The 115,343-nt window shown below is 65.1% G+C and carries 93 protein-coding genes and 1 riboswitch (1 of these 94 running past the window's edge); of the genes, 46 read left to right on the top strand and 47 right to left on the bottom strand.

The genetic code is table 11. From position 1 onward, the window contains the following. On the top strand, positions 1–89 hold the end of the coding sequence (locus GY40_RS16785) for a hydrolase (RefSeq protein ID WP_038364599.1). 442 nt of this gene lie to the left of the window's left edge; only the last 89 of its 531 coding nucleotides appear in the window; its start codon lies off the left edge, out of view; the stop codon is at positions 87–89. Positions 90–107: 18 nt separating this feature from the next. On the opposite strand, the gene GY40_RS16780 is transcribed toward GY40_RS16785, so the two are convergent. The 5 genes from GY40_RS16780 to GY40_RS16760 form a co-directional block, all read right to left on the bottom strand. Next, entirely contained in the window at positions 108–1,097 is a 990-nt protein-coding gene (locus tag GY40_RS16780; protein WP_038364597.1) for a branched-chain amino acid ABC transporter permease, read from the bottom strand. A gap of 18 nt (positions 1,098–1,115) precedes the next feature. Next, positions 1,116–2,003 (bottom strand): branched-chain amino acid ABC transporter permease, encoded by an 888-nt coding sequence (locus GY40_RS16775; protein ID WP_038364595.1) that lies wholly within the window; start codon positions 2,001–2,003, stop codon positions 1,116–1,118. 162 nt (positions 2,004–2,165) lie between these two features. Then, a complete protein-coding gene (locus GY40_RS16770; protein WP_156115983.1) occupies positions 2,166–3,371 on the bottom strand; it encodes an ABC transporter substrate-binding protein in 1,206 nt (401 codons plus the stop codon). Positions 3,372–3,435: 64 nt separating this feature from the next. Further along, entirely contained in the window at positions 3,436–4,182 is a 747-nt protein-coding gene (locus GY40_RS16765; protein WP_051988205.1) for an ABC transporter ATP-binding protein, read from the bottom strand. Then, positions 4,169–4,936: an ABC transporter ATP-binding protein gene (locus GY40_RS16760; RefSeq protein ID WP_038364593.1), complete on the bottom strand. Its 768-nt coding sequence runs from the start codon at positions 4,934–4,936 to the stop codon at positions 4,169–4,171. The genes GY40_RS16765 and GY40_RS16760 overlap by 14 nt, the downstream gene beginning before the upstream one ends. Before the next feature lie 410 nt (positions 4,937–5,346). Here GY40_RS16760 and GY40_RS16755 point away from each other — a divergent pair, with 410 nt between their 5' ends. Then, positions 5,347–7,011 carry a caspase family protein gene (locus GY40_RS16755; protein ID WP_142022307.1) on the top strand — a complete coding sequence of 555 codons (1,665 nt, stop codon included), beginning with the start codon at positions 5,347–5,349 and terminating at the stop codon, positions 7,009–7,011. 137 nt (positions 7,012–7,148) lie between these two features. Here the strand turns inward: GY40_RS16755 and bluB are convergent, their stop codons facing one another. From bluB to GY40_RS16730, 5 genes are all read right to left on the bottom strand, one after another. After that, positions 7,149–7,763, bottom strand: coding sequence for a 5,6-dimethylbenzimidazole synthase (bluB, locus tag GY40_RS16750; RefSeq protein WP_038364589.1), 615 nt, complete (start codon positions 7,761–7,763; stop codon positions 7,149–7,151). Further along, a complete protein-coding gene (locus GY40_RS16745; protein WP_038364587.1) occupies positions 7,760–9,085 on the bottom strand; it encodes a cobyrinate a,c-diamide synthase in 1,326 nt (441 codons plus the stop codon). The genes bluB and GY40_RS16745 overlap by 4 nt, the downstream gene beginning before the upstream one ends. Continuing rightward, the gene (gene cobM / locus GY40_RS28290) at positions 9,082–9,846 is read right to left on the bottom strand and encodes a precorrin-4 C(11)-methyltransferase (RefSeq protein WP_038364585.1); all 765 of its coding nucleotides are present in this window, start codon (positions 9,844–9,846) and stop codon (positions 9,082–9,084) included. Before cobM ends, GY40_RS16745 begins: the two co-directional genes overlap by 4 nt. 13 nt (positions 9,847–9,859) lie before the next feature. Then, complete coding sequence (locus GY40_RS16735) at positions 9,860–10,249, bottom strand: cobalamin biosynthesis protein (protein WP_038364583.1); 390 nt, start codon at positions 10,247–10,249, stop codon at positions 9,860–9,862. Between the two features lie 160 nt (positions 10,250–10,409). Further along, positions 10,410–11,657: a bifunctional cobalt-precorrin-7 (C(5))-methyltransferase/cobalt-precorrin-6B (C(15))-methyltransferase gene (locus GY40_RS16730; protein ID WP_051988204.1), complete on the bottom strand. Its 1,248-nt coding sequence runs from the start codon at positions 11,655–11,657 to the stop codon at positions 10,410–10,412. Between GY40_RS16730 and GY40_RS16725 the strand changes: the two genes are divergently transcribed. After that, positions 11,656–12,420, top strand: coding sequence for a cobalt-precorrin-6A reductase (locus GY40_RS16725; RefSeq protein WP_051988203.1), 765 nt, complete (start codon positions 11,656–11,658; stop codon positions 12,418–12,420). The two genes, GY40_RS16730 and GY40_RS16725, sit on opposite strands and share 2 nt — an antisense overlap. Here the strand turns inward: GY40_RS16725 and cobJ are convergent. Genes cobJ through GY40_RS16680 form a run of 9 tightly spaced genes read right to left on the bottom strand, consistent with a single transcriptional unit; the run spans position 12,363 to position 21,903 of the window. Further along, a complete protein-coding gene (gene cobJ, locus GY40_RS16720; protein WP_038364581.1) occupies positions 12,363–13,154 on the bottom strand; it encodes a precorrin-3B C(17)-methyltransferase in 792 nt (263 codons plus the stop codon). The genes GY40_RS16725 and cobJ overlap by 58 nt on opposite strands. Continuing rightward, a complete protein-coding gene (locus GY40_RS16715; protein WP_038364579.1) occupies positions 13,151–13,921 on the bottom strand; it encodes a precorrin-2 C(20)-methyltransferase in 771 nt (256 codons plus the stop codon). Before GY40_RS16715 ends, cobJ begins: the two co-directional genes overlap by 4 nt. Continuing rightward, positions 13,896–14,528, bottom strand: a complete 633-nt coding sequence (locus GY40_RS16710; RefSeq protein WP_038364577.1) for a precorrin-8X methylmutase — start codon at positions 14,526–14,528, stop codon at positions 13,896–13,898. Before GY40_RS16710 ends, GY40_RS16715 begins: the two co-directional genes overlap by 26 nt. Continuing rightward, positions 14,525–15,916 carry a hypothetical protein gene (locus GY40_RS16705; protein ID WP_051988202.1) on the bottom strand — a complete coding sequence of 464 codons (1,392 nt, stop codon included), beginning with the start codon at positions 15,914–15,916 and terminating at the stop codon, positions 14,525–14,527. Before GY40_RS16705 ends, GY40_RS16710 begins: the two co-directional genes overlap by 4 nt. After that, positions 15,913–19,470, bottom strand: a complete 3,558-nt coding sequence (gene cobN, locus GY40_RS16700) for a cobaltochelatase subunit CobN (RefSeq protein WP_038364575.1) — start codon at positions 19,468–19,470, stop codon at positions 15,913–15,915. The genes GY40_RS16705 and cobN overlap by 4 nt, the downstream gene beginning before the upstream one ends. 9 nt (positions 19,471–19,479) lie before the next feature. Continuing rightward, on the bottom strand, positions 19,480–20,535 hold the full coding sequence (cobW, locus tag GY40_RS16695; RefSeq protein WP_038364573.1) for a cobalamin biosynthesis protein CobW: 1,056 nt from the start codon (positions 20,533–20,535) through the stop codon (positions 19,480–19,482). 4 nt (positions 20,536–20,539) lie between these two features. Beyond that, the gene (locus GY40_RS16690) at positions 20,540–20,929 is read right to left on the bottom strand and encodes a DUF1636 family protein (protein ID WP_038364572.1); all 390 of its coding nucleotides are present in this window, start codon (positions 20,927–20,929) and stop codon (positions 20,540–20,542) included. 41 nt (positions 20,930–20,970) lie between these two features. Beyond that, on the bottom strand, positions 20,971–21,714 hold the full coding sequence (locus tag GY40_RS16685; RefSeq protein ID WP_038364571.1) for a CbtA family protein: 744 nt from the start codon (positions 21,712–21,714) through the stop codon (positions 20,971–20,973). Positions 21,715–21,726: 12 nt separating this feature from the next. After that, on the bottom strand, positions 21,727–21,903 hold the full coding sequence (locus GY40_RS16680) for a CbtB domain-containing protein (RefSeq protein WP_038364570.1): 177 nt from the start codon (positions 21,901–21,903) through the stop codon (positions 21,727–21,729). A 36-nt stretch (positions 21,904–21,939) separates the two neighbouring features. Beyond that, positions 21,940–22,127: riboswitch (cobalamin riboswitch) on the bottom strand. 181 nt (positions 22,128–22,308) lie between these two features. Here GY40_RS16680 and cobU point away from each other — a divergent pair. The 4 genes from cobU to GY40_RS16660 all read left to right on the top strand — a co-directional run bounded on the left by cobU (position 22,309) and on the right by GY40_RS16660 (position 26,018). Next, positions 22,309–22,827, top strand: coding sequence for a bifunctional adenosylcobinamide kinase/adenosylcobinamide-phosphate guanylyltransferase (gene cobU, locus GY40_RS16675; RefSeq protein WP_038364569.1), 519 nt, complete (start codon positions 22,309–22,311; stop codon positions 22,825–22,827). 13 nt (positions 22,828–22,840) lie between these two features. Then, a complete protein-coding gene (cobO, locus tag GY40_RS16670; protein ID WP_038364568.1) occupies positions 22,841–23,449 on the top strand; it encodes a cob(I)yrinic acid a,c-diamide adenosyltransferase in 609 nt (202 codons plus the stop codon). A 296-nt stretch (positions 23,450–23,745) separates the two neighbouring features. After that, the gene (locus GY40_RS16665; RefSeq protein ID WP_038364567.1) at positions 23,746–24,366 is read left to right on the top strand and encodes a TetR/AcrR family transcriptional regulator; all 621 of its coding nucleotides are present in this window, start codon (positions 23,746–23,748) and stop codon (positions 24,364–24,366) included. Continuing rightward, positions 24,363–26,018, top strand: a complete 1,656-nt coding sequence (locus GY40_RS16660) for an acyl-CoA dehydrogenase family protein (RefSeq protein WP_038364566.1) — start codon at positions 24,363–24,365, stop codon at positions 26,016–26,018. The genes GY40_RS16665 and GY40_RS16660 overlap by 4 nt, the downstream gene beginning before the upstream one ends. Positions 26,019–26,022: 4 nt before the next feature. Here GY40_RS16660 and cbiB read toward each other — a convergent pair whose 3' ends face one another. Then, entirely contained in the window at positions 26,023–27,000 is a 978-nt protein-coding gene (cbiB, locus tag GY40_RS16655; protein ID WP_038364565.1) for an adenosylcobinamide-phosphate synthase CbiB, read from the bottom strand. Between cbiB and cobD the strand changes: the two genes are divergently transcribed. From cobD to GY40_RS16640, 3 genes are all read left to right on the top strand, one after another. After that, complete coding sequence (gene cobD, locus GY40_RS16650; RefSeq protein WP_038364564.1) at positions 26,999–28,042, top strand: threonine-phosphate decarboxylase CobD; 1,044 nt, start codon at positions 26,999–27,001, stop codon at positions 28,040–28,042. The genes cbiB and cobD overlap by 2 nt on opposite strands. Positions 28,043–28,126: 84 nt before the next feature. Further along, positions 28,127–29,098: a D-2-hydroxyacid dehydrogenase gene (locus tag GY40_RS16645; RefSeq protein ID WP_038365144.1), complete on the top strand. Its 972-nt coding sequence runs from the start codon at positions 28,127–28,129 to the stop codon at positions 29,096–29,098. A gap of 13 nt (positions 29,099–29,111) precedes the next feature. After that, positions 29,112–30,326 (top strand): MFS transporter, encoded by a 1,215-nt coding sequence (locus tag GY40_RS16640; RefSeq protein WP_038364563.1) that lies wholly within the window; start codon positions 29,112–29,114, stop codon positions 30,324–30,326. 4 nt (positions 30,327–30,330) lie between these two features. Here GY40_RS16640 and GY40_RS26625 read toward each other — a convergent pair whose 3' ends face one another. Next, positions 30,331–30,858 carry a hypothetical protein gene (locus GY40_RS26625; RefSeq protein WP_081925506.1) on the bottom strand — a complete coding sequence of 176 codons (528 nt, stop codon included), beginning with the start codon at positions 30,856–30,858 and terminating at the stop codon, positions 30,331–30,333. A 74-nt stretch (positions 30,859–30,932) separates the two neighbouring features. Then, complete coding sequence (locus GY40_RS16630) at positions 30,933–32,588, bottom strand: GMC family oxidoreductase (protein WP_038365141.1); 1,656 nt, start codon at positions 32,586–32,588, stop codon at positions 30,933–30,935. A 454-nt stretch (positions 32,589–33,042) separates the two neighbouring features. Here GY40_RS16630 and GY40_RS16625 point away from each other — a divergent pair, with 454 nt between their 5' ends. The 3 genes from GY40_RS16625 to terL all read left to right on the top strand — a co-directional run bounded on the left by GY40_RS16625 (position 33,043) and on the right by terL (position 37,044). Continuing rightward, positions 33,043–33,948, top strand: coding sequence for a glycosyltransferase family protein (locus GY40_RS16625; protein WP_156115982.1), 906 nt, complete (start codon positions 33,043–33,045; stop codon positions 33,946–33,948). 733 nt (positions 33,949–34,681) lie between these two features. Further along, on the top strand, positions 34,682–36,172 hold the full coding sequence (locus tag GY40_RS16620) for a DNA modification methylase (RefSeq protein ID WP_051988199.1): 1,491 nt from the start codon (positions 34,682–34,684) through the stop codon (positions 36,170–36,172). A 32-nt stretch (positions 36,173–36,204) separates the two neighbouring features. Further along, positions 36,205–37,044: a phage terminase large subunit gene (terL, locus tag GY40_RS16615; RefSeq protein ID WP_051988198.1), complete on the top strand. Its 840-nt coding sequence runs from the start codon at positions 36,205–36,207 to the stop codon at positions 37,042–37,044. A gap of 729 nt (positions 37,045–37,773) precedes the next feature. On the opposite strand, the gene GY40_RS16605 is transcribed toward terL, so the two are convergent. The 6 genes from GY40_RS16605 to GY40_RS16580 form a co-directional block, all read right to left on the bottom strand. Next, complete coding sequence (locus tag GY40_RS16605; RefSeq protein WP_156115980.1) at positions 37,774–38,841, bottom strand: glycosyltransferase; 1,068 nt, start codon at positions 38,839–38,841, stop codon at positions 37,774–37,776. 68 nt (positions 38,842–38,909) lie between these two features. Beyond that, on the bottom strand, positions 38,910–40,745 hold the full coding sequence (gene asnB / locus GY40_RS16600; RefSeq protein ID WP_038364561.1) for an asparagine synthase (glutamine-hydrolyzing): 1,836 nt from the start codon (positions 40,743–40,745) through the stop codon (positions 38,910–38,912). After that, positions 40,746–41,810, bottom strand: coding sequence for a glycosyltransferase family 2 protein (locus GY40_RS16595; protein WP_081925478.1), 1,065 nt, complete (start codon positions 41,808–41,810; stop codon positions 40,746–40,748). Positions 41,811–41,895: 85 nt separating this feature from the next. Next, positions 41,896–42,825 (bottom strand): lysylphosphatidylglycerol synthase transmembrane domain-containing protein, encoded by a 930-nt coding sequence (locus GY40_RS16590; RefSeq protein WP_038364559.1) that lies wholly within the window; start codon positions 42,823–42,825, stop codon positions 41,896–41,898. A gap of 54 nt (positions 42,826–42,879) precedes the next feature. Further along, positions 42,880–43,755, bottom strand: a complete 876-nt coding sequence (locus GY40_RS16585) for a class I SAM-dependent methyltransferase (RefSeq protein ID WP_038364558.1) — start codon at positions 43,753–43,755, stop codon at positions 42,880–42,882. A 249-nt stretch (positions 43,756–44,004) separates the two neighbouring features. Continuing rightward, positions 44,005–46,020, bottom strand: a complete 2,016-nt coding sequence (locus GY40_RS16580) for a hypothetical protein (RefSeq protein WP_038364557.1) — start codon at positions 46,018–46,020, stop codon at positions 44,005–44,007. A gap of 233 nt (positions 46,021–46,253) precedes the next feature. Between GY40_RS16580 and rffA the strand changes: the two genes are divergently transcribed. Further along, complete coding sequence (gene rffA, locus GY40_RS16575; RefSeq protein ID WP_038364556.1) at positions 46,254–47,390, top strand: dTDP-4-amino-4,6-dideoxygalactose transaminase; 1,137 nt, start codon at positions 46,254–46,256, stop codon at positions 47,388–47,390. Between the two features lie 8 nt (positions 47,391–47,398). On the opposite strand, the gene GY40_RS16570 is transcribed toward rffA, so the two are convergent. Both GY40_RS16570 and GY40_RS26620 read right to left on the bottom strand, forming a co-directional pair. Then, positions 47,399–48,337 carry a methionyl-tRNA formyltransferase gene (locus tag GY40_RS16570; protein WP_081925477.1) on the bottom strand — a complete coding sequence of 313 codons (939 nt, stop codon included), beginning with the start codon at positions 48,335–48,337 and terminating at the stop codon, positions 47,399–47,401. A gap of 11 nt (positions 48,338–48,348) precedes the next feature. Further along, entirely contained in the window at positions 48,349–49,047 is a 699-nt protein-coding gene (locus tag GY40_RS26620; RefSeq protein ID WP_051988195.1) for a class I SAM-dependent methyltransferase, read from the bottom strand. Positions 49,048–49,379: 332 nt separating this feature from the next. On the opposite strand from GY40_RS26620, the gene GY40_RS16560 reads away from it, so the two are divergent. The 5 genes from GY40_RS16560 to GY40_RS16540 all read left to right on the top strand — a co-directional run bounded on the left by GY40_RS16560 (position 49,380) and on the right by GY40_RS16540 (position 58,216). Beyond that, a complete protein-coding gene (locus GY40_RS16560; RefSeq protein WP_038364555.1) occupies positions 49,380–51,437 on the top strand; it encodes a hypothetical protein in 2,058 nt (685 codons plus the stop codon). Positions 51,438–51,695: 258 nt separating this feature from the next. Beyond that, a complete protein-coding gene (locus GY40_RS26615; protein WP_051988194.1) occupies positions 51,696–54,725 on the top strand; it encodes a class I SAM-dependent methyltransferase in 3,030 nt (1,009 codons plus the stop codon). 70 nt (positions 54,726–54,795) lie between these two features. Next, positions 54,796–55,821, top strand: a complete 1,026-nt coding sequence (locus GY40_RS16550; protein ID WP_051988193.1) for a glycosyltransferase family 2 protein — start codon at positions 54,796–54,798, stop codon at positions 55,819–55,821. A gap of 222 nt (positions 55,822–56,043) precedes the next feature. Continuing rightward, positions 56,044–56,889 carry an ABC transporter permease gene (locus GY40_RS16545; RefSeq protein ID WP_349236408.1) on the top strand — a complete coding sequence of 282 codons (846 nt, stop codon included), beginning with the start codon at positions 56,044–56,046 and terminating at the stop codon, positions 56,887–56,889. Continuing rightward, positions 56,879–58,216, top strand: a complete 1,338-nt coding sequence (locus tag GY40_RS16540) for an ABC transporter ATP-binding protein (protein ID WP_038364553.1) — start codon at positions 56,879–56,881, stop codon at positions 58,214–58,216. Before GY40_RS16545 ends, GY40_RS16540 begins: the two co-directional genes overlap by 11 nt. A gap of 90 nt (positions 58,217–58,306) precedes the next feature. Here GY40_RS16540 and GY40_RS16535 read toward each other — a convergent pair whose 3' ends face one another. After that, a complete protein-coding gene (locus GY40_RS16535; protein WP_038364552.1) occupies positions 58,307–59,464 on the bottom strand; it encodes an alginate O-acetyltransferase AlgX-related protein in 1,158 nt (385 codons plus the stop codon). A gap of 9 nt (positions 59,465–59,473) precedes the next feature. Further along, positions 59,474–60,889 (bottom strand): MBOAT family O-acyltransferase, encoded by a 1,416-nt coding sequence (locus GY40_RS16530; protein ID WP_038364550.1) that lies wholly within the window; start codon positions 60,887–60,889, stop codon positions 59,474–59,476. 433 nt (positions 60,890–61,322) lie between these two features. On the opposite strand from GY40_RS16530, the gene GY40_RS16525 reads away from it, so the two are divergent. The 9 genes from GY40_RS16525 to GY40_RS16485 all read left to right on the top strand — a co-directional run bounded on the left by GY40_RS16525 (position 61,323) and on the right by GY40_RS16485 (position 71,076). Further along, positions 61,323–63,404: a hypothetical protein gene (locus GY40_RS16525; protein WP_038364548.1), complete on the top strand. Its 2,082-nt coding sequence runs from the start codon at positions 61,323–61,325 to the stop codon at positions 63,402–63,404. A 66-nt stretch (positions 63,405–63,470) separates the two neighbouring features. Further along, a complete protein-coding gene (locus GY40_RS16520; RefSeq protein ID WP_051988192.1) occupies positions 63,471–64,256 on the top strand; it encodes a methyltransferase domain-containing protein in 786 nt (261 codons plus the stop codon). An 8-nt stretch (positions 64,257–64,264) separates the two neighbouring features. Then, the gene (locus GY40_RS16515) at positions 64,265–64,657 is read left to right on the top strand and encodes a GtrA family protein (protein WP_038364544.1); all 393 of its coding nucleotides are present in this window, start codon (positions 64,265–64,267) and stop codon (positions 64,655–64,657) included. 4 nt (positions 64,658–64,661) lie between these two features. Continuing rightward, positions 64,662–65,969 (top strand): NAD-dependent epimerase/dehydratase family protein, encoded by a 1,308-nt coding sequence (locus tag GY40_RS16510; RefSeq protein ID WP_038364542.1) that lies wholly within the window; start codon positions 64,662–64,664, stop codon positions 65,967–65,969. Further along, positions 65,959–67,548 (top strand): GMC oxidoreductase, encoded by a 1,590-nt coding sequence (locus tag GY40_RS16505; protein WP_038364540.1) that lies wholly within the window; start codon positions 65,959–65,961, stop codon positions 67,546–67,548. Before GY40_RS16510 ends, GY40_RS16505 begins: the two co-directional genes overlap by 11 nt. A gap of 99 nt (positions 67,549–67,647) precedes the next feature. Then, positions 67,648–68,637: a GDP-mannose 4,6-dehydratase gene (gmd, locus tag GY40_RS16500; protein ID WP_038364538.1), complete on the top strand. Its 990-nt coding sequence runs from the start codon at positions 67,648–67,650 to the stop codon at positions 68,635–68,637. Beyond that, on the top strand, positions 68,634–69,605 hold the full coding sequence (locus GY40_RS16495; protein ID WP_038364536.1) for a GDP-mannose 4,6-dehydratase: 972 nt from the start codon (positions 68,634–68,636) through the stop codon (positions 69,603–69,605). Before gmd ends, GY40_RS16495 begins: the two co-directional genes overlap by 4 nt. A gap of 77 nt (positions 69,606–69,682) precedes the next feature. Beyond that, positions 69,683–70,645 (top strand): glycosyltransferase, encoded by a 963-nt coding sequence (locus GY40_RS16490; RefSeq protein ID WP_081925505.1) that lies wholly within the window; start codon positions 69,683–69,685, stop codon positions 70,643–70,645. After that, positions 70,642–71,076 (top strand): GtrA family protein, encoded by a 435-nt coding sequence (locus GY40_RS16485; protein WP_051988190.1) that lies wholly within the window; start codon positions 70,642–70,644, stop codon positions 71,074–71,076. Before GY40_RS16490 ends, GY40_RS16485 begins: the two co-directional genes overlap by 4 nt. On the opposite strand, the gene GY40_RS16480 is transcribed toward GY40_RS16485, so the two are convergent. Further along, positions 71,028–71,657: a hypothetical protein gene (locus GY40_RS16480; protein ID WP_051988189.1), complete on the bottom strand. Its 630-nt coding sequence runs from the start codon at positions 71,655–71,657 to the stop codon at positions 71,028–71,030. The genes GY40_RS16485 and GY40_RS16480 overlap by 49 nt on opposite strands. A gap of 190 nt (positions 71,658–71,847) precedes the next feature. Between GY40_RS16480 and GY40_RS16475 the strand changes: the two genes are divergently transcribed. From GY40_RS16475 to GY40_RS16460, 4 genes are all read left to right on the top strand, one after another. After that, positions 71,848–72,843 (top strand): UDP-glucuronic acid decarboxylase family protein, encoded by a 996-nt coding sequence (locus GY40_RS16475; RefSeq protein ID WP_248311202.1) that lies wholly within the window; start codon positions 71,848–71,850, stop codon positions 72,841–72,843. 87 nt (positions 72,844–72,930) lie between these two features. Then, positions 72,931–75,294, top strand: a complete 2,364-nt coding sequence (locus tag GY40_RS16470; protein WP_038364531.1) for a glycosyltransferase — start codon at positions 72,931–72,933, stop codon at positions 75,292–75,294. After that, positions 75,291–76,985, top strand: coding sequence for a hypothetical protein (locus GY40_RS16465; RefSeq protein WP_038364529.1), 1,695 nt, complete (start codon positions 75,291–75,293; stop codon positions 76,983–76,985). The genes GY40_RS16470 and GY40_RS16465 overlap by 4 nt, the downstream gene beginning before the upstream one ends. A 178-nt stretch (positions 76,986–77,163) precedes the next feature. Further along, a complete protein-coding gene (locus GY40_RS16460; protein ID WP_197062765.1) occupies positions 77,164–78,015 on the top strand; it encodes a rhamnan synthesis F family protein in 852 nt (283 codons plus the stop codon). A 31-nt stretch (positions 78,016–78,046) separates the two neighbouring features. Here the strand turns inward: GY40_RS16460 and rfbA are convergent, their stop codons facing one another. From rfbA to GY40_RS16435, 5 genes are all read right to left on the bottom strand, one after another. Further along, on the bottom strand, positions 78,047–78,922 hold the full coding sequence (gene rfbA, locus GY40_RS16455) for a glucose-1-phosphate thymidylyltransferase RfbA (protein ID WP_038364527.1): 876 nt from the start codon (positions 78,920–78,922) through the stop codon (positions 78,047–78,049). A gap of 3 nt (positions 78,923–78,925) precedes the next feature. Beyond that, positions 78,926–79,819, bottom strand: coding sequence for a dTDP-4-dehydrorhamnose reductase (gene rfbD / locus GY40_RS16450; protein ID WP_081925474.1), 894 nt, complete (start codon positions 79,817–79,819; stop codon positions 78,926–78,928). Beyond that, positions 79,819–80,376 carry a dTDP-4-dehydrorhamnose 3,5-epimerase gene (gene rfbC, locus GY40_RS16445; protein WP_038364525.1) on the bottom strand — a complete coding sequence of 186 codons (558 nt, stop codon included), beginning with the start codon at positions 80,374–80,376 and terminating at the stop codon, positions 79,819–79,821. The genes rfbD and rfbC overlap by 1 nt, the downstream gene beginning before the upstream one ends. 16 nt (positions 80,377–80,392) lie before the next feature. Beyond that, the gene (gene rfbB / locus GY40_RS16440) at positions 80,393–81,448 is read right to left on the bottom strand and encodes a dTDP-glucose 4,6-dehydratase (protein ID WP_038364523.1); all 1,056 of its coding nucleotides are present in this window, start codon (positions 81,446–81,448) and stop codon (positions 80,393–80,395) included. A 195-nt stretch (positions 81,449–81,643) separates the two neighbouring features. After that, the gene (locus GY40_RS16435) at positions 81,644–83,008 is read right to left on the bottom strand and encodes a nucleotide sugar dehydrogenase (protein ID WP_038364521.1); all 1,365 of its coding nucleotides are present in this window, start codon (positions 83,006–83,008) and stop codon (positions 81,644–81,646) included. 373 nt (positions 83,009–83,381) lie between these two features. Between GY40_RS16435 and GY40_RS16430 the strand changes: the two genes are divergently transcribed. Together GY40_RS16430 and GY40_RS16425 are read left to right on the top strand one after the other, a co-directional pair. Continuing rightward, complete coding sequence (locus GY40_RS16430; RefSeq protein WP_081925473.1) at positions 83,382–84,422, top strand: NAD-dependent epimerase; 1,041 nt, start codon at positions 83,382–83,384, stop codon at positions 84,420–84,422. Between the two features lie 175 nt (positions 84,423–84,597). Then, positions 84,598–86,637, top strand: a complete 2,040-nt coding sequence (locus tag GY40_RS16425) for an NAD(+) synthase (RefSeq protein WP_038364519.1) — start codon at positions 84,598–84,600, stop codon at positions 86,635–86,637. A gap of 59 nt (positions 86,638–86,696) precedes the next feature. On the opposite strand, the gene GY40_RS16420 is transcribed toward GY40_RS16425, so the two are convergent. Continuing rightward, the gene (locus GY40_RS16420) at positions 86,697–87,782 is read right to left on the bottom strand and encodes a YeiH family protein (RefSeq protein WP_051988262.1); all 1,086 of its coding nucleotides are present in this window, start codon (positions 87,780–87,782) and stop codon (positions 86,697–86,699) included. A 236-nt stretch (positions 87,783–88,018) separates the two neighbouring features. On the opposite strand from GY40_RS16420, the gene GY40_RS16415 reads away from it, so the two are divergent. Further along, the gene (locus GY40_RS16415) at positions 88,019–88,534 is read left to right on the top strand and encodes a YqhA family protein (RefSeq protein WP_051988187.1); all 516 of its coding nucleotides are present in this window, start codon (positions 88,019–88,021) and stop codon (positions 88,532–88,534) included. 91 nt (positions 88,535–88,625) lie between these two features. Here GY40_RS16415 and GY40_RS16410 read toward each other — a convergent pair whose 3' ends face one another. From GY40_RS16410 to purU, 5 genes are all read right to left on the bottom strand, one after another. Next, entirely contained in the window at positions 88,626–90,476 is a 1,851-nt protein-coding gene (locus GY40_RS16410; protein ID WP_112763901.1) for an ABC transporter ATP-binding protein, read from the bottom strand. A gap of 18 nt (positions 90,477–90,494) precedes the next feature. After that, the gene (locus tag GY40_RS16405) at positions 90,495–91,436 is read right to left on the bottom strand and encodes an ABC transporter permease (RefSeq protein WP_038364517.1); all 942 of its coding nucleotides are present in this window, start codon (positions 91,434–91,436) and stop codon (positions 90,495–90,497) included. Next, entirely contained in the window at positions 91,402–92,361 is a 960-nt protein-coding gene (locus GY40_RS16400) for an ABC transporter permease (RefSeq protein WP_038364515.1), read from the bottom strand. The genes GY40_RS16405 and GY40_RS16400 overlap by 35 nt, the downstream gene beginning before the upstream one ends. Before the next feature lie 150 nt (positions 92,362–92,511). Further along, positions 92,512–94,299 (bottom strand): peptide ABC transporter substrate-binding protein, encoded by a 1,788-nt coding sequence (locus GY40_RS16395; RefSeq protein WP_038364513.1) that lies wholly within the window; start codon positions 94,297–94,299, stop codon positions 92,512–92,514. A gap of 210 nt (positions 94,300–94,509) precedes the next feature. Next, complete coding sequence (gene purU / locus GY40_RS16390) at positions 94,510–95,373, bottom strand: formyltetrahydrofolate deformylase (RefSeq protein ID WP_038364511.1); 864 nt, start codon at positions 95,371–95,373, stop codon at positions 94,510–94,512. Between the two features lie 330 nt (positions 95,374–95,703). Here purU and GY40_RS16385 point away from each other — a divergent pair, with 330 nt between their 5' ends. The 7 genes from GY40_RS16385 to GY40_RS16355 all read left to right on the top strand — a co-directional run bounded on the left by GY40_RS16385 (position 95,704) and on the right by GY40_RS16355 (position 104,881). Next, positions 95,704–96,504, top strand: coding sequence for an SDR family oxidoreductase (locus GY40_RS16385; RefSeq protein ID WP_038364509.1), 801 nt, complete (start codon positions 95,704–95,706; stop codon positions 96,502–96,504). Between the two features lie 39 nt (positions 96,505–96,543). Beyond that, positions 96,544–97,563, top strand: a complete 1,020-nt coding sequence (gene iolG / locus GY40_RS16380) for an inositol 2-dehydrogenase (RefSeq protein ID WP_248311201.1) — start codon at positions 96,544–96,546, stop codon at positions 97,561–97,563. Then, positions 97,563–98,345, top strand: coding sequence for an inositol monophosphatase family protein (locus tag GY40_RS16375; protein WP_038364505.1), 783 nt, complete (start codon positions 97,563–97,565; stop codon positions 98,343–98,345). The genes iolG and GY40_RS16375 overlap by 1 nt, the downstream gene beginning before the upstream one ends. 200 nt (positions 98,346–98,545) lie before the next feature. Then, the gene (locus GY40_RS16370) at positions 98,546–99,487 is read left to right on the top strand and encodes an ABC transporter substrate-binding protein (RefSeq protein WP_248311211.1); all 942 of its coding nucleotides are present in this window, start codon (positions 98,546–98,548) and stop codon (positions 99,485–99,487) included. A 229-nt stretch (positions 99,488–99,716) separates the two neighbouring features. Further along, a complete protein-coding gene (locus tag GY40_RS16365; RefSeq protein WP_038364502.1) occupies positions 99,717–101,933 on the top strand; it encodes an ABC transporter permease in 2,217 nt (738 codons plus the stop codon). Then, on the top strand, positions 101,930–102,997 hold the full coding sequence (locus GY40_RS16360; protein ID WP_248311200.1) for an ABC transporter ATP-binding protein: 1,068 nt from the start codon (positions 101,930–101,932) through the stop codon (positions 102,995–102,997). Before GY40_RS16365 ends, GY40_RS16360 begins: the two co-directional genes overlap by 4 nt. A gap of 156 nt (positions 102,998–103,153) precedes the next feature. Beyond that, the gene (locus GY40_RS16355) at positions 103,154–104,881 is read left to right on the top strand and encodes a Na/Pi cotransporter family protein (RefSeq protein ID WP_038364500.1); all 1,728 of its coding nucleotides are present in this window, start codon (positions 103,154–103,156) and stop codon (positions 104,879–104,881) included. Between the two features lie 146 nt (positions 104,882–105,027). Here the strand turns inward: GY40_RS16355 and GY40_RS16350 are convergent, their stop codons facing one another. Continuing rightward, positions 105,028–105,348 carry a YnfA family protein gene (locus GY40_RS16350; RefSeq protein WP_038364498.1) on the bottom strand — a complete coding sequence of 107 codons (321 nt, stop codon included), beginning with the start codon at positions 105,346–105,348 and terminating at the stop codon, positions 105,028–105,030. 97 nt (positions 105,349–105,445) lie between these two features. Here GY40_RS16350 and GY40_RS16345 point away from each other — a divergent pair, with 97 nt between their 5' ends. After that, positions 105,446–106,663 carry a TIGR03862 family flavoprotein gene (locus tag GY40_RS16345; RefSeq protein WP_038364496.1) on the top strand — a complete coding sequence of 406 codons (1,218 nt, stop codon included), beginning with the start codon at positions 105,446–105,448 and terminating at the stop codon, positions 106,661–106,663. A 15-nt stretch (positions 106,664–106,678) separates the two neighbouring features. Here the strand turns inward: GY40_RS16345 and GY40_RS16340 are convergent, their stop codons facing one another. Beyond that, positions 106,679–110,122, bottom strand: a complete 3,444-nt coding sequence (locus tag GY40_RS16340) for a class I SAM-dependent DNA methyltransferase (protein WP_038364493.1) — start codon at positions 110,120–110,122, stop codon at positions 106,679–106,681. Positions 110,123–110,264: 142 nt separating this feature from the next. Between GY40_RS16340 and uvrB the strand changes: the two genes are divergently transcribed. The 3 genes from uvrB to GY40_RS27630 are packed head-to-tail and all read left to right on the top strand — an operon-like array spanning position 110,265 to position 114,064. Then, a complete protein-coding gene (gene uvrB, locus GY40_RS16335) occupies positions 110,265–112,967 on the top strand; it encodes an excinuclease ABC subunit UvrB (RefSeq protein ID WP_081925472.1) in 2,703 nt (900 codons plus the stop codon). Between the two features lie 22 nt (positions 112,968–112,989). Further along, on the top strand, positions 112,990–113,901 hold the full coding sequence (locus tag GY40_RS27140) for a DUF2971 domain-containing protein (protein WP_081925471.1): 912 nt from the start codon (positions 112,990–112,992) through the stop codon (positions 113,899–113,901). Positions 113,902–113,917: 16 nt separating this feature from the next. Further along, the gene (locus GY40_RS27630) at positions 113,918–114,064 is read left to right on the top strand and encodes a DUF2267 domain-containing protein (protein ID WP_156115979.1); all 147 of its coding nucleotides are present in this window, start codon (positions 113,918–113,920) and stop codon (positions 114,062–114,064) included. A 189-nt stretch (positions 114,065–114,253) separates the two neighbouring features. Here the strand turns inward: GY40_RS27630 and GY40_RS16325 are convergent, their stop codons facing one another. Then, the gene (locus GY40_RS16325) at positions 114,254–114,751 is read right to left on the bottom strand and encodes a GNAT family N-acetyltransferase (RefSeq protein ID WP_038364489.1); all 498 of its coding nucleotides are present in this window, start codon (positions 114,749–114,751) and stop codon (positions 114,254–114,256) included. Positions 114,752–115,343: the final 592 nt, after the last annotated feature.

Below are 115,343 nucleotides of genomic sequence, written 5' to 3'. Positions count from 1 at the left end.
AGATCGTCACCACCGAGATGGTGCTGTTCGAATGGCTGCGGAGCGCCGAGCATCCGCAGTTCAGGGCGATCTCGCAGCTGATCCGCTGATCCCGCCGCTCTCGAGCGTCACAGCGGCTTCTTGATCCATTTCGCGACGAGGCCGACGATGCCCTCGCGGAAGAGCAGGACGCAGAGCACGAAGATGCCGCCCTGGACCACGAGAACCCAGGAGCCGAGGCTGGCGAGGTAGTTCTGCATGGCGACGATGACGACCGCGCCGGCGATCGGGCCGAAGACGGTACCGAGCCCCCCGACCAGCGTCATCAGCACGACCTCGCCGGACATCGTCCAGTAGACGTCGGTGAGCGACGCCAGCTGGAAGACGATCGCCTTGGTCGCGCCGGCAAGCCCCGCGAGCGTGGCCGAGAGCACGAAGACCATCAGCTTGTACTGGTTGGCGCGGTAGCCGAGCGAGATGGCGCGGGGCTCGTTGTCGCGGATCGCCTTGCAGACCTGGCCGAAGGGCGAGTGGATGATGCGGTAGATCATCAGCACCCCGCCAAGGAAGATCGCTGCCACCAGCCAGTAGAGCGCGCGGTCGTCCTCCAGGCTGATCAGCCCGAGGAACTTGCCGCGCGGCACGGCCTGGATACCGTCCTCGCCGCCGGTGAAGCGCGGCGTCTGCAGCGAGAAGAAGAACACCATCTGCGCCAGCGCCAGCGTGATCATCGCGAAATAGATGCCCTGGCGGCGGATGGCGAGCGCCCCGAAGACGGTCCCGAGCACGGCCGCGACCGCCGTGCCGAGCAGGATCGCGAGCTCCGGCGTGAGGCCCCAGTTCTTGGCGGTGTAGGCGCAGACATAGCTCGCCATGCCGAAATAGGCGGCGTGGCCGAAGGAAAGCAGGCCGCCATAGCCGAGCAGCAGGTTGAAGGCGAGTGCGAACAGCGCGAAGCAGAGCACCTTCATCACGAAGACGGGATAGGCGACGAAGGGCGCGACCACGAGCAGCGCCGCGATGGCGATGAACAGGTTGCGGTGCAGCTTCGCGGTGCTGTCGTCGGTCTCGGCGAGCGCGACGCCGCTGGCAGCTTCGGTGGTGGCGAGATCGGTCATGTCGTTGTCCTTCTCGCGTCAGGCCGGGCGGCCGAACAGGCCGGCGGGCTTCACCAGCAGCACCAGCACCATGATGACGAAGATCACGGTCGCGGCGCCCTCCGGATAGAACACCTTGGTCAGGCCCTCGATCAGGCCGAGCGAGAAGCCGGTGACGATGGCGCCCATGATCGAGCCCATGCCGCCGATCACCACCACCGCGAAGACGACGATGATCAGGTCGCCGCCCATATTCGGATTGACCGAGTAGATCGGCGCGGCGAGCACGCCGGCGAAGGCCGCGAGCGCGACGCCGAACCCGTAGGTCAGCGTCACCAGCAGCGGCACGTTGATGCCGAAGGCCTGGGTCAGGGTCGGGTTCTCGGTTGCGGCGCGCAAATAGGCGCCGAGCTTGGTCTTCTCGATCAGGAACCAGGTGCCGATGCAGACGGTGAGCGAGGCGACGATCACCCAGGCCCGGTAGTTCGGCAGGAACATGAAGCCGAGATTCTGACCGCCCGAAAGCTGCGGCGGGATGCCATAGGGCAGTCCGGACGAGCCGTAATAATTGCGGAACAGGCCCTGGATGATCAGCGCCAGGCCGAAGGTGAGCAGGAGCCCATAGAGATGGTCGAGATGGGCGATGCGTTTGAGCAGCAGCCGCTCGATCAGGACCCCGATGGCGCCGACCACGATCGGCGCCAGCAGCAGCGCGACCCAGTAGTTCAGCCCGAGATAGTTCAGCGCCATCCAAGCCACGAAGGCGCCCATCATGTACTGCGCGCCATGGGTGAAGTTGATGATGTTGAGCAGCCCGAAGATCACCGCGAGCCCGAGGCTGAGGATCGCATAGAACGAGCCGTTGATCAGGCCGAGCAGGACCTGGCCGAACAAGGCTTGTGGCGGGATTCCGAGAAGCTCGAACATGCGTGGCTCAGATCATCTTGTGGGTGGGCTCTCGAACCTCTTCGTGATCCCGGCCAAGCGAAGCGCAGAGCCGGGATCCATCGTCGAGTTCCGGAGCCTTCCGATGAATCCGGGTCGCCCTGCGGGCGCCCGGGATGACGGTGGAGGGACCGGAAGCGCGTGTTACTTGATGAGCGAGCAGCCGGTCTCGGCCAGCGGCTGGAAGGCCTGCTCGGCTGGCAGCACGGAGATCTGCTTGTAGTAGTCCCACGGGCCCTTCGACTCGGACGGCTTCTTGACCTCGTAGAGATACATGTCGTGCATCTTGCGGCCGTTCGGGCGGATCGAACCCTTGCCGAAGAGCGGGTCGTCCGTCGGCATTTCCTTCATCTTGGCCATGAGGGTCGCCGTGTCCTTGCTCTTGGTGGCCTCGACCGCCTTGAGATAGTGCAGCAGGCCGGCATAGACGCCCGCCTGCACCATGGTCGGCATCTTGCCGCCATTGAGCTTGGCGAAGCGCTGCGACCAGGCGCGGGTCTGGTCGTCGCGGTCCCAGTAGAAGGATTCGGTCAGGACCAGCCCCTGCGCCGCCTGCAGGCCGAGCGCATGGACGTCGCTGATGAAGACGAGGAGCCCTGCGAGCTTCTGGCCGCCGGCGACGATGCCGAACTCGCCCGCCTGCTTGATCGCGTTGGTGGTGTCGCTGCCGGCATTGGCGAGCCCGATCACCTTGGCCTTCGAGGCCTGCGCCTGCAGCAGGAAGGACGAGAAGTCGGTGCCCGGGAACGGCGTCTTGACCGAGCCCAGCACCTTGCCGCCGGCCTTGGTGATGGTCGCGGTCGCGTCGCGCTCCAGCGCATGGCCGAAGGCGTAGTCGGCGGTCAGGAAGAACCAGCTGTCGCCACCGGCCTTCACCATGGCGCCGCCGGTGCCCTGCGCCAGCGCGTAGGTGTCATAGGTCCAGTGGATGGTGTTGGCGTTGCAGGCCTTGCCGGTCAGGTCCGAGGAGCCGGCGCCGGAGTTGATGTTGATCTTGTTCTTTTCCTTGGTGATCTGGCTGACGGCGAGCGCGACCGAGGAGGTCGGCACGTCGAGGATCAGGTCGACGCCGTCCTGATCGTACCATTGCCGCGCGATGGTCGAGCCGACATCCGGCTTGTTCTGGTGGTCGGCCGAGACGATCTCGACCTTGATGCCCTTCTCGGCCGCCTTGAAGTCCTCGACCGCCATGCGGGCGGCGACGACGGAGCCCTCGCCGGCGAGGTCGGCATAGAGGCCCGAGCGGTCGTTCAGCACGCCGGCCTTGACCGAGATCTGCTGGGCGAAGGCCGGGCTTGCCAATAGGACCGCGAGCGCGCTCGTCGCGAGGAAGGTCTTCAGCTTCATCATCGTTCTCCCTGAGGTGGATGCCGGCGTTTCCCGGCGCTTTTCTGATTGCGGGGCGCTGAGCGGGTCAGACCCCGAGATAGCGGTGGAGCTTGTCGATATTGGCGTCGAGCTCGGCATTGGGGATCATGTCGATGACCTTGCCCTGCTCGACGACATAGTGCCGGTCTGCGACCGTCTGGGCGAAGCGGAAATTCTGCTCGACCAGGATGATGGTGAAGCCTTCCTGCTTCAGCTCCGCGATGGTGCGGCCGATCTGCTCGATGATCACCGGCGCGAGGCCCTCGGTCGGCTCGTCGAGCAGGAGGAGATGGGCGCCGGTGCGCAGGATGCGCCCGATCGCCAGCATCTGCTGTTCGCCGCCCGAGAGCTTGGTGCCCTGGCTCTTCAGCCGCTCCTTGATGTTGGGGAACAGCGTGAAGATGCGCTCCAGCGACAGCCCGCCGGGGCGCACCTGCGGCGGCAGCATCAGGTTCTCCTCGACCGAGAGCGAGGCATAGATGCCGCGCTCCTCCGGCACGAAGCCGATGCCGAGCCGGGCGATGGCGCGCGAGGGCAGGTCGATCGTCTCCTTGCCCTCCAGCACGACCGAGCCCTTGCGCTTGCCGATGACGCCCATGATCGATTTCAGCGTCGTGGTCTTGCCGGCGCCGTTGCGGCCGAGCAGCGTCACCACCTCGCCCGGCGCGACGTCGAGGTCGATGCCATGCAGCACATGGGATTCGCCGTACCAGGCCTCGAGCCCGCGCACCTTCAGCAAGGGCGCGGTGCCGGCCGTGGCGGCCGGAGCACGGGCGGCTTCAGTGATGGCCATGTCCGCCTCCCGAGCCGATATAGGCCTCGACCACGCGCGGATCCTTCGAGACGGTGGCGTAGTCGCCCTCGGCCAGAACCTGCCCGCGCGCCAGCACGGTGATGCGGTCGCAGAGCGAGGCGACGACCGAGAGATTGTGCTCGACCATCAGAATGGTGCGCTCGGCCGAGACCTTGCGGATCAGCGCCTCGATCCGCTCGATGTCCTCGCGTCCCATGCCGGCCATCGGCTCGTCGAGCAGCAGCATCTCGGGTTCGAGCGCCAGCGTCGTCGCGATCTCCAGCGCCCGCTTGCGCCCATAGGAGAGTTCGCCTGCGGTCAGTTCGAGGAAGGGGGAGAGGCCGACCGCCTCGACCAGCCGTCGCGCCTCGGCGTCGAGGTTCTTCAGGCTGCGCTCCGAGCGCCAGAAATCGAAGGAGTCGCCGCGCTTGCGCTGCAGCGCGATGCGGACATTGGTCAGGACGGAGAGCTGCGGAAAAACGGCCGAGATCTGGAAGGAGCGAACGAGGCCAAGCCGGGCGATCTCGGCCGGCTTCTCGCCGGTGATGTCGCGACCGTTATAGACGATCGTCCCGCGCGTCGGCGGGAGGAACTTGGTCAGCAGGTTGAAACAGGTCGTCTTGCCCGCTCCGTTCGGCCCGATCAGCGCATGAATCGAGCCGCGCTTGACCTTGAGGTCGACGCCGCTGACCGCCGTAAAGCCGGCGAATTCCTTGGTCAAACCTGAAGTCGACAAAATAATATCTTCAGGCATGCGGAATACTGACCTTCATCAGCTTTGTCTTTCTTGGTTTATCGTTTCCCCTTGCATGTCATGCTGCACCGCGCTCCAGGCATAAGTCAACGTTCGCTCCCGCCCTGGACGCCGTCTGGCGCCTGATCTCATCCCTTTGTCTTATGCCGCCCTTGTCATGCGAATGAAGGATGCGCGGTGCGCGCCCGCACGCGCAGGCTGCGCGCGATTTCCCGGGTGGTTGGCCGGCATCGCTTTGAACCCATCGCGGATGGGCTGCGACCAAGGGAAAGCTGGTTTACCGGTCGGGGTGATTGCGGTAGAAATGTGGCTGCCTTCGATCACCGCTATTTTGATATTTTAGGCGTGTCCCGTCGCGCGAATGGCCACAGATGGCCGCGATGCGCGCATGATTGAGCTGGGAGGTTGTCGTGAGCGTCGCGACTCGCATTTCGGTGTTCCGTGCCCGAATGGCCGTGGCCTTTGCGCTGGTGCTCTGTGCTGTGGCGCTTGCCCCGGCAGCCCATGCCGCCGTTCCCGAGCGCCGCGTCGCGCTCGTCATCGGCAACAGCGCCTATTCGGCGGTGCCGCCGCTGGCCAACCCGATGCGCGATGCCAAGGGCGTCTCGGCGGCGCTCAAGCGTCTCGGCTTCGAGGTGGTCGAGGGCTACGACCTCAAGATGGACGACATGACCAATCTGGTGCGTCAGTTCGCCCAGAGGCTCGACGGCGCCAAGGCCGGGCTGGTCTATTATGCCGGTCACGGCATCGCCGTGGGCGATGAGAACTACCTCATTCCGGTCGATGCCTCGCTGCGTTCGGAGGCCGATCTCGATTTCCGTGCCGTCAATATCCAGCTCATCCTGCGCCAGATGCAGCGTGACGAGCGGGTCAACATCGTCATCCTCGATGCCTGCCGCGACAATCCTTTCGCGTCCCAGCTTGCCGCCAGGTCGCGCGCCGTGACCCGTGGCCTGACGCCGATCGAGACGCAGTCCGCCTCCGGCATCCTGATCGCCTTCGCCACCGATCCGCGCGCGACCGCGCTCGACGGTGAGAAGGACGGGCACAGCCCCTTCACCGATGCGCTGCTGAAGCATATCGAGACGCCCGAAGTGTCGATCACCACGGTGATGGACCGCGTCCGCGCGGATGTCTGGGAATCGACGGGCAAGAAGCAGAAGCCCTGGACCAATTCCTCGATCATCGGTGAGTTCAAGCTGAACCCGACGCTGAAGCTGGCCGCGGCCTCCGCGACCGACGTGGCCGGCGGCAGCGCCGACGCGGCCAAGGCGATCAATGCGGCGGTGCCCGCGCCGACCATGCCGGCGGCACCGGTCTTCGACCGCGGCCAGATCGATATCAAGACTTGGGAAGTGGCGGAGCGCGGCAATTCCGCGGCCGACTATCGCGCCTATCTCGACGCCTTCCCCTCCGGCCAGTTCGCCACCTTCGCGCGCAACCGGCTCGCGAGCCTGGAGGCGGCGACGCCGCCGGCCAATGCCGCGACGGCCGCCGCTGCTGCTGCTCCCGCCGTGACCGATGAGGCGCTGAAGAAGGAGATCGGCACTGCCCAGACCGAGGCTGCGATGAAGCTCGACGCGAAGGGCCGGCGCGAGCTGCAGACCCGCCTGCGCGTCGCCGGCTTCCAGCCCGGCAAGCTCGCCGCGAATTTCGGGCCGGGCCAGCGCAAGGCGATCCAGGACTGGCAGAAGTCGCGCAGCGTGCCGGAGACCGGCTTCCTCACGGCCTTGCAGGCGACGGCGCTGCGCGCGCAGAGCGAGCCCGCCTACCAGCGCCTGCTCGCGGATGAAGCGAAGGCTGCCACCGAGAAGAAGAGCAGGACGGTCGAGCGCAAGGGCGGCACGGCGGCCACCCGCAAGATCACCTATGAAGGTGACGAGATGTATCAGCGCGACCTCGCTCGCGAGCGCGGCGTTGCCAGCTCCGGCACCCCGCGCGCCGGCACCACCAGTACTGGCTATCAGGGCCGGGTGCGGCAGCGCGGCGACGCGACGGGCGATTCAGCTGGTGCGGCCGCCTTCGGCTCGATCCTCGGCGGCGCCATCATGGGCGGCATCCTGCGCGGCCGCTGAGGCACGGGATTGAGCAGGACATGAAGAGCCGGCCCTTGGGCCGGCTCTTTGTTATGTAGGCCGGCCGGGGGCGACGCTTTATCGACGGGTTCGGGACGCGCGCCGATCGCCTCGGGCTCCGCCCGTGTGGTCCTGGCTTATCGCCCGGTTTCCCAGCCCGCCTTGACCAGTTCCGGCACGGCGCATTCCTCTTCCGGCCAGCCGATGCAGAGATAGGCGATCAGCTTCCACTCCGGCGGCGCGCCCAGCGAGGCAGCGATCTCGGCGGGTTCGAGGATCGAGACCCAGCCGACGCCGAGGCCGTGGATGCGCGCCGCCAGCCAGAACTGCGTGATCGCCGCGACGACCGAATAATCCAGCATTTCCGGCATGGTCTGCCGGCCGAGGCCGTGGCCGCGTTGCGTGCCGTGGTCGCAGAACACGGCGAACTGCACGGGGGCCTCGCGCAGACCCTCGAGCTTGAGCCGGGCATAGAGAGCGGCCCGCTCGCCTTCATAGGCGGCCAGCGCCTCGGCGTTGCAGCGGCGGAAGCTCGCCTGCACCGCCTCGCGTTGGGCTGCCCCCGTGACGGCGAGCCAGCGCCAGGGCTGCGAATGCCCGACCGAGGGCGAAAGCTGCGTCTGCGCGAGCAGATCGTCGATCAGCCCGGCGGGAACCGGGTCCCGTCTGAACCGTCGCACATCGCGCCGCCAGCGCAGCAGCTCCGCAAATTGCTGCGCGAAGCCCGTGTCGAAGGCTGGGGGGCCGCTCACGCCGATTCCGCCGTCGCGATGGCGTGAAAGAACGAACCCGTCACCAGGCCACGGCGGCTTCCCGCGACGGCGGGAGGCGAGCCGTGCGGGTCGCGGACGGTGGCGAAGGGCCGGTCCTCGCCTTGCGTGACGATGCTTGCATAGTGGAATTCGTGCCCCGTCAGCGCCGTGCCGGCCGGGCCGAGCCGACCATCCGCCTCCAGCACCGCGCGGCGATAGCCGAGATTCATCTTCCGCTTCGCGAAGGAGGTCTCGACCGAGAGCAGCCCCGCCATGGCGTGCGTCACCCCGTCGGCGTCGGTGAGCTTGCGTCCCAGCACCATGTAGCCGCCGCATTCGCCATGGACCGGGCGGGTTTCGGCGAAGCGGCGCAAGCCTCCGAGGAAGCGGCCGGCGGCAGCGAGCGTGCCGGCATGGAGTTCGGGATAGCCGCCCGGCAGCCAGCAGGCATCGCAATCCTCCGGCGGCGGCTCGTCTCTCAGCGGCGAGAAGGGAACGATCTCGGCGCCCGCCGCGCGCCAGCCCGCCTCGACATGCGGATAGACGAAGGAGAAGGCGGCATCGCGCGCGATCGCGATGCGTCGGCCGGGCGGAGGCAGCGGCGGTGTCGCCGTCTCCGTCGAAGGCAGCCGCGTTTCACCGGCGGCCGCGATGACGGCCTCGAGATCGACGGCGGCGGACACGGCTTCGGCCAGGGCGTCGAGCCTGGCATGCAGATCGGCCGTCTCGCCGGCCTGCACCAGCCCGAGATGGCGCTCGGGCAGGATCAGGCTCGCCTCGCGCGGCAGCGCGCCCAGCACGGGCAGGCCGATCAGCTCCATACCCTGCCGCACCAATCGCTCGTGCCGGGCGCTCGCGACCTTGTTGAGGATGACGCCGGCGACACGGATGCGGGGGTCGTAAACCTTGCAGCCGAGCGCGACGGCCGCCGCCGATTGCGCCTGCCCGGAGACGTCGATGACGAGCACGACCGGCCAGCCCAGCAGCGCGGCGATGTCGGCGCTGGCGCCGGTATGGCCGGCCGCGCCCGGCACGGCGTCGAACAGCCCCATCGAGCCTTCGGCGATGACGATGTCGGCGCCATCCGCCGCCTCGCCCGCTATGTGCCCGAGCAGCCCGTCCGACATCGCGTAGCTGTCGAGATTGGCGCTCGCTGCGCCCGTCGCCGCGGCGTGGAAGGCGGGATCGATATAATCCGGCCCGCATTTCAGCCCGCGTACCGTGAGTCCGCGCCGCACGAGCGCGCGTTGCAGCCCGAGCGTGATCGTCGTCTTGCCGGAGCCGGAGCGCGGCGCGGCGATGAGAAGCCCGCGCGCGATCACGTGCCACCCCCCGGCCGGAAGCGGCGATCGTAGCCGGCTGAATAAAGCGCGCTCTCGGCGAAATCGTCGGCGGCCAGCGCCGGCCCGACCAGGATCAGCGCCGTGCGCTCCAGCGCGCCCGCCCTCACCTGCGCGGCGATGGTCGCAAGCGAGCCGCTGAGCACCGTCTCGTCCGGCCATGTCGCCCGGAACACCACGGCGACGGGGCAATCCGAGCCATAGAAGGGCGTCAGCTCCGCCACGACCTGCTCGATCACATGGATCGAGAGATGGATGGCGAGCGTCGCGCCCGAAGCCGCGAAGGTCGCGAGCGTCTCCTTTTCCGGCATGGAAGAGGCGCGGCCGGAGGTGCGCGTCAGCACCAGCGATTGTGCCACGCCCGGCAGCGTCAATTCGCGTTTCAGCGCGGCGGCCGCGGCAGCGAAGGCCGGCACGCCCGGCGTCACCGTATAGGGAATCCCCAGCGCATCGAGCCGGCGCATCTGCTCGCCGCAGGCACTCCAGATCGAGAGATCGCCGGAATGCAGGCGCGCGACGTCCTGCCCGGCCTGATGCGCAGCTTCCATCTCGGCAATGATGGCGTCGAGATCGAGCGGGGCGGTGTCGATGATGCGCGCACCGGGCGGGCACCAGCCGAGCATGGCCTGCGGGATCAGCGAGCCCGCATAGAGGCAGACGGGTGCAGCCGCGATGAGATCGCGCCCGCGCAAGGTGATGAGGTCGGGCGCGCCGGGGCCGGCACCGATGAAATGGATGGTCATGCGCGGAGCGGTTTCATGGTGCTGTCCTGGCGAGCGCGCAGGTGACGCGCCCGGTCGCGATGCGCGGCTGCACCAGCGTGCCGCCCGGCCCGGCGCCGGCGAGCGCGGCGGCCTCCGCCACCGAGCCGACGCCGTAGAGCGAGGCGATGCGGGTCGAGCGCGTGGCGCAGGCGGCTTCGTATCCCTTCAGCGCCTCGTCGGGGATGGCGACGAGCTCGGCCGAACGATCGGCGGCGGCCGCGACCATGCCGGCCTCAGCGGCGCGGCTCGCCAGCGTGGCGAAGCGCGGCGTCGCCACGCCGGAAAGCCCGGCGATCGCCAGAGCCTCGTCGAGGCAGGCGAGGATGTCGGCAGCCTCCGTGCCGGGCCTGATGCCGATGCCGGCGACGAGGCGGGCGGTCATGGTTGCGCACTCCGTTCGACCCGCGCCGTCATTCCGGGCGCAGCGAAGCGGAGACCTGGAATCCATCGTAGAACGCCGAGCCCTCCGATGGATTCCGGATCGGCGCCGCTTTGCGGCTTGTCCGGAATGACGATGGAGGAGGGGGAACGCGAAGCGGCCTTCAAGGCTTCTCGATCCGCCACTGCGTCACCGGCATCGCCGGGCGCCAGCCATGCTTGCCGCCGACCGGCGCCAGCCGGTCGATCGAGATGCGCCTGAGCGAGCCGCCATGTTCGGCATGGAGCGCGGCGAGCTTCGCCTCGCCCTCGAGGGTGACGACATTGGCGACGAGCCGGCCGCCCGGCTTGAGCGCCGCCCAGGCGGCCTCGAACAACCCCTCCTCCGTCAGGCCGCCGCCGATGAAGACGGCGTCCGGCGCCTCCTGTCCGACGAAGCCGGCCGGCGCCGCACCCACCACTTCGACGGTAAGCCCGCCGAGCTCGAGCCGGTTGCGGGCGATCCGCTCGGCCCGCTCGCTGCGGGCCTCGAAGGCGATGGCCCGGTTGCGGGTGTGGCGCTGGCACCATTCGACGGCGACCGAGCCCGACCCGGCCCCGACATCCCAGAGCAATTCGCCCGCGCGCGGCGCCAGTGCCGACAGCGTGATGGCGCGAATCTCCGATTTGGTGATCTGCCCGTCATGGGCGAACCATTCCTCGTCGAGCCCCGGCGTCAGCGGGAGGATGCGCGAGTCACGGGTGGCCGCGACCTCGACCGCGATCAGGTTGAGCGGCACGATATCGTCGAGCGCGAAAGCATCGGCGCGGCATTCGCGGATGCGCTCCTGCGGGCCGCCGAGCGATTCCATTACCACGATACGGCTTGCGCCCATGCCGCGCGCGGTCATCAGTTCGGCGACGGCGCGCGGCGTCGTCTCGTCCCAGGACAAAGCGAGGATGCGGGCATCAGGCTGCAGATGCGGCACGATCCGGTAGAGCGTGCGGCCATGCAGCGAGACCAGCGCGCATTCCTCCTGCGGCCAGCGCATCCGCGTGCAGGCCATCGAGAAGGAGGAGAGCTGCGGGATGATCCGTATCTCCTCGGGCGGGATCGCCCGGCTCAGGCTGTTGCCGATGCCGTAATGGAACGGGTCGCTCGTCGCGAGCACGCAGACCTTGCGGCCGCGCTCCTTCAGAATCTGCGGCAGGGCGTTGCGGAAGGGCTGCGGCCAGGAGCGAAGCTCGCCGGGGACGGAGCCGACCAGCGCGATATGCCGCTCGCCGCCGAAGACGATCTCGGCTTCGTTCAGCGCCGCGAGCGCTTCTCGGCAGAGTCCGGCGGCGCCATCTTCCCCGAGGCCGATCAGCGAGAGCCAGGGCGAAGCCGGGCGGCTCGACAGAATAACCGATTCACGTAAGACTGCCGGCATGACCGTCCTCATCCTTGGCGGAACGAGCGAAGCTGCTGCGCTTGACCAGCTTCTGGCTGATCAGGCTCCCGAAATTCGTGCCATTATCTCGCTGGCGGGGCATACCGTCGATCCCCGGCCGACGAATCTGCCGGTGCGGATCGGCGGCTTCGGCGGCATCGAGGGTCTCAGGCGCTACCTCGTCGAGGAGGGCATCGTCGCCGTCGTCGATGCGACCCATCCCTTCGCTGCGATCATGCCCTTCCATGCCGAGCATGCCTGCAAGGCGGAAGGCGTGCCGCTGCTGGCGATCCGGCGCGATTCCTGGAAACCGCGCGACGGCGACCGCTGGAAGTCCGTGCCGGACATCGAGGCGGCGGTCCAGGCGCTGGGACGTGAACCCCGGCGGGTCTTCCTGACCGTCGGCCGCCTCGAATTGCCAGCCTTCGCCGATGCGCCGCAGCATCGCTATCTGGTGCGCGCCATCGAGCCGATCGGCGACCGCTTGCCGGTGCCACATGTCGACGTCATCCAGCAGCGCGGTCCCTTCGATGCCGACGACGAGGAGGATCTGATGCGCCGCGAAGGCGTCGAGGTCCTGGTCAGCAAGAATTCGGGCGGGCCGGCGACCGTCGGCAAGCTCACGGCCGCGCGCCGGCTCTCCCTGCCGGTGGTGATGGTTGAGCGCCCACCCAAGCCCGATGTCGAGACCGTCGATCATATCGATCAGGTCCTGCCCTGGCTAGTGACGCAGGGGCTCTTCGTCACCGAGCGCGGCGTGTAGACGTAAGGGGCTCCGCCCTCGCGCGCGATCAACCGCGTGCTGGACGCGCCGATCATCACCAGGGTCGCCATATCGGCCGTGCCCGCGGCCGCGATAGCTTCGGCCAGCGTCAAGATGCGCAGGCTCTCGTCCGGCCGCCCGACCGCGCGGGCGAAGAGCACCGGCGTCGCCGCGTCGCGATGCGTTGCCGCCAGCTCCAGCGCCTTGCCGAGCTGCCAGGGCCGCGCCTTCGAGATCGGATTGTAGAGGCAGATCACGAAATCGGCCGCGAGTGCGGCTCCGAGCCGTGCCGTCACGACGTCCCAGGGCTTGAGATTGTCCGAGAGCGAGATAGCGCAGAAATCGCCGCCGAGCGGGGCCCCGACCTTCGCAGCCGCTGCCAGCATCGCGGTGATGCCGGGTTCCACCGTGATCGGAAGTGCACGCCATTCGGCGGGGCCGGCCTCAAGCGCCTCGAACACTGCCGCCGCCATGGCGAAGACGCCGGGATCGCCGCCTGAGACGACTGCGACCTTGCGGCCCTCCGCCGCCAGCCGCAGCGCATGGGAGGCCCGTTCGACCTCGACGCGGTTGTCGGAGGCGTGCTTGGTCAGTCCCTCCCGCTCCGGCACCCGGTCGACATAGGGGCCGTAGCCGACGATGTCGGTCGCGGCATCGAGCGCCGCCTGCGCGGCCGGCGTGATCCACTCCGCCGTGCCCGGGCCGAGGCCGACGATGGTGAGGGAGCCGGTCACAGGCGTCGCCCTTCGCCGGGCACCAGCACCATCGCGAAATAGGGAGCCTCGTCATCGACCTTGTCGGTAAGCCGCGCCACCACCTGCCGCGCCATGGTCGCGCGCTCGACATAGATCGCGCGCCCTTCCAGCCCGGCGGCCACAAGCGCCCGGCGCACCTTCGGCAGGTTGCGGCCGAGCTTCATGATCACGGCGGCGTCGGTATCGGCGAGGCGGCGCGCCAGCTCCGCCTCCGGCAGCGTGCCGGGCAGCACGGTCATGACGTCGTCGCCCCAGGTGATCGGCGCACCGGCCTCGCCCCAGGCGCCGGTCATGCCGGTGACGCCGGGCACGATCTCGGTCGGGAAGCGCGGGGAGAGCCGCCGCCACAGATGCATGAAGGAGCCGTAGAAGAACGGGTCGCCGTCGCAGAGCACGGCGAGCGTCCGCCCGGCCTGCAGCTCCGCCGCGAGGCGCTCGGCCGCCTCCTCGTAGAAGGCGGCGATCGGTCCGTCATAATCGGGCTCGCCGACATTGGCCTCGATCGTCACCGGAAAGGCGAGCTCGATCTCGCGGGCCGGATCGGGCGCGATGATCGCGTCGGCCGTGCCGCGGGCATTGCCGCGCCGGCCGCGCTTGCAGAAATGCACGAGCCGGTCGGCCGAGAGGATGATCTCGCGGGCCCTGACCGTCATCAGATCCGGTGCGCCCGGCCCGAGGCCGACGCCGTAGAGCAGGCTCTTCACTGTCCCGCTCACCTGGCTATTCCTTGTCCTGCGCCAGCGCATTGACGGCTGCCGCCGCCATCGCCGAGCCGCCGCGCCGCCCATGCACCACGACGAAGGGCACGCGGCCGTCCTTGGCCAGCGCTTCCTTCGATTCCGCCGCGCCGACAAAGCCGACAGGAATGCCGATCACGGCCGCAGGCCTCGGCGCACCGGCATCGAGCATTTCCAGAAGGCGGAACAGCGAGGTCGGCGCATTGCCGATCACGACGATCGAGCCGGCGAGCCGGGGCTTCCACAGCTCCATCGCGGCGGCGGAGCGGGTCGTGCCCATCCCGGCGGCAAGAGCCGGAACCTGCGGATCGTCAAGCGTGCAGAGCACTTCGTTGCCAGCCGGCAGCCGCGCGCGCGTCACGCCATTGGCGACCATCTTCGCGTCGCAAAGGATCGGCGCGCCGGCCCTGAGAGCGCTTTGCGCAGCCGCGGCGAAATCCGCCGACATCTCGACGTCATCAGGCAGATCGGTCATGCCGCAGGCATGGATCATGCGCACCACGACGCGCTCGGCCGCTCCGCCGAAGCGGGCGAGATCAGCCTCGGCGCGGATGATGGCGAAGGAGCGTTCGTAGATCGCCGCCCCGTCCTGAATATAATCGTATGCCCTGCTCAACCGCGCGGTCCTGTTGAACGCGCGGCCTCGGTCAGGCGCGCGTGAATCTCTTGTCCCGGCTGCAATCGCGTGAGCAGCGCCGAAAGGTCAAGCGTCGCAAGCGGCTTGTCCCGCGTCGTGCCGCCGAGCACGACATCATATTCGCCCCGTCGCCCGACCAGCGTGAGGTCGGCGGCAGCGGGATGGGCGCAGGCCTTGACGCAGCCGGAGACATGCAGGGTCACGCCCTGCGCAAGGAGGCCGGCGGCCGCGTCGGCGAGAACGGCCGCATCCGCCATGGTCGGTGCCTCTGCACGCGAGCAGGCGGGGCTGCCGGCGCAGGCCTGCACCGAGAGGCGCGGATCGTCGTCGCGCGTGATCAGCCCGAGATCACCTGCCAGTGCGAGCAGGTTCACGGCTTCCCTGCGGTCGAGATTGCGGAAGGCGAGCCCCCGCCAGGGCGAAAGCCGGATATCGGCCAGGCTCGCCTCGGTGCCCGCGCCGAGCTTGTCGAGCGCCGCCGCATCGCAGCGGCCGAAGGGCAGGCCGATGAGCGCCGCGAAACGCTTCTCCGCCAGCTTGAACAGCCCGGCGCGCCGGGGCGGAGGGCGTCGCATCGGCGCGGTGATGTCGGGCAAGGCGGTGAGGCCGGCCAGGGCTTCAGGCAACAGATCGCGCAGGCGGCGGACGCGGTCGGGCGCCGCGCTTCGCAGCTTCGCAAAGCGGTCCAGGATGGTTTCAACCGCTGCGGCAGCGTCATCGCCGGGGATCGGGCCGCGCCAGAGACGATCGGCAAGGCCCAGCGCCACACGCCCGGCTCCGATGCCGACGAGCCGGATATCACAAGCGAACCCATCCAGCGCTTGGGGGCCGCCATCGTCGACGATGACGCAGAGCTTGGCCGGCAGGCCTGGAATCGCGCGGGCCTGCCCTTCGATCTGCTCGGCCAGCGCGAAGGCATCGACCAAGCCCCGGCCGTCATTCTCGGGCGGCGCGTGGCGCCGAGCCGAGAAACGCGTCGAAGAGATGCTCGGGTCGAGCCCGAGCAGGACGGCCTCGTTGAATCCCGCCAGCGGCGAAACCAGTGTCAGCCGCTGCGGCCCGTCGCCGTCATGTTCATCGACGAGACGCTCCGCCAGCAGTCGCTCGACCAGCGCCGGGTGTCTCTCGGGCTTCACGCCGCGGATCTGCAGATTGGCGCGCGCCGAGATCTCGATCAGCCCATTGCCATGCTCGCCGGCCAGAGCCGCAATCTGTCGCAATTGCATGGGAGTCAGCCTTGCCCCAGGCGGATGCAGGCGCACCAGCCAGCCATCGCCGGTCTCCATCGGCTTCAACGTGCTCGGGCACCAGCCGCGCCTCAGCGCTTCCGCCGACGCCAGCGATTCCTTTCGGGACAGCGCGCTCATTCTGCGGCCTCCCGCGCCAGGAAGGCGCCGACCGAGTTGCGCCGGCTCGTCCAGAGTCCGCGCCGTGCGGCATCGGCGAGCCGGGACCGGATCGAGGCGGCAGCCGGCGCATTGTTGGCTTCGAGCGCCGCCCAGACCTGTGGATCGGCGCAATAGGCCTGGAACACCGCATCGAATAGCCCATCCGCGACAGCATCGGTGCTCGCCGCGAAGACGAAGAGCGTATCGACAGCCTCCGCGAGTTCTGCCGCGCCGCGCCAGCCATGGGCGAGCTGCCCGGCGATCCAGCGCGGATGGGTCAGGCGGCCATGGACGATGCGGCCGATATCCTCGGCCAATGTGCGTGCCTTCGGCGCTTCCGGGTTGGAACTGTCGAGGCTGTAGAGCGCCGGATCGGCGCCGAGCGCCTTCGCCGCCGCCGCGAGCCCGCCGATCACGTCGGCCGCGCTGCTGGCTTCGAGGATGTCGCGTCCGGCGGTGTCGCTGACATGGATGAACGCGTCGGAAGCCTTGATGCGCCCGGCAAAGCCGGCATCGGCTGTGGCCGCGCCTTCCGGGCCGCCATAGGCATGGTCGGAAGCGGCGAGATAGGCGGCGCCGAGCTCTGCTCGCTCGGTCCAGTCGCCGTCGAGTGCGCGGTCGGCCATGGCCGCGCCATAGCGGCCGGGCGCGGCGCCGAAGATGCGGCCGCCATGCTCGCCGCGACGACGGGCCGCGGCGGGCTCGTTCCAGTCATTCGGCTCGTCGAGCGCCGCGACTGCGTGCGCCGCCTGGTCGATCAGCGCGATCTGCCCCGGAAAGGTGTCGCGGAAGGTGCCGGAAATCCGTACGGTCACGTCGAGGCGCGGGAAGGCCAGCTTCGGCTGCGGGATGATGCTGAAGCCGGTGACGCGGGACGAGGCCGAGTCCCAGAGGGGCTCGACGCCCATCAGCGCCAGCGCATGGGCGATGTCCTCGCCGCCCGAGCGCAGCGTCGGCGAGGCCCAAAGGTCCATGACGATCCGGCGGGGATAGTCGCCGTGATCCTGCAGGTGGCGCGACACCACCGCTTGCGCCGCGAGCTGGCCCAGTCGGGCCGCCGCCCGCGTCGGGATCGCGCGGGGGTCGAGCGTCGAGAGATTGCGCCCGGTCGGCAGCACGTCCGGACGTCCGCGATGCGGCGAGCCGGCTGGGCCGGGCGGGACGAAGCGGCCGTCGAGCGCGGCGAGCAGGTTTTCGCGCTCGTTGCGGGCGGAGGCCGGGTCGGCGTCGGAATGGCCGAAGATATGCAGGCCATCGCGGAAGGGCAGTTCGGCGATGTCACAGAGATGCGCGTCGAGCCGCGTCAACGCCTCGCTCATCGACATGTCCGGCGCGACGCCGCAGGAGGCCGCGAGCCCACTCGCTTCGGCCCGCGCCCGGATTTCCGCGGCGACGACGTCGGCGCGGCGCGGATCCAGCACCTGCGCCTGCGAGAACTCCTCGACGAGGTCGCGCAGCAGTGCGGTTTCGCCGGCGGCTTCCGTCTCGGCCAGCGGCGGCGGCAGATGGCCGAGCGTAAGGGCTGAGAGCCGCCGCTTGGCGGGCGCTGCTTCGCCGGGATCGTCGACAACATAAGGGTAGATCACCGGCAGCCCGCCGACAGCGAGGCGTGGCCAGCAGCCGGCCGAGAGCGCCACCGCCTTGCCCGGTAGCCATTCCGTCGTGCCGTGCGTGCCGAGATGGATCAGCGCGTCGATGGCTTCGGACTGGCGCAACGCAAGGTAGAAGGCGAGATAGCCGTGACCGGGCGGCGCGTCGGGGTCGTGATAAACAGCCTTGCGGTCGGGCGTCGCATCGCGAGCCGGTTGCAGGGCGACGATGAGGTTGCCATGGCGGACGGCGCGGAAATGGAAGGCGCCGTCGCGGCAGGCTGGATCGGCCTCAGGCGCGCCATGGGCGGCGAGGAGTGTTTCGCGGGCGGGGGCAGGGATCGCGGCGAGCCAGTCGCTATAGGCTGTGAGCGGAATGCTCAGCTCGGCAGCCCCGGTGGTGAGGGCTGCCATCAAGCTAGCCCCCTCATTCATATCTGCGCTGTCATCCCGGACAAGACGCGTCAGCGGCGTCGATCCGGGATCCATGCCGGAACGTCGCTCGGAAAGGTTCAGGCATGGATCCCGGGTTTCCGTTTGGTCGCCCGGGATGACGGTGGAGGATAACGGTCCAACCTCATATCCCGCCTCGGCCAGCAATTCCCGGATCGCCGTCACGCTCGCCGGCGTGTCGAGCCCGACGGCGAAGCCGGCCCGGCCGCCGCGCGCGGGATAGTCCGACATCACCAGCGCCAGCCGGCGCTCCGCTGCAGGCTTCAGTGCGAGAGCGATCCAGCCGGCCGCGAGATCGGCCAGCGCGGCGATGCCCTCGGCATCCGGCACCAGCCGGCGGATGGTAAGTCCGGTCGCCGGGTCATTCTCCTCCGCCTTGAAGGCGACCGGAATGGCGCCGATGCGTCCGTCGAATTCCGGCAGCGCCACCTGCATGGCGAGATCGGCGGCGGAAAGGCCGCGCGGCGAGGCGTCCCAGGCCTCGCGCGGACTGCCGACGGGCATGGCCTGCAGGATCGGGCAATTGGCGGCGTCGAGCACGAAATCGGTGCCTTCGCGAGCAGAGAAGGCGGTGGTGGTGACGATCAGTTCGGGTCTGCGGGTCGCGATCAGCGCTGCGAGCTCCGCCGTGACAGCCGGGTCCTTCAGGCTGGTCAGGGCCAGGGGCAGGGGCGCGAGGCCGCGGGCGGCGAGGGCGGCGGTCATCGCCTCGGCCATGGCCGTGTCGCCGGCCGCGACGCCGGAGCGGTAGAGCAGGATCGGGACGAGCGGCTTGTCTGCCGGCAGGGCGGTAAGGGCGTCTCGCCAGGGCAGAGGAAGGCCGTCGCCATCGAGCGCGAAGAAAGCTGGGAGAGGAAAAGGCGCAAGATCGGTCGCGTCGCGCCGGCCCTCATCCGCCTGCCGGCACCTTCTCCCCCGAGCGGAGAAGGATGCGGTGATATCCGTCTCGTCCTTCTCCGCTCGGGGGAGAAGGTGGCCCGGCGAAGCCGGGCCGGATGAGGGTTGAACCTCTGTCACATATGCGGAAATCCGCGCCAGCATCCGCCGCATGTTCTCGGCGCCGCCGCCCGCCTGGAAATAGGCCAGCAGTTCCGCCGCAAGCTCCGCCGGCACCGTCGCATGTTCGCCGAGCCTCGGATCGTCGCGCTCGTCGCCGGGCAGGATCGCGAGCGGAATGCCCCGTTCGCGGCAGGCGATGCCGAACTGCTCGATGCCGTAGCGCCAGTAGTCGAGGCCGCCGAGGCAGCGCAGCAGCACGAAGCGACACTGCTGCGCCGTCTTCTCGATCAGGAAGTCCACCGAAAGCGGATGCTTCAAGCGCCGAAGCGGCGCGAGGCGCACCAACAGGCTGCTGCCACCCGCCGCCGCCGCCAGCGCCGAGAGGTCGCTGTCGGTGAAGGACAGGACGAGCACATCTCCCGGCGGCAGGGCGAGATCGACGGCGTCTTCGCCGTCGTCGAGCCGGATCTCGCTGGTCGGGAGAAGATGCATCGGCCGATGTTACGCCCCCGCGAGAGCCGCTTCCACGGCCTTGAGATCGAAGCCCTTGAGCCCGATCACGGTGAGGCGCCCGTCGCGGGCTTCGCTCGTTGCCCAGGGCCGGTCGAAATGATGGCCGACGCGGCGGCCGACGCCCTGCACGACGAGCCGCATCGGCTTGCCCGGCACGGCGGTGAAGCCCTTGAGCCGCAGCACGCCCTCGGCCTCGGCGGCCCTGGCGACGCGCGCCGTGAGCTCCTCGGGGGACAAGCCGGCCGGCAGCGGCACGGCGACCGAGTCGAAATCGTCATGGTCGTGATCGTGCTCGCCCTCGCCATGATGCGAGGGGCGGGCGGCGAGGTCGCTTTCGGCCGCGGCACCGAGGCCGACGATCAGCGCCGGCTCGACCTTGCCATGGGAGGTCTCGACGATCTTGATTGCCTTGGGCAGATGCTCGGCGATCTCGGCCTTAACGCGCGCGCGGCCGGCCTCGTCGACGAGGTCGCTCTTGTTGAGCAGGATGAGATCCGCGCAGAGGATCTGGTCCTCGAACACCTCTTCCAGCGGGTTGTCGTGCTCGACCGACGCATCGGCGGCCTTCTGCGCCGCGAGCGCCTCCGGATCATCGGCGAACTGGCCCTCGGCCACCGCCGGCCCGTCGACCACGGCGATGACGCCGTCGACCGTGACGCGCGAGCGGATCGCCGGCCAGTTGAAGGCGGTGACGAGCGGCTTCGGCAGGGCGAGGCCGGAGGTCTCGATCAGGATATGCTCGGGCGGGTTCGGCCGATTCAGCAGCTTCTCCAGCGCCGGCACGAAATCGTCGGCGACGGTGCAGCAGATGCAGCCATTGGGCAGCTCGACCACGTCCTCGTCGCTGCAGCCGGCGATGCCGCAGCCCTTCAGGAATTCGCCGTCGAAGCCGAGATCGCCGAATTCGTTGACGAGCACGGCGAGCTTCTTGCCCTGCGCGTTTTCGAGGAGGTGGCGCACCAGCGTCGTCTTCCCGGCGCCGAGGAAGCCGGTGATGATGGTGCAAGGGACCTTGCCCAGGTTCGTATTCTGCGGAGCGTTCATGATGTCATCCTTGCTGGCGCGCCGGCAAAGGCGGCACGCGCGCGACCACGCCCTTGCGGAAGGACTGCGGTCGTTCTTTCCAGGGAACGATGCCGTTGGCGCTGGCGGCATAGGCCTCCGCCGCGCCGACGATCTCGTCGAGATGGGTGTCGGTGTCGAGGTCGCCGATCAGATAGGTCCATTTGCCGTCGGCGCTGAGCGCGATGGTGCAGGGCCGCTTGCAGACGGCGAGGCATTCGACGGGCAGCACGGGGATCGTGCTGCCCTTGGCTGCAAGCTGCGCGGCGAGGCGCTGGGCCAGCGCCAGTCCCGGCTGGTCGTAACCATCGGGGAGGTCGGCGCGAGCCCGTCGGCAGGCCGTGCAGACATGGATGGTGAGGTCACCCTCGGACATCTGGTTTGCCTTTCGCGCGGCGCCCGAAGGCGCCGCTATCCTCAGGCCGCAGCCGCGCGGCGGCTCATCCAGGGCCAGAGCGTGCCGACCATGAAGGCGGTGACCAGCCAGAGCGCGGCCTGGATGCCGAGCGAGAGCGAGGTGAAATGCGCCGCGAGCTCGGCCGGCACCTTGCTCTCCGGCGTCGGCGCATGCGGCGCCCCGACGAGATGCGGCAGCAGGATCACGACGACGGCCAGGAGCTTGAGCCAGGGCGCCTCGTAGCGCAGGAACAGGAACAGCCCGATCGCGGTGGAGATGGCGGTCGCGAGCCACCAGAGCTGGCGCGCCTGCAGGGCGGCCGAGGCGGCTCCCGGCAGTTCCGGAGCGAGCCCCATTCCCGGCGCGAGGCCGAAAGCGAGGAAGCCGCAGGCGCCCCAGATCAGCGCGCGGCGCGGGTCGATGCTGTCGCCCGCCGCGAGCATGCCGGCCAGCAGCAGCGCCGCGAAGCCGATCGCGGTGCCGATGGTGGTGACGCTGGTGAAGAGCATGCGCTGAGTGCCGTCTTGCGGCTTCCATTCGTCATGCTCCGCCCCTTCGGCGTGATCGGCGCCGCCATGGGCGAGAATGATGCGAGCTTCGCCCTGCGCGAAGGCGAGATGCGCTCCCGCTCCGTCGCGCATGGCGTTTTCATAGGTTTCCGCCTTGAGGATCAGCGGGGTGGTGGTGACATGCTGCAGGGCGGCGACGATCAAGCCAGCCAGGAGCCCGGCCAGAATGCTGACCGTGAGAACACGCGTGACCATGATGGCTTTCCCTCAGTGGCAGGGAAAGGCGAGGCCGTGGCGGGTGTCGTGCGCGGCGTTGTGGACATTCGTCGAGGCCGCGAAACCGGTCGTATAGACCAATGCGATTCCGACGATGAGGGCGGCGGCGACTGCCTTCACCCGCTCCGAGACGCTGATCTGCGAGGTGGAAACCGAAACGGTATTCATGACTGTTCTCCGTAGCCGCCCCGCCGGCAGCCGGTTGGATCGTTGCGGGTCGACGGCAGGTCTCCTGGCTCGCGGATTTGGCGCCCTTGTGCCGCCTTCCCGGAGCGTGCGCTCCAGTGGCCGATGGCGAAGGACATCCGCTTACAGTTGCGGGGGCAGCCGCGGTCTCGCACCGCGTTCCCTTTTCACCTCCTCGCGGAGGCACCGTCAGCGACGATCATTAGCCTTCGCGGTGACGCTGTGCAATGCAAAGGACGTGTCATCCGCGAGCCCTCATCCTGAGCAGCGCCGCAGGCGCGTCTCGAAGGATGCTCCAGATGGTTCCGGAGCTTTCTGGAACATCCTTCGAGACGCCGCTCACGCGGCTCCTCAGGATGAGGGCTCGTGAAACCAGCGGCCGATGCGATGCAGAAAGAAATCCCCCATCTCACCCTCGTCCTCGGCGGCGCCCGCTCCGGCAAGAGCCGCCATGCCGAGTCGCTGATCGAGGCGTTGCCCGCGCCCTGGACCTATATCGCCACCGCGCAGGCCTATGACGACGAGATGCGCGATCGGATCGCCGAGCATCGCGCCCGCCGGCCCGCCGGCTGGCAGACGGTCGATGCACCGCTCGATCTGGCCGAGGCCATCGCCGCCCAGCCGGCGGGCCGTCCGATCCTGGTCGATTGCCTGACGCTGTGGCTGACCAACCTCATCCTCGCCGAGCGTGACACGGCCGCCGCCCGCGAAGCCCTCATCGCTGCCTGCGAGCGCGCCTCCGCCCCGCTCGTGCTGGTCGGCAACGAGGTCGGCCTCGGCATCGTGCCGGAGAACGCGCTCGCCCGCCGCTTCCGCGACGAGGCCGGGCGGCTGCATCAGGCGCTTGCGGCGCGCGCTGCCAGCGTGGTCTTCATGGTCGCCGGATTGCCGATGCGCGTGAAATGATGCGGATGAAAAGATGACCGACAGCGAAGACGCCGCCCGCCACAAGGCGAAGATGGAGAAGCGCAAGGCGGTGCAGGACGCCGAGGTCGCCTCCAAGACGCTCGAGAAGGGGCTCCTGATCGTCAACACCGGCCCCGGCAAGGGCAAGTCGACGGCGGCTTTCGGCCTGATCCTGCGCGCGCTCGGCCATGGCTGGCGCATCGGCGTGGTGCAGTTCATCAAGGGCGCCTGGTCGACCGGCGAGCGCCGGGCGCTCGAAGCCTTCGGCGATCAGGTGAGCTGGCACAGCATGGGCGAGGGCTTCACCTGGGAGACGCAGGACAAAGCCCGCGACATCGCCGCCGCCGAGCGCGCCTTCGTCAAGGCCAGGGAGTTGATGGCCGATCCCGAGATCAGATTGCTGGTGCTCGACGAGCTCAACATCGCCCTGCGTTACGACTATCTGCCGCTCGCCGAGGTGGTCGAGGTGCTCCGCTCCCGCCGCCCCGACCTGCACATCGTCGTCACCGGCCGCAACGCCAAGCCTGAACTGATCGAGGCCGCCGATCTCGTCACCGAGATGACGCTGGTGAAGCACCACTTCGCCGCCGGGGTGAAGGCGCAGGAAGGCATCGAGTTCTAAGGTTGCCTCGCAGGTTGGCACGGGAAGCCGGAAGCGTCGTCTTTCTGGGACGTGACTTCGGAGGCCCCGGTCGAGGCGCGAGGATCCCTCTCCTGGAAGGAGAGGGCAGGGCGAGGTGTGAGCGGTCGGACCAGTTCCTTGAGGGCTCCCGGCGGGTCGGGTTCAAGCCGACGTTTTCGCTCGGAACACCTTACCCCTACTCCTCTCCTTTCCGGGAGAGGAGTTCCCGAGCCCCTTGACGAGGGCGGCATTCGCTCTCAAATTGAATCTGAATTCAAGTTCAATTCGGAGCCCGCATGGCCGACGGAACGCCAAAGCAACCGCGCAAGGCCGGGAAGCGGGAGGCGATTCTCTCTGCCGCGCGCGGGATCGTCTCCGAAATCGGCTTCCACGAGACCTCGATCGCCGCGGTGGCCTCCGCCAGCGGCGTCTCGACCGGCAGCGTCTATTCCTATTTCTCCTCCAAGGCCGAGCTGATGGCCGAGATCGTCGCTATCGTCTCGACGCGCGAGCTCGCCGTGCTGCGCGAGATCGCCGCGAGCGATGCTCCCGTCACCGAGCGCCTGACCGCCGCGGTCGAGGCTTTCGCCCGGCGCGCCTTCGCCAATCGCCGCCTCGCCTGGTCGATGATCGCCGAGCCCGCCGACCCAGCGGTCGACGCGACACGGCTTGACTATCGCCGCGAGATCGCCGGCATTTTTCGCGCGCTCGTCGTCGAAGGCGGGAGACAGGCCGTCTTCCGTACCGTCGATTCGGATGCCGCCGCCGCGATGATCGTCGGCGGCTTCATGGAGGCGCTGATCGGCCCGCTCTCGCCGGAACGCTCGATCAGTCCCGAGCGTGGCCGCGAGATTGCCGCTGCGCTCGCCGATCTTTCCCTCGCCGCGCTGATCTCCCGTGAAGGACAGGCCGCATGACCACGCTCGATGCTTACGGCTACGACACCCATGAGGTGCTGAACCAGGCACCCGCGCTGGCGGATTATGACGCCTATGCCGCCGACCCGGCGCTTGGGCGCATCCTCGATGCCTTCGGCGCGGGCTGGTTCCGCGAGCAGGCGGGCGTGGTCGGTGGCCATGTCGGGTCGCAAGCGGTGCAGGACCTGGCGCGGCAGGCCAATCGCAGCCTGCCGGAATTGCGCACGCATGATCGCTGGGGCCGCCGCGTGGATCAGATCGAGTTCCATCCGGCCTGGCACGAATTGATGGGGCTCGCCATGCGCGACGAGTTCCATGCGCTGTGCTGGACGAAGCCGCGCCCTGGCGCGCAGGTGGCGCGCGCGGCGGTGTCCTATCTCTGGAACCAGGGCGAGAACGGCATCTGCTGCCCGCTCGGCATGACCTACTCGGCGATCCCCGTCCTGCGGCGCGATTCCGCGCGCTGGGCCGAGTTCGGCCGGCTGGTCACCTCGTCGGAGTACGACCCGCGCCCCCTGCCGGCCACGCAGAAGCGCGGCGGCACGGTCGGCATGGCGATGACCGAGAAGCAGGGCGGCTCGGATCTCCGCCAGACCCAAACCGTGGCGACGCGCAATGCCGATGGAACGTATTCCCTCACCGGCCATAAATGGTTCTTCTCCGTCCCGCATTCCGACGTGTTCCTGACGCTCGCGCGGACGGAGGAGGGCGTCTCCTGCTTCGTCGTGCCGGGCTGGCTGCCGGATGGCTCGCGCAACCGCCTGCAGATCCAGCGGCTCAAGGACAAGTGCGGCAACAAGTCGAATGCCTCCTCCGAGGTCGAGTTCCGCGGCGTGATCGCCCATCTCATCGGGGAGCCCGGTCACGGCATCCGCGCCGGGCTGGAGATGAACCACTATACCCGCCTCGATTTCGCCGTCGGCTCGGCCGGGTTGATGCGCCATGCGGTGGCGCAAGCCGCGCATCACACGGCCCATCGCCGCGCCTTCCAGAAGGCACTGATCGACCAGCCGATCATGGCGAATGTCATCGCCGATCTCGCTCTGGAGGCCGAGGCCTCCGCCTGGCTCGCCTTCCGCTTCGTCCATGCGCTCGATCGCGAAGGTGAGAGCGAGGCTGAGAAGCTGCTCGGCCGCATCGGCGCGCCGATCGCGAAATACTGGAATTGCAGGCGCGTCACGCCGGTCGTCGCCGAGGCGCTGGAATGTCATGGCGGCAACGGCTTCATCGAGGACCATCTGATGGCGCGGCTCTATCGCGAGGCGCCGCTCAACGGCATCTGGGAAGGCACGGGCAATGTCGTCTGCCTCGACGTGCTCCGCTCGATCCGCCGCTATCCCGATTGCGTGCCGGCCCTGCTCGACGAATTGCGCGCCGCCCGCGGCAACGATCCGCGCTACGACGCCTTCCTGACCGAGCTGGAGACCGATCTCGTCGATGTGCTCAGGCACGAGCATCTGGCGCGACGCTTCGTCGAGCGGATGGCGCTGGCCCTGTCGGCCTCGCTCTTGATCCGCCACGCGCCGCATGCGGTCGCCGACGCCTTCGTTGCCTCGCGGCTGGCCGGCGGCTGGTCGGGACATTTCGGCTCGCTGCCGCAGGGCGCCGCTCTGCAGGCGATCGCAGGGAGAGCCGTGCCCGTTCCCAACTAGGCGGTCACAGGATGGCTGTTGCCGCGAGCAGCGCTGCAAACACCCAGAGCAGGCCGCAGGAGCGCCGGTAGAGTGTAAGCGCTCGCCTGATATCGGCCGCATTCGCTTCGGCCCGGCCATCGGCCATCCAGTGATCCTCGACGCGGGTCTCGCCATAGACGCGCGGCCCGGCGAGGCGCAGGCCCAGCGCTCCCGCCATGGCCGCCTCCGGCCAGCCGGCATTGGGCGAGCGGTGCTTGCCCGCGTCGCGCCGCACGGCCCGCCAGGCATTGCGGGCATCGGCTGTCCGGTCGAGAGCGGCGGAGGCGATCAGCAGCACTGCGGTCAATCGCGAGGCCGGCAGGTTGACGAGGTCGTCGAGCCGGGCCGCCGCCCAACCGAAGGCGAGATGGCGCGGTGTGCGATGGCCGATCATCGAATCGGCGGTGTTGATCGCCTTGTAGGCGGCGATGCCCGGCAATCCGCCCGCGCCGAGCCAGAAGGCCGGCGCGACGATGCCGTCGGAAAAATTCTCGGCGAGGCTCTCGATCGCCGCGCGCGCCACGCCTGCCTCGTCCAGCGTCTGCGGATTGCGCCCGACGATCATCGCGACGGCTCGACGGCCGCCGTCCAGCCCCTCGCGCTCCAGCCCTTCGGCAACACGAGCGACATGTTCGTGGAGGCTGCGCTGGGCGATGAGCGTCGAGGCGAGGAGCGCGAGCGGGATCAGGCCGAGCAGTCCGAAGGAGAGGCACAGGCGCTGGGCCAGTGCGGACAAGGCGATGATGACGGCGAGAAGCAGGGCCAGCGCCAGCGCGCCCATGGCCTTGCGTGTGACGAAGGAGGCGGCCTCGCGATTCAGCACTCGATCAAGCATGCCGATCCATCGTCCGATCCAGGTGACGGGATGGCCGATTGCGGCATAGAAGCGCGAGGGATAGCCGAAGGCCGCCTCGATCGCGAGGGCAAGCACGAGCAGCGGCAGGCTGGCGGAGAGGTTCATGCGGGGCGCGGGCGCGATTGGGGCTGGAGACTTGGCTGAGGACGGCATCTGGCATGGCGGCGATCTCGCCACGGCCTGCGCGCTCTTTCCGGATGCGCCGCAGCCCTGGATCGATCTTTCCACCGGGATCAATCCGATCCCCTATCCGCTTCCGGAGCTGCCGTTAAGCCTGTGGACGCGCCTGCCGGGCGCCGATGACGAGGCCGCGCTCCTCGCCGCTGCCCGCGCCGCCTATCGGGTGCCGGGCGATGCCGGCATCGTCGCCGCGCCCGGCACGCAGATCCTGATCGAGTTGCTGCCTCGTCTGGCGCCGGCAGGGCCCGTCGCCATCCTCGGCCCGACCTATGCGGAGCATGCCCATGCCTGGCGCAAGGCAGGCTATATCGTCACCGAAGCGGCGAGACCCGAAGAGGCGGCGGCGACCTTCGTCGTGGTCAATCCCAACAACCCCGACGGGCGGCTGCTCGCGCGGGCGGAAATCGCGGAGCTTGCGGCGCGCTGCGCTGCCCGCGGCGGCCTGCTCGTCGTCGACGAAGCCTTCGCCGATTTCACGCCGGAGACGAGCATCGTGCCGGATCTGCCGGCCGGTGTGGTGGTGCTGCGCTCCTTCGGCAAGACCTATGGCTTGGCCGGTCTGCGCCTCGGCTTCGCCATTGGTGCGCCCGATCTGATGGCACGGCTCGCGGCGGCGCTCGGACCCTGGTCGGTCGCCGGCCCGGCTCTGCATCTCGGCGCGCGGGCCTTGGCGGATGCCGCCTGGCTCGCCGATGCCGGTGAAGCGCGGGCGCGGGACGCTGCGCGCCTCGATGCGCTGCTCGCGCCGCGTGGCCGCATCGTCGGCGGCACGAGCCTGTTCCGTTTGCTCGAAACGCCGGCAGCACCAGCACTCTTCGCCCGCCTCGGCCGCCACGGAATCTATGTTCGCCGCTTCCAGAATGCGCCGGATCGTTTGCGCTTCGGTCTGCCGGGCGATGACGCTGCCTGGTCGCGCTTGCAGCAGGCGCTGGCCGCCGATGTCCGGCAGGCATCGCCGTCAGCGTGAAGCTTGCATGCGGTGGGCGCGGGGACAGCGGCCGGCGCGCCGTCTAACGTCGCCCAAAATGCGGATTCGGGAGGAATGGAACAGATGACGTTGTTGCCAGCGGAGAGCGAGCTGACGATCGGCTTCGCCCACGCCGCCTATCAGTTGCAGGACGAGTTCCTGACGCGCGGACGCGACGCAAAGCATTTCGAGGTGCGCACCCTCGACGATCTGCGCGAGCGGGCGCCGGAAGCCGATGTACTGGTCGTCTCGGGCCTCTGGCGCAACGACCTCCTGCCGCGCCTGCCGAAACTGCGTTTCATCCAGTCGGTCAGCGCCGGCACCGACCAGTTCGACAAGGCGGCGCTGGCGGCGGCCGGGGTCCGGCTCGCGAGCGCCCAGGGCAGCAATGAGCGCGCCGTCGCCGAGCATGCGATCTCGCTGATCCTGGCTCTGGCGCGCCAGATCCATTTCGCCCGCGACAACCAGATGGCGCAGCGTTGGCGCCCGATGATCGGTGACCGCGCCCGGCGCGAGGACGAGCTCGGCGGCAAGACGCTGGTGATCGTCGGCCTCGGCCGCATCGGCTTGAGACTCGCGAAGCTGGCCTGCGCCTTCGACATGCGCGTCATCGGCGTGCGCCGCAATCCGGAGGCGCATCCGCATGTCCATGCGATCGTCAAGCCCGACCGCCTCGCCGAGGTCGTGGCGGAGGCCGATTTCGTCGCCCTGACCTGCCCGCTCACCCCCGAGACCGAGGGGCTGATCGACGCCCGCATCCTCGGTGCGATGAAGCCTTCGGCCTTCCTCATCAATGTCGCGCGCGGCAAGGTCGTCGACGAGGCGGCCCTGCTCGGCGCGCTGGCGGGCGGCCAGATCGCCGGCGCTGGGCTCGACTGCTTCCATGAGGAGCCCCTGCCGGCCGCCTCGCCCTTCTGGCGCCTGCCGCAGGTGATCGTCACGCCGCACAGCGCCGGCGAGACGCGGCTCTACGAGCGCAATGTCGTCGACATGCTCCTCGACAATCTCGACAGGCTGGCGCGCGGCGAGCAGAGCCTGCGCAACCAGGTCGTCTAGGGAGGATCGCGGCGTGCCGCCGCATCTCTTCCGGCCGGGCGGGCCGGCGCTGATCCCTGCGCTCGGCGTCACCCAGATCTTCGGCTATGGCGCGCTCTATTACGCCTTCACCGTGCTCGCGCCGCGTATCACCGCCGAATTCGGCTGGGCGCCGGAATGGACCTTCGGCGGTTTCGCCGTCGGCCTGCTGCTGGGCGGCGCGGTCGCACCGGTGACGGGGAGCCTGATCGACCGCTACGGCACCCGGCTGGTGATGACGCTGGGCTCCGTCCTGGCCGGGCTTTCTCTGATGGCGCTCGCCGAGGTGCGCGGCATCGTCAGCTATGTCGCGGCGATGGTGGTGCTCCAGGCGGTCACGACCGCGGTGTTCTACGATGCCGCCTTCACGGCGCTGAGTCAGGCGCGTGGCGACCGGGCGCGCCGCGCGATCAGCCAGCTCACCCTGATCGCCGGCTTCGCCTCGACCCTGTTCTGGCCTCTGACCAGCACCCTGCTCGCCATCCTCGACTGGCGCGGCGTCTACCGGCTCTACGGCCTGTCGCAGCTCGTCATCTGCGCGCCGCTGCATCTCGCCTTCCTGCCCGGCCGGGTCCGCCGTGCGGCCACCCAGCCTGCGGCGATCCCGGACGATGCCGGCGCGATCGCGGCGCCGGCCTATCTCGGGGGCGAGGCGCGCCGTCGCGCTTTCCTGCTGCTGGCGCTCGCCTTCTCGCTGCAGGGCTTCGTCGTCTCCGCCATGGCCGTGCATCTGCTGGCGCTGCTGCGCGGTTTCGGGCTCAGCGCGGCCGTGGCGGTGGGCATCGGCACGATGCTCGGGCCGTCCCAGGTTGCGGGGCGCCTCGTTGAGATGCTGTTCGGGAAGGCCGTGCCGCCGGTGACCACGGCCTGGGTCTCGGCCTGCCTGATGCCGCTCGGCCTCGCGCTCCTGTTGATCGGGGGCGCATTGCCGGTGGTCGCCGGCCTCTTTGCGGTCGCCTTCGGCATCAGCATGGGGCTGGGCTCGATCGTGCGCGGCACGGTGCCGCTCCAGCTTTTCGGGCCGGTCGGCTTCGGTGCGACGATGGGCAAGCTCGCGGCGCCCGGCCTCGTCATCAAGGCGGCGGCGCCGCTCGTCTTCGCCGTCGCGCTGGAACGCGGCGGCGTCACGGTCTCGACGCTGGTGCTGATCGTGCTGTCCGCCCTGGCGGCGGCGGCCCTCTTCGTGCTCGCCCGCAGCCGCGCGGCGTAAACCTTCAGGCCAGCATGGTGCGCCACCAGCGGCGCGCGGCGTCGCGCGTCCGCATGGCGAAGCCATAGGCTGAGGTCTCCCTGACCCAGCCGAGCACGGTGTCGCGCACCCGCACCACCTGCGCCATGATCCAGGCGAACCAGCGATAGCTCAGCAGCTTCTCGCGCCCGGCCTCATAGATGCGCTCGACCAGGACGAAGCTCATCAGATGCGCGAAGGCGGTCACGACGAGCCCGGGCCAGAACTGTCCGCGCGCGAACAGCAGCAGGCCGAAAATCTTCAGCGGTTCGGCGATCGCGAAGGGGATCGCCAGCGCCAGCAGCACGAGCGGGCGCGGCAGGGCGGCGACTTTCTCCTCCAGCTTTTGCACGACGCGCAAATCGGCAAGCCGGCGGATCAGTGGTCGGTAGAGCGGCCGCAGCAGCTCGTCGAGGACGATGAAGACGACGAGGATCGCGCGCAGCACCGCGAGCAGCCCGCGCTTGAGCGGGCCGCGCTTCGGGGCGGGCGGAGGCGAAAACGGATCGGACATCGCAGCCGGATTCATAAGCCTGAATTTATGGCGTTTCAAAGCCTGCGGCGCGGCGCATCCAGGACATGCCCCGCTCAGCGGCGCGCATCCTCCTTGAGCATCGCCGCGCCCTTCTCGGCGATCATCATGGTCGGGTTGGCGGTGTTGCCCGAGGTGATGGCCGGCATCACCGAGGCATCGATGACGCGCAGCCCGCTCACGCCGCGCACCTTGAGCCTTTCGTCCAGCACGGCGAGGGGATCGTCGGCGCGGCCCATCTTCGCCGTGCCGACGGGATGGAAGATCGTCGTGCCGAGCTTGCCGGCGGCCTCCAGCAGCGCCGCGTCGGAATCGGCGGCCGCGCCCGGCAGATATTCCTCCGGCCGGAAGCGGGCGAGCGGCGCCTGCGCCACGATCCGCCGCGTCAGCTTCAGCGCATCGATCGCGACCTGCCGATCCTCCTCCGTATCGAGATAGTTCGGGGAAATGACCGGTCCGTCATAGGGATCGGCCGAACGCAGATGCACGCTGCCCCGGCTCGACGGCCTGAGATTGCAGACGCTCGCCGTGAAGGCGTCGAAGGGATGCAGGCCCGATCCCCAGCTATCCAGCGACAGCGGCTGGAAATGATATTGCAGATTCGCCGTCGCGTAGTCCGGCGAGGATTTGGCGAAGGCGCCGACCTGCGAGGGCGCCATGGTCAGGGGGCCGGTGCGCAGCGCCGCCCATTCCAGCGCCATCAGCGGCCGGCGCCAGAGCCTCGCATAGTCGCTGTTCAACGTCTTGACGCCATGGACCTTGTAGACCGGCCGGATCTGCAGATGGTCCTGCAGGTTCGTGCCGACGCCGGGCGCGTCGACCAGCGTCTCGATCCCGAGCGACTGGAGATGGGCGCCGCCGCCGATGCCGGAGCGTTCGAGCAGGAGCGGGGAGGCAACGGCGCCGGCCGACAGCACCACCTCGCCGCGCACCTCCACCCTGAGCTTCTCCGCGCTCGACGTGCCCGCGCCATGGGTGAATTCGACGGCGGTCGCGCGGCCCTCCTCGAAGACGATGCGCTCGACATGCACCCGCGTCTCCAGCCGCAGATTGCTGCGGTCGCGCTGGTCGAGCAGCGGCCTCAAGAAAGCGTTGAAGGCGCTCAGGCGCCGCCCGCGCCGCTGGTTCACCTGGAAATAGGAGGAGCCTTCATTGTCGCCGGTGTTGAAATCCGGGATCTTGGCGATGCCGGCCGCCTCGGCCGCGTCGCGGATGGCGTCGAGGATCGCCCAGCGCACCCGCGGATGCTCGACGCGCCATTCTCCGCCGGCCCTGTGCAGCCCGCCGGGAGGCGGCGCGATATGGTCCTCATGTCTGAGGAAATAGGGCAGCACATCGTCCCAGCCCCAGCCGGAGAGGCCGCGCTGGCGCCAGCCATCGTAATCGGCCGCCTGGCCGCGCATATAGACCATGGCGTTGATCGCGGAGGAGCCGCCGACGACCTTGCCGCGCGGATAGGCCAGCACCCGGCCGCCGAGCCCGGCCTGCGGCTCGGTCTGGAACATCCAGTCGGCGCGCGGATTGCCGATGGCGAAGAGATAGCCGACCGGAATGTGGAACCAGATCCAGTCATCCTTGCCGCCGGCCTCCAGCACCATGACTTTCTGTTTCGGGTCGGCCGCCAGCCGGTTGGCGACGACGCAGCCGGCCGAGCCTGCACCGATGACGACATAATCGAAAGTGCCGATCAGGCGGCGATCGGTGGAAGGCATATCGGGCATGGGGCTTCCAAGGCGTGATCGACGAAAGCGGCCAGTTTCCTGGCAGAAGAGCAGCTTGGCACAGGTCAAACTGGCGCGACAGTGCGCGGATCTGCACACCGGCCGGGGGATAAGGATGCGCTCGATCGGCGTCTCATCGTGGTGGGGGCTTTCGGCGGCCAGGTCCAGGAGGGCCGTTGTTCTGGCACGAGGCGTCGCTGGCGCGCGAGGCTGGGGCAGATCGCCAAATTCGCAGCGATCAGAGAAGTTGCAGGGAAATTTGCTCGAAGCGGTCGCCGCAGATGGTCGGGTTGGCTTGGCGCTCCGTGTCCGAAGGCAAAAAACCTTTGATCCTGACGCGCCAAGACGCCGGAGCAATCAGCTTCGGGAGATGGTATGCGCCAAGAGTTGATCGGGCGGAGGCCAAGGCTTAAAGGTCCGCGATTCAACGAGGATTGCGCGCGCCATGACGGCACTGGAGGGACAGACGCCAAGCAAGGCAGCCTGTGCGGCTGTGGTGCTGTACCGGCCGGATCCCGCATTGCTGGCGCGGCAGGCCGAAGGGCTGCGGGGCATCCCGCTCTTCGCTTTCGCCAATGGCCCGGTCGAGGCCGACGCCCTTGCCGCTCTCGCTCCGGCCGACCTGCGCCTGATGGAGAGCCCCGACAATGTCGGTCTCGGGCGCGGCCTCAATGCCGTGCTCGATGCGGCGGCTGCGGCGGGTTTCGCCCATGTGCTCCTGCTCGATCAGGATAGTGAGCCGACGGCGGATATCCTCGCGGCGCTCGCCAGCCGCGCGCTGGCGTTGGAGTTGGCGGGGGAGAGGATCGCCATTCTCGCGCCGCGCCTGGTGCCGCCGGAGGAGGGCTTCTACAAGCCGATCCGCTATGAATGGCGCGGCGAGCCGCAGCCCGATGGTCTGGCCACGGTGGATTTCGCCCCGACCTCGGGCTCGTTGCTGAATCTGGCCGCTTACCGGGAGATCGGGCCTTTCAGGGACGATTTCTTCATCGCGGGTCTGGATGTGGAATGGGGCTTCCGGGCCTGGAGCAAAGGCTGGGCCTCCTATGTCGTCACGTCTCTCGCCATGCCGCATCGCTGGGGCGAGGCGGTGAGCGAAGCCGAGCTCGGCAAGCCTCAGATCCTGCGCCACGCTCCGATCCGGAATTATTATTACGCGCGCAATGTGATCGCCACGGCAAGGCTGCGGCATGTGCCGCTGTTCTGGCGGATCAAGTCCTGCGTCGGGCTGGCGGCGCAGGTTGGCCTGCTCGCCCTGAAAGGCCCCCGGGGTGCCCTGCGCCCTATCCAAGCCGGCCTGCGCGACGGCCTAAAGGGGCGGCTTGGTCCTGCGCCAGAGGGGATGGGATAGGCCGTATGGCGCCCGCTGTCGGGTCTCTAGTAAATCTCCGGAACCGACACAAGCCTTGGCGAACGGACTAGCGGCGCCGCGAATAAAGAATATCCTCTAGCTAAAGCTCGATACTTCAGAATTCCCTTGTATGAGGGAATTATCAGGGAAATCCGTGAAAAGAACTGGCTCTTCGGTTGTCCAGGGTTGGCCAAACCTGAGGATTTTCAAGGTACTGTAGGCGATAGGACGCTTGTGGCAGCAGGGATTTCCGCTGACGAGGTGCTGGGAGCTGCTTTTGAGATGGCTGGGAATTTCTCTCACACCGGCAGGGAGGTTGCGCCGGTGCCGAGCGGGCAGAAGGGCGTGCGAGTCAGGCGGCAGAGTGCCCTTGAGCGGACAAGGGCAGTATATGTTCCTGATTTTCAGGACTTAAGTCCTTGAATTTGCGCTCTGAAGGCGCTGTGAGATTGGCGCTGGCGCATGATCGTCGGCATTGGCCGAGACCGATCAGTTCGAGTCCCGGCATCCAGATTGAGGCATTTCACTTTAGGTGAGCAGCCCTCGTTAGGTAAGACCAGCTCCTTCGGCAGCGATGCGGTGGCGCGCGTTTTGCCGCGGGTGCTCGCTTGCTCTGGTCGTCTCCTTGCAAAAGGAACGATCGCAATGTCCTCCGAATCCCCAACCCGCGCGTGCGGACGCGCCAGCGTCGCGGTAGCGTTGCCGACGCCCCGATCCTCGAACAGGCAGCGGCGTGTTTCGCGCCGCAGACCGTGATGAAGGCGCTCGCGCAGCTGACGCGGTCGCCGCGCAACGCGCGCACGCATTCGCGCAAGCAGATCCACATGGTCGCGGAGAGCATCAAGGCGTTCGGTTTCGTGACGCCGGTCATGATTGCAAGGCCGGTGAGATCGTCGCCGGCCACGGTCGCTACGAGGCGGCCAAGCTCCTGGGAATCAAGCAGGCGCCGGTCGTTTGCCTGGACCACCTCGACCTGAGCGAGATCCGAGCGCTGCGCCTGGCGGACAACCGTCTGGCGGAGCTCTCCGGCTGGGACGAGGAGATCCTGAAGCTCGAGCTGGGCGCGCTGATCGAAGTCGAATCCGCGGTGGAGTTCACCGGCTTCGAGACCGGGCAGATCGACGTGATCCCGGATGGTGGAGCGCCGTCGCAGGCGAAGGCGGATCCGGCCGACGCACTGCCGGAGCTGGCGGCCACGGCCGTTGGCCGCCGAGGCGATCTGTGGCTGCTCGGCGAGCATCGCATTCTGTGCGGCGATGCCCGCCATCGGGAGGCCTATGTCGTGCTGATGGGGGAAGGGCAGGCCCAGATGGTCTTCACCGACCCGCCCTACAACGTCCCCATCAGCGGCCACGGCAAGATCAAGCACCGCGAGTTCGCGATGGCGGCGGGCGAGATGACCAAGGCGGAGTTCACCGCCTTCCTGCAGGAGATATTCACCCCGATCGCGACATCGTCGCAGGATGGGGCGTTAATCTTCGCCTGCATCGACGGTCCGCACCTGCATGAGATGCTCAACGCCGGCTTTGCGGTGTTCGACGAGCTTAAGGGCGTGATCACCTGGGACAAGACCATGGGTGGGCTCGGCTCGCTGTATCGCAGCCAGACCGAGCTCATCCCGTTGTGGAAGAAGAGGAAGGCGTCCCACATCAACAACATCGAGTTCGGCCGTCACGGCCGCTACCGCACGACGCTGTGGAGCTATCCCGGCGTCAACGGCTTCCGGAAGGGGCGGATGACGGAGCTGACCAGCCACCCGACGGTCAAGCCCTGCGCGCTGGTGATGGACGCGATCAAGGATTGTTCGAAGCCGAAGGGGATCATCCTCGACCCCTTCGGTGGCTCGGGCACGACGCTGATTGCGGCGCACAAGACCAGGCGCCGCGGCTTCCTGATGGAGATCGATCCGCATAAGCGGATCATGGCAATCAGCTATGCGCAGGAGTTGTCGCTCACTCGCGCTGCGGGGTTCCGCAGCGTGGTCTTGTCGGGCTGGTATCGCCGCGCGTTCCCGCACTTTGCGATCGCGGCCAATCGCGGCCATGAGATCAAGACCATGGCTCAGGGCTGTCGCTTCGCCTCTTCTGTCGGCGGCTCGGTGCTTGGCCGCGGCGCCGATCTCATCATCATCGACGATCCGATCAATGGGCTGGAGGCGCAACCTCGGCGGTCGCACGCAGGCGCGCGCACGAGTTCTATGACAGCACGCTCTACTCGCGCCTGAACGACAAACTGAACGGAGCGATCATCATCGTGATGCAGCGGCTGCATGAGGATGATCTCGTCGGCCATGTGTTGGAGAAGGAGGAGTGGGAGGTGTTGTCGATCCCAGCGATCGCACCGGACGACGCCTGCTGCCGGATCGGGGATGGGGCCGAGGCTATGTACCACCGCCCCGCCGGCGAGGTGCTGCACCCGGGTCGCGATACGATCGAATGGCTGGAGGCGGCCAAGCGTAATCTCGGCTCGCTCAATTTCTCGGCTCAGTATCAGCAGAACCCGTTGCCGGCCGAGGGGCAAACCATCAAGCGCGACGGGTTGCGCTATGCGCAGGAGTGCCCGGACGCCTTCGACCTCACAATCGCATCCTGGGATACCGCCTCGACCCATGCTGAGCATTCGGACTGGTCGGGTGGGATGGTCTGGGGTGCGATGGGGCAGCGCTATTATCTGATAGATGTGGATCGCGGGCGCTGGGAGGCGCCGGAGCTGCGGCGCAAGATGATCGGGCTCGCCAAGACCCATGCGGTCGATGCCACCCTGATTGAGGACACAGAGCTTGGACGGGCGCTCCCCCAGGATCAGCGCAAGAGCGGCGCGCTTTACCCGCTCCTGCAGCAATCGCGGATCGAGAAGACCGCTCGGCTGATGGCGCAGGCTGCCCGCTTCGAAGCGGGGCAGGTGATCTTGCCGCGCGAAGCGACGTGGCAGAGCGACTATCTCGCCGAGCTTCTGGCGTTCCCGCTGTCGCGCCATGACGATCAGGTGGACGCGACGAGCCAGGCGCTCAAATATCTGACGGCGAAGACCCCGGTGATCCGGGAGCGGCAGCAGCGGATCGTGCGCCCGAAATCCCGTCCCCTCCTTGATCCGTGACGGGCATGACCCCGCTTACGGCTGAACCGTGACCGGGGTCATGCTGTAGCCGCGACCGGCCATGCAGCCGACCATGATCTGGCGCAGCGCCTGGTTGCGCTGTGCGTCGAGCATGCCGGCCTCCATCAGGGTCTCAGATCTGGCGGATGTTTCTGCGGGCTACGGCCCACCGGCGAAGATCTAAAATCGCTCAACCGCTGGCGCAAAGCTTGCGTCTGGGTTGGGCTTATTGACGTGATCACAAAGATTTACGACGGCTACGTCCAGATGATCGATTCCTCGGTCGTGCATGTCGACTAACAGGGTGCGATCGGAAAAAGTGGCGTCGAGATCGTTGTCTCGGTCGCTCGCGAGGCATGCTTACCACCTCAATCCATGCCCTCGTCGATAAGCAAGTGCGCCCAATCCATCTCAGGTTGACGGCGGGGCTAGCAAGCGACATCGCCAGCGCTGCTGAGCTGATCGGCCACCTCCCTCCCGGCGCGATGCTTATGGCCGGCAGAGCCTGCGACGCCAACGCCCTACGCGGTCCAGGTCTGTGAACGCGCAGCCTGGCTAGCATCCCGCCCAAAAGAAATCGGAATTATTCGATCTGCGATCTAAGGTTTCGGACGCAGGCATTGAAATTGAATGCAGATTTAATGAAATTAAAAATCGCACAAAGTATATCAAATTTACAAATTAAATCAAATAAAATATAATTTTATAGTAATTTGTATTTAATAATAATTAATCATACATCTTATAGGCTTCATCATCATGCCAGATCAGCAGAGCTGATCTTTTCAGATATTCACGTTTACTTTCGGTGCTGGTGGTTGCAGCCTCTGCCAGCCTAGCGGCGCTGCCGGCCAAGTCTTCGCGATCGATCGCGATCACGAGGCCCTTCTCGGCGAGGTCCCTGCAACCGGGCCCTTCCAGTGTGGTCGCTACGACCTTGCCCGCCAGAACCCCTTCCCGAATGACCGAGTTTGTATCTTCGCCGAAGGCCATGCGAATGATCCCCGTCGCGCCGATGAGCCAATCGTCATAGTCGTCCACGGAGCCGGGAAAGCTGATCATCTCGCCTTGTCCCGGCGGATATCGTTCCTTTAGCGCATCTATGGCCGGGCCCTCGCCGATGATGGTCAGGCTGACGTCTCCGTTCAGCCGGCGCTTCAGTTCCATGAACAGTGCGACCGCTTCGGCATGTCCTTTTTGCGGAATGCCGCGCCCGACAGAGAGGAAAGCAAACGAAGCCGGGTAATGGCGAGGTGTGTTACTGCTGCGCTCCGTGACCGGGTATTGCTGATCCAGCAGCTGATCGGGCCTGAGGCCAAAGGCGGAATAATCGCTCCACAGAAGCTTGCTGAGATAAAAGCGCCGATAGAAGCGCCCAAATATCCAGAAGAGCGCCTGGATCGGAAATGGAAGCTGGCTTCGATTGCAATCCAGCCCTGCGCTCACTTTCGGCGAGCGCCATTCGCCCATCAGCGATGCGTAGGCGAAGGTCGCGAAAAGCTTGAGATGGATCCTATCGAAGCGCGAAGCATTCGCACGATAGAAACTGAAAAAGGCGCTGAACGACCGCGGGTCGAGCACGGCGGCGTAGCTATAGCGGCGGTCGGTCAGCATGACGACCTCTGCGCCTGCGGCTCTGAGCCGGTCGGAGTAGATGTCGTTGCCGAAGATCGACACAACCGTCACCCGGTTTTTGCCACGCATGAATTTGCAGAAGTTCAGAATGAACTCCTGCACGCCGCCTACTCCGAGATGGTCGAGGATAAAGCAGACGCTCTTTTCCGAACTGGGTTCCAAGGATCAATGCTCTGGTGAAGGGTGGACGTCGGGCGGGACCGCATCGTTCCGGCGCGGCGGAGCGTCGGTCAGCTTAATGTCAGCGCGCACCAAAGCGCGCCGCGATGATCGCGCTTCCGGTTATGATGTTCTTGCCAGAACCGGTGGAGCGCGCCGGCATCGAGCATGGCCGGTTTACCGATCACGGATTCGGGCATCTCGCGAAGCCAGCGGGACAGGGGAATGCCGAAGCCCTTCTTCCTTCGCCTCAGAAGATCCGATGGAAGCCGACGATCAGCCGATTGCCGTAAGACCCATTTCGTCTTGCCCGATCTCAGCTTGGCCGAAGCGGGCAGGCGCCGGGCGAAGTCCACGACGTGATTATCGAGAAAGGGAGCGCGTACTTCGAGGCCGTTTCGCATCCCGGCTCTGTCGCTTTTGACCATGATATCGTCGGCGAGATAGAAGTTCGTGTAGAATTCGAGCGTGCGGTCGACGATATCTGTACTTGCAGAGGAATCCCACGCTGTAACGGCCTCGCTGTAGAGGTCTTCCACGTCGACGGGCTCGGACATCAGCGCGGCGATATCGGACGGCGAAGCCGGGCCGAGCCAGATCGGATTCCACAGGGCAGGTCTCATCCCCAGACCGCGCAGCCCGCGATTGAGCTTGAAATCGAAGCTCATGTTCCTATCCGATGGCGGCATTCGCGCAGCGATAGCCGCAATGACGCCATGGACGGGTTTCGGGACGAACTGGTTGTAGAGCTTCGCCTTGGCAAGGACTTTGAACGGGTCGTAGCCTGCGAAAAGCTCGTCTCCGCCGTCGCCCGACAGGGCGACCGTGACGTGCCTTCTCGCAAATTTGCACAGAAGATAGGTCGGGAGGATCGAGCTATCCCCCAAGGGCTCGTCGATGATCGCCGGAAGCTGGCTCAGAAGCGCGCGGACTGTGTCGAGATCGCACATTTCCATGCGATGGCGAGAGCCGACATGGGACGCCATCTGCGTCGCGTAAACGGATTCGTCGAAGCTGTCCTCATTGAAGCCGATAGCGAAGCTTTCGATGCTTTCGGGTGGTCGCAGCTGTGCAGCGTGACTGAGAATGGTGCTGCTATCGAGGCCCCCCGACAGAAAGATGCCCAGGGGCCGGTCGCTGTCGAGCCTCAAAAAGACGGCCTCGGTCAACAGGCTGTCCAGCTCTTCAGCCCAGCTTTCAGGGCTTCCTGAGGGTTCTGCACCGGTCTCGATGGCAAAGCGCCAGTAGCAGTGAAGCCGCGTTTCGCTCGTCTTGAGATCGATTTCGAGCGCATGGCCTTGAGGGAGCTTCGCGATCGCCCTATAGGGCGTCAGCGGGGCGGGGAAGAAGCCATAGGCGAGATATTTGCGGATGGCCGAAGGATCCATCGTCGCGCCGGCATAGTCCGGATGCTCCAGGATCGCGGACAGTTCGGATGCGAAGACCGTTCCGCCAGCGCCATCGGCATAGAATAGCGGCTTCTCGCCGAACCGGTCGCGAGCCAAGATCAAGCGCGCATGCCTCCGGTCGAGGATGGCGAAGGCGAACATGCCGTTGAGCCGTTCGAGCAGGCCGAGACCCCACTCCTCCCAGCCATGCACCAGGACTTCCGTATCGCTGTGATGGCTCCGGAAGACGTGCCCGCAGGCGATGAGTTCCGTTCGCAGAGCGGCGTGATTGTAGATCATGCCGTTGAAGACGATGCCGACCTGACCGTCTTCGTTCCACATCGGCTGCTGGCCGAGTGCGATGTCGATGACGGCAAGCCGGCGATGGCCGAGAAAAACCGCTGTGTCCCAGTCGATGAAGTGGCCTTCGCCGTCTGGCCCCCGATGGGCCAGGCAGTCGGTCATCGCTTTCAGGACAGTCTCATCCCCGCGCCCCACGAAGCCCGCGATGCCGCACATTCAGGCCGTCCTTTGACCGTCCGAGGTGAGGGGCACCTCCTCGCCGCCAATGACGCTGCGCACCGCATATTGCGTCTTGCCCTGGGATTCGAAATAGATTCGCACGAGAACCTCGGCCAGCAGGCCGAGCAGAATGCACATGGTTCCCGTCATGGCGCCGAACATGACCATGAGCGGCAGCGGCGTTTGGATGAACGACGTGTTGCTGAACAGCTTCAGCCAGATCGCATAGATGGCGCCTATCCCGCTTAAACCGAAGAACATCGCTCCCACGCCGCCGAAGACGTAGATGGGCTTGGTGTCGTATTGCGTGAGGAACTTGACCAGCAGCAGGTCCAGCAGGACCTTGAAGATCCGCTCGAGGCCGTATTTAGAGATACCAAATTTACGCGGGTGGTGGTCGACCACCATTTCCGTGATCTTGGCACCCTGCCACCGCGCGAAGATCGGCACGAAGCGGTGCATTTCGCCATAGAGCCGGAAGCCCACCAGCACATCGCGTCGATAGGCCTTCAGCGAGCAGCCATAGTCATGTAGATGCACGCCGGAGATCACCGAGATCAGCTTGTTGGCGATCCGGCTCGGCAGGACGCGGCGGACATTGGCGTCCTGACGATCGCGGCGCCATCCCGATACCACGTCGAACCCTTCGCCGATCTTGGCGACGAGGCGGGCGATATCCTTGGGATCGTTCTGAAGATCGCCGTCCATCGGAACGATGATATCGCCGCGCGCATGGTCGATGCCCGCCATCAACGCGGCCGTCTGGCCGAAATTGCGTTGGAGATCGACGAAGCGGAACTTGTCCGGGAAACGCTTGACCTGGTCGATTAACCGCAGGGCCGTCTCGTCGGTGCTGCCGTCGTTGACAAAGACGACCTCCCAGCTCCACGGGGCCGACGATAAAGCAGAGCGCAGTTGGTCGCACAATGCGTCCACGCTTTCCGCCTCGTTGTACATCGGGATCACGACAGAAATCGTCGACAGCGTCGTTTCGCCCCGGGGCGCTGGCGGAGAACCTGCCTGGGACGCGGCAAGTTGATGGGAAATCGGCTCTTTCTGCATAATGGGAGCTAGTAGAGGACAGGCCCGTTCATTGCAAGGAAGCAGCCCGCTTGAGCCGATACCAGGGTCCGAGCATCGAGGCCTGTTACACGGACGGAGGGCCCGGCTGGGGCAGGAGCATCAGGATGCCGCCAACCGCTACCATGACAAGCTGAATTCCCAGCAGTGCGAGGGATAGCGCAAGAGCCAGATCTCCGGCGACGCCGCAGCCGGCCATCAGACCGACCAGGGTGACGTCGCGCAGTCCGATGCCGCCTATCGAGACAGGCAGGAGCAGGACCAATGACATCACGCAGATGACGACCGCCCATGTCGACAAGGGCAATTCGATCCCCAGTCCGCTGCCGAGCCATGCGCAATTGATCACGACGATGCCCTGGAACACTGCGCCCATCGCGATCGAGGCGAGCAACGTCCACGGGTCCGATGCAAACACGCGCGTGGCCCGCAGCGTGTCGAGAAGGTGCTGCCTGACGCGCTTGGGGAGCCACGAGATGAGACGCGCGATAGGCGCATCGATCGGCGCGAACAGGGCCAGCAGCGCCGCAAGCAAGGCTGCCATAATGACGGCCAGCGAGGAGGCGATGGCGGGGTCGAAATATTGCGTGTTGGCCAGAAACCCGACTAGCCCGATCAGCAGCAGCCCGCACAGCCCGGTGAGGCGGTCGAACAGGACGGCGGCCACGATCCGGTGCAATTCGCCCGCCGTGCGAATGAGATGACCCGCCTTCGCAATATCGCCGCCGAGCTGTCCGAAGAACAGCACGCTGTAGACCTGCGAGATGATGCTCACACGCAGGATGGCGGCGACGGTCTTTTCCCGCAGGAGAATCTTGGTCTTCCAGGCTTGGACGAGCAAGGCGAAGAACGAGACGCTCGTCACTGCGACCGCCAGTGAGGGCGGGAGCGATAGCAGCCGCCGTCCCGCCTCTGCCACATCGACCTTCAAGGCGATCAGCCCAAGGAGAGCGAGCGTAACGACGATCTTGAAAGCAGGGCTTCGTATCAGGCGCATTGACTTATGATGATCCGGCGCCTTGGGAGCGCGCGCAAACACGAGAGCTGGCGGTCAGCCCTTGCGCCTTAGCACGAGAACGAAAGGCGTTTCCCAGTGCAGGTCAGTCCCGATCTTGATCAACAGTTGATCGAGATGCATCGCCTTCAGCAGGCGAACCCCCTGCTTGACGGCTCCCAGCCCGTTCCATTCTGAGAACTGCAGCCCGGTGACGCGCTCCTTGAATATCTCCTGGCCGGTTGAGACGATTTCGACCTTGTCGCTGAGCGGCGCCAGCCAGCCCATCAATTTTCCATAAGTGATGAACTGAAGCGTATCGGCGAAGTCGGGCGAACGGCCGCGAAGGCGCGCGATGATCTTGAACAACCACTTCGGCGTGTGGGGGATCATGAAGAAGTTGTAGTGGCCTTCCCACCAGGAGCCGTAGTTCGGGAAATTGATCACAGCGACGCCGCCGGGCTTAAGGACGCGCGCGATCTCCGACAGGACGGCCTTCGGGTCCTGCGTATGTTCGAGGCAGGAGACCGAATAGATCGCATCAAAGCTGGCGTCGGCATAAGGCATCGACTCGCCGATGCCCTCCTCGATTACCGAGGCGGGAACGCCGGCTGAGGCGAGCAGCCGGCGGGAGATGTCCAGCGTGGCCGCGTAGGGCGGCAGACCCGGCTCAAGGCCATGACAATCGCAAATGTCGTTGACGCGGCAATGATACACGAAGGTGCCGAAACCAGACCCTACCTCAAGCACGCGAGAAGTGGACGAGATCGGGGCGAAACGACTCAATTCGCGAACCTGTTCCTGGCTCCGCTCGACGGAGAGGAATTCGCGGGCGAGGCGATCGATCGGGGTCTTGCAGAAGTTGGAGACATGCGTTTCGTGGAGAAACGTCTCGATGTCCTTTACGAAGACATCCGGAACCGCAGTGGCCATCGAGGCTTCCTCATTCGTTAGGTCGCTGCGACATCCATCGCAGTCTTGGCACTCCGCCGGAGTAGCGCGGATGGCCGAAGGCGTCACCCAAGCCAGTCGACCGCCACGGGCAGCCGGACGCCGGCCTGGCTGCCATAGGTCCGGGCGACGCTCAGTAATCCTAGCGGCGAGCCTTGTCGATGCATCTCTTCGATTTTTGCCGCGGTTCGCACTGGCCAGGATATTGCTGGCGATACCGAACTCCTGTCGTCAAGGTAGAGTGGCGACGATATCGAAGGGCACTGGCGTGGTCGTCAAACCAGTGGCTGGATTCGTCACTTTGAGCCAGCGGCGTCCCGGCTTGCTGAGCTGATGGGTAGGGACCAACGCGGTCACGACCGCACCATTCACCACCGTTTTGAGCGGCTGGTCGTCCAGCATCACGGATGCGCCGACGCCAGCAGCTGCTGAAAGCTTCATCCACAAGGCTGATTCACCGCTGGCCTGGACATTGAAAAGCGCGCCCTGGCGGGTGCTCGCGGGGCCATAGGCCAAGACCGTCTCGACACGGTTCGATATCACTGGGCCCGGATCGCGAAGCCAAGCCGTGCCGATGCCAATTGGGACAGAGCGCGGATAGGTCTGACGGATGTAATCCATGTAACGGGATGCCCAGTGGTCGAAACGCGACGCCTGCGATCCGTTCGGGGCCCAGTCCAGCACGATCACGACAGGAGGCTTGGCATCCCGCGTGAGGGCAACCGCTCGATCGACCCAGCCCGGATAGAGCAGGGGAGTGCCGTCATCGACGTAGTGTTCCTTGAACAGAATCCGACGGCCCGTCATGAAAGCGAAGCCAGCGCAATAGGGCACGCAGACGATCCGGTCGCCCTCTTTCGAGCTATGCTCGATCAGCGTCGCGATGTTGTCGAACAGCTCCTTTTCGTCCGGCGAGACAAATTGCGCGATGCCGTTGCGGGCTGAGAAAACCGCGCCACGCCTGGCCTGCTTGGCCCCCCAACCATTGGGGTCGACAAAAACGCCGTAGCCGACGAAGAGGCCCATCTGCGCCGCCAGCACGGCGAGACCGGCCGTCCTGATCGCCTTCGCAATGATCGATCGCCCCCGCCATCCGTGCGCCAGCCAAACGACGAGGCATCCAGCGAGAATGAGGTAGCCATGCATGAAACTGATGAAGTGGATCCAGTCCGGCCGGAACAGGGCGAAGCCGGGCCACTGAATGGCCGCGATCATCAGGACGGCGAGACCAAGCTGGGTTTCCATGGCCGCAAACGGGCGGACAAAGACGAGCCGGTGGAGCAGGACCATTCCATAAAGAGCCATGACCACGATGGTCGAATGGATCAGGAATGCGAAGACCTTTTCCGGGACCGATCCAGTCACCAGAGCAGAGACCGGCAGGATCCGAAGGAACGACGCCGTGGTCGTCGTCTGCTGGACAAGGTCTCCGACGCCCCCGGCCTTGCGCAGGAAGAACAGAAGCCTTGCGGGGTAGCTCAGCAGATCCGTCAGAAGCGCCGGGAGATATCCCGTCATCGCGGCGTGGATGATGACCGGCGTCAATGTCAGCAGGATGGTGGCCGCACTGATGAAGATGTTCCGCGACAGCGAGGCCACGCGCCCAGCCTGTCCCCGCTTCGGCGCTTGCTCGTCCTGCTGCTGACAGGCACGCAAGAGCAACAAGATGCCGAGCGCCGCACTGTAGAGATATCCGAAGTCCGGCCGCATCGCGAAATTGACGCCGATGGCTGCCGATGTCGCGATCAGGTGGCGCAGCTCTCGGCCGGGCCGGGCTTTCGCCAGGCAGATCAGCGGGTAAGCGAACAGAGCCAAGCTTACCATCCGCATCGTCGATGCGTGGAAGGGCGGAACGCACAAGATGCAGCCGAAAACGACGGTCGCGGCAGTCACGCTGCCGGTCGCTTTCCGCACGGCCAGCCAGATCAGGACAGCGGACGCAAAGATGATGACTTGGAGCACCGCCAGCAGCGCGTCGAAATCGACGCCCCAGATCCGGAAGACGCCGACGCCGAGAAAGTACCAGAGCGGTCCATAGCCTACGGCGTCGCCGAACTTGGCTCCCTGCATCAACTCGTGGACGTAGAGGGCGTAGGAGCCCATATCGCCCCAATCGAAGCCGAGCCGGTATGCATCGCGATAATAAAAGAACGCGAAGATCGTCCCGGCGATGAAAAACCCGATCTCGAAGCGCCGGCGGTTCGCTGTCGAACGATCCTGACGCCAAGTCGGCTCTTCGGTGGCCATCGGGCGTAGGCTCTCGAGTGGTTGGCTGAAGGAACGGCGGCATCTTCTGGAGAACGGGCGTAACCGTGTCAATGCATGCAAGCAAACGGTCGCCGATCATGACCTGCGCGCTGGCATTATGACCGTGTTTGCGACATTGTCCGGCCGGATCCGACAGGCGACGCGGCAGCTGATATCTCGGCCGACGCAGCGTCTAATTTCTGCGACCTCCTCAGGGCAACGGTGACAGGACGATGGCATACAGGATTCCGTTCAATCGTCCGCTGGCGGGCGCCCGGGCCGTCAAGTACCTGAGCGAAGCCTGCGGAGAGGGACATCTTTCGGGCGACGGGCGTTTCACAAGGCAATGCCATGAATGGCTGGAAAGCCGGATCTGCGTCGGCAAGGCGCTGCTGACGACGTCGGGTACCTCTGCATTGGACATGGCGGCGATCCTCGCCGGGCTGAAGGCGGGCGACGAGGTCATCATGCCGTCCTTCACGTTCAGCTCGTCCGCGAACGCGATGGTGCTCCGGGGAGCTATTCCGGTTTTCGTCGATATCCGCGAGGACACGCTAAACATCGACGAGCGCCTGATCGAGGCCGCGGTCACGCCGAAGACCCGCGCGATCATGGTCGTGCATTACGCCGGCGTCGCCTGCGAGATGGATGCGATCATGGCGATCGCCAACCGACACGGAATCGCGGTGATCGAGGACGCGGCCCAGGCCATTCAATCAAGTTACAAGGGTCGGCCTCTCGGCTCGATCGGACAGACCGCCGCGCTAAGTTTCCACGAGACAAAGAATATCATCGCCGGCGAGGGTGGGGCGCTACTGATTAACGATCCCGCCGTCATCGAGAAGGCCGAAATCATCCGCGAGAAAGGTACAAACAGGACCGCCTTCGCTCGGGGCGAGATTCAGAAATACACTTGGGTCGATTTGGGTTCGAGCTATCTCCCGAGCGAGCTCATCAGCGCCTTCCTCTGGTCGCAGCTGGAGATCGCCGACGATCTCACTGCGCAACGACTTTCGCTGTGGAATCGCTATCACGAGCATTTCGTTGAAGTGGAGCGGGATGGTCTGCTGCGCCGGCCGGTCGTTCCCGACAACGTCACCGCCAATGGGCATATCTACTATCTGCTACTACCGGACCAGGCGAAGCGGGACGCCTTGATCTCGGCGCTGCGTGCCGAGGGGATCAACGCCGTTTTCCATTACATCCCATTGCACAGCGCTCCCGCCGGCAGACGGTTCGGCCGCGCTGTCGGGGACCTTGCTAGAACGGACGATCTCAGCGCGCGGCTCGTGCGGCTGCCGCTCTGGGTCGGTCTGGGTGACGGCATCGACGAGGTCGCAGACGTCGTCAAGCGCGTCCTGAGATCGTAAGCGTCAACCTATCGTCCAAGCCGTTGCCGCAACGACGAGAAGATGACGTGACGGCCGTCGGCGAAGGTGGCTTTGGTGATCCGAAGGAGACCGCTGCCGCAGACGACGTCGGCGGTGTCGCGTGTCGGTCCGATCACCCATAGTTTGCCGGGCTGGCGGTTGACAAACGTGAGATCCGGCAGCTCCTCCGCCTGCTCGATCCGAATATCTTCGCCGAGATAGCGTGTTTTTGCGCCCATGTACGGCCAGCCGACCGCATCGATGAGGCGGCGGATCTGCGCAGCGGACTGGGTCCAGTCGACCTCATAGTCGCTCTCATCGCGCCAGAGCGAATAGGTCGCCTCGGCCTCGACCTGCTTGGTGCCTGCAAGCGAGCCCGTTTTCGCAGTGGCGACCAGCCGGCGCGCCAAGGCTCCGTAGGCATCGCCCAGACGACGATACACATCGCGGATCGTCGCGGGATACGTGATCTGGAGCGCTTCCTGACCGAGGATCGCGCCAGTGTCGACACCAGGCTCGGGCCGGAATGCAGATACGCCGAGTTGTGTGTCGCCGGCGATCAGGGCAGCGACAGTCGGAGCAAAACCCCGATATCGTGGTAGCAGGGAGTCGTGGAAGACGATGTAGCGATCATCGAGATCCAGCATCAGGAACTGCCATCCCGCGCAAAAGATCAACTCCGATCCTTCGAGCATAGAGGGTTGGAGGTCGCTCCTTGCGACGAACCGCGCACCGTGAGACCTGCAGAGATCTTGTATTTTTTCGTATGAATCGCAGAGCGTCCCCTTGCTTTCATAAGAACAGACGAGGTCGATCTCCACATCGACGATCAGATTTCGAAGCAGGTTAAGGCCTTTGAGACCTGCAACAAAAAGGGACGTTCGCGGCAAAGAGTCCCGTTCCGAGCGTTCGAGTGCCACAGTAACCGCTCCCTTCAGCGCCGCCATCGATGTCCTGTTCAATCGCGAGTCATGACGATATGGATGTTCTGCGAAAACAGGCCGTTGCCGTCGAACCGATCGAAGAACCGTCCGATCCGATAGAGCAGGCTGGTCGGGACCGTCGACAGCCAGGGCGCTGCCGGCGTCCACACCACCGCAGTGATCGCCATCGAGATCGTTTGGCACGCCATGCGCACAAAGCCTCCGCCATTGACCTGTGTGACGACGCGCAGTCCCGCCTGTTCCGCGAGACGTGTCAGGCCGAAACGCGTGAAGCGAAAATAATCATGCGGCCAACCATGCAGGTAATACATGAAGGGAACCGACAGGATAATGTGCCCGCCGGGCCGCAGGATGCGGTGCAATTCAGGGAGAACCCGCCACGGTTCGGGAGTATGTTCCATGACGGAGCAGCAGAACACCGTGTCGACGGTCTGATCGCCCAGTGGCACTCCGCCCTGAAGGTCCGCACAGAACGACAGTTCCGAATGTTCGACGACGTAGTCGGTCGAGAGGTAGCGGGTCGCCAACGGCTGCAAACTTGACCGCCAGGCCATGCGGCCTGCGCCTGCGTCGAGCACGATGCCTTTCGTGTAGATCTTTATCAGCGGCAGAACCTCATCAGCCAGTGAGCGATGGTCCACTGCGATCCGCCAGAACATGGAGGTACCGATGGTGTCCGAGCATGCCTTGTGCCAGCGGGTTTTGAAGTTCATCGATCGTCCCGCACCTGCGATTGCCCTGCCGAAGCCTTTAGCGCGAAACCCCGAACGCGTCTCGTCTCAACTGCGGCGAAGCGGTTCGACAAGGTTGATAACGCAAGCTCCGACCCATTCGATGCGAACGCCGGCTGGCAGGAGGGATGAATTGCCAAGGGTAAGCCCGAATGTCTATCAGGCCGTTGTGAGCAGGGTCGGGGCGGCAGGGACCTTATGACGATGGGTCGGGAACTGTCTCGCCGTGGCGCGCAGCGGACGTCTTTTTTGCTGGCAGAGCTTCATGTGTCGAGTGCGACACAGGAGCGATCGATGGATATAGGCTGAAGACGTTGAAGTTCCTGACCGAAATCAACCTGCTCGAAACGGCGCTCGCGCTGCTCGTCGTGGCGTTGGCCGTGTTCGTGGCGCGCACCCGCATCGCAGGCGATGTCGCAGGTCGCGATCGCGGATACACATGGTCACGGTCAGAAATCGTGCTGGCCTGTGTCGTCGTCGTGTTGGCTCTGCTGCTGTCGGTCAGCGAGGTGACGCAGTTCATGACGCTGGATGAGGCGGCGTTCGGCGATGTGCTGCGTAATCCGGCCGACCGCAACATCGTATCGAATTGGTCCCAAGGCGCATCCCACACCGCCAATCTCATCTGGATTCCGCTGACCCGGATTCTTCTGGCGTTTTCGGCCGCTCCCGCCACGATTGATGCCTCGCTGAAGGCATTCCATTGGTTGGTGGGCATCGGCATCGTCGCTTGCCTGATCAGAAATCTGGTTGCACTCGTGCCATGGCCGCCCGGAGATCGTCTTTGGCTCGCTCTGGCGCTTGCAGGGACGCTGCTTCTCCTGCCTGTCGACAATCTCGCCCTGAAGACCCTGAACTACGATGCGATCTCGTTGTTCGGCAGCATCACCGCCATTTTGCTTGTCGCGCGCGCCCACTTTGAGGGCCGTTCGCGGCTGTTTAGTGCAGGGCTTCTGGTCGCCGCGCTGGCTGCGCAGGAGAAGCTGAATGCGTCGCTGATCCTGCTGGTGTTATGCTTCGTCGTCGGCGTGCTGAAGGGCCGCGTAGCCCAGCACCGTCCCGTCGGGACTGCCGCGCTAGCCACGATCAACGCCATGACGTTAGCGCTCGCCGTCAGCCTGGCATCCTACGCCATCGCCGCAATCAGCCTTCTGGGCGACCCGGCGCTTCAGTCGCTGCTCAATACCGTGCCGCTCTTCATGGAGCTGCTGACAGTCTGGATCTATGCGCCTCTGCGCTTCGTCTTTGGTATCGGCAATGAACTGGCCGCTCCGGGCGCACGCTTTCGCTATGCCTGGATCGCGGCGGCGCTGACCTTCGCCTTGCTGCCGCTGGCGGCAGCCCTGACCGTCGCGGCGTGGCGCCAGCGCATGGTGTTCCCGCATTGGCTCCCACGGTTATCGGCTTTGGTGTTTCCGGTCGGTGTTCTCCTCGTGGCGATCTGCGGCGCTCTGGGGCTGGCCTTCGTCACGCCGTTCTGGGCGCCGTTCGTCCCCCTCGATCCATCGGTGATGAGCATCGGTGTGATGAACGGAGTGCAGCTTCATTTCGCGACTTTTAGTACGGCCGCGCATCGGGTCGCAGCGATCGGCTTCGCTTACGGCGTTTTTGTCGCTGCGTTCCCCACGGTCCTGGTCGTCGTTGCGGGCGTCACGGCATTGAAGCTGGCATGGCGGCCGCGATCGGCGCCGTTCTTCGATCTTCTCTTCGGTATCGCCATCGTGACGCCTGGCCTGCTGGCTTTGCTGAACACTCCCACTTTCAATCGCTATCTCAATCTGCCCATCGTCCTTGCCACGCTCGTGATCGTGGTGCGCGGTGTTGGTGTCTGGTTACCGCTGGTACACAAGCACCGCTGGACCTCGCTTGCGCTTCCCGCTGGCCTCACGCTGATCATCGCTGAAATCGTTCCGTTTCGGCCCCTCTACGCTGCATTTAGGCCGGTGACGATCGACTATCATGACGCTGATCGGGCACTGGCGGGCCATCTGAATTTTTCCTGGACAGGCTGGGGAGAGGAGACGATTCTTGCCGGCAAATTCATCGAGAAGGAATGTGCGCGGCAGGGCTCGCTTGCCGGGGTGGCCTGCAAGGACATTGTCGTCCGGCCCGCCTATAACAGCAGGTGGTTCGCCGGCTCGAGCTCGCTTGTCAAGCAAGACGGCGGAGGCTTCTTCATGGACGATGCCTGGTCGCCCAACCCCGGAAACTATTATGTCCTGAACCGACAACTTGTCGCCGGGGGATTGCTGAAGACGCTTCCAACAATCCCGCCGGATTTTGTGATCCGGTATCGCGGCTACGGCATGGCGTGGGTCTACCGGGGCGATCGTCTCAAGAGTTCGGGCTATCGGTTCATATGGGGCTCGTGACGACGGCGACCGGTGCCGAACAGCTGGGGCAGCTGACGTCCTCTTTCTGTCGGCTTCGCCGAAGTTGACAAGTAGGGCCTTTCCTCGGCAATCGGGCCCCGATAGATCGGACGCGGGAAAACGGTCGGGCTCTGACTGTGTGGGCAGCGAGGCGCTGGCATGCCAGCTGCCTTCGCAATGAACGCCCGATAAAACCCGGGAGGTGTGCTAAATGGGCATCGCTCCGGCCGGTAGAGATGGTGATTTCTAGGACCAGCGATGCAGGATGCATTCAAGACGAACGTCGACGGCCTGATCGGCGCTCATGTTTTCGCTCGGCCCGAACGAGTGACCGATGTGCCTTCCTGGCAGTCGCATATCCCGTTCGCCTTTTTCCTCATCGGGGCGCTGAAGCCGGCCGCTCTCGTCGAACTGGGCACACACAAGGCTGATTCCTACAGCGCGTTCTGTCAGGCGGTGAAGAGCCTTCGCCTTCCGACGCGATGCTTCGCCGTCGATACTTGGCAGGGCGACGAGCACGCGGGCAATTACGACGATGCCATCTACAAGGAGGTGTCGAGCTACAATCAGGAGCATTTCGCCGCCTTCTCGACACTGGTCCGAGCGCGGTTCGAAGACGCCGTCACGCAGTTCGCCGACGGCTCGATCGACCTCCTGCATATCGACGGCCTGCATACCTACGAGGCCGTCCGGAACGATTTCGAGACCTGGAGGAGCAAGCTCAGCAAACGGGCGGTCGTCCTGTTCCACGACACCCAGGTCCGCGAGGGCGATTTCGGCGTCTGGAAATATTGGGCGGAACTGAGCGCGGAATATCCAACACAGGAATTCCGTCACGGCCATGGTCTGGGCGTGCTCGCTTACGGCGCCGAGATGGCCGAGGGTATGAAGAGCTTTTTCGATGCCGACGAGAGCGCTTGGAGTGACATCGAACTCTTTTTTGAACGGCTCGGTCTGGCCTGCAGCGGGCGGGGAACTGAGTTGATGCTGAATGGAGCCATCGCGCGGCTCCAGCAGGAATACGACCACCTTTTCGATGTCGTCACTCAGCAGACAGCCGCCATGACGAAGCAGAATGCTGAGATCGGCGATTTCATCGCCCTTCGCGGCCGGCTCTGGGATGAGGCTAGGGGAGCCGCGGCGGAGGCGGACTTGCTGCGGCAGGAGATCGACGCCGTCCGGAAGCGCAACAGCCGACTCGAGGTGCTTACCGAGTCGCTCAGTTGGCGCATTACCCTTCCGTTGAGGGTTGCACGTCGCGGCGAACAGCGGCTGCGCGGCCTCGCAAAGTCTCGGCTCGGTCAGCTTCGAACTGCGCTGGCCAACAGGTCCAGCAGGCGGATCGGTTCATTCACGGTTCCAGAGAGCCCGGATCCTGCGGTGTCGGTCATCATCGCCACCTATGGCAATCTCGATATGACCTTGGATTGCCTGCGATCGATCGTTCGAACAGCCCCTGCGAGCGCGATCGAGGTGCTGGTCGTCGATGATGCGTATCCAAAAAAGGAGGAGATGGGACGGCTCGGGCAGATCCCTGGCGTGCGCTTCATCCGGAACGAAACGAATTTGGGCTTCCTGCGCACTTGCAACCATGCCGCTTCTCTGGCCAGAGGTCGGTACATCTATCTGCTGAACAACGACACCCTGCTGGCGCCGGATGCGATCGACGCGCTCGTGCGCCTGCTTGATGCGCGTCCCGACATCGGTATGGCCGGGTCGAAACTGGTTTATCCGAACGGAAAGTTGCAGGAGGCCGGCGGCATCATCTGGAGCGACGCTTCCGGTTGGAATTACGGGCGCGGCGAAGATCCCAACCTGCCGCAGTTCAATTATCTGCGCGAGGTCGACTACTGTTCCGGCGCCTCTCTGATGATACGCCGGGATCTGTTCACCGAATTGGGTGGCTTCGACGAGTATTTTCTGCCGGCCTATTACGAGGATGTCGATCTGGCCTTCAGGGTTCGGCAAAAGGGACTGAAGGTCTTCTATGAGCCTCGCTCCGTGGTCGCGCATCTGGAGGGCATGTCCCATGGCACGGACACGGCAAGCGGCGGGAAGGCGCATCAGGTCGTCAACAGGGAACGGATGCGCGAGCGCTGGGCCGAGGTTCTGGATCGCGACCACTTCAAACATTCGCGACTGCTGCAGCGGGCCCGTGACCATGGTCGGCGCCGCAAGGCCATTCTCGTGATCGATCATTACACGCCCGAGCCCGATCGTGATGCAGGCTCCCGCAGCGTGATGGGCATCATGGAAAGTCTCGTGGATGCAGGCTGGAGTGTAAAATTCTGGCCTCATAATCGCTCGCATGATCCGTTTTATGCCTCGGCGCTCGAACATGCCGGCATCGAGGTGCTCGACGGGCGTTGCCCCCACGATTTCGACAGCTGGATGCGGTCCAATGGCCCGCATCTCGACCATGTCATGGCCGTCCGCCCGGAGATCGCCGCTGACGTCATTCCGCAGCTCATGCGCCGGACGACGGCAGTGCGCAGCTATTACGGCGTCGACCTGCATTACATGCGGATGCGGATGCAGGCGTCACAATCCGGCGACAATCAGCTGGCTGCCGATGCTGATCTGATGGAACACCTCGAAAGGTCGGTCTGGCGCAATTTCGACGTCGTGATCTATCCCTCGGAAGAGGAGGCTGTGACGGTTCGCAAGGCTGCGCCGCAGGTCCTTGCGCGCGGGATCGTACCTTTCTATTTCGCCCCGTCCTCTCCGCGATCGGCCGCACCGAAGGAGCGGGATCTGCTCTTCGTCGCTGGCTTCGCACACACTCCCAATGTCGATGCGGCTCAGTTCCTGGTTACCGAGATCGTCCCGCGGCTGGAGCAACTCGTGGGGCCGATCAAGGTCACTTTGGCTGGCTCGAACCCGACCGAGGCCGTCAAGGCCCTGCGAGGCGAGAGGGTCGAGGTGACGGGGTATATCTCCGACGAGCGGCTGGCCGAGCTCTACGACAGCCACCGGGCCGCCGTGGTACCCCTGCGCTTCGGCGCAGGGGTCAAAGGCAAGGTGATCGAGGCGCTGAGCCGTGGTCTGCCGCTGGTGACCACGTCCGTCGGCGCGCAGGGGATCATCGGGCTCGAACAGGTCGTGACCGTCTGCGACAGCGCCACCGACCTGGCGGCGGCATTGAGCGTCCTGATGAGCGACGACGAGGCTTGGCTTGCGCGCTCGCATGGACAGATGGCCTTCGCGCAGCAGTTTTATTCGCGGGCGGCTATGCGTGCCTCGGTCGTGGCCTCCCTCGAAGCCGCAGAAGCGGCGAAGGCTGGCTGACCGGCTCGATCGATGTTGAATGCGTTGGGGCAAGGCGCATTGGCGCTGCTGGAATGGGAATGGACCTGAGATGGAGATCGGTGAGACGCGCAAAGGCTATGGCGATGCCCCCAGCGCGCCGATATCCGCGCGGCCGACGGTCGCCGTCATCATCCCCTGTTACCGCGTGCGCGCGCATATCGAGACGGTGGTCCGAAATGTGAAGGATAAGGTCGACCATGTGTTCGTGGTCGATGACAAATGCCCCGAGGAGAGCGGCGCGCTGGTCGCCGAGCGCTTCCCAGACACCAACGTCACGGTAATCACACATGAGGTCAATCAGGGCGTTGGGGGCGCGATGATGACTGGGTATCGTGCCGCCGCGCCGGCCTACGACCTGCTCGTCAAGATGGACGGCGACGACCAGATGGACCCCGACTTCCTGGATGTGCTGACGGCGCCCGTTGTGGTCGGAGACGCCGACTATGCCAAGGGCAACCGCTTCCATGCCCCGCATTACCTGAGGCAGATGCCGAAAATCCGGATCTTCGGGAACGCGATGCTGTCGTTCCTCAACAAGATGTCATCTGGTTATTGGAAGTTGATGGATCCGACGAACGGCTATACGTGCTTGAATTCTAGGGTTGTGGACAAGACCGATTTTGAGAAGATCGATCGTCGTTTCTTCTTCGAGTCGGACCTTATATTTCAACTTGGCCTGATTCGCGCTGTGATTGCTGATGTTCCAATTCCGGCCCGCTACGGTGAAGAGATTAGCAATCTAAGTGCCAGGAAGGTGTTATTTCCATTCCTGCGTAAGCATCTTACCAATTTCTGCTCGCGATTTTTCTACCAGTATATTCTTCGAGATTTTAACATTGCAACGATCTGGACAATTTTCGGGGCGCTGATGTTCAGTTTCGGCATTGCGCTGGGATCCATCTATTTGGTCCGGGCGTTCATGACAGGCGCGCCGACCGCTCTTGGCATCATCATGATGTCGGCGATCAATGTCACCATCGGGCTGCAATTGCTGCTCTCTGCGCTGGCCTATGACATCAATGCCGAGCCGACCCGGGCAATCGCGCGCTACCTGCACCGGCCTCCTCAATCCTGATCGGGCTGTCGACGCCTGAGTGAGGGCCGTCACAGCCTTCGCGATAGGATGGATCGGCGTGAGGGTGTGCATTCGGAGGCCTCACGATCGAGGCTGGACGGACCGCGCAATAGCGCTTAAGCGTTCGCCCGCCTGCAGGACGGAACAGGTCGCCGGCAGCGCCGGTTCCGGACCATGCTGGAGGGCGGATGCTGGCGGTTGCCTCGGTGCCGCGTTTGACCAATGGGTTCCGGTGCTATGGCTGACAGCTTCAAGAATGGGTGGCTTGCGCTCGCTCCCTTCAAGAATGCTTGGTCCCACCGGCAACTCGTTCGGAGGTTCGTGGGACGGGAGGTCGTCGGGCGCTATCGCGGATCGATCGGTGGCTTATCTTGGTCGCTCGTGCAGCCCATGGCCATGCTTCTCGTCTACACTTTCGTGTTTTCGGTGGTGTTCAAGGCGCGCTGGACGGCTCAGAACGAGATCGCCGGAGTCAGCTTCGCGGTTGTGCTCTTCGTTGGCCTGATCGTGCAGGGGATCTTCGCGGAATGCATCGGGCGTGCCCCCGGACTGATCGTCAGCCACGCCACTTTTGTGAAGAAGGTCATCTTTCCGATCGAGATCTTGCCCGTCGTTGCGATGGGATCGGCGCTGTTCCATAGCCTCGTCAGCTTCGTGGTGTTGTTCTTCGCGATGCTGATCGCCGGGAATGCGTTTCATTGGACGATCATCCTGATCCCCTTGGTGCTGGCTCCATTCCTGCTGATGACATTGGGACTGAGCTGGTTCCTCGCGGCGCTGGGCGTCTTTTTGCGCGACATCGGTCAGATGATCGGCTTGTTGGTGACGGCCCTGCTGTTTCTGTCACCGGTTTTTTATCCGTTGTCGGCGATCCCGGAGTCTTATCGAATCTTCCTGATGCTCAACCCGATCACCTTCCCCGTCGAGCAGGCGCGGGATGTCCTGATCTGGGGGAAGATGCCGTCATGGAGCGGGTTGGCGCTTTATTCCGTTGTGAGCTGGGCCGTCGCGGTCCTCGGATTCGCATGGTTCCAGCGCATTCGCAAAGGGTTCGCCGATGTCCTCTGATATCGCGATTTCGGTTACGAACGCGGGTAAGTGTTATCTCGTCTACGACAAGCCCGAGGATCGCCTTAAACAGGCGCTGTTTGGTGGGGCAGCCCGGATGCTGGGCCGGCCGGTCCCGAAATATTTCCGGGAGTTTTGGGCACTTCGCGATGTAGGTTTCGAGATCCGGCGCGGTGAAACGGTCGGCATCATCGGACGCAACGGTGCCGGCAAGTCGACGCTTCTGCAAATGATCTGTGGCACTCTGACGCCGACCGTCGGACATATCGCAACCCGCGGCAGGGTCGCCGCACTGTTGGAGCTAGGGGCCGGCTTCAATCCGGAATTCACCGGCCGCGAAAACGTCCAGCTCAATGCCTCGATCCTCGGGCTAACAGATGCCGAGATCGAGGAGCGCTTTCCGGCTGTGGCCGAGTTCGCAGGCCTCGGGGATTTCATCGATCAGCCGGTCAAGACTTATTCCAGTGGCATGACGGTGCGGCTGGCCTTCGCCGTGATCGCCCATGTTGATGCCGATATCCTGATCATCGATGAGGCTCTCGCTGTCGGAGACGCCTTCTTCGTCCAGAAATGCATGCGCTTCCTGCGGGACTTCACGAAGCGGGGAACGTTGCTCTTCGTCAGCCACGACAGCGCGGCGGTGTTGTCCTTGTGCGATCGCGCCATCTGGCTTGATGGCGGCACACTGGTCCAGGACGGCACGCCGAAAGAGGTTTCCGACGGCTACCTCGCCAAATTGTACGAGACCGCGCAGGGACCGGCGTCGGCTTTGCGAAAAGAGCCTGAAGGGCAGAAGCCGTCACCCGGTGACATCGACGGCGCGATCGAGAAGATCGGCGAGGTATCCTACGCGCATCACGAAGGGGCGACATCCTTCGGCGCGGGCGGAGCCGAAATCCGCAACGTCGTTCTCCTGGATGCCGCCGGACATCCTGTCCTGGGTGTCGAGGGAGGTGAAAATGTCACTCTGGTAATTTTGGTCAAAGCGATCGCCGACATGTCGAGCCCGATCGTGGGCTTCTATATTCGCGATCGGCTCGGCCAAAATCTGATCGGCGAGAACACCTATCTGAGCTACGAAGGCGATCATCAGGCGGTTTCGGCAGGGCAGACCCTTCGCGCACGGTTTGACTTCAAGATGCCGTATCTGATGAACGGCGATTACAGCGTCTGTGTGGCCGTGGCGGATGGCTCGCAGACGAGCCATGTCCAGCACCATTGGGTGAATGACGCATTGATCTTCAAATCCTACGTGCGTCACGGCCATCGTGGCTTGGTAGGTTTGCCCGATATGGGGGTCAAGCTTGAGGCCGTTGCCAGCTCCTGATTGCACTCCGGCATCGAATTCCAAAGAAGGCAGCGCAGCGCCGAAAAGCGCTATCAACGGCGCCTTCGACGAATGATTTGAGCGGAGATCTTACCGGCTGCCGGCGAACCGCTCGTCGATCGTCCGCACGGCCGCGGCTATGTCCGCCTTATCCGCAAATGCGACCATGGCACCGTATTGCACCTCGATCATCTGGATGACGACATGCCTGGTCTCGAGTGGCAGATCGCGGGTGAACACGCTGAGCTTTGGGACGAGATTCCAGCGAATGCGATAATAATCAGAAAAATAGAGATACATTCCAGAGCGAGTAAGCCCGTCCGCGTAGCTGTCGCCAAGAATGGTCAGCGGTTTCAGCAAAGACGGACCGGTCTGTGGGAAATGCGTGCTGAACTCGAAGATGCCGCGGGCGTTGTCTTGCCGGAAGTCAGGAGGCGTCTGCCAGCTCGGCTTGACGACGAGCATGTCTTCGTGCGGTGACTTCAGCAGCAGGGGCATGAACGTAGCGATGCCGCCGCTGAACCGCTGTGTTCCAATGTCCAGCGGATGCGACCAGATCGTCTGTGGGCGGCCTTCCTTCGCGCTGGCGAGAGCGACGATCCGCTGCGCGACTTCGAAAGCCCCGGTATCGTTCCAATGAAAATCGGTCTTGTGAAACACTTGCCTTGATTTGGCGGCCTCGGCCAGGATCGCGGTGGCGTCGACGACCGAGAGCGCGTCGGACTTAGCCAACTCGTTGGTAAGTTGTCTGACCCGGGGGGGCGTAGGGGCAGGCAAAGCCGAATGCGGCACTTTGTCGGGATAAAAGCGATCCGCCATCTCGTTCATCACGAAGATCGTTTGGATGCCGTGGCGCTTCAGCGCGGCCGACAGCGCGATAATGCCGTCGCGCACTGCCGTCTCGTTGTGGCTCAGATAGGTTTCGACATTCGGCCGCTCGACGTCGAGGACACTGCGGTAGAAGAGCCATCCGTCGCGCCCGATATGGACGCGGTCAGAGGTTCGGAACACCGAGTAGTCGATCTGTGTCTTGAGCCGCACCAGCAGACCCCTGATGCCGAAGTTGTCATTGAACCAGTCCCCGGCAGCCTTCACGAAACTGTGGGAGGCCTCGGCCGGCTTGGGCCATGCGGCGAGCGCGCGATTCTCGATCAGCGGCTTCTCAGGAAGGATCTTGGTGAGCATTTGCGCCATGGGCGCGAAGCTCAACAAGGCGAAGATCAGAATGAAACTCGAGCGGATCAGCATCGCGTCCCCTCAGAACCGGAAATAAATGAACGGATTGAAGCCGTTCGTCGCGATGAGAGAAAGCGAGTAGATGAACGCGGCGAGCGCCCCGACATTGGCCGTGATCAAGACCATTGGCCTGGCGCGATCGTCGAAATCGAGGCGCGCGACGTTGAATGCGGATAGCGCGACGAAGGTGCCGACGCCTAGGAAGGTGATCCGGTTGGGCGTCATCGACAGCAAGACGGCGTCGCTGAGGCTCAGGCCGCCACTGACCATGGCATGGAGATAGGAAAACGCCCCTTCCAGCGTCGATGATCGAAAAAAGACCCAGCCGATCATGACGAGCAAGAGGGTCGCTGCCCAGCCCGGCAGGCCGGACGGACGCCACCGCCACTGGTGCGAGAGGACACGTTCGATCACGAGCAGCAGGCCGTGCCAAAGGCCCCAGACGAGAAAGGTCACTGAGGCGCCGTGCCACAGGCCGCACAAGGCGAAGACGAGCGTCAGATTGAGGTAGGTTCGCAGCGGGCCGGCCCGGTTGCCTCCAAGCGGGATGTACAGATAGTCGCGGAACCAGCGTGACAGCGTCATGTGCCAGCGACGCCAGAACTCGGTGATGTTCTGCGAGCGATAAGGCTGGTCGAAATTTTGCGGGAAATGGAATCCCAGAGCGCGGCCGAGTCCGATCGCCATCGTCGAATAACCGGAAAAGTCGAAGAAGATCTGGAGCGTATACGCGCCGATCCCGAGCCAGGCATCGGCGGCTGAGAGGGCAGCCACCGGCAGTGCGAAAATTCGGTCTGCGACGACGCCGGCACTGTCGGCGATGATGATCTTGCACCCCAGCCCCAAACAGAACAGCACGACACCGGTATGGATGTCGGCGAGGGTGCTCCGCCGGTGCCGGATCGATTGATGCACTTCGGCGTACCGCACGATCGGCCCGGCGATCAGCTGCGGGAACAGGGTATGATACATGCCGAAATCGATGATGTTCTGTGTCGGCCGCACATCCGCCCGATAGGCATCGACGATGTAGGAGATGCCCTGGAAGGTGAAGAAAGAGATGCCGGCCGGCAGCAGGATGCCTGTCGAAGGGATGCCGAGGCCGTCGAAGAATGCGGATACGGATCCGGGCATAGATTCATGCAGGAATACCCAGTATTTATAGTAGATCAGCGGCAGCAGATTGAGGCCGACTCCCACGGAGAGAAGCGTGAGCCGCCGCCGTTCATTGTGCATGCGCACGATCCCAACAGCCAAGACCTGGTTGAGGACGACGGATGCGATGAGAATCCAGCACAGATTACCTGCATCAGACCAGTAGAAGATCAGGCTGGCGAGAAGCAATACGACGTTGCGCAGGCGATACGGCGTGGCGAAATAAATTGTGAAGAACAGCGGCAGGAAGAAGAAAAGAAAAACGGGCGAACCAAACGACATGCTTTTGCGTCCTGATCAGGCAGCGTCAGGGGTGCTGGGTTGGGTCGATGTCCGCATTGCCGTCATCCTGCCTTCCTCCATGCCGAGTACCAAACCAAACCTTGCGATACGTCACAGGGCGGAAAGCGGCTCTGGGTGTCCTCTTCGGTGACAGCATCTTGTCGGTGCGCAGACTCGATCGCGAATCCCGCGGAGAGCCAGCCCGATCGCCAATGATCTGAAATGCTCCTCGAAGGCAAGATGATGAGCGGCGCAATGGAGGCCTCGCAAGCCATCGGTGATTGCGCGGCTTCCAGGGGAGGATGCGCGGGCTGGCTCGATGCGGTGGCCAGAGCAGGTGACCGGATCGAAAACGGTGCTTGCCATATCGGCCTGCGAGCCGTTAGCGGTGCTGCGAATAAGAGCTCATCCTTCTCACCCGCGGAAACACTCGATGCCGGCCGTCTCGCGCCCTTGGGCCCGCCTGTTGCTGATCGACATCGTTCTGCTCGTGTCCATGGGGCTGGTTGGCCTGGGGTTGGCGACGAGTGATGTTCTCGTCCCGACCGGTTGGTCGGCAGCGACAGTGAGATCGCTGGAACTTGTTGTGGGCGTCAGTGTGGCGGCCACTCTGATGGCGATGCGCCTTCAGAGGCATGCGGGTCTGAACCAGGACGTGTTCATCGCCGCGGGCTTGCTGTTCCTGTGTGGCGGTGTGTTCGGGCCGGCAGCCGGCGCAGCGGTAGCCTTGCTGGTCGTCGCCGCGTTGGTCTGTGGCACGGCGCTTCTGGAGGGCTGCCATCCGGATGCGCCGGTTTCTCCCGTCGCAGTGCGGCTGAGCCTGGGACTGGCGGTCGCAACGATCATTCTGACACTGCTCAGCCCGATCCGCGTCAACTTTCCGCTGGTTCATCTCGCTGTTCTGGCGCTGCTGGCCACGCCGTTGCTGCGGTCTGACGTAAGGGCACGATTGAGTGCCGATCGCCTGGCTTTGTCTCAGCCGGGACCACCGCTGGCGAGGGGGCCCCTCATCTGGCGAATGATGGCCGTAGCGCTGCTCGTGTTCTTCATGCTGCATGCCGCTTTACCTGAGCGCTATCACGACGCGCTGGCGGTGCATCTCTACGTCGCCTCTTATATCGCGGCGCATGGAGAATGGGCTTACGATCCGGGGCTGTTCGTGTTCGCGGTCATTCCGCTCGCCGCGGATTTCCTTTATGCGCACGTCTATCTCTTCGCGGGCGAGCCTGCGGTCAAACTGCTGAACTACGTCACGTTCCTGGTCATCGCGGCGCTGATAGGCGGCTCGGTCACCCGGCGTTACGGCAAGCCATCCGGACTGATCGCCGCTCTGCTTTATGCGTCGATGCCGCTGACGCTCGTCGAGACGGCATCCAGCTTCATCGAGAATCCGCTGACGATGTGGATCACGGCCGCTGCCGTGATCCTGTTCGAGCGGGGCCGTGGCGTCAGCCTGTGCGAGATCGCTGCGATCCTGTTGCTGCTGGCGGCGGCGACGCTCACCAAGGTCCATGGGGCGATTGCGTCGGTCATGCTGGGGTCGCTCGCCGTCGGCTTCTATCTCTCGACCCGCCGGCGGCCCGCCGAATTGGCCAGGCTCGCGGTCTGCCTCGTCGTGATGGGCTCAGTGGCCCTGTCGTCCTACGCCTACGCCTATTGGATCACCGGGAACCCGGTGTTCCCCTTCTTCAACAACGTTTTCAAATCGCCGCTCTACCCGCCGGTCCAGTTCGTGGACGGACGCTGGATTGGTCGCTTCAACCTGGAGCTGCTCTACCAGGCGACGTTCCACTCGGATCGATTCCTGGAAGCTTACAATGGCGCCATGGGTTTCAGTCTTGCGGCGTTCCTGCCAGCGGCGCTGGCCGTCGTCGTCGTCGGCCCCCAGGGGCTTCGTCTGCTCGCTCTCGTCTTCGCGGGCTTCATCTTCGCGATCGGGTCGAGCACCCAGTATCTGCGCTATTTCTATCCGACGCTGCCAATCGCGTTTTTCTTCATCGGCCTGCTGGCGTCATGGTATCTAGCAGATCGTCGGAGGGCTGTGATCTTCAGCCTTGCCGCATTCGTTGTGATCGGGCTGAACGTCTACAAGCTCAACGCGGGCGGCTGGATCATGGCGAATTATGACTTCAGCATGATTTTCGACGGACAGAAGGCGAGACGATACGAGCAGGCTTTCGTCCCGGAGAAGTCACTCTTCAGGATCGTCAATCAGCTGCAGGGGCGCAGCGCGCGCGTATTGCTGAGCGGCGTGAGCTCGGCCGCTCCTCTCGAAGGCACCGCGCTCTACACATCGTGGTACAGCGAGGACTTCTCCAGATACGGCGCTGCGGCCAAATCGGGCGCCGATGTGGAGGCCTATCTTCGCAGGGTGAAGCCGACCTACATTGTCCATCGCTCGCCGCCCGAACCGAGCTACCCGTTCCATGCCTTGCTGGATGCCGAGGTCGCTCGGCTGGGCCGCAAAATTGCTACCATCGGCTCCGTCACACTGTATGAGACTGTTGTTCCTTGACGCTCGATGGACCTGGGTTCATCAACGCGCCGCGCTCAAGCATCTCCTGATAAGGTCGTCTGTATAATGGGTCTTGCCGATCTTCTGCGCGAGCCGGCCTTGGCCGGTGTCGATGTCGACGGAATAGAGCGCATGCAGGTGCATCGTGCGATCATCGACCGTAAGCCGATGATCCGCGAGGTTTTCACCGAGATCCACCGGCTAATGCTCTCGCTGGAAGCGAAGTATCTGCCTACCACGGGCGTTCGCCTCGAGATTGGTGCGGGCGCCTGGCCAATTCGCGAAAGCGATCCGGATGTGCTTGCGACCGATGTCGTGCCCGCTCCTCATCTCGATCGGGTCGTCGATGCTCAGGCGTTGGATTTTCCCGACGGAAGTGTCAGGACGATTTTCGGCCAGCATTGCTTCCATCACCTGCCCGATCCCGAGGCTTTTTTTTCCGAACTTTCGCGAGTCTGTCCGCCCGGCGGCGGCACCGTTTTGGTTGAGCCCTATTGGAGCCCTGTCGCGACCATCCTCTTCAAGCGGCTGTTCGCCAGCGAGGACTATGACAAGACGGCACAGGGCTGGACGACGAGCGGCAGCGGCGCGATGAGCGGCGCCAATCAGGCGTTGAGCTACATCGTCTTCGAGCGAGACCGGGCGCGTTTCGAGCGCCTTTTCCCTCAACTCGAAATCGTGCATCTGGCGCCGGTCGCGAACCATCTTCGTTATCTGCTGTCGGGGGGGCTCAATTTTCGCCAACTCGTGCCTGATGCCTTCACCACGCCGTTGAAAGGGTTGGAAACTCTTCTGGGTCCTCTCAATCGCGCCCTGGCGCTGCATCACGTCATCGTCCTACGCAAGCGCTAGGCGGACGCATGAGAGCCGCCACACTTTATGTCCTTGTTCAGCTGATCGCCTACGGGCTGGATATCGGGACCTTCGCCTTGCTTGTGGAGCGCCTCGGGACGGCGCCGCTCCCTGCGAACATTTGCGCGAAGGGGGTTGCGGGGTGCTTCGCCTTCTGCACGCACCGTTACGTCACCTTCGGCGGAGCCGCCGAAGCGGGAGTGGGGGGGCAGGCGCTGCGATACGTCCTGCTGCTGGCCGCGAACAGCTTGGCATCCTCGGCGCTTCTGGTCTTGTTTCTGCACGCGATGACATCGCTGGTCGTGGCCAAGATTGCGGCCGACGTGATTCTGATCGCTGTCAGTTTCTCCCTGTCGAAATGGGTCGTCTTCCGAAGTGCCCAGCCGAGGCGGGAGAACTGAGCGCGTGAAGCCCGTCAGAACAGTCGCGGTCACCGGCGCCAGCGGCTATATCGGTGAGGCGGTGTGCCGTGCTCTGGTACGGCGCGGGCTGCTTGTTCTGGCCCTGTCGCGTCGCGAAACCACGGTCCCCGGTGTTCGGTTCGTCGCTTATGATTTGCGCGGCGAGCTCGCGCCCGGGCTGCTGGCCGGCGTGGATGTCGTTATCCACGCCGCGACCGAAACATCGCGCGGCGCCGAACCTGATATCGACGCCGAAATCGCAGCGCTTCGCCGTCTGGCTGCAGCTGCGGACGAAGCATCCGCCCGGTTGGTTTTCGTCTCCAGCCAGACGGCCAGGCTGGATGCTCCCACGGGATACGGTCGCCTGAAGGCTCTGGCCGAGCAGTTCGTGCTGGAGCGGAACGGAGCCGTCGTCAGACCGGGCCAGGTCTATGGCGGCCCGCCGAAGGCGCTATGGGGCACGCTGGTCGCTATCGCCCGCCGCGCTCCGGCGATCCCCAGCTTCAGGCGGGAGCCCGGGGTCCAGCCTATTCATGTCGATGATCTCGCGGAGGCTCTGGCGGTATTGGTCTGCCGAGAGCGGCCGGAACCGCGCATCTACGCGGTAGCGGATCCGCGGCCTATTGCTTTCTCCAGTTTCATCCAAGGCGTAGCCAAGGTCCGCTTCGGACGCCGCCTTCCGAGGTTGCCCATCCCTCTGGCGCCGCTTTTGTGGTCTCTGCGATGCGTTGGAAAGTTGGGCGTTCGGCCAACCTTTCTGAGGCGGCTCGAGTCCCTGAACGAGCTCCCGCGGCTCGATAGCGCTGCCGACATGGCAGACTTGGTTCCGCACTATCGACGCTTTCCAGAAGGGGCAGGACAGAGGGCGGGCTGCGACAGGAACCTGCTCCGGGAGGCCGCGATTCTGCTTCGCTACGCGACAGGCAAGAAACCCGATAACTTGCTTCTCCGCAGTTACGTGCGCTCGCTTCCGTCGGTCGACGGTAGCGGTTCCCTCAAGCTTTCCCGCCTGACGCGCTTGATCCCCGCGAGCCTTGCGCTGTTCGATCAGCCAAGCGCGCGTCGCCGCGCCGGCCGGGGTGATGCTCTTTCACGCCGGATCGATCTCGCTTTGCTGCTCAGCGAAAGCTCGCCGATGCAAGCTGACGCTTATCTGCTGTCGGCGGATGGAAAAACGCGCGCGGCTCAGTTCGCGCAACTGGCGTTGTCGCTCCCGTTCGAGGGGGTAAGCCGCGTCCTCGACGCAGTCGCGGGGCGCTGGCTCGACCGTTTGAGGCCCCGCGCGATCGGGGAGTCGCGTCATGGTGTATGACGTCGTGATCATCGGCACAGGCCCAGCAGGCGTGTCGACGGCTTGGCCGCTGGTCCAGGCGGGCCGATCGGTGCTATTGGTCGATGCGTCCGAGGGAACGGTCCAGGCTCCGCCTGAGGGGGAGTATTTCGACCTGCGCCGACACGACCGCCATCAGCGGGAGTGGATGTTCGGCGGAGATCTGAGCTCATGGGTCGATGGAGCCGCGACTTCCCCCAAGCTGCGTGTCCCGACACTGCGGCCAACCTTCGCGGGTTTCGCTGCGGCCAACAAGATCGAAACGGAGAATTTCGCTGCGGTCGGCTCTCTGGCGAGCGGCGGATTGTCGAACGCCTGGGGCTGCGGCGTCGCCCGGTATGATCGCGATGAGATGGCTGCGTTTCCGTTTCCGCATCGCGAGCTGGACGAATCTTTCGCTGCCGTGAGTAGACGCATCGGTCTCTCTGGTCGCGCCGACGACGACCTCAGCGGCTATTTTGGCTTGGACGAATGGGCGGAGCCGGCGCCGGCTTTGGAACACAACGCGCAGGAACTGATGCGGGGCTACGAGGGGCTGCGTTCGGACAAGACGCAGCACGTTCTGCGTCTGGGGCGGGCGCGTATGGCTCTTATCTCATCCGATCGGGGGGATCGACGTGCTTGCGATCGATCCGGGCTCTGCCTCTGGGGCTGTGCGCGTCGCGCGCTCTATTCCTCATCCCAGGAACAGCCCAGCCTGATGCGCGCAGGCGCCGGATATCGAACTGGTTTCGTAGCCAACCATGCCGAAAAGATCCCGATGGGGTGGCGTATCCACGGCTTCGAAAGGAAAAGCGGCGCGCTGGCAAGTATCGAGGCCCGCCGTTTGGTCCTCGCCGCCGGTACATTGGCCACGACTGCGATCGCTTGGCGCACGCTAAGTTACATTGAGAGGCCGCGGCGAGTCTTGTCAAATCCGACCGCTGCGTTTTTGCTCCTGCGAATGGGTATGCCGGGTCGGGCGCCCGTTGCCGGGCCGGCGTTCGCGCAACTGTCATTCTCGCATCGACCAGCGTCAGGGCGTCTCTCCCACGGCGCCCTGTTCTCGGCGCAGCATTTGCCAGCCTTCGAGTTCATAAAGCACATTCCCGCATCGCGCTCTGTTGCGCGGTCAATTTGGAGGGTGCTGAATACATCGACGCTCGTAGGCAACGTCTTCCTTCCGGCGAGCCTGACGCGACACAGCGCCGAATTGACACGGGGCGGCGTGCTCCGCATCACCGGACGTGCTGCCGCAGAACTGCCGGAGGCAATTGCCGATATAGGCAGGGACTGGCGCAAGGCGGCCAGACGCATGGGATTTATCGTCATGCCCGGCAGCTTTTTAGTGGGGCAGTTAGGTTCGGACATTCACTACGCCGGGACGTTGCCGATGCGTCGTAATCCTGAGCCTGGCACGACATCAGCCTTCGGGGAGATCAGCGGACTACCCGGCATGTTCGTTGCGGACGCGGCAACGTTTCCAGAATTGTCCGCCAAGCCACATACGCTGACGATGATGGCTATGGCTGATCGGCTAGGCCGGTACCTGTCAAACCCGTCTTCCAGTGATATCGGCTAGCCGGTCGTCTGCAACACGCTCGCCGGGCTTTTGACCCGTCTGCAAAACCTTTCTATAGAGGCCACCATTGGTGGCATCGCGCCACAGACAAGGTTCTTCATGAAAAAGGCGTTGATTACCGGCGTGACCGGACAGGACGGCGCATATCTTGCGCAGTTCCTTCTGAGCAAGGGATATGCGGTTCACGGGATGGTTCGCCGGTCTAGCACAGCCGACGTCAACGATGTCAGGCTGCGATGGCTCGGCATCGACAAGCAGGTACGGCTCCATGACGGGAACCTGTCGGACCTGTCGAGCATCATCCGCATTCTGCGCGAGGTGGAGCCCGACGAGGTCTACAATCTGGCCGCGCAATCTTTCGTCAAATCGTCCTGGCAGCAGCCTCTCTTGACCGGAAACATCACTGGGCTGGGAGTCGTCAACGTACTTGAGGCCATCCGGCTGACCTGTCCGGCCGCCCGCTTCTATCAAGCGTCCTCCTCGGAGATGTACGGGCTGATCCAGGAGCCCGTGCAGACCGAGACGACACCCTTCTACCCGCGCTCGCCCTACGCGGTGGCCAAGCTCTTCGGCCACTGGATGACGGTGAACTACCGGGAAAGCTTCGGGCTGCACGCATCGAGCGGCATTCTGTTCAATCATGAATCGCCGTTGCGCGGCATCGAGTTCGTGACGCGAAAGGTGACGGACGGTGTGGCCCGCATCAAGCTCGGTCTGTCTTCTGAACTGCGCCTCGGCAACATCGATGCAAAGCGTGACTGGGGCCATGCGCGCGACTACGTCCGGGCGATGTGGCTGATGCTTCAGCAGGACACACCCGACGATTACGTCGTCGCGACCGGCCGGACGGTGACGGTGCGCGATATGTGCCAGATCGCATTTTCCCATCTCGATCTGGATATCGACAGGCACCTGATGATCGATCCGGACCTGTTCCGGCCGGCCGAGGTTGAGATCCTCCTCGGTGACGCGTCCAAGGCAAAGGCGAAGCTCGGCTGGGAAGCGACCACGCCGCTGGAGGCGATGATCCAGGAAATGGTCGAGGCCGATCTGGCCCGCCTGCGCGCCCAGGGCGCCACCCGGCAGTGACGGCATCCGCGTCCCGTATCCTGGTGACCGGAGCTGGCGGGTTCGTCGGCTCGCTGTTGGTGCGGCAACTCGCGGCGAAACTCCCTGCGGGATCTACCTTGTTCGCCGCGGGACATGAGGGCGATGGCGGCGCGATCGTGCCGCTGGCCCTGGACGTGACCGATGCCAAAGCCGTGGAGGATACGCTCCGGTCGGTCGCGCCGAGCTGCGTCATGCATCTGGCTGCTGTCTCGAGCTTCCATCTCGCTAGGCAGAACCCGCGCCGCGCCTGGGACGTCAATCTGTACGGGACGCTGAACCTGGCCGACGCGCTGCTGAAGCACGCTTCGGATGCCATCCTCGTTTTCGCGGGCACGTCGGAAGCCTATGGAGAGGCCTTCAATCAGTCGGCTTTGCCCCTCGATGAGCGTGCGCCGTTGCTGCCTCGCAATCTTTATGCTGCGACCAAGGCCGCCGCCGACCTTGCGCTAGGCCAGATGGCCTACGATGGTTTGAAGACGGTTCGGTTCCGGCCGTTCAATCACACGGGCCCGGGCCAGGGCGCCGATTTCGTCGTGCCCGCTTTTGCCGCGCAGATCGCCAGGATCGAGGCTGGAATGGCGCCGCCTGTGATCGACGTCGGAAACCTCGACGCCCAACGCGACTTTCTGGACGTGCGCGACGTGATCGCCGCTTATGAAGCGGTGCTTCTCGGGGGCGCCTGCGCGTCCGGTGCTGTCTTCAATGTCAGTTCTGGCCAGCCACGCCGCATAGGTGATGTGCTTGATGACCTTCTCGCGCTGTCGAACCTCGCGATCGAGGTGAGGGTCGATCCCGCTCGCCTGCGTCCCAACGAAGTGCCGGTCGTTTCCGGTAGCAGCGCCCTCGCCAGGGAGGTTCTGGGCTGGGAACCGAAGATCGCTTGGCACAGGACGCTCGCCGATGTGCTGGACGGATTTCGTGGACAAATGGCCTCGGAACGGTCCTGAGTGCCACATTGAAATGGCGGGGCGTTTTGCTCTCTACCTGCCTCATGATATCGCGTCGTGCCGTTTTGGACATCGTAATGCTCGACCGCTCCCCGCTTCCGCTCGTCATCCTCATGCCGGTCTTCGAGGACCGGGCGAGTGCGCGGCAACTGATCGCCGATCTCTCTACCACCTGCCCCGTAAAGCCGTTTATTGTCGCGGTTGAGGATGGTTCGCTCAACGATGTCATGGGGGCCGCCGACATCGCCGCCGCCGGGCTCGAGGGCGAGGTGGTGCACCTCGCGCGCAATATGGGCCATCAGCGCGCTATTGCGGCAGGCATCGCCCACGTGGCCACCACGCTCCATCCGGAGATGTTGGTGGTGATGGACTCCGATGGCGAGGACGTTCCGGCCGCGGTGCCCGAGCTTCTCGCTGCACTCGCGGACCCGAAGGTCGACGTCGTCGTTGCAAAGCGCCGGCAGCGCTCGGAGAGCCTGCAGTTTCGTGCGTTCTATGCGGTCTACCGTCGCCTGTTCAAATTCCTGACTGGGCGTGGAATCCGCTTTGGAAACTTCATGGCGATGACGGGAAAGGCCGCCAGCCGGATGGCCGCGATGCAGGAAACCTGGGTTCATTTCCCTGCGGCCGTCATGGTCTCGCGGCTGCGCATGCGCCCTGTCCCCACGGATCGCGGAAAGCGCTACTTCGGCGTTTCGCGGATGAATTTCGTCTCGCTCGCCTTGCACGGCATGCGCTCGATCATGGTGTTCGCCGAGGACGTGCTGGTGCGCGTCGGCGTGCTGTGTGTCGCGATGATCGTGATGGCGTCCTTGCTGCTGGGCGTGGCGACCCTGCTGAAACTGATAGGCTGGGCCACGCCGGGCTGGTTCTCGACGGCCTTTGGGATTCTCGTCATTATCCTGCTCCAGGCCGGTATCCTGAGCTTCGTGACGTTGATGGTCTCAGGAATCGTCAAGGGGGCGGCACCTCTCAGGCGTGCTGACCTCGATCTCATAATCGAGCGCGTTGAGCCGACTGCCCCTGTCGGTGGGGCGTGACTGCGTCATCGGCGGATGGTCGAGCCAGCGGCGCGCGCACGATCGCGCTTTTCGTCGTGAATGGGCTTGCGGCGACAGGCGTGCATTACGCTACGCTCCTGTTGCTGCTCGAGGTGGCGAGGGTGCCTTCCGCCGGCCTGGCGAATGGCCTCGCCAGCATCGTTGGCATCACGGCCTCTTATCTCGGTAACCGGCTGGTGGTTTTCCCATCCACCGCTTCGGCAAAGGCGACGCTGCTACGCTTCCTGACCCTCTACGCTGCGCTCGCCGTCTTCTACGCCGGCTTCCTGGCGATGTGGAGCGACAGGCTTGGGCTTCCCTATGGCTGGGGCTTCATCCTGTCGACGGGTATCGCGGCGGCCATGAGTTATCTGGGCAATCGCTATTTCGTCTTCGCCGGCCCTGCGAACGCTCCCGGAACGCAGGCGTAGTTCGCAGGTGCCGAGTTGCGGAACGGGTCCGTCAGGTCGTCGGTATAGACGCCCATGATCTTGCGATGCTTCGGTAGGAACGTCGTCCGGTAGAACCGCGTCACCTCCGCAATGAGACGGCCGCGCTCGGTCAGCTCGACGCATCCCCCGTGGATGGTGATCGTGCCGGATTCCAGCTGTTCGGTCAGACGGATGTCGACCAGCCGGTGTTCCTTCATATACTCGTTGACGAAGATGCCCGGGAAGGCGTCTTCCCGGATCGCGCCGCCGCGCTGGGCGAGCTTCTCCAGGATGTACATCGACAGCGAGCGGTCGATGACGGTCGGCACGCTGATGGCATACCCGCCTGCAAGCGACAGCCCGAGCACGACGCACAGCGTTGTCTCCAAGCCGTTCAACGGCAGTTTGCGGCGAAGCAGAATGACGAGCCCCAGAAAGATCGCGCCGGTCAAGAGTGCATCCATCACGGTCGAGTAGAGAACGACGCCGACCGGGAAGAACCGGAAGTGGATGCCGTTCAGCAGTAGGAAGGCCGCGAGGTAGGCGCCTACCAGGGCGAGAGCCGCGAATGCCTTTTGCATAGCCTGTCCTATCCCGGTCACCGGGGTTGCGACGGTGTCGAGCGCCTCTTAGGGCAAGCCTTCGGATGTGAAAACCAGGTGCCAATGATCAGGCGGCCTCTCCCGGTCCGGGCGAGTGAAGCCAATGATTTCGGTCCGAAAGATTGACTTTTACGAAGCACTCATCGCACTAGCCGCTCAAAGGTCGCCCATGCGTGAACGCACCTTGGGCGAAGCGAGGGCAGTTCGACCGATGTACCATACGACCAAGCGCGTGCTCGTGACAGGCGGCGCCGGATTCCTCGGCTCGTATCTCTGTGAAAGGCTTCTGGAGGCCGGCCAGGAGGTGATCTGTCTCGACAATTTCTTCACGGGCAGCAGGAAGAACGTCGCGCATCTGCTGGACGACAAGCGTTTCGAATTGATGCGCCATGACGTCACCGTGCCGCTCTATATCGAGTGCGACGAGATCTACAATCTCGCCTGCCCGGCCTCGCCGATCCACTACCAGTTCGACCCGGTGCAGACCACGAAGACCAGTGTGCACGGCGCCATCAACATGCTCGGCCTTGCCCGCCGGGTGAAGGCCAAGATATTCCAGGCCTCCACCTCTGAAGTATATGGCGATCCAACCGTTCACCCGCAGCCGGAAGAATATTGGGGCAACGTCAATCCGATTGGCTACCGCTCCTGCTACGACGAGGGCAAGCGCTGCGCGGAGACGCTCTTCTTCGACTACCATCGCCAGCATCAGATGCGAATCAAGGTGGTGCGCATTTTCAACACCTACGGCCCGCGCATGCACCCCAACGACGGGCGTGTCGTCTCGAACTTCATCGTTCAGGCCCTGCGGGGGGAGGACATCGCCGTCTACGGTGAAGGAAGCCAGACCCGCTCCTTCTGCTATGTCGACGACCTCATCGATGGGTTTGTCAAGATGATGGATTCCGCCGACGACATCACGGGACCGATCAATCTCGGTAACCCCGGCGAGTTCACTATTCGCGAGCTGGCGGAATTGGTGATCGAGCTGACAGGCTCGAGTTCCCGGATCGTGACAAAACCGCTTCCGCAGGATGACCCCAAGCAGCGCCGGCCCGACATCACCAAGGCTCGGCAAGTCCTGGATTGGCAGCCGCAGGTTCCTCTGCGCCAGGGGTTGATCAAGGCTATCGCCTATTTCGATAATCTCCTGAAGCAGGGCTGACCTCTATTGCGGTTTCAGCTCCGCTTTGCCGAGTTGATGCCACTGGCCGGGCTTGCCCCGTTCGGCGCGCTCCCGAGTTGAGGACTCATGAACGTCTACATCCGCCAATTCGTGATCGAGCTGCGGCGCAATGGGCTTTGGTTCGCGTTCAAAAAGGCGCTCGCCTTCTTATATCTGCGGGCTCTCGCGCGGCCGCCGAAGTTCGGCCTCCTGACGCATGACCCGCTGATCTCGGTCATCGTGGTCTCGTATAATTCGCAAGAAGATCTGCCGGCCTGTCTTTCATCCATCAAGCAGCAGAGTTATCCGAAGCTCGAGATCATCGTCGTCGAAAATGGGACGAGCGACACCAGAGGCCTGGTCGAGTCGATCGTTCCCGAAGCAAGATGGCTGCGTGCGCCGGGAAATGTCGGGTTCGCGGCTGGCAACAACGTCGGTTTGGAGGCTTCGCGCGGCGAGCTCATCGCTCTTGTAAACCCCGACGCCCGGCTTGATGACGAGTGTCTGTTCGAATTGCTCTGCGCCTTCAGGTTGGACGGCAACGTTGCGGTCGCAGCTCCGAAGACGCGTTTCTGGACACGTTTCGTCGATGTCCATCTGGAGAGCGACGCTGCATTCTCGATCTCCAGCGCGGAACTTGAGAGCCAGCTCAACTACAAGAAGCTCTTCATTCGCCAGGGCCGTGTCGATGGAGCCTCGATCGAGTCGCGGGTCGAAGACCGTCGCGATGGCGTTGCCAAGCATGCCGTCGTCCTGCGGCTTCCGATGGACGAATCCTGTGTGACTCTCAGGGCGATCGGTTCGAGCGCAATCAAGACGTTCACAACGGCAGTGGGCGCCTCGGTTCATCAGCCTAGTGAAGGGGGTATACCACTCGTGCTGTGCCTGCGGTCGCAGGATCATCCGGGCGCCGGGTGGGTCATCAACAACGCGGGCACCGGATTGCGCCGAGAAGGGCCATTCGATATCGGCTTCGGCGAAGAGGATGATTTTCGGTACGATACACGCGGCAAGGTCGCGGCTTTTTGCGGATGCGTCGCCCTCATACGCCGTGCCGCACTGGTCGGCCGTCCGATTTTCAGGCCGGAATTCTTCGCATATTACGAGGATTCAGAGCTCTCGCACCACTGCAGCTCTCTCGGCTATCGGGTGCATTATAGCCCTCGCGCGATCGCGTATCACAAGCATTCGGTCAGTTCGTCCGAGGGCTCTCCGCTCTGGACCACCTTGGTCCAGCGCTCGCGCCTGATCTACGAATTTTATCGCGGCACGAAAGGAGCGAAGGAACAGCTCGCCTCCTTTCTCGGAAAAACCGACCGATACAGTGCTGTCCCTTCCGGGCTTGCCGAGACGCTTAAGACTTACGATGCGATGATCGGCCAGCATGAGGCGGGAGGCCGGACGATAGGACTGTACAACTCGTACTGGAATACGATGGGGGGCGGTGAGGCTCATGCGCTCGGCTTGACGCTCGCCACCGCCAGGCCGGAGGACGAGATCTTCCTGATCTCCGAATCGGATTTCGATATCGACGAACTCGGCCGTCGCTTCGGCTACGACCTCGAACGGTGTCGGAAGCTCGTCATCTCCACCATGACGCGGGAGTTCACCGCGCGGTTCGACATCTTCGTCAACTCCACCTTTCGCTCGAATCTCGGCTCACTGGCGAAGCAATCCTTCTACATCGTCAGCTTTCCGCACCAGGAAATCAGGAAGGCGATGCTGAAGGACTACGTCTTCCTGCATAACTCCCGCTTTACGCAGAGCTGGGCCGAACGCTTATGGGGCCCGAACCGCGGCTTGGTCGTCTGCCCGACCTTTTCGGTCGCGGTTCCCGCGCCCTCCGTCTATGCGAAGAAGGAGAAACTAGCTCTGTCGATCGGTCGGATCACCAATCGAGGGCATGGCAAGAACCAGCACAGCATCATCGAGGCCTTCCGCGCGACGGCGGGGGACCCGGACTATGCCGACTGGCGGCTATGCCTCGTCGGCGGCTTCGATCACCGCGATGCGCGCGATGCAACCTATCTGGCGCGGATCACGCAGATGGCCGAAGGCGATCCCCGGATCGAGCTCTTGCCGAACTGCCCGCGGGCGATGGTCAACGACCTGCTCGCCAATTCCGCCATCTATATCCATGCGGCCGGGCTCGGCCAACCCGAAGACAAGCCCGAATACCACGAGCATTTCGGGATCGCGCCGCTGGAGGCCTGCCTGTTCGGCGCCTGGCCCGTCGTCTACGCCAAGGGCGGGCCGGCTGATCTGGTCAAGGATCTCGCGGCCGGCGACACCTATCGTGACTTTGATGAGTTCGTGGTCGTGCTTCGCAGCGCAATGCAGAAAGCGGCCGCAATCAACCACGAGGCTGTGGCTGCGTCGGCCCGTGCGTTCCGCGCCGGGAACGACACGCGTTTCCAGAGCTACCTCGCCGAAACGGCGAAACGCACATGATGGCCGCTCCAAAGGCAGCACCCGGTGGACTGCGCGCAGGCTTCGACGCGCTTTGGACCGGGCTCGTGAGTGCAGCCCTCGTCATTGGGTTATACTTCCAGGGGCTGCTTTTCTCGCTCGGCTCGTTTTGGCGCGACCCGTTCGATGGACGCCTGATACTCTGGATTCTCGAACATGGACGCCAGAAGCTGCTGCGGGTAGAGGTCGCGAGCTATTTCCAGTCGATCCAGTTTTTTCCCTATAAGAACTCGCTCGCCTTCTCGGACTCGCTGATCGGCATGGCGCCAATCTATACGCTGTGGCGCATCGGCGTCAGCGAGATCGTCGCGCTCAATCTGACCCTGATAACGGTCTTGGCCATTGCCGCCGTGCTGGTGGATCGTCAGCTGAAGGCGCTGGATCTCGCGCCGCTGGCGCGGGTGCTGGCGACGGTCGTGGCGCTCTCGAGCTTCCCGATGTTCGCGGTTATGGGGCATTTCCAGCTCTTCGGCCTGCTTTTCGCCCCGGTCGTCATGCTCCTGATCGCTCGCATCCTGCTCTTGGACGAGCGTGGGCTCTACCCCGAATTGTTCCTAACCACCGGGTTCGGCACGGCGATCGCCATGTACTTGCCCTTCATGCTGGCGTTCCTGCTCCTGCCGCTGGGAGCCATCTATTGGCGGCGCCTGCTCGCGCTGCCAAAGGCCATCACCCGCAAAGACGTGGCCGCCGCCGGCCTGTTCGGGCTCGCAATGGCAATACTCATGGTCCCCTATGTCAGGCTGCAGAAGGGCTTCGCGCCGATCCCGCTGCCGGAAGTCCAGTTCTACGCGGCCCGGCTGTCGTCTTTCTTCCTGCTGACGCCCGTAAACTTCCTTTATCCCAATCTCAGCCTGGAGCCGGGTGATTCGGAGCGCAGCTACTCGCCCGGCGCCGTCAGCATCATCTGCCTGCTGGCCGCCACGGTAATCGTCTTCCGGGCTCTCGCGCGAGCCGACGACGCGACGGCTCAGCGACGGTTGCGCCTCCTCGGCTTTGCTGGCCTGGTCTTCGTCATCGCCTGGGGCCTTTCGCTTGGACCCTATGTCGAGATCTTTGGCCATCGCATCATCAGCCCGGTCGGAGTTTTGCAGAAGCACATACCGGCCCTGCGCGTGATCCGTGCTCCTGGGCGCTTTTCGATCTTCTTCACGCTCCATTTCGCGTTGGTGTTCGCTATGGGTGTTTCCAACGCGTCGATTCGCGGGAAGATGTTGGCCCTGGCGCTGGTCTTCTGCGTGTTCCAGATTCCGCGGGCGGATCTGATCGCGAAGGAGGCCCGGATCCTGCGCGCCGACGCCTGTCTAAAAAAGCTTGGCAGCGGAGATGTAGCCAGCGTCGTGCCCCTGGCGAACGGCGGTCATCTCGACTGGATCAACGCGCGAATCGACCACATGCTTCTGATGCTGCCCTACAAGGCGCGTATCTTTGACGGCTATGGAAACCGCGACACGCCCGAACTTCAGCGCGTGACGCATATCGAGAGGTTGTTTCGAGGCGGCGAGCTGTCCGCTTCGGACTATCGCCGGAACCTGCTGGACTCGGGCGCGACGCACATCGTCATCCTGAATGACGCGGTATCCGACCAGGAGGCCGCGCGCTTCGATGCCGTCGCGCCTGCGACTTGCAGGACTCCCGCGGTTTCCGTGCACGCCCTGTCCCGCGCTCCCTGATGCATTCATTCCGCTGCCCACGCTGTCGATTGACGGTCACCCGAAGGGCGGTTATCACGCGGGAGGGGCAGTCTGGTAGTCTTGATGACGTATCGGCATCGCTATTGTCGGTTCGTGAACGAGCAACGTCGAACCGCAAAGCGTGCGGCTGTTAGACTATGGCGGTGAGGTTCTATTCTTGACAATAGCGAGAAAGTTTTCTGCTGCTTTCGCGCGTCACGTCGTCGAGAAGGTTGCGACCGCCACGATAGGGTCTCTGTTCGTTTCGGATGTTGGTCAACGCATCAGGCGCACGCTCTCGGCCAAGGTCACAGGCAACCCGGTCCCTGATGTTCGCGCAGCCGTCATCGCCCACGTCTATTACGTCGATTTGCTGAACGAAATTCTAGCGTGCCGCAAAAGTATCCCGGGCTCGGTCCCCCTGCACTTGACCGTCCCGACGGACCGGATCGACAGTGTCGCCAGTCGCGTCGCCGGGCTGGCGAATGTGCACCTCCACCCTTACGAGAATCGGGGACGCGACATCGCGCCTTTTATGGGCGTTTTGTCTTCCGGTGCGCTAGATGGGTACGATGCGGTTCTCAAGCTACATACGAAGCGCAGCCCGCATCTCATCGACGGCGAGACGCGCCGCAAACTGCTTTTCGCGATGCTCTGCGGTGAGCCCAGCGTGGCAACGAAGGTGCTGGCCGCGTTCGAAAACCCTGCGACGGGTATCGTTGGCTGGCGCTTCTGCTATCGAACAGGCCGGTCGTACTGGATGAAGAACGAAGCCCGCGTGTGCGCGATCGCGGCGCGAATGGGAGCCGACGGCGTCACGCGTCTCGGATTTTTCGAGGGTTCGATGTTCTGGTTTCGCCCGGCGGCTCTGGTCGCACTGCGCGAGCTCGACCTGACCTCCGAAGATTTCGAGCCGGAAGCCCGCCAACTCGACGGCACGCTTCACCATGCCATCGAGCGGTGCTTCACCATTGCAGCATGGGCGCGGGGTTACGTGGTCCGCGACCTGCGGGGGCGGGTGCTGCCGTAGCTCTCGCTTCGACGGCCGGCTTTTCGCGTCTTCAGAAACCGAAATCGTTCGCGACCTTGAGCAGATATTGCCCATAGTCGCCCTTCCTGAGAGTCTCCCCGAGCGCGGCGAGTTGCTTCGCCGAAATCCAGCCTTGTCTCGCGGCGATCTCTTCGGGGCAGGCGATGCGCAGGCCCTGTCGGCTCTCCAGCGTGCGCACGAACCCGCCGGCTTCCAGCAGGCTGTCGGGCGTTCCCGTGTCGAGCCAGGCGAAGCCGCGGCCCATGCATTCGACGGACAGCTCGCCGCGCTCGAGATAGACGCGGTTGACGTCGGTGATCTCGAACTCGCCGCGAGCGGAAGGCTTGAGGTTGGCGGCGATGTCGACGACCGTTTCGTCGTAGAAATACAGCCCCGTCACAGCCCAGCTCGATTTCGGCGCCTTGGGCTTCTCCTCGATCGAGATCGCCTTGCCGGTGGCGTCGAACTCCACCACGCCGTAACGCTCGGGATCGCGGACATGATAGGCGAACACGCTTGCGCCCTTGCCCCGCGCCGAGGCCGAGGCCATCATTTCCGGCAGGGTGTGGCCGTAGAACAGGTTGTCGCCGAGGATCAGCACCGAGGGCTGGCCGGCGACGAACTCGGCGCCGATGAGATAGGCTTGCGCCAGCCCACCCGGATGCGGCTGCTCGGCGTAGGAAAGACTCATGCCCCAGTTCGAGCCGTCGCCGAGCAGGCGCTTGAAGTTCGGCAGATCATGCGGGGTCGAGATGATCAGCACCTCGCGGATGCCGGCGAGCATCAGCGTCGAGAGCGGATAATAGATCATCGGCTTGTCGTAGACCGGCAGAAGCTGCTTCGACATCGCCAGCGTCATCGGGTGGAGCCGGGTGCCGGAGCCGCCCGCGAGGATGATGCCCTTCATCGTTTACCCCTGATCCTTGAGAAGCCGCTCGACGCAGGTCGCCAGTGAAGCACGCCACGCGGGAAGCACAACGCCGTGTCGCGCGGCGAGTTTGCTGCAGTTGAGCCGCGAATTGGTCGGACGTCGCGCCGGAGTCGGATAATCGGCCGTCGCAATGCGCTTGACCGCGACCGGCTTGCCGCCAAGGCGCTCGCGTTCAGCGAAGATCGCTTCGGCAACATCGGCCCATACGGCCTCGCCTGGGGCGCTCATATGGAAGACGCCCCGCAGCGTATCGTCCTGGGGGCGGGCAACAAGATTGCGCGCCACCGCGAAGATCGCATCGGCGATGTCGAGCGCGCTGGTCGGGCAGCCCTGCTGATCGGCGACGACGCCGACCTCGTCGCGCGTCTCGGCCAGGCGCAGCATGGTCTTCACGAAGTTCTTGCCGAAGGGGCTGTAGATCCAGGCCGTACGCAGAACGGCATGGTTCGCTGTCGCAGCGGCGACGGCCTGCTCACCGGCGAGCTTGCTCGCGCCATAGGCCGAGATCGGGCCGGTCACATCGTCCTCGCGATAGGGTCGATCGAGCGTCCCGTCGAAGACGTAGTCGGTCGAGAGCTGGATGACGGGAATGCCGAGGGCGGCGGCGGCGCGCGCCGCTTCGCCGGCCGCTCCCCCGTTGATGCGCATGGCGAGCTCAGGCTCGCTCTCGGCCTGATCCACGGCCGTATAGGCCGCTGCATTGACGATGACATCGGGCCTGGCCGAGCGCAGAGCCGGCGCGATCGTCCGGTGATCGGCGAGATCAAGCTCCGGGCGGCGCAGTGCGATGACCTCGACACCTGCCGGCACACGCTCCAGCATGGCGCGGACGACCTGGCCGGTCCAGCCGGTGACGGCGATGCGCAGGCCCATCATTCGAAAAAGCGCAGCATCTCAGCGAGGCGCGGATGCTTGCGGTCCTTGTCGGAGAGGGTGAGTTTGTCGGCCGGCAGGCGCCAGTCGATGCCCAGCGCCGGGTCGTCGAAGGCGAGGCCGTGGTCGTTTTCAGGCGCGTAGGGGGCGGTAACCTTGTAGAGCACCTCGGTATCCGGCTCGAGCGTGACGAAGCCATGCGCGAAACCGACCGGCACCAGGAGCTGCCTCCAGTTCTCGGCCGAGAGCTCAACCGCGACGTGCTTGCCGAATGTGGGCGAGGAGGCGCGGATGTCGACGGCCACGTCGAGGATGCGCCCGCGCGTCACCCTGACCAGCTTGTCCTGGGCGAAAGGCGGCGACTGGAAATGCAGACCGCGCAGCGTGCCGACCGGCGCCGAGAGCGACTGATTGTCTTGGACGAAATTGAGATCGAGCCCGGCCTCGGCGAACGCCTTGCGGCTCCAGGTTTCCGAGAAGAAGCCGCGATGATCGCCGAACTTCTTCGGCGTGATCATCTTGACGGCAGGGATCGCCATGTCCTCGACGCTCAGCATCGCTTCCGTCTCCCGCTCAGGCCGCGCCGAGGCGCTCGCCGCGATAGATGCCGGAACGGATATCGCCCCACCATTGCGGATTGGCCAGATACCATTCGACCGTGCGGCGCAAGCCCGTCTCGAAGGTCTCCTTCGGCGTCCAGCCGAGCTCGCGGCCGATCTTGCCGGCGTCGATCGCATAGCGGGCATCATGGCCCGGCCGGTCGGTGACATAGGAGATCAGGCGCTCGCGCGGTCCTTTTGGATCGGGTTTGAGCTCGTCGAGGATCGCGCAGATCGCCTTCACCACCTCGATATTGGCCTTCTCGTTATGGCCGCCGATATTATAGCTCTCGCCGAGCGTTCCGGTTGTGGCCACCGTCAGCAGGGCGTCGGCGTGATCGTCGACATAGAGCCAGTCACGGACGTTCTGGCCGTTGCCATAAACCGGCAGCGGCTTGCCCTCCAGCGCGTTGATGATCATCAGCGGGATCAGCTTCTCGGGGAAGTGATAGGGCCCGTAATTGTTCGAGCAGTTGGTCATCACCACCGGCAAGCCGTAGGTGTGGTGCCAGGCGCGCACGAGATGGTCGGAGGCCGCCTTGGAGGCGGAGTAAGGCGAGTTCGGCTGATAGGCGGTGTCTTCCCTGAAGAAGCCCTCGTCGCCCAGCGAGCCGAAGACCTCGTCGGTCGAGATATGGTGGAAGCGGAAGCGCGCCTTGCCGGACTCATCCAGGCCGCGGAAATGCCGCAGCGCCTCCTGCAGCAGGGTGAAGGTGCCGACGATATTGGTCTCGATAAAGGCGGCCGGCCCGTCGATCGAGCGATCGACATGGCTCTCAGCCGCGAGATGCATCACCACGTCGGGAGCGAAATCGGCGAAGATCGCCTTCATCCGCTCAGCGTCGCCGATATCCGCCTGCTCGAAGCGATAGCGGTTGTTGCCCGCAACAGGCTCCAGCGAGGCCAGATTGCCGGCATAGGTCAGCTTATCGACCACGCAGACCTGATGTCCGGTCTCCTTGATCAGTTTCCGCACGACCGCCGAACCGATGAAGCCGGCGCCGCCCGTCACGAGAAATTTCAGAGACACGTTACAGAACTCCGAGACGAAAAGCCGTCCAATTTCAAGTCGATCCGGCAAGAAGCAGCCTCTTCAGGCAGTGTCAAGCCGCTTGCGGCTTTCGGTCGTCGCGCCGGGGCCGCAGGAAATATGTCGAGATACGTTCCATATGCTGGGTGATTCACACGCATCTTGGAGAGCGGAAGCGGGATCGCTGCCGCCGCTTCACGCTTTGACGATGTTGTCGCCGCCCAGCCCGGCTTTCGCACAGGCATTGCGGGTGTCGACGACGAGGCGGGCGGCCTCTGCCAGAGCCCGATAGTCGATCGCATCGTGATCGGTTGCGATCAGCACGGCGTCATAGCTCGCCACAACGTCGGCCGTCAGAGGAACCGAGCTGCGCCCTGCAAGGTTGCCGTGCTTGCGGGTTGGTGGCAGCTCCGGAACATACGGGTCGTGATAATCGGCTGCCGCGCCGCGTTCTTCTAAAAGCTCGATAAGCTTCAGGGCGGGACTTTCGCGCGTGTCCTCGATATTCTTCTTATAGGCGATGCCCATGACAAGAATGCGCGCACTGCTCAGTCCACGGCCTTGCCGGCGGTCCAGCGCCTCGGCGACGCGGTCCACCACCCAATGCGGCATCGCCGTGTTGATCTGACCGGCGAGCTCGATGAAGCGGGCGGTGACATCGAACTCGCGCGCCTTCCAGGTCAGGTAGAACGGGTCGATCGGGATGCAATGACCGCCCAGTCCCGGCCCGGGATAGAAGGGCATGAAGCCGAAGGGCTTCGTCTTGGCGGCGTCGATCACCTCCCAGACATCGATACCCATTTTGCTGTAGACGACCTTGAGCTCATTCACGAGTGCGATGTTGACGGCGCGGAAGATGTTTTCGGTAAGCTTGACGGCCTCGGCCGTCCTGGGGCTCGATACGGGAACGGTCTTGACGACCAGCGCGCTGTAGACCGCATTCGCCAGCGCCAGCGCATCGGCTCCGTCGCCGCCGACGACCTTCGGGATGGTCGAGGTGTCGAAATCCGGATTGCCGGGATCTTCGCGCTCGGGCGAGAAGGCGAGGTAGAAGTCGACGCCGCTCTTCAGGCCGGTCGCCTCGAAGATCGGGCGCATGACCTCGTCGGTCGTCCCGGGCCAGGTCGTCGATTCCAGTACAACGAGATGACCCTTCCGCAAGCGCGGTGCGATCGCCCGGGCCGTTGCCTCGACATAGCTCAGATCCGGCTCGCGATGCTTGGTCAGTGGCGTCGGCACGGCGATGATGATGGCATCGACCTCGCGTAGCTCGTCGAAATCGGTCGTGGCCCGGAAGCGTTCGTCCTTGATCGCGGCGTCGATCGCCTCGGTCGGGATGTGCTTGATGAAGCTCTCGCCGCGATTGATCTGCACGACGCGCTTGGCGTCGATGTCGAAGCCGAGAACCTTGAAACCGGCCTTGCAGGCCGTCATCGCCAGCGGGAGGCCGACATAGCCGAGGCCGATGATGCCGATTCGGTAGTCCTTCCCGGCGATGCGCGCGAGTTGATCGGAAAGGCCGGAATCGGTGACGGAGCAAGGGGGCGCTGAAGCTGACATGAGCGGCCTTCCGCTGGATGGGCGCTCACGGCGCGAAAGCAGGATTCAAGGGAGGCTTTGCTGTTCGGTTGGAACGATGTCAACCTGAGGTGCTTTCGCTGCGGAGTTTGTCGCTCTCGTTTTCGGCGGCATTTCATCGCTCGGACCTGCGGCACCTTGAGCCGCTTCAGCGAACGAGGGCGGCGCCTCGCTTGGCCTTTTCCCGGAGCTCTGCAGCAGCGCTTATCCGATCGACCTGCTGCAGCAGAACGCGTTGCTTGGTGCCGCGCGCGTCCGGATGCTGCCCGACCGGCTTGAGGCAGGATTGTTTTCCTTCCGGCCTCTTGCCACCGGCCCCGACTCGTTGCGATGAGAGGAGTTGCGATGTCTTGTCATGGGTGACCCATTGAATCACAGCCTGTCGTTGAACCGTGTCGTCGTGACGGGAGCCGCGGGCTTTATCGGCCTTCATGTCGCGGAGGCGCTGCTGGAGCGTGGCGCCGAGGTCATGGGCGTCGATGCGCTCGTCCCCTACTATGACCCGGCGTTGAAGCAGGCGCGCCTCGCTCGGCTGCTGGGCCGCAACGGCTTTTCCTTCGAGCAGATCGACATCGCCGATCATGACGCCTTCGATGCGGCGATCGGTGCATTCCGCCCCGATGCGATCATCCATCTGGCGGCGCAGGCGGGTGTCCGCTACTCGCTTGAAAATCCGCGCGCCTATGCCAGCGCCAATCTCGACGGTTTTCTCTCGGTGCTGGAGGCGAGCCGCCGGCATGCCGTCGGCCATCTCGTCTATGCCTCCTCGAGCTCCGTCTATGGCGCGAATGCGAAGGTGCCGTTCAGCGAGCATGACGGCGCCGACCATCCGGTTTCCCTTTACGCCGCGACCAAGCGGGCGAACGAGCTGATGGCGCATTCCTATGCCCATCTCTACGGGATTCCGATGACGGGGCTGCGGTTCTTCACGGTCTACGGGCCCTGGGGCAGGCCGGACATGGCGTATTTCAAATTCACCAAGGCGATCCTCGAGGGCAGACCGATCGACGTCTATGCCGAAGCGCAGATGAGCCGCGACTTCACCTATGTCGATGATATCTGCGAAGCGATCGTGCGCCTTGCCGCGCAGCCCGCGGCGGCGAACCCGGCTTTCGACCCCGGGCGCCCCGATCCGGCGACATCCACGGCGCCATGGCGCATCTACAACATCGGCAACCACACTCCGGTGGCGCTCTCGCACTTCATCGACGTGGTTGAAGCCGCCTGCGGGCGTAAGGCGATCAGGCGTCACCTGCCCGCGCAGCCCGGCGACGTGCCGGCGACCTATGCCGATGTGGCCGATTTGGCCGCTACGGTCGATTTCCGGCCGGATACGCCGATCGAGGTCGGCATTCCCCGCTTCGTCGCCTGGTTTCGCGATTTCTACCGCGTCTGAGCCGGGAGGCGGGCCCAGTTCGAGCCGCATCGCGTCGCGCGAATCGAAGGCAGCCACTGCGGGCATCTGACCGCGCGTCGCGGCAGCCATGACCGGGGCCGCCTTGCTCCGCACAGGCCGTCTGCGCGATAAGCGATGTGCCGCGTCTTCGGTGTCCGAGCCCAACGGAGTCTCGATGAGTTTCGCGAATATCCACGAGCACGGCCTGGTTCGCCTCGCCTGCGCCGCGCCGCGGCTGAAGGTGGCGGATCCGGCCTTCAACGTCGCGGAGACGGTGAAGCTGCTGCGCCGGGCCGATGAAGGCGGCGCCTCGCTCTGCCTGTTCCCGGAGCTCGGCATCAGCGCCTATGCGATCGACGACCTCCTGCAGCAGAACGCGCTGCTCGACGCGGTGAGCGCGGCGCTGGCGCGCCTTGTCGAGGAGAGCCGCAGCCTGCGTTGCGTCGCGGTCGTCGGCGCGCCGCTGCGGGTCGAGGGGCGGCTGTTCAATTGCGCCGTCGCGATCCATCGCGGCCGCATCCTCGCCGTGGTGCCGAAGACCTATCTGCCGAACTATCGCGAGTTCTACGAGCGGCGCCAGTTCGCCTCGGGCGAGCGGGCAGGGGCCCTCTATATCGACCTCTGCGGCCAGGAGGTGCCTTTCGGCACCGATATTCTGCTGGCGGCGAGCGATGTCCCGGATTTCATCGTCCATATGGAGATCTGCGAGGATGTCTGGACGCCGATCCCGCCCTCGTCCTTCGGCGCGCTCGCCGGCGCGACCGTGCTGCTGAACCTCTCGGCCAGCAACGTCACCATCGGTAAATCCGACTGGCGCCATGCGCTTTGCAAGGCCCATTCGGGGCGCTGCATCGCGGCCTATGCCTATTCCGCCGCCGGCACGGGCGAGTCGACCACCGATCTCGCCTGGGACGGGCAGGCGATGATCTACGAGAACGGCGCGCTGCTGGCCGAAGCCGAGCGCTTCGCCGCCGAGCCGGAGCTTATCCTCGCCGATATCGACCTCGAGCGGCTGGCGATGGACCGCATTCGCCAGAACACCTTTGGCGACAGCATCGACGTTCACCGCGAGAAGCTCGCCTTCCGCCGCATCGACTTCGCGCTGGAACCGGACCGGGAGAGCGATCTCGGCCTTGCCCGCGCCGTGGAACGCTTTCCCTTCGTGCCGAGCGACGATGCGCGGCTGAACGAGCTCTGCTTCGAGGCCTACAACATCCAGTCGCATGGCCTGCGCAAGCGGCTGGAAAGCACGCGGATCGACAAGGTGGTGATCGGCGTCTCCGGCGGCCTCGACTCGACGCAGGCGCTGATCGTCGCGGCCCATACCTTCGATGCGCTCGGGCTGCCGCGCGAGAACATCCTCGCCTATACGCTGCCGGCTTTCGCCACCAGCCAGGGCACCAAGGACAATGCCTGGCGCCTGATGCGGTCGCTCGGCGTCAGCGCCGAGGAGATCGACATGACGCCGGCCTGCCGGCAGATGCTGGTCGATATCGGCCACCCCTTCGCCGCGGGCGAGCCCGTCTACGATATCACGTTTGAAAATGTGCAGGCCGGGGCGCGCACCTCGGTGCTCTTCCGCCTCGCCAACCGGCACAATGCGCTGGTGATGGGCACCGGTGATTTGTCGGAATTGGCGCTCGGCTGGTGCACCTATGGCGTCGGCGATCAGATGTCGCATTACAACGTCAACGGCTCGGTGCCGAAGACGCTGATTCAGCATCTGATCCGCTGGGTGGCGCAGTCCGGCCGCTTCGGCGCGGAGGCTTCGGATGTGATGCTCGACATCCTCGCCACCGAGATCTCGCCCGAGCTGGTGCCCGGTGATGGCGACAAGCCGGCGCAGAAGACCGAGGATTTTGTCGGCCCTTATGCGCTGCAGGATTTCAACCTGTTCTACACGACGCGCTACGGCTTCAGGCCGAGCAAGATCGCCTTCCTTGCCGAACATGCCTGGCGCGATGCCGCCAAGGGCGCCTGGCCGCCCAATATGGAGGAAGGCAAGCGCGTCGCCTACGACCTGCCGGTGATCAAGCGCTGGCTCGGCGTCTTCATCCGGCGCTTCTTCGAGACGAGCCAGTTCAAGCGCTCGGCCATGCCGAACGGCCCGAAGGTCTCGTCGGGCGGCTCGCTCTCACCGCGTGGGGACTGGCGTGCGCCGAGCGATGCTTCGGCGGCGCCGTGGCTGGCCGATTGGGCGCGCATCCCGGACTGAGCGAAGCAGCGGCGATCGGAGCGGATCGCCCGCACGCCCTTGGTTCGGCGGCGGGGCGCTCAGCTGACGCCGAGCACTCGGATGAGGCCGAGGCTGACAGCCGCCAAGGCAAGCAGGGAAAGGGTGACGGCGGCGGTGACCCGCCCGCCGGCTCTGGCAACGACGCGGATATCGACCCCGAGACCCAGGGCCGCCATCGAGATGATGGTGAGGATGGTCGCGGTCGTGGCGATGGGTGTGAGCGCGACTTCCGGGATGAAGCCATGCGTACGCAGCGCCGCCATCCCCAGGAAGGCGATGATGAACCACGGCACAAGTTTATTGAAGGCCACGCGTTGCGACGCCGGCTTGACGCCGCCTGTGCCGGCCGCGCCGACATCGTCCCGCAGCCTGTGGCCCAGGATGGAGAGCGCGAGCACGACGGGCCCCAGCATGAGGACGCGGACGAGCTTGACGAGAGTCCCGATCTGCACGCTGGCGGCCGCGACCGGCGCGGTGGCGGCAAGAACCTGAGGGACGGCGTAGACCGTCAACCCGGCGAGAACGCCGTATTGGGTCTCGGACAGGCTCAGAAGCGGGACGAGAAGGGGCAGGCCGAGCACGACCAGAACGCCCAGCACCGCGGTGAAGGCGATGGAGGCGGCCACATCCTTGCCGTCAGCGCCGATGACCGGCGCGACGGCGGCGATGGCCGAGTTGCCGCAGATCGAATTGCCGCAGGCGACGAGGACGGCCATGCGCTTCGGCAGCCCCAGCGCCCGGCCGAGCAGGAAGCTGACGACGAGCGCGACCGACACCACCGCCGCGATGCCGGCAATCAACGCCGGTCCGGCGGCGATGATCATCGCGACATTCAAGGACGCGCCGAGCAGCACGATGGCGATTTCCAGAACGGTCTTCGCCGAGAAGGCGATGCCCGCGCGCCACATTTCGGAGGGCGTCCAGATCGTGCGGACAGCGGTGCCGATCAGGATGGCCAGCACCAGGGCTTCAAGCCAGGCGCGGCCCGTGGCGAAGGCCTCGAGATGCTCCAGCGCGAAGGCGATCGCGCTGATGCCGGCGCAGAGCCCCAGGCCGGGCAGGATTCGCCCCAGGCCCCTCAGCGCTGAAGGGGAGGGCGCGGGCAACGGAGTGACGGAGCGCATATCGGCCATGGGAGAACCTTCTTCTCCGCGGACCTAATCGGAGAAGAATTATGCTGTCTATCGCATTGTTGCGATCGTTCCGTTTCATTGGGTCGAACGATTGGCCCGCTTGCGCGTGTTTGCGGAGCCGATGCAGGGCGCTTCGGCAACACCTTCCGATTGGCGTGACCGAGCCATTCTGGCAAATTCAGCTTTCACAATGTTCGCCCGGGGGCAGAAGCCACAGGGAGTTCGTCATGAATCGCTTGCGCTTGACGCTTGAAGCCATCATCGCAAATTCCCGTTGGTTCCTGGCGCCCTTTCTCCTTGGCCTGATCCTCACCCTCGCGGCGCTGCTCTTCAATTTCGCGCTGAAGCTGTTCGATTTTTTCACGAGCGCCCGGATGTCCGATCCGTCCGAAATCATTGTCGGCAGCTTGAAGCTCGTCGACATTGCCTTGACGGCAAATCTGATCGTCATCGTGATCTGCTCGAGCTACGAGAATTTCTTGGCGCCGATCGACGTCCAGCAACGCCCGGCCTGGCCAACCAGCCTGGCAAATGTGGGGTTTTCGGGTCTGAAGCAAAGGCTGCTTGCATCCATCGTCGCCATCGCGGCGGTGAACGTTCTGGAGTGGTTCCTGGATATCGAGAACAGCGCGGATAGTACGAAGCTCGGATGGCTCATCGCCATCATGTTGGGCTTTGCGCTGACGATGCTGCTCATGGCGATCGCGGATCGCGTCGGAGAGGCTGAGCCGCCAAAGCATTAGGGCCAATCGAGGACCGCTGAAGCAGCGGCCACACCCCAACAAAAAACCCGCGGCTCGCGCCGCGGGCTGATCGTCTCGATCTTGGAAGGGCTCAGGCCGCGATCGCGGCCGGGTCCTTCTTCTCCCATTCCTCGCCCCAGATCATCACGGCATGGCCGGGCGAGACCTCGCGGTACTGGCGCACCGGCGGCTCGTAGTCGGGGGCGCGGACCGGGCTCTTGATCTCGTCGTTCGAGACCGGGCGCTTGATCAGGCGACGGGCCGGATCGGCGACCGGCACGGCGGCCAGCAGGCGCTTGGTGTAGGGGTGCTGCGGGTTCTCGAAGATCGAGACGCGCGGGCCGATCTCGACGATCTCGCCGAGATACATCACCGCCACGCGATGGCTGACGCGCTCCACCACCGCCATGTCGTGCGAGATGAAGAGATAGCCCAGCCCCATGCGCGCCTGCAGGTCGAGCATCAGGTTGACCACCTGCGCCTTCACCGAGACGTCGAGCGCCGAGACCGCCTCGTCGGCCACGATCAGGCGCGGCTCGACCGCGAGCGCGCGGGCGATGCAGATGCGCTGGCGCTGGCCGCCCGAGAACTCGTGCGGGAAGCGGTTGGCCATGTCGGGCGAGAGGCCGACGCGCTTGAGCAGGTCCGCCACCTTGTCGCGCGCCTCCGAGCGGCTGGCAAGGTTGTTGATCAGCAGCGGCTCGGCGATCGCGGTCCCGACATTCATGCGCGGATTGAGCGAGGCGAAGGGGTCCTGGAAGATCATCTGCATGCGCTTGCGCTGCTCGCGCAGGTCATGCTGGTTGAGCTTCAGCACGTCGACGCCGTCGAGCAGCACCGAGCCGGTGAGCGGCTCGATCAGGCGCATCACCGAGCGGCCGGTGGTCGACTTGCCGCAGCCGGATTCGCCGACCAGCGCCAGCGTCTCGCCGGCCTTCAGGCTGAAGGAGACGTTCTCGACCGCATGCACCCGGCCCTTGACCGAGGAGAGCAGGCCGCCGCGGATCTCGAAGCGGGTGGTGAGGCCGGCGACTTCGAGGACGGGACGCTCGGCCGCCTGGACGGTATCGGGCGTCTCGGTCGGCACGTCGGATTCGCCGGTGGCGCGGTCGACGACGGGGAAGCGCATCGGCCGGGCCTTGCCGATCATCGAGCCGAGCTTCGGCACGGCCGAAAGCAGCGACTTGGTGTAGGGCTTCTGCGGCCGGGCGAAGATGTCCTCGGTCGGGCCGGTCTCGATCTCGTCGCCATTGTACATGACGACGGTGCGGTCGGCGATTTCGGCGACGACGCCCATGTCGTGGGTGATGAAGAGGACGGACATGCCCTCCTCGTCCTGCAGCGTCTTGATCAGCTCCAGGATCTGCGCCTGGATGGTCACGTCGAGCGCGGTCGTCGGCTCGTCGGCGATCAGCAGCTTCGGCTTGCAGGCCAGCGCCATCGCGATCATCACGCGCTGGCGCATGCCGCCCGAGAAGCGGTGCGGATATTCGTGGAAGCGCGACTTCGCGGCGGGGATGCGGACCTTCTCCAGCAGGCGGATCGTCTCGGCCTCGGCCTCGGAGCGCGACAGGCCGCGATGCAGGATCAGCGCCTCGGCGATCTGGAAGCCGATGGTCAGCACCGGGTTCAGCGAGGTCATCGGCTCCTGGAAGATCATCGCGATCTCGTTGCCGCGGATATGGCGCATATCCGCGTCGGGCAGCGTCAGAAGCTCCTTGCCGTTGAGCTTGATCGAGCCTTCGATCTTGCTCGAGCCGGGCGGGGTCAGCCGCATGATCGAGAGCGCGGTGACGCTCTTGCCGGAGCCGGACTCGCCGACCACCGCCAGGGTCTCCTTCGGCTTGATGTCGAAGGAGATGTTGCGGACGACCGACTTCCACTGTCCCTCCACGCGGAAGGAGGTGGTCAGGTTGGAAACGGAGAGGATCGGGGAGGTCATGTCAGGTCCTTCTCTGGATCAGATCACGCGGCGCGGGTCGAGAGCGTCACGCAGGCCGTCGCCGATGAAGTTGATCGACAACACGGTGAGGAAGATCGCGGCACCGGGGAACAGCGCCCAGTGCGGCGCGGAATCGAGGTGGTCCTTGGCGTCGAACAGCAGGCGCCCCCAGGTCGGGATGTCCGGCGGGAAGCCCAGCCCGAGGAAGGAGAGCGTCGATTCGGCGATGATCGCCGCGGAGACCTCGATCGTCGCCGCGACGATGACGGGCCCGAGCGCGTTGGGCAGGATATGGGCGAACATCTGCCTGAGCTTGGTCGCGCCCTGGGCGCGGGCCGCCTCGACGAATTCCTTCTCGCGCAGCGACAGGAACTGCGCCCGCACCAGCCGGGCAACAGGCATCCAGCGCAGGCCGCCGATGACGACGACGATCAGCACGAAGACGCCGCCCTCGACACCGAAGAGCGCCTTGAGCTGCTCGCGGAAGAGATAGATCACCAGCAGCAGCAGGGGCAGCTGCGGCAGCGACAGGAACAGGTCCGTCACCCACATCAGGACGGGATCGGCGACCTTGCGCGACATGCCGGCGAGCGCGCCGATGATCACACCGACGAAGGTCGCCACCACCATGGCCGCGAGACCCACGGAGAGCGAGATGCGCCCGCCATACATCATGCGCGCCAGGATATCCTGGCCGAGATCGTCGGTCCCGAGCGGGTGAGCGAAGGACGGTCCCTGCAATTGCGCCGTGAAGTCGATGTCGTTGATCGCGACCGGCCACAGCCAGGGGCCGACGACCACGCCGAGGATCAGGAAGCCGAGGATGAAGCTGCTGACCACGGCGAGGCGGTGGCGCTTGAAGCGCCGCCAGGTCTCGCGCCCCGGCGAAACCGCCGCCGTGGTAGCGCGCGCCGCCACGGCCGGTTCAGCTGAAGGAGATGCGAGGGTCGAGCCAGCCATAAAGAACATCCGCAATGAGGTTGAACAGGACCACCAGGCAGGCGAACACGAAGGTCACGGCCATGATGACTGGGGTGTCGTTGGCGAGGATTGCGTCGATCAGCAGCGAGCCGATGCCCGGCACGCGAAAGATCTGCTCGGTCACGAGCGCGCCGCCGAACACGGCGGGCATCTGCAGCGCGACCAGCGTCACCACCGGGATCAGCGCGTTGCGCGTGATGTGGCGCAGCGTGACCTTGCGCTCGCTGAGGCCCTTGGCGCGGGCCGTCGTGACATAGTCGAGCCGGATCACGTCGAGCACCGAGGAACGCACATAGCGCGTATAGGACGCTGCCTGGAACAGGCCGAGCACGGTGATCGGCATGATCGCCTGGCGGAACATCTCCCAATACCAGCGCCAGCCGGTCGCGGCGATGTCGGAGCGGTAGACGAAGGGAAACCAGTCGAGCGTCACCGAGAACAGCAGGATGAAGAGCAGGCCGGTGAAGAAGGTCGGCAGCGAGAAGCCGATGAAGGCCAGCGTGTTGGCGATCTGGTCGAAGACGGAATAGGGCCGCGTCGCGGCGTAGATGCCGACGGGCAGCGCGACGCACAGCGCCAGGATCTGCGAGGAGCCGACGACGAACAGCGTGGTCGGCAGGCGCTGCAGGATGAGCTGGTCGACATTGATGCGGCTGGCGAAGGAGAAGCCCCAGTCGCCCTGGGCCATGGCGGAGAGCCAGCGCAGATAGCGCACGAAAATCGGGTCGTTGAGGCCGAAGCTGGCGCGGATGGCCTCGCGCACCTCAGGCGGCACGTTCGGATTCGTCGCCATCTCCGAGAAAGGATCGCCCGGCGCGAGCGCCAGGACCGTGAACAGGATCAGGCTGATGCCGAGCAGGCTTGGAATGGCGATAAGAAGCCGCCGTATCAGATATGTCGCCATGAAGTTTGTTTCTCTTTGCGTGCGCGGCCGGGCCGCGGACTGAACGCCGGTAGCAATCGGCAAGCCCTCCTGCACTTTTGGCACAGGAGGGGCAAGCCGATGCAGTCGCCCTTCACACAGCGAAAGACTGCGTGAAGGGCGTTTTCAAGCTCAGCTGCGATACCAGGCCGCAATGTTCCAGGTATCGACGTCCCAGCCGGAATGGTCGTGCATGACGTTGTTCGCCGCCGCGGCGACGCGGGTGCGCGAGAGCAGCGGCAGGATGATGTTGGCTTCGCAGAAGATCTCGTTGACCTTGATCAGCAACGCGGCGCGCTTGGCCGGGTCGAGCTCCTTCTGAGCGGCCTTGTAGGCCTCGTCGGCAGCCGGATCCGAGTAGCGCGAGACGTTGCGGCCCAGCCACTTGTTCTCCTTGTTGGCGATCTCCCAGGAGACGAACTGGTTGAGGAAGCGCTCCGGATCGGGCTGCGGCTGCGTGGTCGTGTACATCTCCATGTCGACATAGAGCTTGGTGTAGGTGTCGGGGTTGGCGACGTCCGAGGAGAAGAACACCGAGGCCGTGACCGACTTCAGCTCCAGATCGATGCCGGCGCGCTGGCAAGCTTGCTTGATGATGGCCTGGGTCTTCTGGCGCGGGGCGTTGATCGAGGTCTGGAAGACGTATTTGAGCTTCTTGCCGTCCTTTTCGCGGATGCCGTCGGAGCCCTTCTTCCAGCCGGCCTCGTCGAGGATCTTGTTGGCCTTGTCGATGTTGAACTCGTATTTGAGCTTGGTCGACTTGAACTGCTTGGGCTCGTTGACGAAGCTCGCGGTCGCGATGCCGCCGCGGCCATAGATGAACTTCTGGACCGAGTCGCGGTCGATCAGCAGGTTGATCGCCTCGCGCACCTTCGGATCGCTCAGCGTCGGGTGCTTGGTCTTGACGCTCGAGCGCTCGCCGTCGACCTCGGTCCACGGATCGGTCGGGTTCAGGATGATGAACTCGATATCGCCCGAGGGAACCGTGCTGACCTTGCCGCGTCCGCCGGTCTCCATGCGCTTGAGGACCTCGTCCTCGACCTGCAGGTTCCAGGCATAGTCGTATTCGCCGGTCTGCAGCACGGCGCGCGCCGCCGAGACCGCGTCACCGCCGCCCTTGACCTCGAGCGTGTCGAAGGCGGGCTGGTTCTTGATGTGGTAGTCGGGGTTGCGCTCGCCGGTCAGCACGTCGCCCGGCTTGAAGTCGACGAACTTGTAGGGGCCGGTGCCGATGGGCTTCAGGTTGTCCGGCGCCTCGCGCGACTTGGCGCCGACATAATCGCCGAAGCGGTGCTTCGGCAGGATCTGGCCGACGGTGCCGACGAAGGGGTCGGCCCAGAACGGCGTCGGCTGCTGGAAGATCACCTTGACCGTGAGATCGTCGACCTTCTCGACCTTGATGTTGGTGTAGGAGCCCGTGGTGTAGGCGGCGGTCGCCGGCTCCTTGGCGTATTCCCAGGTGAAGACGACGTCGTCGGCCGTGAACGGCTTGCCGTCATGCCATTTCACGCCGGGCTTTAGCTTCCAGGTGACGCTCAGGCCGTCGGCCGAGAGGCCGCCATTCGCCTTCGTCGGCACCTCGGCGGCGAGGCAGGGGATGAGGTTGCCTTCCTTGTCCCAGCCGGCGAGCGGCTCATAGAAGATGCGCGAGGCGATCTGGTCCTTGGTGCCCGAGGCAAAATGCGGGTTCAGCAGGGTCGGCGCCTGCCAGAGCAGGATCTTGAGCGGTCCGCCGCCGCCGGCCTTGGTCGGCTTGTATTCGAGCGTGGCATTCGCCATCGCCACGTCGTTCCAGACGAGAATTTGGCTCGCGATCGGAGCGGCGATGCCGACTGCCGCCATTTTCTGGATGAAGGAGCGTCGCGACAGCGTGCCTTCCTTCACATCCGCGATCAGGCCGCGGATTTCCTGGTCTTTCATCGGATTGCCTCCACCTTAAAAAAAACAAAAAGCATCCCCGGCGCTCTGGCGCCATTGTTATGGTTGCGGCCTCAGCAAGGCATGTGCCAACGAAAGCGTCAACTGTGCAGCGCGGTGCAAATTCCGGATTTGCCCGCGCTAGCCGGCTGACATTCCCGGGCTACGGGAGTTTTTTCGCCGAACCGCGCCGGTTGTGCAATTTTGTGCGAATCAGTCGGTGAAGACGACAGTTTTTTGCCCGTTGAGGAGCACGCGATCTTCCAGATGGTTGAGAACCGCCCGGGCCAGGACGCGGCGCTCGATGTCGCGCCCCTTGCGGACGAGGTCTTCCGGCGTGTCGCGGTGCGAGATGCGCTCGACGTCCTGCTCGATGATAGGGCCTTCGTCGAGATCGGGCGTGACGTAATGCGCGGTGGCGCCGATCAGCTTGACCCCGCGTTCATGGGCCTGGTGATAGGGCTTGGCGCCCTTGAAGCCGGGCAGGAACGAGTGATGGATATTGATGCAGCGGCCGGCGAGCTTGGCTGAAAATCCATCGGACAGGATCTGCATGTAGCGGGCGAGGACGACGAGGTCGGTCTTCGTCTCCTGGATCAGGCGCCAGATCTCCGCCTCCTGCTCCATCTTGCTCTGGCGCGTCACCGGCATGTGGTGGAACGGCAGCGTCCCGAGATCGGTCGAGGCGATATGCTCGCGCGCATGGTTCGAGACGATGCCGGTGATCTCCATCGGCAGTTCGCCGATGCGCCAGCGATAGAGCAGGTCGGCCAGGCAATGGTCGAATTTCGAGACCAGCAGCATCACGCGCTTCTTCCGCCCGACCTCGCGCAGGCTGGCTTGCATCGCAAAGCGTTCGGCGAGCCCGTCGACGGCGGCCGCGATGGCTTCGTGCGGCTGGCTGCCTTCCAGCCGGTTGAAGACGACGCGCATGAAGAAGCGCCCGGTCTCGGTGTCGTCGAACTGTTGGGCGTCGAGGATATTGCAGCCGGCCTCGAACAGCAGCGTCGAGACCGCCGCGACGATGCCGGGCCGGTTGGGGCAGGACAGGGTGAGGATGGAGATGTGTTCGAGCATGGCTGATGCCGCCGGTTCGGCGGCCCTTCGGCAGGAATGACGGGGGATGGCGATGGGACGGGCGGCGCGCGACGCGCTGCCGTCAACCTCGGCCGTTGGCCGGGCGGGTGCCGGCTCTGGCCGGGCTCGTCGGGGCTGGTGCCGTCATGGGCGTGGGGAACCGTTCCAGTGCGACCGTGCCATGGCCGCACCTCTGCAACACCGCGTCGGGCCGATCTTGTCAAGCGCCGGCCTCCGGGTCGTCTTGACTTGGCCTCTCCGAAAATGGAATGTTTATTCCAACAAAAGTGGAACTAAAAAATTTCTGCCGTTTTCAGGGAGCCGGCGCAGGTGCCGCAAGCCGTAAGTTTCAGCCGCAGCCTCGAGGGCCGGGTCGCGATCGTCACCGGCGCCAGCCAGGGGCTCGGCGAGACGATCGCCCATGAATTCGCCGGCCGCGGCCTCCGCGCCATCCTGTTGACCGGGCGCAATGCCGCGCGCGGCGAGGCGGTCGCCGCGAGCCTGCGCGCGGCGGGCTGCGAGGCGCTCTTCCACCGTGTCGATCTCGCCGATCTCGACGCCGTCAGGCAGATCGTCCCGGCGGCGGAAAAGGCCTTCGGGCGGCTCGACATTCTCGTCAACGCCGCCGGCGACACCGATCGCGGCACGATCTTCGACACCGAGCCCGCGCTCTATGAGCGCATCATGGCGGTCAATCTGCGGGCGCCCTTCTTCCTGATCCAGGATGCGGCCGGGTTGATGCGCCGGCAGGGCATTGCGGGCGCGATCGTCAACATCCAGTCGATGTCGGCCCATGGCGGCCAGCCCTTCCTCTCCGCCTACAGCGTCTCCAAGGGCGCGCTTGGCGTGCTGACGAAGAACGTCGCCTACGGCCTCATCAAGCACCGCATTCGCTGCAACGGCCTCAATATCGGCTGGATGGCGACGCCGGGCGAGGACGCGATCATGAAGCTGCGCCACGACGCCAAGGATGGCTGGCTGGAGGAAGCTTCGGCCTCCCAGCCTTTCGGCCGGCTGATCGATCCGCGCGAGGTCGCCAAGGCGGTGGCCTATCTCGCTTCCGACGAATCCGGGCTGATGACCGGAGCCAATATCGATTTCGACCAGAATATTCTCGGCGCGCATGACTAGCGCTCCGGGGCGGATCGCTGCAGGACGGCTGCGGAAACGATGACGGGACTTGAAGACACCATGAAGATCGGATTGCTGGGCGCCGGCCGCATCGGGCGCATTCACGGGCTGAACGTCGCCGCGCGCGGCGATGCCGAGCTTGTCGCCGTCACCGACGCGATGCCGGAGGCCGCCGCCTCGCTCGCTGCCGCCACCGGCGCGAAGGTTGCGAGCACCGAGGCGATTCTCGCCGATCCGGCGATCGACGCCGTGCTGATCTGCACCCCGACCGACACCCATGCCGACCTGATCGAGCAGGCGGTCGCAGCCGGCAAGGCCGTGTTCTGCGAGAAGCCGGTCGATCTCGACGCCGCCCGCATCCGCCGCTGCCTCGCCACGGTCGAAAAATCCGGCAAGCCGCTGATGATCGGCTTCAACCGCCGCTTCGATCCGAACTTTGCGGCGCTGGAGAAGCGCCTGCGCGCGGGCGAGGCCGGCGCCATCGAGATCGTCACGGTGATCTCGCGCGATCCTTCGCCGCCGCCGGTCGATTACGTCAAGCGCTCGGGCGGGCTCTTCCGCGACATGATGATCCATGATTTCGACATGGCGCGCTTCCTCCTGGCCGAGGAGCCGGTCGAGGTCTTCGCGCTCGGCTCGGCCTTGGTCGACAAGGCGATCGGCGAGGCCGGCGATGTCGACACCGCCGCCGTTGTCATGAAGACGGCCTCGGGCAAGATCGCCCAGATCTCGAACTCGCGCCGCGCCACCTACGGCTATGACCAGCGCATCGAGGTCCACGGCTCGCAGGGCATGCTGCGCGCCGGCAACATCCACGAGACCACCGTCGAGATCGCGACCGGGCAGGGTTTCCGCGCCGATCCGGTGCAGAACTTCTTCCTGGAGCGCTATGCCGCGGCCTATCGCGCCGAGCTCGACGCCTTCATCGCTGCCTGCAACGGCAAGGCCGCGCCGTCTCCGACCGGCCTCGATGGCTTGAAGGCGCAGATCCTCGCCGATGCCGCGACCGAGTCGGCGCAGACCGGCAAGCCCGTCCGCGTCGATCTGGGAGCGAACTGATGACCCCGGCGGAACGCGATCTGCGCTATTACGCGGCGCTCGGCCTCGCGGCCGAGGCGAGCCATCTGGCGCTGGGCTATTTCAGCAAGCGTGAATCGCTCGGCACCACCATGAAGGGCGCGCAGGACTGGCTGACCATCGCCGACGGCAAGGTCGAGGATTTCCTGCGCCAGCGCCTCTCCGCGCTCTTCCCGAACGATTCCGTCATCGGCGAGGAGGGCGGCGGCGAGGCCTCCGACGCGGTCTGGATTCTCGATCCGATCGACGGCACCGCAAATTTCGCCCATGGCGACCGCAATTGGTGCATCTCGATCGGCTTTCTGGCGGATCGGGTGCCGGAGATCGGTGTCGTCGCCGCACCGGCGCTGGGCGAGGTCTATGCGGCCCGGCGCGGCGCCGGGGCGACCCTCAACGGCGATGCGATCAAGGTCTCGGGCGGTGCGGACATCGCCCGCGCCTCGGTCGAGCTGGGATGGTCGACCCGTATCCCGGCGCAGCGCTATGTCGAGACCATCGGCCGCAGCTATGCGGCGGGTGCGGCGGTCCGGCGCGGCGGCTCGGGCACGCTCGGCCTCTGCCATGTCGCGAACGGCAGCAGCGACGCCTATGCCGAATTGCACATCAACGCCTGGGACGTCGCGGCCGGCATCGTCATCGCCTCGGAGGCCGGCGCCCATATCAATGACTTCTTCGCCGGCGAAGGCATCGCCAAGGGCAATCCGATCCTGTGCTGCACGCCGGCTCTGGCACCGGCTCTGAAGGAGATCACCGGGATCGTTTAGCCGGCACGCTATATCGTTGACCTTTTCGGCCAAGTCGTTTCACTTTCACGACAATCACAAAAACCGGACGTAAGAGGCCGGTCCACACAATCAGGGAGGTTATCATGCAGTCGAAATCCTGGCTCAAGGCGGGGCTTTTCGCCGCCATCGCCACCGCGGCCTTTGCCGCGACACCGGCCCGCGCTCAGGGGTCGCTCGTCATGTATTGCGGCGTCCAGGAGGAATGGTGCCGCGCCATGTCGACCGCCTTCGAGAAGGAGACCGGCATCAAGGTCGCGATGACCCGCAAATCGGCGGGCGAGATCTATGCCCAGCTCAAGGCCGAGTCCTCGAATCCGCGCGGCGACATCTGGTGGGGCGGCACCGGCGACCCGCATCTGCAGGCCGCCGAGGAAGGGCTGACGACCGAATACGAATCGCCCGCGAATAAGGACCTCAACGACTGGGCACTGAATCAGTGGAAGGCCGCGAACAAGCGCACCATCGGCATCTATGCCGGCGCGCTCGGCTTCGGCTACAACACCGAGCAGATCAAGGCGAAGGGCATCCCCGAGCCGAAATGCTGGGCCGATCTGCTCAACGCCAAGCTCAAGGACGACGTCCAGGTCGCCGATCCCAACTCCTCGGGCACGGCCTATAACCTGCTCGCCACCGTCGTTCAGCTCATGGGCGAGGAGAAGGGCTTCGACTACCTCAAGGCCCTGCACAAGAACGTCAGCCAGTACACCAAGTCAGGCGCGGCGCCGGCCAAGGCCGCGAGCCTCGGCGAGACGGCGGTCGGCATCGTCTTCATCCATGACGCGGTGGTCTTCGCCGTGCAGGGCGACCCGATCAAGCCGGTCGCGCCTTGTGAGGGCACGGGCTACGAGATCGGCTCGATGTCGATCGTCAAGGGCGCGCGCAACCTCGACAACGCCAAGAAGTTCTACGACTGGGCTCTGACCCCGGCCGCCCAGGCGCTCGGCGCTCCCGCGAAGTCCTATCAGGTGCCGTCGAACAAGAACGCGCCGGTGCCGGCCCAGGCCCCGAAGATGAGCGAGATGAAGCTCATCAACTACGACTTCGTGAAATACGGCTCCTCGGCCGAGCGCAACCGCCTGCTCGCGAAGTGGGACAAGGAAGTGAAGGCGCTGCCGAAGTAAGGCTGCCCAAGTAAGGCGAAAGCCTGCACGGCTTTCCTCCCGAACCACGACGTCATCCCGGACGCAGCGAAGCGGAGATCCGGGATCCACCCTAGAGCGCTTGCGCCCTTCGATGGATTCCGGGTCAAGCCCGGGATGACGAGGTGGTTCCAGCGCGGAACAAGTTCCAAGGCCGCCAAGACCGAGACAATCGGCTAGGCCGCAATAAGCAGTGAGGGACAGGGCAAGGATGGCACCGGCGACGCGACTCGTGCTGCTGATCGGCTGGATCGGCTATGCGCTGATGCCCTGGTATCTCGTCGAGGGCATGGGCCTGACCGATCTCGGCTGGCTTGCGGGATATCCGTTCGGCAAGGCCGGCAGCGCGCTGGCGCTCGCGCTCTCGGGACAGGCGCCCTGGCTCCTGCCGGTGGGCATCGCCCTTGCGGTCGCGACCGCCTTCATGGGCAGCGCCGACCGTGGACGGGCGGCGAAGGTGCTGATCGGGGCGGGCCTGCTCGGCATGCTCCTGTTCTTCGCCCAGGCCTTCGCCATCGTGCTCAAGGACCAGGGCATTCCCTGGCTCGCCGCTCTGTTGGGCGGAGCGGGCGCGGCCCAGCGCGGCATGGGCGGCGGCGGCTTCCTGACGCTGCTCGCATTGCTGCTGCTGCTCTGCCACGGGCTCGCCTATCGCGGGATTTGCCGCGGCGACCTCTTCACGACCTCCTCGATCGGCATCGTCATCCTGCTGATCGGCCTGTTCATCTTCTTCCCGGTCTGGATCATCCTGAAGAGCGCACTGATCGAAGCGGACGGCACTTTCGCGCCCGCCGCCTTCCTCGCGCGCTTCCTCGATGCCTCGATCTGGGGGCTCGGCTGCGTCACCAGCAACACCAATTGCGGCGTCGCCTGGAACACGCTGGTCCTCGCCGTGCTCTGCGGCGTCATCACCACCTTGCTGGGCTTGGCCTGCGCGCTTTTGATCCTGCGCACCGGCATGCCCGGCAAGCGCATCATGCGGGCGCTGACGGTGCTGCCGATCATCACCCCGCCCTTCGTCATCGGCCTCGCGCTGATCCTGCTCTTCGGCCGCGCCGGCGCGGCCTCGACCCTGCTCTATGAATGGTTCGGGGTTCCCCGCTCGCGCTGGCTCTACGGTCTGCCCGGCGTGCTGCTGGCGCAGGTGCTGGCCTTCGCGCCGATCGCCTTCCTCGTGCTGATCGGCGTGGTGCAGGGCATCAGCCCGAGCCTGGAGGAAGCCTCGCAGACGCTCGGCGCCAAGCGCTGGCAGACCTTCCGCACGGTGACCTGGCCGCTGCTCAGGCCGGGCATCGCCAATGCCTTCCTGCTCGGCTTCGTCGAGAGCATGGCCGATTTCGGCAATCCGCTGGTGCTCGGCGGCAATTTCGAGGTGCTCTCGACCAAGATCTTCTTCGCGGTGGTCGGCGCCTCCTACAATCAGGGGCAGGCGGCGGTGCTCGCCATCATCCTGCTCGCCTTCACGCTTGGTGCCTTCTGGGTGCAGCAGCGTTGGCTCGGCGACAAATCCTACACCACCGTCACCGGCAAGGGCGATGCCGGCCTGCCGACCCCGCTGCCGCGCCGCGTCTCCTGGCTCGCCACGGCGGCGATCGTGCCCTGGGTCGCGCTCACCGTCGTCATCTATGTGGTCATCCTGATCGGCGGCTTCGTTCGCAATATGGGCCGCGACTTCACCCCGACGCTGGAGCATTACCGCACCGGCTTCGCCATCGACTTCAGCAACGGCATCTTCTTCGAGGGCTCGGCCTGGTCCTCCTTCTTCACCACGGTGAAGGTCGCGGCGATCTCGGCGCCGCTGACGGCGCTGATCGGGCTGCTCACCGCCTATCTGCTGACGCGGCAGCGCTTCCGCGGGCGCGGCGCACTCGAATTCGCGACGATGCTCTCCTTCGCCATTCCCGGCACGGTGCTCGGCGTCGCCTATATCCTCGCCTTTAACGTGCCACCGATCGAGATCACCGGCACCGGCCTGATCCTCATCATCGCCTTCGTCTTCCGCAACATGCCGGTCGGCGTGCGCTCCGGCATCGCCGGCCTGTCGCAGATCGACAAGAGCCTGGACGAGGCCTCGACCACCTTGCGCGCCCGCAGCTTCACGACGCTCTGGCGCGTCGTGCTGCCGCTGCTGAAGCCGGCGCTGGTTTCCGCCTTGGTCTACAGCTTCGTGCGCTCGATGACGGCGGTCAGCGCCGTGATCTTCCTCGTCTCGGCCGAGTACAACCTCTCTACCGCCTATATCGTCGGGCGCGTCGAGGCCGGCGAGTTCGGCCTCGCCATCGCCTATTCCTCGGCGCTCATCCTTTTCATGGCCTTTGGCATCGCGCTGATCCAGTTCCTCGTCGGCGAGCGCAAGCTCGGCCGGCGCAAGATCGTCGCGCTGTCCAGCTCGGTCTCCAACCCCATCACCCAGGGAGCAGCAAGTTGACGAAGGCCGGCCCCGCTTCCGTTGAATTCCGCAATGTCTCGATGCGCTACGGCGCCGTGACGGCGGTCGACAACGTCAATTTCACCATCGAAGCCGGCAAGCTCGTCACGCTGCTCGGCCCCTCCGGCTGCGGCAAGACCACGACCTTGCGCATGATCGCGGGCCTCGAGATCGCCAGCGAGGGCCAGATCCTGATCGGCGGCAAGGACGTCACCAAGCTCTCGGCCGCCGACCGCGACGTCTCGATGGTCTTCCAGTCCTATGCGCTGTTCCCGCATATGAGCGTGCTCGAGAACGCCGCCTATGGCCCCACCGTGAAGGGGCTCGGCAAGGAGCAGGCGAAGCAGATGGCGCTGGAGAAGCTGGCGCTGGTCGGCCTGAAGGGCTTCGAAAACCGCTATCCCTCCGAGCTCTCCGGCGGCCAGCAGCAGCGCGTCGCGGTCGCCCGCGCCCTCGTGCTGGAGCCGCAGGTGCTGCTCTTCGACGAGCCGCTCTCCAATCTCGACGCCAAGCTGCGCCGCCGCGTCCGCGAGGAGATCCGCGAACTGCAGCAGGACCTCAACCTGACCGTCGCCTATGTCACCCATGACCAGGAGGAGGCGCTGGCGGTCTCCGACCGCATCATCGTGATGTCGAATTCGCGGATCGCGCAGGAAGGCGCGCCGCGCGAGCTCTATGAGCAGCCGGCCAATGCCTTCGTCGCGGATTTCATCGGCGACGCCAATCTGGTCGGGGTGACCGTGAAATCCGTGGCGGGCGGCCGCGCCGAGGTCGCGATCGGCTCCGCCATGATTTCGCTGCCCGCCCGCGATCTCGGCCCCGGCCCGGCCAAGGTCGCGATCCGCCCCGAGGCGCTGCTGCTGTCCGGCACCGCAGGCCCGGCCTCGCTGCCGGGCAAGATCAGCAAATGCGCCTATCTCGGCAATCACCTCGACGTCATGGTCGAAACCGAAATCGGCGAGCTGTTCGTCGTCCAGTATGGCGCCCGCACGATGCTGGAACCGGGAGCGCCCGTCGCGGTCTCCTTTGCCGAGTCGGGGGTGACGCTGATCCCACCAGCCTGATTCCGCCGCCGAAAGCCCGGATTTCGCCTGCCCGGATCACAATTCCGGTGATCTCATTATGGGCACTTTTTTGCGAGATATCAGTTGGCCGGCTAATCAAAAATTGATAGATTCGGCAGATATTTCAATCCCAAACCGGAGAAAGACCGCACCGAAATGAACGCGAGCGAGAGCGCAACCACCATCCTGATCCATCTGGCCGGCGGCGTCGCGCTGCTGATCTGGGCGGTCAGATTGGTCCGAACGGGCGCGATGCGCGCCTTCGGCTCGCAGCTCAGGCATGCGTTGCAGAGTTTCACGCGCAATCGCTTCGCCGCCTTCGGCAGCGGCATCGCCGTGACCATGGTGCTGCAGAGCTCGACCGCGACGACGCTGCTGGTCTCCTCCTTTGCTGGGCAGGCGCTGATCGTGCCGGCGATGGCGCTCGCCGTCCTTCTCGGCGCCAATCTCGGCACGGCGCTCGCCGCTTTCGTGATCTCGATGGATCTGGGCTGGCTCTGGGGGCTCTGCGTCGCCATCGGCGTCGCGATGTATCTCTCCAGCGAGGCGATGGAACGGCCGCGCAATATCGGCCGCGTCCTCGTCGGGATCGGCCTCATCCTGCTGGCGCTGATCGAGCTCAACGCCGCCGCCGCGCCGCTCGCCCGGTCGCCGACCTTCCGCGTCGTCCTCGGGGCCATCGGTTCCGAGCCGCTGCTCGGTATGCTCGTCGCCATCGCCGCGACCTGGCTGGTCCATTCCAGCATCGCGGTCATCCTGATGATCGCGACCTTCGCCGCCTCGGGCCTGTTCCCGCCGGCAACCGCGCTGACGCTGGTCATCGGCGCCAATCTCGGCAATGCGCTGATCCCGGTGCTGGACCAGCTTGGCGCGCCGGCCGCCCAGCGTCGCGCCGCCGTCGGCAACCTGCTGACCCGGCTCCTGCTGGCGCTCGCCGTGCTGCCCTTCGTCGGCCCGCTCTCGGGCTGGCTGCTCGGCCTGTCTCCGTCGGGCTCGCGCCTCGCCATCGAGTTCCATGTCGCGCTGAACTTCGTCGGCGCGCTGATCTTCCTGCCCTTCGTCAAGCCCATCTCGGGGCTGGTCGAGCGCTTCATGCCCGGCAAGGAGGAGAAGGGCGAGGCGGTGACGCCGCGCTATCTCGACCCCAATGCGCTGGACAGCCCGACCGAGGCGCTCGGCGGCGCGATGCGCGAGGCGCTGCGCCTCGGTGACCGGGTCGAGTCGATGCTGCGCGACACCATGACGCTGCTGGAGAAGGACGAACTCAAGCTCTCCCGCGCCATCGCCCGGGCCGATGACGGCGTCGACACCATCCATGAGTCGATCAAGCTCTATCTGGTCAAGGTCTCGCGCAACGAGCTGACCGACGAGGAAAGCCGCCGCCTGTTCGAGATCGTCACGCTGATCACCAATCTCGAGCATATCGGCGACGTCATCGACAAGAACCTGCGCGAGCTCGCCGAGAAGAAGATCCGCAAGCGCTACTCCTTCTCGCCCGAGGGGCTGGCCGAGATCCGCGAGTTCCATCACCGCGTCGCCTCGGCGCTGGCGCTGGCGCTCAACGTCTTCGCGACGCGCGACCTCGTGCTCGCCCGCCAGCTCTTCGCCGACAAGGCGGCGATGCGCGAGGCCGAGCGGCGCGCCACCGACAGCCATTTCCAGCGCCTGCGCTCGGGCCGGCCGGAATCGATCGAGACCAGCGCGATCCATCTCGACATCATCCGCGACCTCAAGCGCATCCACGGCCACATCGTCTCGATCGCTTACCCGATCCTGGAGAGCGCCAACGAGTTGCGCGAGAGCCGCCTGCGCGAGACCAAGGAAGCGGCGCGCAATCGCGAGACGCCGGCCACGCTCATCCCCGCCCCGCATTCGGGCGGGTGAGTATCGGGCGTTTCGATCGGGAGGTGGCCCGTCCCGCCGTCATGCTCGGGCTTGACCCGAGCATCTTTGGACGGAAGGGCTCCTCTTCTTGCATGAGATTCTCGGGTCGAAGCGCCGCTTCGCCCGAGAATGGCGTTCATGCCTGCCTAACGCGGCGCCGCCAGGATGATCGCAGCGCCCGCGAGGCAGATGATGCCGCCCGTCACGTCCCACCGGTCCGGCCTCAAACCCTCAATCGCCCAGAGCCAGCCGAGCGAGGCGACGATATAGATCCCGCCATAGGCGGCGTAGGCGCGCCCGGCCGCGGCGCTTTCCACCAGCGTCAGCAGCCAGGCGAAGAGCCCGAGCGAGACGAGCCCCGGCAGCAGCCACCAGACCGGCTTGCCGAGCCGCATCCAGCCCCAGAAGGCGAAGCAGCCGGCGATCTCGAAGAGCGCGGCGCCGATATAGGCGGCAAGCGTAGGCATGGCAGGATCCGGCTGGGTCGCGAATGAGGTTCCCTCGCGGGAGCCCCCAGTCTAAGCCGTCATTGCGAGTGAAGCGCAATGCGAGCAAGCCCGGGACATGTCAGCACAGAATATCGCCATCATCGGCGCCGGCCCGGCCGGATTGATCGCGGCCGAGCGGCTGGCGCAGGCCGGGCATCGCGTCACGATCTACGAGCGCATGGCCTCGCCGGCGCGCAAATTCCTGCTGGCAGGCCGGGGCGGATTGAACCTGACCCACTCCGAGCCGCTCGATGCCGTCCTCGGCCGCTATCGCGAGGCGAAGGGCTGGCTGGAGCCGGCCATCCGCGCCTTTCCGCCGCAAGCCCTGCGCGACTGGGCCGATGGGCTCGGCGCGGAGACCTTCGCCGGATCGAGTGGGCGCATCTTTCCCCGTGCGATGAAGGCCTCGCCGCTGCTGCGCGCCTGGCTGCGGCGTCTCGAAGGGCTGGGCGTCGGGCTGGCGGCCGGGCGGCTCTGGACCGGCTGGGACGCTGCCGGTGCCCTGACCTTCCGGCTCGCTTCCGGCGAAACCGAAACCGTCCATCCCGCGGCCGCCTTGCTCGCGCTGGGCGGCGCGAGCTGGCCGCGTCTCGGCTCCGATGGCGGCTGGGTGCCGCTGCTCGCCGCCCGGGAGATCGCGGTGTCGCCGCTCCGGCCCGCCAATGCCGGTTTCACCGTCGCCTGGTCGCAGACGATGCGCGCGCGTTTCGCCGGCACGCCGCTGAAGCGGATCGTGGCGCGCTTCGGCGATGAGGTGGCGGCGGGCGAGGCCATGATCGACGCCGATGGCATCGAGGGCGGCCTGGTCTATGCTCTCTCGGCGCCGCTGCGCGAGGCCGTTCGGCGCGATGGCGCGGCGACGCTCCGGCTCGATCTGAGGCCGGATTTGTCCGCCGAGGCGCTCGCTGCGCGCCTGACGAAGCGCCGCAAGGGCGAGACGCTGAGCAACCATCTGCGCAAGGCCGCCGGGCTTTCGCCCGTCGCCGTGGCGCTGCTGCGCGAGGTCACGGGCGCCGCCATGCCGGCCGAGCCCGAAGCCCTGGCGCTGCTCATCAAGGATGCTCCGCTGCGCCTCGCCGCGCCGATGCCGATCGCCCGCGCCATCTCGACCGCCGGCGGCATCGCCCATGGCGAGCTCGATGCCGGCTTCATGCTGAAGCGCTTGCCGGGCGTCTTCGTCGCCGGCGAGATGCTGGACTGGGAGGCGCCGACCGGCGGCTACCTGCTGCAGGCAAGCCTCGCGACGGGCGTTGCCGCCGCCGCCGGCTTGGAAGCGTGGCTCGGGCAGCGCTGAACGAGGTCGCGCCCGTCACCCCGTGGCGGTCAGCCGGCGCGCGAAGCGGATGCCGCTGTCGACGGTCGAGATTTCCCCGACACGGGCGAGCGAGACGAGGATCTCGCGCACGGCGCGTTCGACCCGGCGCCCCTGCCGGAACTGCCCGGCGATGGCTGCCGCATCGAGCGGGATCGCGGTGCCGCCCAGCATGGCGAGCACCGCCGCGACGCGCTCGACGGCATCGGCCGGAAAGGTCGGTTTCGTCGCGGCGGGACGCGCGGCGACCAGCACCTCCGCCTCGAGCTGCTCCCCGCCCCTGTCCGTGTCGCCATGGCGCGGGCGCTGATAGTCGGGTCGCAGCCAGTGGACATGGCCGCGCTTCTCCTCCTGCGCGCGCTGCTGGTTGAGCGTCGCGAGCCGCGCCAGCACCTCCTCCTCGGCGAGATCGACAGGCCAGCCATAGGCGGCGGCCACGGCAGCATCGACGGCCAGGTGATGCTCGTCGAGGATCAGCGCCAGGCCGCGATCGCGGACACTGGTCTCGGCCGCGTTCAGCGCACAACCCGTGCGGATCGCCTCGCGGACATTGTAGAGCTTGGTCAGGGTGAGGTCGGGATGCTCGGCCAGAACCTGCTTGCGCAGCGCGTCCAGCGCCTCGGCCGGCAGCCGGATCGCCTCCTTTTGGGCTTCGCTGGCCTCCGGGAAGGGAAACGGGTCAAAGCAGCGCGATTTCGAGTAGCGTGGGTCGTTGCCGATGCCGAGCCGGCCGCCGGCGCGCAAGGCCCAGGAGACGTGGAAGCGCGAAGACAGCACGCCGAGATGGAAGGCATCCGACAGCGCGACCGCGACCAGCATGTTGTCGGGAAGGATCGACCCGTCGAGGAACTGGAAGACGCGGTGCTTCGCGGTCTCGACGGTGGCGATGTAGCGCTGGAGCTGCGCGAGGGCGGGGCGCAAGAGCTGCCGGGGCTTCCCGAACAGCCACCAGTGATCGAGGTATTCGGCGGCGTCCTTCGTGGGGGAGCGTCGGAACTGTGCATCGCGCTCCTGGCGCACGGTCAGTTTCAGATGCTGATAAACCTCCGGAAAACGCTCCCGAGCTGTTTCCAAGGGGAGCCCGAAAAGGTCGATCACCATCGCATTGCGCGGCCTTGCGGTCAGGTCGCGGCCGTTGCGGTAAGCGCGGATATGCTCTGTCAGACCGCTGCGGCGGCCCAGCCCGAGCGCCCCGGCCTCCTCCGGCGTCACGATGAACCCGGCGCCGTGCAGCTTCACGCCCGGTGAGCACAACCCGTGATTGGCGCGCAAGGCGTTTGTCTTGGTGAGATCGGCGCCGATCGTCAGATCCGCATTGATCCGCCCCTGTCGCTCGGCTAGCTCGATTTGCGGTTGGTCCGTATCGAGCCCCGCTTCCGAGACCAGCTCGAGCAATCGGCCGTCATGCCGCCCGGCCTCGACCACGGTCATCGCAATGCGAACGGCGGCGGTATCCTTTCCCGCCTTGGTCCAGGGATGATCGGCAATCGCCATGACGAGCGAGATCGGGCGCTCGGCGATAAGATGCCGTTCGAGGACGCGCCTCTGGAAGACCTGTGCGATGGAATTGGTGGTGACGAAGCCGAATCGGCGCAGCCGGGCTCCCGGCCGGGTCGCCGCGGTCGCGGCGCGATCCACCCAATACATCACGAAATCGGCGCTCTCGTTGATATGGGGATAGATTTGGCGCAGGCCCGCGACATATCCGTCGCCCAGCCGGCGACGCAGATCCTTGCCGCCGATGAAAGGGGGATTGCCGACGATGAAATCGACCTCCGGCCAGGGCGCGAGGTGCACATCGGGCGGAGCCACCGCCCGGCCCAGCAGGGTCGCCGGAACCGGCCATTTCGCCCATGAGATCAAGGCGTCGCAGGTCCGGATCTGCTCGAGCTTCTTCAGGATCGGTTCTTGCGGCGCATAGGCTCGGGTGCGCAGATGCCATTGCAGATAGCCGATCCACAGCATCAGATCGGCGATGGCGGCAGCGCGGGAATTCGCGTCGAGACCGAAGAACTGCCATGGACCGACGCCCCGCGCGCCGAATCCGCCGAGATGTTCCGCCGCGCCGAGTTCGGCGGCCGCTTCCAGCACCTCGCCTTCCAGCCGCTTCATCAGGTCCTGCGCGACATGCAGGAAATTGCCGGTTCCGCAGGCCGGGTCGAGGATGCGTATCGCGCAAAGCCGGCTGTGAAAGGCTTTCATATGATTGAGGGCGAGGTTCTTCTGCCCGGCATCGCGCGCTTGCTGCGCCGCTCCGACGACCGCGCGCCACTCCTCGCGCAACGGCACGATCACGGTCTCGATGACCAGCAGCTCCACATAGCTGCGCGGCGTGTAGTGTGCGCCCAGGCGCGCGCGCTCGGCCGGGTTGAGCGCCTGTTCCAGCAGACCGCCGAAGATCGACGGCTCCACCAGGCTCCAGTCGTGCTCCGCGGCGGCCAGCAATTCGGCGATGCCGTCACGGCCGAGGCCGAACACCTGCGGATCGGCGAACATGCGGCCGTTGAAGCATTTGATCTCGGCACGGACCGCAGCGGAAAAGCCGCCACGGTCCATCGTTCGCCAGAGCTCTTCGAGGAGCGGCTTGAAGCTTTTCGGTGAGTCCAGGCATTCGCGCAACAACCGCTTGAAGCTGTCGGCGGGAATGAGCCGGACATCCTCCGCGAACATGATGAAGATGCAGCGCATCAGGAAGAGCGCGACGAATTCCGGATCATGCCGCTGTTCCAGGGCCTTGGAGACGACCGCGAGCCGCTCCGCGATCTGTCGTGTCGCGATGGCCGCCCGGCGCGCAGGGTCGAGCGAGAGCGGGTCTTCCCAGACCCGTCTCATCAGATCCCGGATCTGCGGGTCCCTCAAATCTTCCAGATAGATGCGGAAGCGGTGCCGGTCGGGAAACTGGGCGTAGTTTTTCCCGAGGCTGGAGAAGTCCGCATAGAGCTCGAAGCAATGGCCGACATCGCAGACGATCAGGAAGGGCGGCCAGCCATGGCTCGCCGGCACGGCCTTGGCGTAGCGCTCGCCCTGATTGCGGGCGTTGAGCATGAACAGGTCGCGCCCGAGTTCCGGACCGCGGCGGCCGCGCGTGTTGGCGGAAGCCACTTCGACGCCTTCGTCGTCGCCGACCAGCAGCAGCGCTTTCGGCCTGCCCTTCAATCGGCTCTGCTTCGCCTCCAGGACGAAGGCGCTCTTCTTGTAGAGATCGATCCGCCCGGTCGTGTGTCCGCCCTGCCCGTCGGGAAAGCGCACGGGGTACTCGAAGCGATAGGCCACCGCGTCGGCGTCGCTGGTTGGCGGCTGCGGCGCCTCGACGCCGATCAGAGGGCACAATTCGCTCAGGAACTGCGCATAGGCCGCGCGCTCGGCCCCTTCCGACATGCGCCAGCGGGCGATGAAGGCTTCGACCTCATCCTCCGCCGGCTCGGGTCTGCTCCCCGGCATCGTAACGGCCCCCTGATTGCGGATGCCGCATCTATACAACTATAAGTTGCAGTTTTTTGTCCTGTCAACTCCTGTCACCAATCATGCCAGCCGGGCGCTGCGCCCCCTCGCATCCGCGGCGGTTCCGCCCCATATTGCGGCCATGCCGAAAAGCTCCGACACCACCGCGACCAGGCCGAAGGCGGCGAAGAAGCCGTCCTCGGCCCGCACGCCGAATTCCAAGGCGACCAAGCCCGAGCTGAAGCCGCTCGAGGGTTATCTCGCCGATCTGCTCAACCCCGCGATCAACCGCGGCACGGCGGTGCCGGGCGGCGCCTCCGGCTTCAGCGACAGGCCGCAGGCCGGCTACGAGGCGAAGCCGAGCTATGCCACGGAGCGGCCGGGCGGCGAGGAGAGGCCCAAGCGCAAGCTCTCCAAGAAGGCGGATGGCGCCTTCATCGGCGCCGAGGGCGCAGCGGCCGCGACGGCGAGCTCGCTCCAGCATCTCTTGGAGACCGGCAGCCCCTTCATCCAGCCCGGCAAGCCCTGGACGCCGCACCGGCCGGAGCGCCCCGAGAAATCGGAAGGCGGCATCCGCTTCCAGATGAAGTCGGAGTTCTCCCCCTCGGGCGACCAGCCGACCGCGATCGCCGATCTCGTCGACGGCATCCGCCGGCAGGAGCGCGACCAGGTGCTGCTCGGCGTCACCGGCTCGGGCAAGACCTTCACCATGGCCAAGGTGATCGAGGAGACGCAGCGCCCGGCGCTGATCCTGGCGCCGAACAAGACGCTGGCCGCGCAGCTTTACGGGGAGTTCAAGAGCTTCTTCCCCGACAATGCGGTCGAGTACTTCGTCTCCTATTACGACTACTACCAGCCGGAGGCCTATGTCCCGCGCTCGGACACCTATATCGAGAAGGAATCCTCGATCAACGAGCAGATCGACCGCATGCGCCATTCGGCGACGCGCTCTTTGCTCGAACGCGACGACGTGATCATCGTCGCCTCGGTCTCCTGCATCTACGGTATCGGCTCGGTCGAGACCTATACGGCGATGACCTTCTCGGTGAAGCTCGGCGAGCGCATCGAGCAGCGCCAGCTCATCGCCGATCTCGTCGCGCTCCAGTACAAGCGCACGCAGCACGACTTCGCCCGCGGCACCTTCCGCGTCCGCGGCGACGTGATCGAGCTCTACCCGGCCCACTATGAGGACCGCGCCTGGCGCATCGGCCTGTTCGGCGACGAGGTCGAGTCGATCTCCGAGTTCGATCCGCTGACCGGCCAGAAGACCGGCGAGCTCGAATTCATCAAGGTCTACGGCAATTCGCACTACACCACGCCGCGCCCGACGCTGACCCAGGCGGTGAAGTCGATCAAGGAGGAGCTCAAGGCCCGCCTCGACGAGCTCAACCGCATGGGCCGCTATCTGGAGGCGCAGCGGCTCGACCAGCGCTGCACCTTCGACATCGAGATGATCGAGGCCACCGGCTCCTGCAACGGCATCGAGAACTATTCGCGCTATCTCACCGGCCGCAAGCCGGGCGAGCCGCCGCCGACCCTGTTCGAATACCTGCCCGACAACGCGCTGGTCTTCACCGACGAGAGCCACGTCACCGTGCCGCAGATCGGCGGCATGTACCGGGGCGACTTCCGCCGCAAGGCGACTTTGGCCGAATACGGCTTCCGCTTGCCCTCCTGCATGGACAACCGGCCGCTGCGCTTCGAGGAATGGGACGCGATGCGGCCGCAATCGGTGCATGTCTCGGCCACCCCCGGCGGCTGGGAGATGGAGCAGACCGGCGGCGTCTTCACCGAGCAGGTCATCCGCCCGACCGGCCTGATCGACCCGCCGGTCGAGATCCGGCCCGCAAAACATCAGGTCGCGGACCTCCTGGACGAGATCAAGGAGGTCACCGAGAAGGGCTACCGCACCCTCGTCACCGTGCTGACCAAGCGCATGGCCGAGGATTTGACCGAATACCTGCACGAGAACGGCGTGCGCGTGCGCTACATGCACTCGGACATCGACACGATCGAGCGCATCGAGATCCTGCGCGACCTCAGGCTCGGCACCTTTGACGTGCTGGTCGGCATCAACCTGCTGCGCGAGGGCCTCGACATCCCCGAATGCGGCTTCGTCGCCATTCTCGACGCCGACAAGGAGGGCTTCCTGCGCTCCGAGACCTCGCTGATCCAGACCATCGGCCGCGCCGCCCGAAACGTCGACGGCAAGGTCATCCTCTATGCCGACCACGTCACCGGCTCGATGGAGCGGGCGCTGGCCGAGACCAACCGCCGCCGCGAGAAGCAGCTCGCCTACAATGCCGAGCACGGCATCACGCCGCAGACGATCAAGCGCGCCATCGGCGACATTCTCGGCTCGGTCTATGAGCGCGACCATGTCACGGTCGACAAGGGGCTGGTGGCGCCGGCCTCGGGCCACAACCTCAAGGCCGCGATCGCCGATCTCGAGAAGCGCATGCGCGAGGCCGCGGCCGATCTCGAATTCGAGACGGCGGCCCGCCTGCGCGACGAAATCAAGCGCCTGCAGGCGACGGAGCTGGCGATCGCGGACGATCCGCTCGCCCGGCAGGGCGATGTCGAGGCCTCCGCCGGCAAGTACAAGGGCGAGCGCTCTTACGGCTCCAGCGCCAACCTGCCGCCGACCCGCGCCCGCAAACCCACGGACGCGGATATGGGCCCGCATAATCTCGGCGGCGGCGAGGGCAAGCCCAAGTCTGGCGAGAAGCCGAACCCGTTGCTGACGGGCACCTCGCGGGTGCGGAAGCCGACCCTGGACGAGATGGGTCCGGTGCCGGAATCGCGGCCGAAAGGGGCGGGGGAGCGGCGGCGGCGACGTTCCTAGTCAATTGCGTTCGGGGGATGCGATGCCGCTGAGTGAGTTCCCTGTCGTTTATAAGTACACGAGCCATGCATCGGCTAAATTGATCATTAGGAATCGTTCTCTGCGTTTCGGCAGGCCAACCGAAATGAACGACCCTTTTGATGCGTATATAGACGACCTATTTGATAGCTCATTGAAAGAGCAGCATCGAGATGCTGCTCTTACCATCGTTGACATGATCGAAAATGATCCTGCCGCACTTTCTCGCCGCTTAGGATTGCCATTTGAGGAAGTGGCGGCGGTATCGTCGATGATGAGGGCTGGCACTCAGAAACAACGTGCCGAGTTGTTTGCGCTGGTTGCCTCACCAGATTTCGAAGACTCGTGTCCGCAGTTAAAGGCTGAGCTTAATGCGTTGGAGGGCCGACGGGCGGCTTTAGTTGCGCAATTTCGCGATAGCGGGATTTTTTGCGCAACGCGTCGCAAAGACAATCTTCTTATGTGGGCGCATTATGCCGACCAGCATCGAGGGGTTGTGCTTGGCTTCAAGCCGGATTCTGCTGCGGACTCGTTTTTGTGTTTGCTTGAACCCGTTGCCTATAGCGCTGTTCGACCCAGCTTTTACGACCCGGTCGATCCGCTCAAGGGCGCTCGTCCCAAGTTGGAGGATATGCGGGCTTTCAATCGGTATCTGACTGCAACAAAGAGCCCCGAATGGGCTTACGAAGAAGAGTTACGCCTTGTCGTTCCGTCGTTCGTTCCAGAGGGGAAATCAGCGACTTTCTTGCCGTTTCATCCTCAAGAGCTGGTGGAATTGTACCTAGGTCATCGGTTTGAATTTGAATGTCGTGATGAAGTTATTGGCGCCGCGCAATCCTTGAATGAAGACGTGGCCATCTTCCAGGCAAAGCTCGCAAGAGGCGCGTATGCGCTAACATTTGACCGTATCGTGTAGGCCGTCTTCAGCCGCCATGACCGTACCCTCCACCTTCGTCCACGCCTCGCGCGATTTCGAGCGCTTCCTGCTCGATGCGCGCGATGAGCTTGGGCTCGGCACCACGCATCAGAGCTATGCGGCGGTGCTGGCCGTGCTGGTCACCTTCCGGGCGATGAAGTGAGCCGCGGAGAACCCCTCTCCCGGATGGGAGAGGGGCAGGGGTGAGGGACCGCCGCTGATCGTCTAGCCGCAACGGAGCCGTTGAGCCTTCTTCAGAAAACGCACACCCTCATCCGGCGCTCCGCGCCACCTTCTCCCAGCCGGGAGAAGGAAAGGCGTAGCGGTTCGGCAGCCCTATCGCTCCTGAGCCTCAGGCGCCGTCGAAAGCCGCGTGATAGCGCACCGTGCCGGCCGGCACCCCGGCCCCGAAGGCGAGGCGCATGAAATATTCCGGCGGCACGCCCTCCAGCACCAGCGCCGGATCGGCGGCAAAACCGAAGCGGCCGTAATAGCCGGGGTCGCCGAGCAACACGCAGCCGCCGGCGCCGATCTCGCGCAGGCGCTGCAAGCCCTCGCGGATCAGCTCCGAGCCGACACCGCTGCGCTGCCGGCCCGGCCGCACCGAGACCGGCCCGAGCCCGAACCAGCCACGCTCCGTCCCGTCGATCGTCACCGGCGAGAAGGCGACATGGCCGACGATCTCGTCGTCCTCGACGGCGACAAGCGAGAGCGTCAGCGCGCCGGCCGCGCGCAAGCCGTCGATGATGGCCGCTTCGGTGCCGCTGCTATGCGGCGCCGCCGCGAAGGCTTCGGTGGTCAGGGCGCGGATGGCGGCTGCGTCCGCGGGCTGTTCGGGGCGAATTGGCATGCTGGCTCCTTGAGAGAGCGCTTATGCCATGCCGCCATCCCGGCGTGGAGTCGAACCCGGCCCGCCGTCAGGCTCGGCCTTGTGCCGCGCATCCCCGTCTTGCGCGGCCGATGGAGGGCGCGGGGAACCCTTCTCCCGCAGGGGGAGAAGGGAAGAGGCGAAGAGGCGTCGCGGCTCGCCAAAACTTATCCCCGCCCTCGCGTCCCGCGCCTATCCTCACCCCACCTCGTCCCCGAGGGGCAGCCATCCGGAGGTATGCCGTTGGCGGGGCGGGGGCGGCGCCTGCGGGTGGAGTCACGATCCACTCCCGGGAGGCTTCGGGGCACCGCCCTGGGGACACTACGATCCCTGTGCGAGGAGCTCGCTGGGAACGGCCGATGGCATCACGCCTTCGTCCCATGCCCGAGTAGACGCGACAAGGCGCTGAGCCGAACTGGCGTCGAAAGGGCTCGCGGCGAAGGATGGCTGCAGGCCCGGTAAGCGCGGCCCGGAGACTTAAGAACGCCGATAAGCGGAGCGCCACGGGGCGTGCGGAGGGTGGCTCAATCCCTCCGCGCCGCATCCTGGCTCAATGGAAGCGGCCTGATACCCA

Source organism: Allobosea sp. UNC402CLCol, from assembly GCF_000745475.1.
GTDB lineage: Bacteria > Pseudomonadota > Alphaproteobacteria > Rhizobiales > Beijerinckiaceae > Allobosea > Allobosea spartocytisi.
The sequence above is the reverse complement of the archived record's forward strand: the minus strand, read 5'-3'. Positions and strand labels throughout refer to the sequence as shown.

Excerpts from the sequence above, each read along its gene's own strand:
- GY40_RS16780 (WP_038364597.1), bottom strand. The coding sequence starts at position 1,097 with ATGACCGATCTCGCCACCACCGAAGCTGCCAGCGGCGTCGCGCTCGCC.
- GY40_RS16775 (WP_038364595.1), bottom strand. The coding sequence starts at position 2,003 with ATGTTCGAGCTTCTCGGAATCCCGCCACAAGCCTTGTTCGGCCAGGTC.
- GY40_RS16770 (WP_156115983.1), bottom strand. The coding sequence starts at position 3,371 with ATGATGAAGCTGAAGACCTTCCTCGCGACGAGCGCGCTCGCGGTCCTA.
- GY40_RS16765 (WP_051988205.1), bottom strand. The coding sequence starts at position 4,182 with ATGGCCATCACTGAAGCCGCCCGTGCTCCGGCCGCCACGGCCGGCACC.
- GY40_RS16760 (WP_038364593.1), bottom strand. The coding sequence starts at position 4,936 with ATGCCTGAAGATATTATTTTGTCGACTTCAGGTTTGACCAAGGAATTC.
- cobM (WP_038364585.1), bottom strand. The coding sequence starts at position 9,846 with ATGACCATCCATTTCATCGGTGCCGGCCCCGGCGCGCCCGACCTCATC.
- GY40_RS16735 (WP_038364583.1), bottom strand. The coding sequence starts at position 10,249 with ATGACCGCCCGCCTCGTCGCCGGCATCGGCATCAGGCCCGGCACGGAG.
- GY40_RS16725 (WP_051988203.1), top strand. The coding sequence starts at position 11,656 with ATGACCGTCCTCATCCTTGGCGGAACGAGCGAAGCTGCTGCGCTTGAC.
- GY40_RS16730 (WP_051988204.1), bottom strand. The coding sequence starts at position 11,657 with ATGCCGGCAGTCTTACGTGAATCGGTTATTCTGTCGAGCCGCCCGGCT.
- GY40_RS16715 (WP_038364579.1), bottom strand. The coding sequence starts at position 13,921 with ATGCGCTGGCGCAGGACAAGGAATAGCCAGGTGAGCGGGACAGTGAAG.
- GY40_RS16705 (WP_051988202.1), bottom strand. The coding sequence starts at position 15,916 with ATGAGCGCGCTGTCCCGAAAGGAATCGCTGGCGTCGGCGGAAGCGCTG.
- cobN (WP_038364575.1), bottom strand. The coding sequence starts at position 19,470 with ATGCATCTTCTCCCGACCAGCGAGATCCGGCTCGACGACGGCGAAGAC.
- cobW (WP_038364573.1), bottom strand. The coding sequence starts at position 20,535 with ATGAACGCTCCGCAGAATACGAACCTGGGCAAGGTCCCTTGCACCATC.
- GY40_RS16690 (WP_038364572.1), bottom strand. The coding sequence starts at position 20,929 with ATGTCCGAGGGTGACCTCACCATCCATGTCTGCACGGCCTGCCGACGG.
- GY40_RS16685 (WP_038364571.1), bottom strand. The coding sequence starts at position 21,714 with ATGGTCACGCGTGTTCTCACGGTCAGCATTCTGGCCGGGCTCCTGGCT.
- GY40_RS16680 (WP_038364570.1), bottom strand. The coding sequence starts at position 21,903 with ATGAATACCGTTTCGGTTTCCACCTCGCAGATCAGCGTCTCGGAGCGG.
- cobU (WP_038364569.1), top strand. The coding sequence starts at position 22,309 with ATGCAGAAAGAAATCCCCCATCTCACCCTCGTCCTCGGCGGCGCCCGC.
- cobO (WP_038364568.1), top strand. The coding sequence starts at position 22,841 with ATGACCGACAGCGAAGACGCCGCCCGCCACAAGGCGAAGATGGAGAAG.
- GY40_RS16665 (WP_038364567.1), top strand. The coding sequence starts at position 23,746 with ATGGCCGACGGAACGCCAAAGCAACCGCGCAAGGCCGGGAAGCGGGAG.
- GY40_RS16660 (WP_038364566.1), top strand. The coding sequence starts at position 24,363 with ATGACCACGCTCGATGCTTACGGCTACGACACCCATGAGGTGCTGAAC.
- cobD (WP_038364564.1), top strand. The coding sequence starts at position 26,999 with ATGCGGGGCGCGGGCGCGATTGGGGCTGGAGACTTGGCTGAGGACGGC.
- cbiB (WP_038364565.1), bottom strand. The coding sequence starts at position 27,000 with ATGAACCTCTCCGCCAGCCTGCCGCTGCTCGTGCTTGCCCTCGCGATC.
- GY40_RS16645 (WP_038365144.1), top strand. The coding sequence starts at position 28,127 with ATGACGTTGTTGCCAGCGGAGAGCGAGCTGACGATCGGCTTCGCCCAC.
- GY40_RS26625 (WP_081925506.1), bottom strand. The coding sequence starts at position 30,858 with ATGTCCGATCCGTTTTCGCCTCCGCCCGCCCCGAAGCGCGGCCCGCTC.
- GY40_RS16630 (WP_038365141.1), bottom strand. The coding sequence starts at position 32,588 with ATGCCTTCCACCGATCGCCGCCTGATCGGCACTTTCGATTATGTCGTC.
- GY40_RS16625 (WP_156115982.1), top strand. The coding sequence starts at position 33,043 with ATGACGGCACTGGAGGGACAGACGCCAAGCAAGGCAGCCTGTGCGGCT.
- terL (WP_051988198.1), top strand. The coding sequence starts at position 36,205 with ATGCAGCGGCTGCATGAGGATGATCTCGTCGGCCATGTGTTGGAGAAG.
- asnB (WP_038364561.1), bottom strand. The coding sequence starts at position 40,745 with ATGTGCGGCATCGCGGGCTTCGTGGGGCGCGGGGATGAGACTGTCCTG.
- GY40_RS16595 (WP_081925478.1), bottom strand. The coding sequence starts at position 41,810 with ATGCAGAAAGAGCCGATTTCCCATCAACTTGCCGCGTCCCAGGCAGGT.
- GY40_RS16590 (WP_038364559.1), bottom strand. The coding sequence starts at position 42,825 with ATGCGCCTGATACGAAGCCCTGCTTTCAAGATCGTCGTTACGCTCGCT.
- GY40_RS16585 (WP_038364558.1), bottom strand. The coding sequence starts at position 43,755 with ATGGCCACTGCGGTTCCGGATGTCTTCGTAAAGGACATCGAGACGTTT.
- GY40_RS16580 (WP_038364557.1), bottom strand. The coding sequence starts at position 46,020 with ATGGCCACCGAAGAGCCGACTTGGCGTCAGGATCGTTCGACAGCGAAC.
- rffA (WP_038364556.1), top strand. The coding sequence starts at position 46,254 with ATGGCATACAGGATTCCGTTCAATCGTCCGCTGGCGGGCGCCCGGGCC.
- GY40_RS16570 (WP_081925477.1), bottom strand. The coding sequence starts at position 48,337 with ATGGCGGCGCTGAAGGGAGCGGTTACTGTGGCACTCGAACGCTCGGAA.
- GY40_RS26620 (WP_051988195.1), bottom strand. The coding sequence starts at position 49,047 with ATGAACTTCAAAACCCGCTGGCACAAGGCATGCTCGGACACCATCGGT.
- GY40_RS26615 (WP_051988194.1), top strand. The coding sequence starts at position 51,696 with ATGCAGGATGCATTCAAGACGAACGTCGACGGCCTGATCGGCGCTCAT.
- GY40_RS16550 (WP_051988193.1), top strand. The coding sequence starts at position 54,796 with ATGGAGATCGGTGAGACGCGCAAAGGCTATGGCGATGCCCCCAGCGCG.
- GY40_RS16545 (WP_349236408.1), top strand. The coding sequence starts at position 56,044 with ATGGGTTCCGGTGCTATGGCTGACAGCTTCAAGAATGGGTGGCTTGCG.
- GY40_RS16540 (WP_038364553.1), top strand. The coding sequence starts at position 56,879 with ATGTCCTCTGATATCGCGATTTCGGTTACGAACGCGGGTAAGTGTTAT.
- GY40_RS16535 (WP_038364552.1), bottom strand. The coding sequence starts at position 59,464 with ATGCTGATCCGCTCGAGTTTCATTCTGATCTTCGCCTTGTTGAGCTTC.
- GY40_RS16530 (WP_038364550.1), bottom strand. The coding sequence starts at position 60,889 with ATGTCGTTTGGTTCGCCCGTTTTTCTTTTCTTCTTCCTGCCGCTGTTC.
- GY40_RS16525 (WP_038364548.1), top strand. The coding sequence starts at position 61,323 with ATGCCGGCCGTCTCGCGCCCTTGGGCCCGCCTGTTGCTGATCGACATC.
- GY40_RS16520 (WP_051988192.1), top strand. The coding sequence starts at position 63,471 with ATGGGTCTTGCCGATCTTCTGCGCGAGCCGGCCTTGGCCGGTGTCGAT.
- GY40_RS16515 (WP_038364544.1), top strand. The coding sequence starts at position 64,265 with ATGAGAGCCGCCACACTTTATGTCCTTGTTCAGCTGATCGCCTACGGG.
- GY40_RS16505 (WP_038364540.1), top strand. The coding sequence starts at position 65,959 with ATGGTGTATGACGTCGTGATCATCGGCACAGGCCCAGCAGGCGTGTCG.
- gmd (WP_038364538.1), top strand. The coding sequence starts at position 67,648 with ATGAAAAAGGCGTTGATTACCGGCGTGACCGGACAGGACGGCGCATAT.
- GY40_RS16490 (WP_081925505.1), top strand. The coding sequence starts at position 69,683 with ATGCTCGACCGCTCCCCGCTTCCGCTCGTCATCCTCATGCCGGTCTTC.
- GY40_RS16480 (WP_051988189.1), bottom strand. The coding sequence starts at position 71,657 with ATGCAAAAGGCATTCGCGGCTCTCGCCCTGGTAGGCGCCTACCTCGCG.
- GY40_RS16475 (WP_248311202.1), top strand. The coding sequence starts at position 71,848 with ATGCGTGAACGCACCTTGGGCGAAGCGAGGGCAGTTCGACCGATGTAC.
- GY40_RS16470 (WP_038364531.1), top strand. The coding sequence starts at position 72,931 with ATGAACGTCTACATCCGCCAATTCGTGATCGAGCTGCGGCGCAATGGG.
- GY40_RS16465 (WP_038364529.1), top strand. The coding sequence starts at position 75,291 with ATGATGGCCGCTCCAAAGGCAGCACCCGGTGGACTGCGCGCAGGCTTC.
- rfbA (WP_038364527.1), bottom strand. The coding sequence starts at position 78,922 with ATGAAGGGCATCATCCTCGCGGGCGGCTCCGGCACCCGGCTCCACCCG.
- rfbD (WP_081925474.1), bottom strand. The coding sequence starts at position 79,819 with ATGGGCCTGCGCATCGCCGTCACCGGCTGGACCGGCCAGGTCGTCCGC.
- rfbC (WP_038364525.1), bottom strand. The coding sequence starts at position 80,376 with ATGCTGAGCGTCGAGGACATGGCGATCCCTGCCGTCAAGATGATCACG.
- GY40_RS16435 (WP_038364521.1), bottom strand. The coding sequence starts at position 83,008 with ATGTCAGCTTCAGCGCCCCCTTGCTCCGTCACCGATTCCGGCCTTTCC.
- GY40_RS16430 (WP_081925473.1), top strand. The coding sequence starts at position 83,382 with ATGGGTGACCCATTGAATCACAGCCTGTCGTTGAACCGTGTCGTCGTG.
- GY40_RS16425 (WP_038364519.1), top strand. The coding sequence starts at position 84,598 with ATGAGTTTCGCGAATATCCACGAGCACGGCCTGGTTCGCCTCGCCTGC.
- GY40_RS16420 (WP_051988262.1), bottom strand. The coding sequence starts at position 87,782 with ATGCGCTCCGTCACTCCGTTGCCCGCGCCCTCCCCTTCAGCGCTGAGG.
- GY40_RS16415 (WP_051988187.1), top strand. The coding sequence starts at position 88,019 with ATGAATCGCTTGCGCTTGACGCTTGAAGCCATCATCGCAAATTCCCGT.
- GY40_RS16410 (WP_112763901.1), bottom strand. The coding sequence starts at position 90,476 with ATGACCTCCCCGATCCTCTCCGTTTCCAACCTGACCACCTCCTTCCGC.
- GY40_RS16405 (WP_038364517.1), bottom strand. The coding sequence starts at position 91,436 with ATGGCTGGCTCGACCCTCGCATCTCCTTCAGCTGAACCGGCCGTGGCG.
- GY40_RS16400 (WP_038364515.1), bottom strand. The coding sequence starts at position 92,361 with ATGGCGACATATCTGATACGGCGGCTTCTTATCGCCATTCCAAGCCTG.
- GY40_RS16395 (WP_038364513.1), bottom strand. The coding sequence starts at position 94,299 with ATGAAAGACCAGGAAATCCGCGGCCTGATCGCGGATGTGAAGGAAGGC.
- purU (WP_038364511.1), bottom strand. The coding sequence starts at position 95,373 with ATGCTCGAACACATCTCCATCCTCACCCTGTCCTGCCCCAACCGGCCC.
- iolG (WP_248311201.1), top strand. The coding sequence starts at position 96,544 with ATGACGGGACTTGAAGACACCATGAAGATCGGATTGCTGGGCGCCGGC.
- GY40_RS16375 (WP_038364505.1), top strand. The coding sequence starts at position 97,563 with ATGACCCCGGCGGAACGCGATCTGCGCTATTACGCGGCGCTCGGCCTC.
- GY40_RS16370 (WP_248311211.1), top strand. The coding sequence starts at position 98,546 with ATGTATTGCGGCGTCCAGGAGGAATGGTGCCGCGCCATGTCGACCGCC.
- GY40_RS16365 (WP_038364502.1), top strand. The coding sequence starts at position 99,717 with ATGGCACCGGCGACGCGACTCGTGCTGCTGATCGGCTGGATCGGCTAT.
- GY40_RS16355 (WP_038364500.1), top strand. The coding sequence starts at position 103,154 with ATGAACGCGAGCGAGAGCGCAACCACCATCCTGATCCATCTGGCCGGC.
- GY40_RS16350 (WP_038364498.1), bottom strand. The coding sequence starts at position 105,348 with ATGCCTACGCTTGCCGCCTATATCGGCGCCGCGCTCTTCGAGATCGCC.
- GY40_RS16345 (WP_038364496.1), top strand. The coding sequence starts at position 105,446 with ATGTCAGCACAGAATATCGCCATCATCGGCGCCGGCCCGGCCGGATTG.
- GY40_RS16340 (WP_038364493.1), bottom strand. The coding sequence starts at position 110,122 with ATGCCGGGGAGCAGACCCGAGCCGGCGGAGGATGAGGTCGAAGCCTTC.
- uvrB (WP_081925472.1), top strand. The coding sequence starts at position 110,265 with ATGCCGAAAAGCTCCGACACCACCGCGACCAGGCCGAAGGCGGCGAAG.
- GY40_RS27140 (WP_081925471.1), top strand. The coding sequence starts at position 112,990 with ATGCCGCTGAGTGAGTTCCCTGTCGTTTATAAGTACACGAGCCATGCA.
- GY40_RS27630 (WP_156115979.1), top strand. The coding sequence starts at position 113,918 with ATGACCGTACCCTCCACCTTCGTCCACGCCTCGCGCGATTTCGAGCGC.
- GY40_RS16325 (WP_038364489.1), bottom strand. The coding sequence starts at position 114,751 with ATGCCAATTCGCCCCGAACAGCCCGCGGACGCAGCCGCCATCCGCGCC.